Consider the following 113699-nt stretch of genomic DNA (forward strand, 5'->3'; position numbering starts at 1 on the left):
TCCTTTTTCATGGCCGCTCCTTTCCTGGTCTGTGCCTGTTCTTCTGTCTGTATTCTATCAGTTTTCCCGTTGGTTTCAAAGTGTTTTTCTAAATTTAAACCTTTCCTAAAACTTTTTTGGCTTTTGCATAAAAAGGCAGACCCACGGGAATTTCCGCAGGTCTGCCTTTTATCTTGTCATTTTGTCCGCTTTCAGCCGCCCAGATAGGCCTTCTTCACGGCCTCGTCCTCCAGCAGCTCGGCTCCGGTGCCGGTGGCCACGATCTTGCCGGTCTCCAGCACGTAGCCCCGGTGGGCCACGGACAGGGCCATGTTGGCGTTCTGCTCCACCAGCAGGATGGTGGTGCCGTGCTGGTTCAGCTCCCGCACGATGTCAAAGATCTGCTCCACCAGGATGGGGGCCAGGCCCATGGAGGGCTCGTCCAGCATGAGCAGGCTGGGCTTGGACATCAGCGCCCGGCCCATGGCCAGCATCTGCTGCTCGCCGCCGGACAGGGTGCCGGCGATCTGGCTCTGCCGCTCCTTCAGGCGTGGGAAGCGCTGATACACGTCGGCGATACTCTCGTCATATTCGCTGGCGGGGCGGGTGAACGCGCCCATCTGCAGATTCTCCTCCACCGTCATCTGCAGGAAAATCTGCCGTCCCTCCGGGACCAGGGCCAGGCCCATGGGTACGATCTTGTGGGCGGGGATGCCCCCCAGGTCCTTGCCCATAAACTGGACGGAGCCGGTGCGGGAGGACAGCAGTCCTGCCACCGTTTTCAGAATGGTGGACTTGCCTGCGCCGTTGGCCCCGATGAGGGTGACCACTTCCCCCTCGTTGACCTCAAAGGAGACGCCCTTGATGGCATGGATGGCCCCGTAATAGACGTTGATGTCGTCTACCTTTAAGATAGTATTCATCCCTTGCTGCCCTCCTTCTTCTGGCTGCCCAGATAGGCCTCGATGACCTTGGGATTGGCCTGTATCTCCTCGGCGGTACCCTTGGCAATGATCTGGCCGAAGTTCAGCACACAGATGCCCTCGCAGATGCCCATGACCAGGTTCATGTCGTGCTCGATGAGCATGATGGCGATGTGGAAGGTGTCACGGATCTTGACGATGTTCTCCATCAGCTCCGCCGTCTCAGAGGGGTTCATGCCGGCGGCGGGCTCGTCCAGCAGCAGCAGGCTTGGGTTGGTGGCCAGGGCCCGGACGATCTCCAGGCGGCGCTGAGCGCCATAGGGCAGGGAGCCCGCCTCGTGGCCCGCCAGGTCCTGCATGTCGAAAATGGACAGCAGCTCCATGGCGCTCTCGTGGGCCAGCTTCTCCTGCTTCCAGAATTTCGGCAGGCGGAACACGCCGTCCCACATGGGATAGCGCACCTGGTTGTGCAGGCCGATCTTCACGTTGTCCTCCACGGACAGGTTGTTGAACAGGCGGATATTCTGGAAGGTACGGGCGATGCCCGCCCGGTTGGCCTGGGCGATAGACATGCCGTGGGTGTCCTTGCCGTTTAACAGGATGGTACCCCGGGTGGGCTGGTACACCTTGGTCAGCAGGTTAAACACGGTGGTCTTACCCGCGCCGTTGGGGCCGATGAGGCCGGCGATCTCCGTCTGGCCCACGGTGAGGTTGAACTCGTTCACGGCGGTCAGGCCGCCGAAGTCGATGCCCAGGTGCTGGCACTCCAGCACCGGCATCTTGCCCAGGTCCCGCTCCGGCACGATGGAGTGGCTGGGCACGGGGACCATTTTTCCTTTTTCAAATTTCTTAGCCACGGTCACCCACTCCCTTCTCCGGGGCGGAGCGGACCAGCTTGCGCCGCAGCCCCGCGAAGAACTCCTTGGAATTTTCGTTGTTGGTGGCGATCATCACCAGGATAAGGACGATAGCGTACACCAGCATCCGGTATTTGTCCAGACCCAGGTTGCGCAGGAATTCCGGCAGGACCGTGAGGAAGGCCGCTGCGATGACCGAGCCCCGGATGTTGCCCAGTCCGCCCAGAACCACAAAGACCAGCACCAGGATGGAGGCGTTGAAGTCGAACTTCTTAGCGGCCACAGAGGAGTAGTTCATGGCGTAAAGCGCACCGGCGGCACCGGCCAGCACGGCGGAGGTGACAAAGGCCATCAGCTTATACTTGGTGGCGCTGATGCCCACGCTCTCGGCGGCGATGCGGTTGTCCCGCATGGCCATGATAGCCCGGCCGGCCCGGCTGTGGACCAGATTGAGCACCACAAACAGGGACACAAGCACCAGGACTGTGCCAACCGTAAAGGTGGACAGCTTCACATTGGCCGTGGCCCCCATGGGGCCCTGAAGAATGGAGATGCCCCCTTCCCCCAGGTGCAGGGCGGCCTCGTTGGTGATGGAGAAGTGCAGCCCCTCGGCATCCACGCCCACATACAGGATATTAAAGATATTCTTGATGATCTCGCCAAAGGCCAGGGTGACGATGGCCAGATAGTCGCCCTGCAGACGCAGCACGGGCACGCCCACGATCACGCCGGCGACACCGGCGCACACTGCGCCCACCAGCATGGCCACTGCCAACCGGGCGATGCCGTTGGGGATGGCCTGCTGCAGGGACATGGCGGCCACAATGCCCGAGAAGGCACCCACGCTCATAAAGCCCGCGTGGCCCAAGGACAGTTCCCCGGAGAAGCCCACCACCAGGTTCAAGGACACGGCCATGGTGACATAGGCGCAGATGGGCACCAACTGCCCGGCGATGGAGGGGGAGACCATCCCCGCCCCGTTCAGGACCTGGATGATGACGTAAAAGGCGATGACGATGCCGTAAGTGACGAATTTTCCCGCCAGCTTTCTCTTGGCGGATGCGGTCTGTTTCATCTCTGCCACCTCAAACTTTCTCTCGGACCACCTTGCCCAAAAGGCCGGTGGGCTTGACCAGCAGCACCACGATCAGCACCAGGAAGACCACGGCGTCAGAGATATTGGTGTTGAACGCCTTGGCAAAGATCTCGATGATGCCCAGCAGAATGCCGCCCAGCAGGGCCCCGGGGATGGAGCCGATGCCGCCGAACACGGCGGCGGTGAACGCCTTGATGCCGGGCAGAGAGCCGGTGGTGGGCATCAGATTGGGATAGCTGGAGCAGAACAGCACGCCGGCCACCGCCGCCAGGGCGGAGCCGATGGCAAAGGTCATGGAGATGGTGGTGTTCACGTCGATGCCCATCAGCTGGGCAGCGGACTTATCCTCAGAGCAGGCCCGCATGGCCTTGCCCATCTTGGTGTTGCCGGTAAACCAGGTCAGGCCCAGCATCACCACCACGCACACCACCACAGTGAGCAGGGCGGCATAGGTCACGGTGATCTGTCCCCCCAGCAGCTTGACCGAGTTGGTGCCCACCACAGAGGTGAAGGACTTTGGGTTGGAGGTCCACAGCAGCAGGGCGCTGTTCTGCAGGAAATAGCTCACGCCGATGGCGGTGATCAGCACAGCCAGAGACGGAGCCTGGCGCAGCGGCTTATAGGCCAGCCGCTCGATGACCACGCCCAGCACAGTGCACACCGCCATGGCCAGCAGCGTTCCGGCCACGGCCCCCACCAGCAGAGAGCTGCTCATCTTGCTCATGGTGAAAAAGCAGATATAAGCGCCCACCATGATGATGTCGCCGTGGGCGAAGTTCAGCATCTTGGCAATGCCATAGACCATGGTATAGCCCAGGGCGATGATGGCATATACGCTGCCCAGGCTGATGCCGTTTATCAGGTTGTTGAGGATACTCAAACCACTCACCTCTCTCTTTTCTTGCCGGGGTGCGGCCCCGGGAACGGGTGCGGCCCATAGCGAAAACCTCGGCGGCAGATACCGGTCCCGCCGACGTTTTCGCCATGGGAAAATGCGGCCAGGAGAGGGCCGCCAGTTGGGGCGGTCCTCTCCTGAGATGGATGAACTAAGGATGGCCGTTACTGGGTCACATACTTGCCGGACTCGACCTTGACCACCACGGGGTCCTTAGAGACCTCGCCGTTGGTCTGCCAGTGCATGCCGGAGCCGGTCAGGCCGTCCACGGCGAAGGAGCCGTCGGTAAACACCTTGGTCAGCTTCTCGCACACCTCCTGGGGGCCCATGTCGGCGGTGACACCGGCCTGCTGGCAGGCCTGATAGATGGCATAGATACAGTCATAGCCGTCAGCGGCGAACTGGTTGGGGATGCCGCCGGCCAGCGCCTGATACTCACTGACGAACTTCACGGTGCGCTCGTCCTCGCCCCAGGCATTGAAGGGGGTCATCAGCATCAGGCCCTCGGCCAGGCTGGCATCGAAGCCCTCCAGGTCCAGGATGCCGTCCATGCCGTCGCAGCCGAAGAAGGTGGGCTCATAGCCCATGGTCTTGGCCTGGTTCAGGATCAGGGAGGCGGGGGTGTAGTAGATGGGCATGAACACCAGGTCGGCACCGGCCTTCTGGGCCTCGCCCAGCTGCACGGTAAAGTCGGCATTGGTGTCGTCGGGGAAGGTGCTGGCGGAGACGACCTCCAGGCCGATCTCCTGGGCCTCCGCCTGGAAGGCGTTGAAGATGCCGGTGGAGTACGGATCGCCGTTGTTGTAGATGGCAGCGACCTTGGTGCCCAGGTTGTGCTCCTTGATGTAGTTGGCCGCGGCCTTGCCCTGGTTGGGGTCGGTGAAGCAGGCCTGGAACACGTTGTCGCGGCCCTCAGTCACCTTGGTGGAGGAGGCGGAGGGGGTCAGCTGGAAGATGCGGTCGTTAAAGGTCTCGGCGGCCACGGCCACGCAGGGGGTGGTGGTGGTGGTGCCGTACAGCACCTGCATCCCCTTGCCCTTCAGGTTGTTATAGGCGTTGACGGCCTTCTCGGCATCGCCCTCGTCATCCTGAAAGTCCAGGGCAAACTGCAGGCCGCCCAGGGCGTTGATCTCATCCACGGCGACCTGAGCGCCCGTCTTGGTGGCGATGCCGTACACGGCGGCAGAGCCGGTCAGGGGGCCGATACCGCCGATCTTGATGACGCTGCTCTGATCGGCAGAGCCGTTGGAAGCGGAGCCGGCGTTAGAGGCGGCGCTGTCAGAACCGTTGCTGCCGCCGCAGCCAGCCAGCAGGCTGACGCTCAGGGCGCCGGCCAGAAGCATGGCAAGATACTTTTTCATTTTGATAACCTCCTAAGGACCCTATATAGAATAGGAATATCCACTCCGCCCGGCGGCCCGTTCCGCCGGGGGCCGTCCTGTCCGGCCCTGGATTTGTCGCTCATTATAGGTTCCAGAAAAACAAATGTCAATCGTAAAAGTACACAAGCTGTTTTTTCCCCAGTCTGTTCTCTCTGCAAAAATGCGACAGGAAAGTTGTCTCTTGTTGAAAAATTGTCGACTATTTCACAAGTTTTCCTGCGTTTTTTCGCCATTTTTTCACTCCGTTCCCCTCCCCATCTCAGCAGAATATAACATGTATTACAATTCAGCGGTGTTTTATAAAAAGTTTCATGGCTTTTTTTGCCGCTCTCTCGATATTGTGTATTTTGACGGTGCTCTTTCCGTCTTTTTAGATGAAATTGTTGCGGCACACAGATTTTTCCCATTTATTTCCTGCTTGACGTTGTTTTTTTATCGTCAAGGGTGTCATTTCCGTTGGAGCGGCAAGTCTCTGCAGCGGATGGCCTCCCCCGCATTCTAATCCGCAATGGGCCCCGGTCTGTTTCCTCCCTTATATTGCCGGCTCACCTCTCCCCGGCGCTTCCCCCGCAGGGTCCCAAAAAGATTCACATATCCTTAACAGATTGACCGATTGACAGGTGAAAATCTGCCGGGTATAATAAGTGACAGCTTGTCACAATGACAACCTGTCACATTGAGGAGAGAGACGATGCCAAGCAGTACCTTTTTCCGTCTGCCGGAGGAGAAGCGGCAGCGATTGCTGGACGCCGCCTGGGAGGAATTTTCCCGGGTCAGCTTTGCCGATGCGTCCATCAACCAGATCATCCACGCCGCCAACATCTCTCGGGGCAGCTTTTATCAGTACTTCACGGACAAGGAGGACCTGACCGCCTATATGCTGGGGGGGATGCGGCACTATTTTTCCAAGCTGATGTGGAACATCCTGGCCGAGGTGGAGGGCGACCTGTTCCAGGCGGTGGTCATCGCCTTCGAGCGATTTTTAGACCGCAGCGGCATCACCGACCCGGTCCTCGCCAAGCTCATCCACATCATCCAGCTAAACCCCGGTATGGACTTTCACCGCTTTATGTGCAGCGACCGGGAGGTCTCTGAGCAGGAGATATTCCGCCACGTCTCCAATCGGAACTACCGCAGCCAGGACCGGGAGTTTGTGGGGAATGTCTTTTTCCTGACCATCGCCCCCCTGGCCTCTGCCATGATGGAGACCCTGCGTGCCCCGGAGCAGTGGGAACACCAGCGGGCGCTGCTGGAACAGCGGCTGCAAATCATTCGCATGGGCGCTGTGGCCCCGGCGATTTCTGAATAACCGAATTCCAGATCGTGATCTAAGGAGGAATATGATGAAAGATCGTAGAACCATCGCCGCCATTCTGGCCGCCGCCCTCACCCTGACTATGTGCGGCGTGTCCGCCGTGGCAGACGGGGAGGCGGACAGCTCCGCTGCGCCGGACAGCTCTGTGTCCGCCCAGGCCGATCAGGCGGACAGCAGCGCCGCCGTGGGGGGCACCCCCGAGGATGCCTCCTCCGGGGATACCGCCGCCGACAGCAGCCAGGCCGGCAAGGCCGGCGAGGACCAGGCTGCCCAGGATACCCAGGATTCCCAGACCGAGGAGCACCCGGAGCCGGAGATCATCCCCCCCGATGCGGTGGGTACCGTCTCCTTTGCCAACGTGAGCCGCCGCCTGCGGGAGAACAACCTGTCCGTCCTCTCTCTGGAGGAGAACATCAACGCCATCAATGCAATCGACTATGAGAAGATGGGCGACGATGTCCGCAAGAGCCTGAACAGCATCGCCGATGCCCAGTGGTTCATGACCATCAGCGGCAATTCCTTTGCCGCCAAGAGCATGTCCAGCAGCTACGAATCCCTGAAGGACACCTTCGACGACATCCGGGACGGCAAGCTGCAGGAGGACAACGAGGCCGTCATCCGTCAGCTGGAGAACGCCCAGGACCAGGTGGCCATGGCGGGGGAATCCCTTTACATCGCCCTGACCGAGATGGAGCTGAACGGTCAGACCCTGTCCCGCTCCATCACCGCCCTGGACCGCACCATCAAAGAGCTGGACCTGCGCTATGACCTGGGCCAGATCTCCGCCCTGACTCTGGAGCAGACCAAGGCCGGCCGCACCAGCGCCCTCAGCGGCCAGGAGACCCTGACTATGAACATCGGCACCTATAAGACCCAGCTGGAGCAGATGATCGGCGCAGAGCTCACCGGCAAGATCAAGCTCCAGGGCCTGCCCCAGGTGACGGGTCAGCAGCTGGCCGCCATGGACCTGGACAAGGACCTGGCCGCCGCCAAGGAGGCCAGCTACACCCTCTTTGCCGCCCAGCGCACCCTGGACGACGCCCGGGACGACTTTAAGGACACCGCCGAGGCCAATATGTACAGCACGGGCAAGTATCAGTATGTGGCCGCCCAGCACCAGTGGCAGGCCGCCCAGTATACATACAACGCCGCCGTCCAGAGCTTTGAGACCAGCTTCCGCACCCTGTATCTCCAGGTGAAGGACTATCAGCAGGTGCTCCAGGCCGCTAAAACCGCCCTGGCCACCGAACAGGACAACTTTGCTGCCGCCCAGAAGAAGCACGATCTGGGCAACCTGTCGGACAACGCCCTGGCCGATGCCCAGGACAAGGTGTCTGAGGCCCAGGACAAGGTGGATGGTGCCGCCATCGACCTGTTCTCCGCCTATAACAACTACCGCTGGGCCGTGGACCACGGCATTTTGAACTGAGACTCAGGAGGAACCACACATTATGAATCAAAAACGCATCCTGTCCCTGGCCCTGGCTGCCGCCATGGCCCTGTCCCTCACCGCCTGCGGCAGCAAGAGCGACTCCTCCAGCAGCGCAGACGACACCCCCACTGGCGTGGCCGTCCAGGTCCAGCCCGTCACTGCAGACACCATCTCTACGGAGAACAAGGTCTCCGGCAAGGTCGTCTCTGACAACGAGAGCTCCGTCTTCGTGGCCAGCAGCGCCAAGTGCACCGCCGTGTATGTGGATGCCGGCGACATGGTCTCCGCCGGGCAGAAGCTGTGCACCCTGGACCTGGCCAGCACCATCTCCTCTTACAACGCCGCCAACATCAGCTATAACTCCGCCGTGCAGAGCTATCAGGACCAGAAGAACGTCTTTGACAGCCAGATCGCCCTGTACACCAAAAACGTCAACGATCTCAAGGCTCTGAAGGAGATCGGCGCCGCCTCTCAGACCGAGATCGACCAGGCCCAGCTGCAGCTGGAGTCCGCCCAGGCCACCAAAAACTCCACCCTGTCCCAGCTGGAGGCGGGGATGCAGAGCTATAAGTCCAACGTGGAGCAGCTGTCCACCGTGCTGGAGAACGTGGACGGGGCAGGCAACGTCATCGCCCCCATCTCCGGCACTCTGGTCAGCCTGAATGCCGAGGAGAACGCCTTTGTCTCCCCCTCCATGCCCGTGGCCGTCATCGACGGGGTGGACCAGATGAAGATCAGCGTGTCCGTGTCCGAGGCCCTGGTGCCTAAGCTGACCATCGGCGACAGCGTGGATGTCACCGTCAGCGCCGCCAGCCAGACCTTTACCGGCACCATCCGCTCGGTGGAGCAGGCGGCCAACGCCCAGACCAAGCTGTACACCGTCACCGTGTCCGTGCCCAGCGACGTGTCCGGCCTGCTGTCCGGCATGTTCGCCGACGTGACCTTCCACACCGACACCGCCAGCGGGGCCATCGTGGTACCCACCGAGTCCATCCTCACCAGCGGCTCCACCCAGTATGTCTATGTGGTCCAGGACGACAACACCGCCAAGTACATCGAAGTGACCACCGGCCTCACCGGAAACGGTGTCACCGAGATCACCTCCGGCCTGTCCGCCGGGCAGCAGCTGGTCACCGTGGGCCAGTCCTATCTCAGCGACGGAGCCGCCGTTCGGGTGGTCTCCGGGGAGGACTAAGGCCAGATGAATATTGCAAAGGCGTGTATCAAGCATAAAGTGGCCACCCTGCTGGCCGTTATTATGGTGGTCATCTTCGGCGTGCTGTTCGGCACCCGGCTGCAGATGGCCCTGATGCCCAACATGGAGATGCCCATGGCCGTGGTCATGACCACCTATGTGGGCGCAAACCCCAGCGATATCGAGGAGCTGGTCACCTCGCCCCTGGAGTCGGCCATCATGTCCGTCTCCGGTGTGGACGAGATCACCTCCACCTCCGCCGAAAACGTGAGCACCATCCAGATCACCTATCTGGAGGGCACCGACCTGGACATCGCCGCCACCAAGCTGCGGGAGCAGTTTGACCGGGTAAGCCTGCCGGACGATGCCTCTGACCCCATCATCGTGAACATCAACATCAGCGAGCTGATGCCCACGGCCATGATCGCCCTGGTGGGCGACGACTTGTCCCAGCTGCAGGCCAAGGCCGAGGACGACATCGCCCCCGCCCTGGAGCGCATCGACGGCGTGGCCCAGGTGCAGGTGATGGGCGGCACCGAGCAGCACATCGCCGTGCGCATCGACCCGGCCAAGGCCGCCGGCTTCGGCCTGTCCAACTCCTATATCTCCCAGTTCCTGGCCGGGCAGAACCTGCTCTATCCCGGCGGCGACCTGCAAAACGGCACCCAAAAGCTCACCGTCTCCACCGATGCCAAGTTCCAGTCGGTGGACGACGTGGCCAACACCATCATCGCCCTGCCCGCCGGCGGCACCGTCCGCCTGTCCGAGGTGGCCTCTGTCGCCCTGGAGGACGAGGATTCCACCGCCATCGCCAAGGTGGGGGACACCGGCTGCGTGATGCTGCAGGTGTCCAAGCAGTCCGGGGCCAACGAAATGGCAGCCGCCCAGGCGGTGGAAAAGCGCCTGGAGGAGCTGAAGGCCGACGACCCCACCCTGCAATACACCATCCCCTACTCCGCCCGGGAGTATATCAGCCAGTCGGTAAACGCCGCCTTCAGCAACATCATCCAGGGCGTGGTGCTGGCCGCCATCGTGGTCTTTCTGTTCCTGCGCCGGGGCGGCCCCACCTTCACCATCTGCGTCTCCATGCCTGTTTGTATCCTGTCCGTGTTCGTGCTGATGAACGTGTTTGACCTGACCCTGAACATGATGAGTCTGGGCGGCATCGCCATGGGCGTGGGCATGATCGTGGATAACTCCATCGTGGTACTGGAAAACATCAACCGCTTTGCCCTGGAGGGCCATGACCGGATGAGCGCCTGTGTGGACGGCACCAAGGAGGTCACCTCCTCCGTCATCGCCTCCACCCTGACCACCCTGGCCGTGTTTGTCCCCCTGGGGCTCTCCGGGGGCATCGCCGGCCAGATGTTCCGGGACTTCTGCCTGACCATCGCCTCCCTCATCGGGGCCTCCCTGCTCATCTCCCTGACCCTGGTGCCCCTGCTGTGCTACTTCACTCTCACCGAGGAAAAGGTGGAAAAGCTGCGGGCCAGGGAGGCGGCCAGACAGGCCGCCGGGGTCAAGAAGAACCCCCTGTCCGGCTTCCTCTCCAAGCTGAACGCCGTCTATCTGCGGCTGCTGAACTTCTTCATCCGCCATCTGAAGATCGGGATGCTGGTCTCGGTAGGTCTGGTGGTATTCTTTGCGGCCACCCTGGCCAGCACCAAGATGGTCATGATCCCCGACATGGACCAGGGCAGCGTGTCCGTGTCTATCAGTATGCCCACCGGCTCCTCCCTGGAGGAGTCCACCGCCATCGCCGACCGGGTCACCGCCATCGTCCAGCGGGAGGTACCCGAGCTGGATGAGATGTATTACCTGGCCAGCAATGGTTCCTCTATGATGTCCGCGGGCAACTCGGTCACCATGGGCCTGAATCTGGTGGACAAGTCAGACCGCGACCGCTCCGCCTTTGACATTGTAGATGCCCTGCGCACGGCCCTTCAGGACATCGCCGGGTGCGAGATCACCGTGTCCGCCTCCTCCATGTCCATGGGAAGCACCAGCGGCGACGATATCGATGTGGAGATCCAGGGCGACGACTATGATACCCTGGAGATGATCTCCAACGACCTGGCCCAGCAGATCTCCGCCCTGCCCGACGCCATCAATGTGGAGAGCTCCCTGGCCGACAAGGTGGCCCAGGTGCGGGTGACCATGAAGCGGGAGGCCGCCTCTCAGTATGGGCTCACCGCCGCCACTGTGGGCGCCGCCGTCCGTGCCGAGCTCACCGGTGCCACCGCCACCAAGGTGACCATCAATAACAAGGAGTATGACGTGATGGTCAAGGGCGATGGGGCCTCCTCCGTCAGCCTGGATGCCCTGCGCTCCATGCCCGTCTCCTCCGCCTACGGCGGCACCGTGCCCCTGTCCTCCGTGGCCGATGTCACGGTGGAGCAGGCCTCCCAGAGCATCACCCGCCACAACCAGACCCGCCAGGTGACCATCACCGGCGACACCATCAGTGGCGACAGCGCCGCCATCACCAAGGCCATCAACGAAATTCTGGACCAGTACACCCTGCCCCAGGGCTACACCGCCCAGACCGCCGGTGCCTATGAGGACATGATGGACAGCTTCGGCGACCTGGGGCTGGCCCTGGCCGTGGCCCTGCTGCTGGTCTACTTCGTGCTGGCCGTGCAGTTTGAGTCCTTCGCCATGCCCGTCATGGTCATGCTCATCCTGCCTGTGGCCTTCACCGGGGCGCTGTTCGCCCTGCCCCTCACCGGGCGGGACATGTCCATGATCGCCCTAGTGGCCATCATCATGCTGGCCGGTACGGTGGTCAACGCCTCCATCATCCTGGTGGAGTACATCAAGATCCGCCGCAGCATGGGCGAGGACCGCGAGACGGCCATTCTCCACGCCTGTCCCCTCCGTATCCGGCCCATTATGATGACCACCCTCACCACCGTCCTGGCCATGGTGCCCATGGCCCTGGGCCTGGGGGAAAGCAACGAGATGATGAGCGACATGGGCGTGACCATGATCTCCGGCATGGTGATCTCCACCATCGTCACTCTGGTCTTCACCCCCGTTTACTACTCCGTCATCGACAACCTGAGCCACCTGGGCCGTGGCCGGAAGAAAAAGCAGAAAAACAGCGCCCCCGCCGTCCAGGCGTAACGCCACACAAATACAAAGACAGCAAAAGACCGATGCACAGCCAAATAAACTGTGCATCGGTCTTGTTTTGCCTTATTCTCGTCAGATAGGCAGGTCCACGTCCACGTAATAGGTGTCCCCTTCGGTATAGACGCTGTCGCTGTCCCCCTCGTTGAACAGCTCCTGAAAGACCAGCTTGGCCTGGGTCACACCCTGGGGCACCTCAAACACCAGGCAGCCGGTGCGCTCCTCCCCCTTGACGAGGTCATACTCGTCGGGCAGCTGCTCCTGTCCCTGATACTCGATGGGACAGGTCCCGTCATCCTCGCCGTCGCCCCACCGCAGGACAAAGTCCGCCCAGTTCATGGGCACCGCCTCGGAGAAGGTGCTGTCCAGGGTGAGATAGCACACCGCCAGGCGGTCGCCCTCCTGGGGCTGATAGTCCATCCAGCGGTCGGTAGTCTTTACCTGGTCCACGGTGAACTGAAACCAATAGGTCTCTACCTTGTCCCCCACCTGAAACGCCGTCTGTTTCTCTCCGCCGCAGCCGGGCAGCAGCAGGACCGCCAACAGCAGAACAGCCAGAAATCTCTTTTTCATAAACGCCTCCGTTTTGCGTCAACAGGAAAAACAGAGCCCCGCCCAGGGGGCAGAGCTCTGTTAATAGGCATATGGAGAATGGGCCAAAAATCAGGCCAGGGCCTTCTTGGCGGTCTCGGTCAGCTGGACAAAAGCGGCCTTGTCGTTCACAGCCAGCTCGGCCAGCATCTTGCGGTTGATCATGATGCCGGACTTCTTCAGGCCGTTCATGAAGGTGGAATAGTTCATGCCGTTCAGCTTGCAGGCGGCATTGATCCGGGTGATCCACAGCTGACGGAAGTCACGCTTCTTCAGCTTACGGCCGGTGTAGGCGTAAACGCCGGACTTCATCACGGCCTGGTTGGCCATCTTATAGTGCTTGGACTTGGAACCCCAGTAGCCCTTGGCCAGCTTCAGGATCTTGTTTCTTCTCTTGCGCGTCATCATCGCGCCCTTAACTCTTGCCATTGTTCGTTCCCTCCCTCTTCTTACTTATACAGGATCATGCGCTTGATGGCGGCCTCATTGGTTTTGTCGGCATAGGTGGTGCCGCGCAGAGCCCGCTTCAGCTTGGTGGTCTTGCCGTGGCCATTGAGCAGGTGACGCTTCTTGGTCATGGCGCGCTTGACCTTGCCGCTCTTGGTGAGGGAAAAACGCTTCTTGGCGCCGCTGTGAGTCTTGATCTTGATCTTCGGCATAACAGAGAACTCCTTTACTTACTTTTTCGTATCTTTGGCAGGCTTGGGGGACAGGAAGATGGACATATGCCGTCCCTCCAGCTTGGGGCTCTTGTCCACAACAGCGATCTCGCCGCAATCCTCAGCAAACTTCATCAGCAGGTCCTGGCCGATGTTGGTATGCGCCATCTCGCGGCCGCGGAAGCGGACCGTTACCTTGCAGCGGTTGCCCTCGGACAAAAACTTCTGGGCATTTCTCAGCTTCACATTGAAGTCGTTCACGTCAATGCTGGGGGACATCCGAACCTCTTTGATCTCCACCACGCGCTGATTCTTGCGGGCTTCCTTCTCGCGCTTGGTCTGCTCGAACCGATATTTTCCGTAGTCCATGAGCTTACACACGGGAGGGACGGCGTTGGGAGAGATCTTCACCAGATCCAGTCCCTGCTCCTCTGCCATGCGCAGAGCCTCCTGCGCGGACACGATGCCCAGCTGTTCTCCGGCATCAGAGATCAGGCGGACCTCCTTATCCCGGATTTCTTCATTGGTTTGATGACCTGTGTTAGCGATGGGAAAGCACCTCCAGACAAAATAAAAATACGGCTGCCGGTAAGGCCCCCGTATCGCAACAAAACAACGCCGGAAAACCGGCGAAATTTTCATGTTGACCCGTTGGCTCTGGCCTGGGGTGAGGACGAGGAACCGTACCTACTTTCTTGTACTCGGATAGTTTACCACCGTGCGCTGCCCTTGTCAAGCAAAATTTTAAAATTCCCAGCCCGTCCGTAACCTGTCATTGCGAGGAGGCCCAACGGGCCGACGTGGCAATCCGTTCCTAAACCCCATGATTATCAGCATATTTCCGGTTTTAAGTTACGGATTCCCACGTCGCTGCGCAGCCGTTGGCAGCTCTGCTGCCTTACGGATGCGGCGTACCCCTTGCGGGTGCTTCGCTCCTCGGAATGACAAGCGTGTTTCGGGCTGGGAATTCAAACTCACTTGGTATCGTGGATATGGCTGACCCGCAGACGGTTGATGGCCCGGGCCAGCGTCGCCTGGGTAAACTTGTATTCCTGGATGCTCTGCTTCTGCAGCAGGGCCTCTCTGGCCTTTGCCTCCGCCCGTTTGGCCCGGTTGGTGTCGATCTCCTCGGGGCGTTCGGCAGAGTCTACCAGCACCAGCACCTCGTTATTCTCCACTTTGATGAGGCCCCCGGACACGGCGGCGGTGCGCCGCTCTCCGCTGGGCAGGGTCACGCTCATGGCCCCGGGCACCAGGGCGGCGATGGTGTTGCTGTGGCCGGCCAGAATGCCCATGGAGCCGTCCACCGCCGGGACGGTCAGGCTGACGCACGCCCCCTCGTAAAAGGGGCGGTCTGCGGCCAGCACCCGCAGATGGAACTCCCTGGCCATTTATGCTCCCTCCGCTTCCAGCTGCTTGGCCTTGGCGGCCACGTCCTCCAGCGTGCCCACGTTATAGAAGGCGGCCTCGGGATACTGGTCGGCCTCGCCGTCCACGATGGCACGGAAGCCCTCCAGGGTATCCTTCAGGGGGACGTATACGCCGGGGATACCGGTGAACTTTTCCGCCACATGGGTGGGCTGGGCCAGAAAACGCTGGATCTTCCGGGCCCGGGTGACGGTGGTCCGGTCCTCGTCGCTCAGCTCGTCCATGCCCAGGATGGCGATGATGTCCTGCAGCTCGCTGTATTTTTGCAGGGTCTCCTGCACCTGGCGGGCCACACGGTAGTGCTCCTGTCCCACGATGTCCGCCTCCAGAATACGGGAGGAGGACTCCAGGGGGTCCACCGCCGGATAGATGCCCTGCTCGGCGATCTTGCGGCTGAGGACGGTGGTGGCATCCAGGTGGGCAAAGGTGGTAGCGGTGGCCGGGTCGGTCAGGTCGTCGGCGGGGACATAGACAGCCTGGACGGAGGTGACAGAGCCGTCCTTGGTGGAGGTAATGCGCTCCTGCAGCTGGCCCATCTCGTTGGCCAGGGTGGGCTGATAGCCCACGGCGGAGGGCATTCTGCCCAGCAGGGTGGATACCTCGCTGCCGGCCTGGACGAAACGGAAGATGTTGTCGATGAACAGCAGCACGTCCTTGTGCTCCTGGTCCCGGAAGTATTCCGCCATGGTCAGGCCGGACAGAGCCACCCGCATACGCACGCCGGGGGACTCGTTCATCTGGCCGAACACTAAGGCCGTCTTGTCGGACACGCCGCTCTGACGCATCTCGTGCCACAGGTCGTTGCCCTCCCGGCTGCGCTCGCCCACGCCGGTAAAGACGGAGTAGCCGCCGTGCTCCATGGCCACGTTGTGGATGAGCTCCTGGATCAGCACGGTCTTGCCCACGCCGGCACCGCCGAACAGGCCGATCTTGCCCCCCTTGGGATAGGGCTCCAGCAGGTCGATGACCTTGATGCCCGTCTCCAGGATCTCCACGGCGGGGCTCTGCTCCTCAAAGGAGGGGGCGGGGCGATAGATGCTGCTGCGGGGCACGTCGTCGGCCACGGCGGGGCCGCCGTCGATGGGCTGGCCCAGCACGTTGAACATACGGCCCAGGGTGGCCGCGCCCACGGGGACCTGGATCGGGTGGCCGGGGGCCTCTACCTTCATCCCCCGGGCCAGGCCCTCGCTGCCGGCAAGCATCACGCAGCGGACGGTGCTGTCCCCCACGTGCTGGGCCACCTCCATCACCCGGACAGCCCCGTCCTTCTTTACGGTAAGGGCCTCACGGATGTGGGGCAGGTGCCCCGCCTGAAACTCCACGTCCACCACGGGACCTGATATCTGTACGATGGTTCCGATCTTCACGCTGTTCCGCCTTCCTTCCTGTGCTTGCGGCGCTGGGCCTTGGCTCCGGCGGACACCTCGGTGATCTCCTGGGTGATGGCCGCCTGGCGGACCCGGTTATACTGTAAGGACAGCTCCCCCAGCAGTTTCTCCGCGTTCCGGTTGGCCGCGTCCATGGCCGTCATGCGGGCGTTCTGCTCGCTGCAAAAGCTGTCTATGAGGGCGCTGTAGATAAATCCGGCCACATAGCTGTGCATCATACCGTCCAGCACCGCACCCACCGACGGCACAAACTCAAAGGGCTCGCTGACCGCCTTCTCCTTGGTTGGAATGGAAAAATAGGTCCGGTGGAAGGGCAGCAGACGGGTGGACAGGGCCTGAGAGGTCAGGCTGTTCTCCATATCCGTGTACACCACGAATATCTCCTGCAGTTCCCCCCGGTCATACTCGTCCAGCAGCAGGGCGCAGATCTCCCGGGCCCGCTCCATGGTGGGGTTCTGGGCCGTATACAGAAAGCTCTTGGCCACGGGGATGTTGTGCTGCTTGAAAAAGTGGCGGCCATACTCCCCCACCACAAACAGCTTGGTGTCCGGGTGCTGGTCCAGCAGACGCTGGGCCTCTTTGATGACGTTCTGGTTATAAGCCCCCGCCAGGCCCTTGTCCGCCGTGATGACCAGGCAGCCATAGGTGCCTTCCCGGGGCTTCGTCACGTCGGGGGGATAGAAATAACGGCTCTCCACCCCGTTGGCCGTGCGGAAGATGCGCTTGATCTCCACCCGCAGGGCCTGGAAATAGGGGCGGGTCTTGCTCAGGTCGTCCTTGGCCCGGCGCAGCTTGGTGGAGGCGATGAGATACATGGCGTTGGTGATCTTTCGGGTCTGCTGCACGCTTTCGATGCGCTGTTTGATCTCCTTGATGCCGGCCATGTCACTCACCACGCTGTTCCGGCGAATTTCGCCTGGTCAAAAATGCCTTGGCCAGCCTGACGATCTCCTGCCGGTCCTCATCGGGCAGCTTACCTGTCTGATCGATGCGCTGGCACAGGTCGGGGGCCTGGCCCTCCAGTTCCTCGATCAGCTCCCGCTGAGCCTGGTCGATCTGATCCACGGGCACGTCCTGGAACAGGTGGCCCAGGGCGGCCACCAGGGTGATCACCTGCTGGTGCTGGTTCAGGGGGTGATACTGCCGCTGGCGCAGCAGACGCATCAGGCCCTGGCCATAGACCAGCTGGCGCTTGGTCACCTCGTCCAGGTCGCTGGAGAACTGGGTGAACACCTCCATCTCCCGGTATTGGGCCAGGTCCAGCCGGATGGCTCCGGCGGCGGACTTCATGGCCTTGGTCTGGGCATCGCCGCCCACACGGGACACGGACAGGCCCACATTCACGGCGGGGCGCTGGCCGGAGAAAAACAGGTTGCTCTCCAGAAACAGCTGCCCGTCGGTGATGGAGATGATGTTGGTGGGGATATAGGCGGACACGTCGCCGGCCTGGGTCTCCACGATGGGCAGAGCGGTCATGCTGCCGCCCCCCAGCTCGTCGGACAGGTGGGCCGAGCGCTCCAGCAGACGGGAGTGGAGATAGAACACGTCGCCGGGATAGGCCTCACGGCCCGGGGAGCGCTCCAGCAGCAGGCTCAGGGCCCGATAGGCGATGGCGTGCTTGGACAGATCGTCATAGACGATGAGCACGTCCCGACCCTGATACATGAAATACTCGCCCAGGGCGCATCCGGCATAGGGGGCGATATACTGCAGAGAGGCGGGGGCGCTGGCGGGGGCGTTTACCACCACGGTATAGTCCATGGCCCCCCGGCGGGTCAGGTTCTGCACCAGCTGGGCCACAGAGCTGTCCTTCTGGCCGATGGCCACATAGATGCACACCACATTTTTGCCCTTCTGGTTCAGGATGGTGTCCAGGGCGATGGCCGTCTTGCCTGTCTGCCGGTCACCGATGATCAGCTCACGCTGGCCCCGGCCAATGGGGAACATGGCATCGATGGCCAGCAGGCCGGTCTCCATGGGGGTGTTCACCGGCTGGCGGTCCAGGATGCCCGGGGCCGCCGCCTCGATGGGACGGTACTTGTCCGGGGCGATGTCCCCCTTGCCGTCCTGGGGGGTACCCAAGGCATCCACCACCCGGCCCAGATAGCCCTCAGCCACCGGCATACCGGCGGTCTTGCCGGTGCGGCGGACGATGCTGCCCTGGACGATGTCCTCGCTGCCGCCGAACAGGATGCAGCCCACACAGTCCCGGCGCAGATCCTGCACCATGCCCTTCACACCGTTGGAGAAGACCAATATCTCGCCATACTCCGCCCGCTCCAGACCGGAGACGGTGGCGATCTCGTCGCCCACGGTGAGCACCTGGCCCACCTCCTCCGCCGCTGCGGCTGGGGTCCAGTTTTCAATGGCCTGGCGCATCAGGGGAACGATGTTCTCCTGGCCGGGCTCCAGCTGCTGCATTCTCTCCTGGAACTGGCGCATGCGGCCCTCCAGGCTCCAATCGTATACGTCAGAACCGACTTTCAGACGAAAGCCCTTCTCCAGGCTGTCGTCCCGCTCCCAGGTCAGCTCTGCCTCCTGGCCATAGGTCCGCTTTAAAAAGGCCAGCAGGCGGCTGCACTGCTTGTCCGTGGGGGCCTTGGCGCTTTGCAGGACTGCGGTCAGCTTCTCGTCACTGCTGGGTGTGCTCATGGCCGCTCCCCCTCTCCGCCGCATCCAGGAACTGGTCCAGGGCATCGCCGTCAGACTGGAGCACCAGCTTCTCCGCCGCCGTCACTGCCAACTCCTGCAGCTCTTTCTGGGTGTCCTGCACCGCCTTGTCGTGATAGCGCTCGGCGGCCTCTCTGGCCGTGGCCAGAATGGTCTGGGCCTGTTTGTCGGCCTCGTCCATGCGCTGCTGGGCAGCCCGCTTCATGGTCTGCTGGGCCTGGGCCTTCTCCTGGCGGATCTCCTCATCGGCCTGCTTGAGCTGCTGATGATATGCCTCCTCCGTCTTCTTGGCCTGGTCCAGCCGCTGCTGGGCCTCCGTCTCCATCTGGCGGTAGTGTTCCTCCCGCTGGTCCATAAACTTGCGCACCGGACGGTACAGCAGGAAATACAGGCCCCCCGCCAGAATGGAAAAATTCAGCAGGTGAAGGATGATCTGCTGCCAGTCAATATTCAGTGGGATATTCACGGCGCTTCACCTACCTTACAGGACAAAGATGATCAGGATAACCACCAACAGGGCGTAAATAATGGCCGTTTCGATAAATACCAGGCCCAGCATCAGGGTGGTGCGGATCTTGCTCTCCGCCTCGGGCTGGCGGGCAATGCCCTCCACCGACTTACCTGCGGCGATGCCCATGCCCACGGCGCCGCCGGCGGCGGCCAGGCCGATGGCGATGCCGGTGGCCACGGCCTTCAGGCCAAGGCTGCTGTCCGCCGTCTGGGCCGCCTCGCTCTGCTGGGTCTGGGCGGCATCCGGGGCAGGCGCGGCACCATTCCCAGCGGCGAAGGCGGGGATGGCCATGGCCAACAGGGCCGCGATAACGAACAGGGCCGCAACGATCTTCTTCATTTTGTGCATGATAAACTCCTCCATTTCTAACAAGGAAGCATTCGCTTCGGATACAGATTCAACCTCACGCCACCTGGGGCGTGTCTTTCCGGCTGTGGTGCTGCGCCCGGACAGGCTTGGGCTCCTTCTCCGGCTCGGGCTCGTGCTGGGACACCTCGCCGTAGAACATGGCGGTGAGCATGGTCAGCACATAGCTTTGAATGACCGCGTGGAGCAGGGTGAACAGCACACCCACCACCACGGGGAGGATATAGCTCAAATTGATGTAATAGTACACCAGCTCCGTCACCAGCAGGCCGCTGAGCAGCGCGCCGAAGAGACGGAAGCTCATGGAGATGGGCAGGGAGAACTCCTTCAGCGTGGCCTTTACGCCCCGCAAGCCGTTGCCCGCGATGCCGCCGGACAGGATGACCGCATAGGACAGGCAGCCCAGGGCGATGGCCCCGTTCACGTCGGACAGGGGGGCGGGCAGGGTGATGGCCCGTCCGCCGGTGGTAATGGCCTGAAAGCCGAACAGTTCAAACAGGGTGCCCACAAAAATATAGGTACCTGCGCCGAAGATATACGCCCCTAAGAATCGGTTCATCCGGGGAGCGGATGTCTTCGCCATGCGATCAAACAGGCCCACGACCTCCTCCAGCACCAGCTGGCACCGGCCGGGGACATACTTGAACCGGGGGATCCAACAGATTCGGAGCACTGCCGCTGTGATCAATAAGATCGCCGTGACCACAAAGCCCGAAATGAGCCCAGGGTTCACCGCCTTCCAGCCCAGCAGATCGATCCGGTTCTCGTTGTGGAGCACCGCATCCCGCATGGTCTGCTGAATGGTCTCCGACTGGCCGGCATGGTTCCCAGTAAAGATCGAAGCCGCCAGCAGCACCGCTACGATCAGCAGCCACAACAGCACCTTTTTCCGTTCTTTCATGTTCCTCGCCTCGTTTTCACGTCGCGCATTCTGCGTTTCCTACTCTAACAATAGGTAACTTTCAATCACCCGTATTATACTCTTTGCCATTTTGAATGCAAGTGTTTTAAAGTGATTTTTTATTCAGTGACTGACATCTTTACGCAATCTAAACATTGTCTACACCCTGTATACAGTTTCGATCAAAAACAGCCGCACCTCCCATACGCAGAAGGTGCGGCTGTCCATGTATTTACAACAATAATGCGTTCAAACGGCTTCTCACTGCTCCAGGGCGGCACCCATGGTCTTCAGGGCCCCGGTGCGCTTCAGGGCAGCCACTAAAATACCGGCCAGGACGGACCCGGCCACGGTGGAGATGAGGAAGGGGATGATATAGGCGTAGAAGGCCACCGCAGCAGCGCTGACGTTCATAAACAGCACGGCCACGGGATAGGCGGCCAGACCGCCGATGATGCCGGTGCCGAACACCTCGCCCACCAGCGTGGCGGTCAGGTTCTTGGTCTTCCAGAACACCAGGCCGCACAGCAGCGCCCCGCACATACTGCCCGGAAAGGCCATCAGGCTGCCCACGCCCAGCAGATTGCGGATCAGGCTGGCTCCAAAGGCCACGCCCACCCCGTACCAGGGGCCCAGGAACACGGCGCACAGGATGTTGACCATGTGCTGCACCGGGGCGCACTTGCTGCCAAAGACGGGAAATACGATGAACATGCTGCCCACCACGGCCAGGGCGCACAGCAGCCCGGCCACCGCCAGCTTTTTCACATTGGACTGATTCATGGTGTAAAACTCCTTTTTCAAACGGGGAAAAACCGCGCAAAGGCCCGCAGCGTTTCCCTCTCTCTCGGCCGTTTGGCCGGTGAACAGGGCCGGAAAAGCATATCGCTCCCCGGTTCGGTCGAGACTTGCTGGTCTCCTCTCACGCCGGAACACGGCTTCCCATCGCTGCCTATTGGGCCCGGACCCAGGGCGCTCCCCCTCGGTCCGCCCCCGGTTCTTCACCGGGACGCCTGGTTTTTTCCACATCCCCCCTGAAAAAAGTGGATACACCGAAAACGGGGGCGGCCCCAAGAGGACCGCCCCCGCCAGATCTGCTTATGACTGCGGCAAACGTCCCTCCGGCGGCATGACCCGCATCAGGTTGAAAAGGGTCGGAGCGCGCTTGCTCCCTCTCAGCCCGACAGCCCGGGCTCCCCTGCTTGCAGGGTCTATCATACGCCCCCGGCCGGGATTTGTCAAGACGCGGCATGGCTACTCAGCCTCGATCCATCTCCGCGTCGGCCAGATAATACCAGGTAAAGCCCTCCTCTTCGTCGATCTGGAAGGTCCCGGTCACGGTGATCTCCGTGCCGATCTCCGGGTAATCCTGGGGGTAGACGGAGCCGTCCCCGCAGACAAATTCGATGCCCTCGGCGCAGCAAGCGGTGGCATCGGCCACCACGCAGGCCGTGCTCACCTTGTCCTTCACCGGCTGGCCGTCCTTGTCCACCCACTGATAGGCTTCAAAGCTGCCCCTCATCTTTACCGTCTTGCCCCGGTAGCTCTCCGGGGAGAAATAGAGCATATCATATACCTGGGAATAGACCATGGTGCTGCTCAGCGCCGTCAGGTCAATGTCCACGCCAGAAGAAGGGATGACCTCCGGCCCGTCCTCCTCGGCCTGAGCCCGCGCTGGGGAAGGGAGCACGTTGGAAGCGGCACCGCCGCTGTCGGAAGAGGTAACCGCCGTCTCCCCGCCGCGCCCACAAGCACACAGGGACAAGGTTATGACCAGGGCCAGCAAGACAGAACATCTTCTTTTCATCCTCTGCCCCCTCCCATCACCCGGCCTGCCGCCGAAAAGAGGGCAAAGGCCAGAATATCCACTGCTACAATGGTAGAGCCCACCGGGGTCCCCGCCAGGATCGCCGTTAAAATGCCCAGCACCGCGCAGCTCACCGACAGCACCGCCGAGCAGACGGTCACAGCCCGAAAGCTCTGAAACACCCGCATGGCGGACAGGGCCGGAAAGATGACCAGGGCAGAGATAAGCAGCGAACCCACCAGATTCATGGCCAGCACGATGACCACTGCGATGATAACGGCCAGCAGCAGCTGATAGGCATCCGCCCGGGTCCCCGCCGCCCGGGCAAAGTCCTCATCAAAGGTGACGGCAAAAATTTTGTTGTAGCACAGCAGGAACACCGCCACCACCACAACGGACAGTCCAGCACACAGGTACACCTCCGCCTTCGTCAGGGTCAGGATGGATGTGGACCCGAACAGGGTGCTGCACACATCCCCGGACAGGTTGGAGGAGGTGGAAAACAGGTTCATCAGCAGATAGCCCATGGCCAGCGCCCCCACCGACAGCATGGCGATGGCGGCATCTCCCTGTATTTTCGTGTCCCGGCTGGTGCGCAGCAGTAAAATGGCACAGGCCACCGTGACTCCCAATGTCAGGGGCATGTGGTCGGTCAGCCCCAGCACGGCGGACACAGACATGGCCCCAAAGGCCACATGGGACAGGCCGTCCCCGATAAAAGAGAACCTGCGCAGTACCAGCGTCACCCCCAGCAGAGAGGAGCACAGGGCGATGAGCACGCCCACCACCAGGGCATAGCGCACAAAGGGATAGGCCCAGTACAGGGCCAGCTTTTCCATGATCCCGCTCACAGGGCCTCGCCCCCCTTCCACGCCTGTGGAAATTCGCGGAGATAGTCTGCCTTGGTTCCGAAGAACACCCGCCTGCCCAAATGGAGGATATGGCTGGCATAGGTCAGGGTGGCAGTTATATCGTGGGAGATCATCAGGATCGTCACTCCGTCCTCCCGGTTGAGGCGTTGGATCAGGCCGTACATCTCCCCCGTGACCTTGGGGTCCAGACCGGAGACAGGCTCGTCCAGCAGCAGCATGTTCTGTGCCGCACACAGGGCCCGGGCCAGCAGCACCCGCTGCTGCTGGCCACCGGACAGGGTGCGGTAGCAGCGCTTTGCCAGCGCCGCCACCTGCATCCGCTCCATGGCCGTCTGTGCAAGCTGCTTCTCCCCTTTGCTGTAAAAGGGTCTGCCGCCGCAGCGGCCCTGACAGCCGGACAGGACGATCTCCCGCACCGAGGCTGGAAAGTCCCGCTGCACCGGGGTCTGCTGGGGCAGATAGCCGATCTCATTCTTTCTCAGCCCGTCACCCGTCAGGACCTTCCCCCGGACGGGCGGCTGCAAGCCGAGAATGGTCTTCATCAGAGTGCTTTTTCCCGAGCCGTTTTCCCCCACGATGCACAGATAGTCCCCGGGACAGACGGAAAAGTTCAGGTTCTCCAGCACGGCCCGGCCCTCATAGCCCACGGCCAGGTTCTGACAGGTAAGCTGAGTCATCGTCTCGCCCCCCTTAGTTCAGGGCCTGCTTCAGCACAGCCAAGTCCTTTTCCATCACAGACAGATAGGTCACGCCGTTTTTCACGTCATCAGATGTGGTGGCCTGCATCGAATCCATGGTCAGCACTTTCTGATCCTTCTGCTTTGTGTTCTGTACAATGGTCTGGGCGATCTTATGGTCCTTGCCCTCGATGGTCAGCACACAGGGCAGCGCCAGCTCGTCCACCTTTTTGGCCAGGAAGGAGACCGTCTCAAAGCTGGCCTCGCTCTCGGCAGAACAGCCAGCAAAGGCGGCGTAATAGTTCAGGCCATAGTCGTCCACCAGATAGCGGAAGGGGAAGCGGTCCCCGAACAAAACGGTTTTGCGTGCCGCGCCGTCCACAACCGTCTGATATTCCCTGTCTAACTCCGCCAGCTCATCCAGATAGGTTTTGGTGTTGGCGGCATAGGCATCCTTGTGGTCGGGGTCCAGCTCCTGCAGGGCATCCGAGATAGCGCTGCACAGCACCTTGGCATTTTTCAGCGACAGCCAGACGTGCTCGTCGTATTCTTTCTCTTCATGCTCCAGCATGTCCTCCTTGATCTCATCTCCACTCATACCTGCGGGGTAGTAAGTGGGCCAATGATCCATCTCCTGAGACAGAGCCTCAAAGCCGTCATTTCCGCAGTAAATGTGGAAGTGCTCTGCCTTTCCCGGGGCAATTCCATGGTCGCTGAACTGCACATACTTGGGTGCGGCGGCATCGCCGCCAGTGGCTTCAAAGAAATACCGCGCTCCTCTGCTGCCAGATTTATAATCGTATATCTGATAGCCCTTGTAGGAGTAGACCGCCTTTGCGGCAACACCATTGGTCACAAAGCACATGGTGTTGTTTTCTCCATCAATGGTGATCTGGGAAACGTCAGTCTTATAGCCGGTTTCATAGTAATCCCGGTATTCTTCAGCGGTTTTGTCTCCGGTCTCCGCCTTGCGTTCCATCACCTCATCCAACACGCCATCTTGCAGATAGGGATAAACAGACTGCCAGTCGCCGTCCCAGTCAGACAGGCTTCTGTCCTGCACGTCGCTGTCGGCAAAGTGAGAATAGCCGTGGTTATGCCCCTCCTCGGCCTGCATCCCGGGCATGGCCTCCTCCGTTTTCACGGTGTCCTTGAGCACATCCAAAAGGTCGATGACCTTCATGTTCTTGTTGGTGGCCTCTTTCAGGGCGTCGTCCACCCAGGCGTCGGACTCGCCGCCCACATAGACAAACAGGTCGCAGTCAGAAATCTTGATGATATCGTCCGCCGTGGGCTGATAGCTGTGCAGGTCCACGCCGTTGTCCAGCAGCATGGTGAGCTCGGCGCTGTCCGCCTGGTCGCCCATGATCTGCCGCACCCAGTCATACTCGGGAAAGATAGTGGTGACCACGCTGAGCTTGTCCGCGCTCTGTGTTCCGCTGCCGCCCTCGGCGGGAGGCTTGCTACCGCAGCCGGAGAGCAGGCTGCCCGCCATGGTCAGGGATAACATCAGGGAAATGATACGTTTCATAGAATAAAATAACCTCCAGATTTATGGTCAGAATGGAAAAATGGGCGCAAAAAACAAGGGCGACGGTAGCACCGCAGAGCCTATCCCCCACGGGATAGACTTCGCCCCTGTATGTTCTGTTCTGACTTAATCTGAAAGTTTCACCTTGAGTGCGACTAAGGTAAAAACCACGGCACACTCCGCCGTGGGCAGAGCTGCCCGGAGCATAAAACGGGGCAGGGCCGCCGTCAGGACGGCGGCAGTCCCGGCCAGCCCCAGGCCCTCCAGCAGCTGCCGGCACAGGGTGATCTGGCAGCAGACAGCGCAGTCCTCGCCGGTACAGCTGTGGTCTGCTTCCACTGCGATATACAAAGCGGAGAACAGCAGGACCAGAGCCATAGCCGCAGCCACCAGCCCGGTAAACATACGCGTTTTCTTCGTCATGCCCTTCTCCCTCCTTTTCCGGTTCCGGTTTTCGTGTTGATTCAATCGCTGTCTTTTCCAGCGCAGTCCACACAGGTGCCATAGAGCACTGTGTCCGCCGTATCCAGGGTAAACTGCTCGCTCCGGGCCAGTTGTTCGGCAAGCAGTCTGGCGTGGTCGGCGGCCATATGGACCGTCTTTCCGCACTGGATGCAGGTCATGTGCAGTGCCCCCTGGCAGGGCGCAGCCGCCATATACTGATACAGAGTCTCCCGACTACCCGGCTTGGCGCAGCGACGGGCTTTTCCCTCCGCCTCCAGCTGGGCCAAATTCCGATAGACTGCGCTGAGACTGACCTCCCGCTCCCGCAGGTCCCGGGCGATTTCTCCCGCAGACAGCAGCTGATGGGGGTGGGCGCTTAAATAGTCCAAAAGCAACTTTCTCTGCCTGGTGCTGTACCTGGGCAAGGTCATGCGCCTCCAATTTGCGACGAAATCGCATTTTACAGTAGCAGAGTATACCATCCCACTTTCCGCTTGTCAATATGCAAATCTATCGCAAATTTTATTTATATGAATATGATAAAACGGCAGACCCGTTGTCCGGGTCCGCCGTTTTAGGAAATCTCTTACACTTTTCCGTCGGTACGGAGCATGTCCATAAACTCCTCCCCGGTGATGGTCTCCTTCTCATACAGGAAGTTGGCCAGCTTGTCCAGGCTGTCCCGGTTGTCCCGGAGGATGGTCATGGCCTTGTCATACTCCTTCTGGATGGTCTCGGTGACCAGGCGGTCCATGCGGGCCTGGGTCTCCGGGGAGCAGGCCAGGGAGGCATCCCCGCCCAGGTACTGGTTGCTCATGGTCTCGAAGGCGGCAAAACCGAATTCCCGGCTCATGCCGAAGCGGGCGATCATGGAGCGCACCAGTTTGGTCGCCTGTTCAATGTCGTTGGAGGCCCCGGTGGTGATGGAGCCGAAAACCAGCTCCTCCGCCGCCCGTCCGCCGGTGTAGGTGCAGACCTTGTTCAGCAGCTCCTCCTTGGACATGAGGAAGTGGTCCCCGTTGTCCACCTGGAGGGTATAGCCCAGGGCCCCGGAGGTGCGGGGGATGATGGTGATCTTCTGTACGGGGGCGGAGTGGGTCTGCATGGCGGCGACTAAGGCGTGGCCCGTCTCGTGATAGGCCACGATCTTCTTCTCCTGGTCAGACAGCACCCGGCTCTTCTTCTGATACCCGGCGATGACCACCTCCACGCTCTCCTGCAGGTCCTCCTGGGTGGCGAACTTCCGTCCGTCCCGCACCGCCCGCAGGGCGGCCTCGTTGACGATGTTGGCCAGCTCCGCGCCGGAGGCGCCGGAGGCCATTCTGGCGATGGGGGCAAAGTCCACTCCGTCGGCCAGACGGATCTTCTTAGCGTGGACCTTTAAGATATCGATACGGCCCTGAAGGTCGGGCAGCTCCACGGGGATGCGCCGGTCAAAGCGCCCCGGACGCAGCAGGGCGGGGTCCAGGGAGTCGGGCCGGTTGGTGGCCGCCAGGACCACCACGCCCCTGCTGCCGTCAAAGCCATCCATCTCGGTGAGCAGCTGGTTCAGGGTCTGCTCCCGCTCGTCGTTGCCGCCGGAGAACTGGCCGTCCCGCTTTTTGCCGATGGTGTCGATCTCGTCGATGAAGATGATGCAGGGGGCCTTCTCGTTGGCCTGCTTGAACAGGTCCCGGACCTTGGCCGCCCCCCGGCCCACGAACATCTCTACAAATTCCGACCCGGCGATGGAGAAGAAGGGGACGTTTGCCTCACCGGCCACGGCCTTGGCCAGCAGTGTTTTGCCGGTGCCCGGAGGGCCCACCAGCAGAGCGCCCTTGGGCAGCTTGGCACCGATCTCCCGGTACTTCTCCGGGTCGTGGAGGAAGTCCACGATCTCGTTGAGCAGTTCCTTCGCCTCGTCCTCCCCGGCCACGTCGGCAAAGCGGATGCCGGTGGAGGAGGGCACATATACTTTTGCCCCGGAGCCGCCGCCCATGCCGAACATCATGCCGTCCTTGCCGCCCATGGCCTTCTGCATCCGGCGGTTGAGGAAATATCCGATGAGCATAAAGGGCACCAGGGGCAGCACCCAGTTCATCAGCAGGGTGGTCATGGCGGAGGGCTGGGTGTCGATCTGCTGGAACTTGGCCCCGGAGTCGTAAAGGCGCTGGGTGCGCCCGGCATCTTCCGTAGCCACGGTCTCGTAAATTTTGCCTTCTTTGTCCGTGAACAGGATCTGGTCGTCCCGGATCTCCACCTGGTCGATCTGTTTCTTGTCCGTCATGGACATAAACACATCATAGGTCACATTCTCGATGCGGTTCTTGTTCATGGCGGGGAACAGGGTGGCATTGAGCAGCAGCAGGATGGCCAGGGCGAGCAGATAGTAGTATACCAGGGGTTTTTTCGATGGCTGTTTGATCTCTTGCATCTGAAGATCATCCTCTCTGGGTGTGTGGTTCAAATCGTTAACCGGTTAATGGATATACTAGCAAAAGGCCGGGACAAAATCCCGGTGTAAGTGTAAACAAATCGTGACGAAAGTATGAACATATCCCTGAAAAAAACAGGGGCGGCCAGACATCCACCTGTCTGGCCGCCCGTCGCCCGGCATTCCGGTCAGCTCCCGCTGCCCACAGCGGGGCTGAGCCCCAGGCGGGAGAGCCGGTCGGCGGGGATCATCTCCCGGAAAAAGCGCACCCGGGGCAGCACGCCCAACAGCAGCTGGCCCAGCACGGCGCTGGCGATCAGCTCGCCCAGGCCCACGGTAAAGGCGTTCAGGGCATAGGCCGGCCAAAAGGCCCCGCCGGTGCCCCCCACGGAAAAGGCGATCACCGCACCCACGATGGCCGCATTGCACACCACCGGGGGCAGGGGCGCCAGCCAGCGGTTACGCAGGCTCTGGGTCCACAGGCAGGCGATAAGGGTGGCGGCGGAACCGGCCACCACATCCAGCAGCCCATAAGGGGAGAGCAGGTTTGCGATGAGACAGCCCACAAACAGTCCCGGCGTGGCGGCGGGGAACAGGAAGGGCAGCACGGTCAGTGCCTCGGCAAAGCGGATCTGCACTCCGGCATACTGGGGGATGGGCAGGGCCATGGTGAGTACGGCGTACACCGCGGCCAGCATGGCCGCCAGGGTGAGATCGCGGATCGAGAATTTAGACATAAAAAAACCTCCATTTTCTTCTTTAGAGAACGGCGGGACTCGTCTTTTTTCAGTCCCCCCGAACGAACACAGCGCCGCTCCCCTCCGTGGCCGGGCGTTCCACGCTTCTGGGGGCGGTTGGCTGTGCTTGGACGAGATGTGGAAACTCGTCAAGAGGTATCTTATCACAGCCCCGTCCCGCTGTCCACTGGATAAATGGACAAAGAGCCCCGTACCCTTGCCTCCCTCCGGCAAATCAGGTACAATGGGACCAAGAACATGAAGGAGGTCCCCAAAATGGAACAAAACGACCACAGCCTGGACAACGCCCCGCTCCTCCGGGCCATCGCCCGGATGCAGACGGAGAACAGCCGGGAAAGCCGGGAGGCGGTGCTGGACCTGGTCATCTCTCAGGCCCAGTTCCTGGCCCCGGCGGACATCGTCCCCGAGACAGAGGGGAAGGAGGCCGCCCTGCGCTTTCAGCTGCTGACCAATCAGGAGGGACAGCCCTTCTTCCCCGCCTTCACCGGCTGGGAGGAGCTGCGCAAGCTGTGCGGCCCCAAAAATCAGCAGACGGTGGTCCTCACCTTTGACCACTACGCCGGGATGGTCCTGCGGGACTGCCGGGCCGCCGGTTTTGTGGTGGACCCCATGGGGGCCTGTCTTACATTTGACCGGAACATGATGGAGCATCTGGTACAGAGAAAACAAGAGATGACCAAGTGAAACGGATTGCCACGTCGCTTCGCTCCTCGCAATGACAAAAATACAGTCTTCTGTGTCGAGTACAGGCCCTCTGTACCCTGTCATTGCGAGGAAGGGCGCAGCCCTGACGTGGCAATCCGTCTCCCCACAAAAAAATTTTCAAATTTGAAAATTTCCTGTTGACATGTTGGTTAGTTTATGCTAACCTATGCTTGGTTAGAGAAAGCTAACTCCCCCCTCCTCACACCTCCCTGCTTTCTTCCTACCCCTTTTATTCCAGATTTCTCTGACCACCAGAAAGTCTTTCGGGACAGGCATCCCCGACAGACGGGCCGCTGACCGTGCGCATACACGCGGTCAGCGGTTTTTTTATCTTTTCTCCCACCCCATTCTGTGATATGATAGCTTTACCGGCCTGTTTGGTCTAAATTTTGGGAGGGGCGCTTATGTTCGTCAAAAATCCTGAATATTTCCTCACCATCGCCAAGGAGCGCAGCATCTCTAAGGCGGCCGAGCAGCTGTATCTCTCCCAGCCCTACCTCAGCCAGTATCTGGCCAAGCTGGAGCACACCCTGGGGGTGGCCCTGATGGACCGTTCCCACACCCCCCTCACCCTCACCACCGCCGGGGAGGTGTTCTATGCCTACCTGGAGCGGCAGAGCTATCTGGACCGGCAGCTGTTCAGCGACCTGCGGGACATCCAGGACCGGAACCGCCCGGTGCTGCACATCGGCGTGTCCCCCTGGCGGGGAGCCATGCTGCTGCCCGACATCCTGCCCCTGTTCACCCCCCAGTTTCCCGACGTGCAGGTGGTCCTCCACGAGGCCGCCGTGCCCGAGCTGACCAAACTGGCGGAGGACAGCGTCATCGACTTCTGCATCATGCACATCCCCAGCGATTTGACCGAGCTGTCCTATGAGCTCATCATGCGGGAGCACGTCTTTCTCATCGGCCATAAAAGCCACCCCCTGCTGCGGGGGCTGGACAGCCCCTATGACCGCCCCCTCCAGTTCACCCAGCTGCGGCAGCTGGAGCGCGAGCGTATCATTATGCTTCCCTCGGACTGGCGGCTGGCCAAGCTGCTGCACAACACCTTCTCCGTACTGAACATCGATCCCCAGAACATCCTGGTCACCACCAACAACACCACCGCCATCAACCTGGCGGCGGAGAACATGGGCTTTGCCTTTTTGCAGGAGAGCGGCATCTCCCGCACCCCCTATCTGGACCGGCTTGCCTGCTTTACCATCGGGGACCCGCCCCTCACCTGCCCCACGGCGGTGGTGTACAAGAAAAACGGCTTCCTCTCCCCCGCCGCCCGGGCCTTTATCGACCTGACAAAGGAGTTTTACCGGCGGTTCAACCGGGATGGGAATTTCTAAAAAAATCCACAGGACCGATGGGTCCTGTGGATTTTTTGATCTTTACTTGTAGGAATCCGCCAACGCCTTGAACTTGGGCAGGGCCCGCTCAATGCGCTCGGTCTGGACACAATAGGCGATCCGCACATGGCCCGGAGCGCCGAAGCCGGAGCCGGGGACCAGCAGCAGGTCGAAGTCCTTGGCCCGCTGGCTGAAGGCCACGTCGTCCGGCTCCAAAGAGCGGGGGAACAGATAGAAGGCTCCGCCGGGCTCGGCCACATGATAGCCCATCTCCCGCAGGGCGGTGACCAGCAGCTTGCAGTTGCGCTCGTACACCGCCAAGTCAGCTGTCATATCGCAGCACAGAGAGGTGACCTGCTGGAACAGGCTGGGGGCGTTCACATAGCCCAGGGAGCGGCCGGCTCCGGCCACGGCGGCATAGACCTCCTGAGCGTCCGTAATATCTCCGGGCACCAGCACATAGCCCAGGCGCTCGCCGGGCAGGGACAGGGACTTGGAGAAGGAGTAGCACACGATGGTGTCCTTGTAAATATGGGGCACCCAGGGCACCTCAAAGCCCTGGAACACGATCTCCCGATAGGGCTCGTCAGAGATGAGATAGATGGGGTGGCCGTACTCCTGACTCTTGGCGGTGAGGACAGCGGAGAGCTTCTCCAGAGTCTGGCGGGAATAGACCACGCCGGAGGGGTTGTTGGGGGTGTTTACCACCACGCCCTTGGTGTGGGGGGTGATGGAGCGCTCCAGGGCGTCGAAGTCGATCTGGAAGTGCTCGATCTCCGGGGGGATCAGCACCATTTTGGCCCCGGCCCCCTCGATGAATACTTTATATTCAGGGAAATAGGGGGCAAATACGATGAACTCGTCCCCCGGGCAGGTCAGGCCGTTGAACACGCAGCACAGAGAGGCCGCCGCGCCCACGGTGATGTAAAACTGGTCGGCGGTGTAGCTGCCCTGGAAACGGCGGTTCAGGGAGTCGGCAAAGCGCTGCCGGGCGGCGGCATCCCCCTGGGCGCTGGTGTAGCAGTGGATCAGCTCGGGCTGCTCCTTCAGAATGCGGATGGCCGTCTCGTTGATGGCGTCGGGGGCGGGGACGCTGGGGTTGCCCAGGGAGAAGTCGAACACATTCTCCGCACCCACCACGGCGGAGCGCTGCTTGCCATACTCAAACAGCTCCCGGATCACAGACCGGGCAGTGCCCAGGCCCAGCATACGTTGGTTGACCATGATCAAAACCTCCTGCACGGGAAGCAGAGCCCCCGTGAACATAATTTAACCTGACTGAAATTATATCACTGCACTTTGCGCAAGTAAAGCCAAAAGTTTTCCCGCTCCGGCCCGTGCCTGCCCTTCTCTCTGTTGGAACCGTTGACTTTTTCTGTATCGCTGGTACAATGTACTTAGAGAACGCATCAAGCCAAGCCCCGCCGAGCCGAATTTTGATCTTTTTGATCTTCAAGCTGTGAGGTGAAGCCGAATGTCAAACCCACTCTTCCGCTACCCCAAGTTCTGGACCGAGGCGTTGAACTTTCTCCCCCTCCTGGCCTTTTGCCTGTACGCTCTCTCGTTTTCTGAAACTGCCGGAGTAGAGGCTGCGGTCATCCGGGTGTTCGTGGTCTACGGTCTCTTTCTCACCTACCCCACCAAAAAGCTGGTCTTTACTGAGAACGCCCACCGCAGGCGCTGGTTCGCCGTGCTGTACACGCCCCACGTGATTTTCGGCATCTGGCTGGCTTGGTGGGGCTGCACCCACGGGTGGTTCCTCTCCCTGCTGTATTTGCTGTGCTCCGTCGCCTGTTATGGCTTTGCCCTGGCCGCTCTGGGCCGGCCCGCAGGCGATGATGAACCGATCTGACGCTGAAAAAGCGGGCTGCCTTAAAATGATTGCAGCAATCACATGAGACAACCCCTCAATTAGCAGGAATCCTATAGCCTTCCCCCAGGGGAAGGCAAAAAGCGGGCTGCACACGGATGTGCAGCCCGCTTTTTACGTTATGTGTCTCTTTTCAGGCTGTCATCAGGCCAGAGCGGCGGTAATGATGGCCATGGAATAGACCTCCTGGGCGTTGCAGCCCCGGGACAGGTCATTGATGGGGGCGTTCAGGCCCAGCAGGATGGGGCCATAGGCCTCGAAGCCGCCCAGGCGCTGGGCGATCTTATAGCCGATGTTGCCGGCGTTGATGTCGGGGAAGATGAAGGTGTTGGCATAGCCGGCCACCTTGGAGTTGGGGCACTTGGTCTTGGCCACACGGGGGGAGACGGCGGCGTCGAACTGCAGCTCGCCCTCGATGGGCACGTTGGGCATGGCCAGCTTGGCCTTGTTGGCGGCGTTGCGCATCTTGTCCACATCCTCGCCCTTGCCGGAGCCGAAGGTGGAGTAGCTCAGGAAAGCCACCTTGGGGTCCACGCCGAAAATCTTGGCGCAGTCCACGGTCTCGGCGGCGATCTCCACCAGCTCGTCCTCGTTGGGCTTGATGTTGATGGCGCAGTCGGCCATGGCCAGCACGTCGTTGTCGCCGGTGGCGGAGGGGCGCACCAGAATGAAGCAGGAGGACACGATGGAGTTGCCCGGCTTGGTCTTCACCAGCTGCAGGGCGGGGCGGACGGTGTCGGCGGTGGAGTAGGTGGCACCGCCCAGCAGGGCGTCGGCCTGGCCCATGGCCACCAGCATGGTGCCGAAGTAGTTGCTCTTCTTCAGGGCCTTGCGGCAGTCGTCCTCGGTCATCTTGCCCTTGCGCAGCTCCACCATGCGGGCAACCATGGCCTCCATCTCCTCATAGTTCTCAGGGTCGATGATGATGGCACCGCGGATGTTGAAACCGGCATCCTCGGCGGCCTGACGGATCTCCTCGGGGTTGCCCACCAGGATGGGGGTCAGGAAGGTACCGGACAGCAGCCGGGCAGATGCCTCCAGAATACGGGGGTCAGCGCCCTCTGTGAAGACGATCTTCCGGGGGTGGGCCTTCAGAATTTCGATCAGCTTCTTAAACATAAGTGCAGTTCCTCCAGAAACAAAGATTGGGACATCCCGCGCAGATGCCCTGCCTATCAAATCAAGGGTATGTTAGCATTATTCTTTTCAAAAAGCAAGGGCCAGCTTTGGCCTATCACCCTTTTTTCTTTGCAAATCGGAGCGGATTTTGCTTGCGAGCCTTTCATGGCGTGAAAATCAGGCAAAGAAGCCGGAAAATCCGTATAAAATCTGTTTGGTTTGTTGGCTATCCATTGCAATCAGAGAAAAGGTATGGTATACTCCTTGGAAATCGCTCCCACGGGAGACGAAAATTTGTGAAACAGAAAGCAGAGTTGATCCCTTTATTATGGACCTTGACAGTGCCAGTATCGGTATGCTTGCGGCCCTCATCATCCTGGTGGCTTTTTCCGCCTATTTTTCCGCCACAGAAACGGCCTTCACCTCGCTCAACCGCATCCGGCTCAAAGCCCGGGCCGACGACGGAAACCTCCGGGCCGCCCGGACGCTGAAGCTGGCGGAGGACTATGACAAGCTGCTGTCCACCATCCTCATCGGCAACAACGTGGTGAACATCAGCGCCACCACCGTAGCCACCGTGCTGTGTACCCGGTGGTTCCACCAGTATGGCCCCACCGTGTCCACCGTGGCCCTGACGGTCATCATCCTGATCTTCGGCGAGATCTCGCCCAAGAGCCTGGCCAAGGAGAACGCCGAGCGCTGGGCCCTGTTCGCCACCCCCCTGCTGCGGATACTCATGGTCCTATTTACCCCGGCCAATTTTCTCTTCGGCCAGTGGAAGCTCCTGCTGGGCCGCCTGTTCCGCAAAAAGGACGACGAGGGCATCACCGAGGAGGAGCTGGTGGGCATGGTGGACCAGGCGGAGACCGAGGGCGGACTGGACAGCCACGAGAGCGACCTCATCCGCAACGCCATCGAGTTCAACGACATGGAGGTATCCGAGATCCTCACCCCCCGGGTGGACCTGACCGCCATTGAAGAGGACGACTCCATGGAGGCGCTGGCGGCCCTGTTTGCCGAGAGCGGCTTCTCCCGCATCCCCGTCTACCACGAGACCATCGACAACATCGTGGGCGTTATCCACGAGAAGGACTTCTACGCCGCCCGCTATCGGGGGGAGACCATGCTCCGGCAGCTGAAGACCCCCGTATTTTATACCACGGGCAACACCAAGATATCCGAGCTGCTGCGCATCCTCCAAAAGAACAAGGCCCACATGGCTGTGGTGGTGGACGAGTACGGCGGAACCCAGGGCATCGCCACTCTGGAGGACATTCTGGAGGAGCTGGTGGGCGAGATCTGGGATGAGCACGACGAGGTCATCGAGACCTTCCGCAAGCAGTCTGATGGCAGCTATCTCATCGCCTGCTCGGCCAATCTGGACGATTTGTATGACCTGTTCCAGGTGAAGGGCTCCTGCGATGCGGCCACCGTCTCCGGCTGGGTCATGGAGCAGGTGGGCCGTGTCCCCGAGGAGGGGGACCACTTCCAGGCCGAGGGGCTGGATGTCACCGTCACCCGGGTGGAGCACCGCCGGGTGCTGGAGATCCGGGTGAAGCCATTAGAAGCCGAAGCATAAGTTTTACAAAAATCGCCCCACTGCGTTTGCAGCGGGGCGATTTTTCATGTTCAGATGCGGGCCACGCCGGAGTCCCGGGCGGCCTGGGCCACAGCGGCGGCCACGGCGTCCTTCACACGGGGGTCGAAGGCGGCGGGGAGGATATAGTCGGCATTGAGCTCCTCGTCGGAGACGATGCCGGCAATGGCCTTGGCGGCGGCGATCTTCATCTCGTCGTTGATGTCGGCGGCACGCACATCCAAAGCGCCCCGGAAGATGCCGGGGAAGGCCAGCACATTGTTGATCTGGTTGGGGAAGTCGCTGCGTCCGGTGCCCACCACGGCGGCCCCGGCCTGACGGGCCAGGTCGGGCAGGATCTCGGGCACGGGGTTGGCCATGGGGAACAGAATGGGGTTGGGGGCCATGGTCTTGATCATCTCGGGGGTGACCAGATTGGGGGCGCTGACCCCCAGGAACACGTCGGCATCCACCAGCATCTCGGCCAGGGAGCCCCTGCGCTTTTCGGGGTTGGTGACCTTGGCCATCTCCGCCTGGGCGGGTGTCAGGCCCTCCATACCGTCGTAGATGGCCCCCTGCTTGTCGCACATGATCACGTGCTTCAATCCGCAGGCCATCAGCAGCTTCATAATGGCGATGCCGGCGGCGCCTGCACCGGAGGAGACCATCTTCACGTCCTCGATCTTCTTGCCCACCACCCGCAGAGCGTTGGTCAAAGCGGCCAGCACCACCACGGCGGTGCCGTGCTGGTCGTCGTGGAACACGGGGATGTCGCAGCGCTGCTTCAGCTTCCGCTCGATCTCAAAGCACCGGGGGGCGGCGATGTCCTCCAAATTGATGCCGCCGAAGGAGCCGGCCAGCAGGGCGATGGTGTTGACGATCTCGTCCACATCCTTGCTGCGCACACACAGGGGGATGGCATCCACATCGCCGAAGGCCTTGAACAGCACGCACTTGCCCTCCATCACGGGCATGCCGGCCTCGGGGCCGATGTCGCCCAGGCCCAGCACGGCGGTGCCGTCGGTGACCACGGCCACGGTGTTCCACCGGCGGGTGAGCTCGTAGCTTTTATTGATGTCCTTCTGGATCTCCAGGCAGGGCTGAGCCACGCCGGGGGTATAGGCCAGAGACAGGGCCTCCTTGCTGTCCACGGCGGCCCGTGCGGTCACCTCGATCTTACCCTTCCACTGATAATGGAGCTTTAACGATTCCGCTGCGTAATCCAATGTCGATCCCGTCCTTTTTGTAATCTCTCCCGCCTGCCAACCGTCCGGGGAGGCGGGGCGTCTCGTGCTTGTAACTGTATCATAAATCCGGCTGGTTGTACAGGACTTTTCCCTGTTCGCTCTTCTCCGCCGATCCGATCAGGTCGGCCATGTCACAGGGTATGGGTTGGGTAAAGCTTAATCGCCTGCCAGTGATGGGGTGGCGGAAGGACAGGCGGGCGGAGTGGAGGGCGGGCCGGCGGATCAGCTCCGGGGCCTCGGTCCCATAGAGAAAATCCCCGGTGAGGGGACAGCCCAGGCTGGCCATGTGGACCCGGATCTGGTGGGTGCGGCCGGTGTCCAGGGCCAGACGGAGCAGGCTGCGCCCCTCCCGCTCCAGCACCACCCCATACCGGGTGCGGGCGGGCTTGCCGTCCGGGCGGATCATCTGCTCCACCAATGACCCCGGCTTGGGTCCAAGGGGAGCCTCGATGACTCCGGCCCGAGGCTGGGGGCAGCCGTCGCACACCGCCAGATACTCCCGAAAGAAGTCCGCCGTGTGCAGCTGCTCCTTCAGCTTCTCCTGGGCGTGTGGGTGCTTGGCCACCACCATCAGGCCGGAGGTGCCCCGGTCCAGCCGGTGGACGGGGTGAAAATCCGCCTCCGAGCCCTCCTGATCGTAATGCCACAGGAGAAAATTACCCACTGTATCGTAAAAGTGCCCCGGTCCCGGGTGGACCGTCACCCCAGGGGCCTTGTTCAGCACGACCATATCCCCGTCCTCATAGCGGATGTCCAGCTCTCCCGGGGCGGGGACCACGCCGCTGCGCCGCTCCGGGTCGGACAGCCGGACGGACAGGACCTGTCCCGCTTTTGGGACGCACCGGGTATTCACCCGCACTCCGTCCAGCAGGATGCCGTCCTCCAGCCACTTGATGCGGCGGATCACCGTGCCCGAAAGCCCAAACCGCCGGCGCAGCAGCAGCTCTACCCGCACCCCGGCATCCGCCGGGGCCACCGTCAGCTCCAGGCGGCGGACGCGCTCCAGACTCATAAAATTCTCCCTCCTCCGTCTATGTCATTCCGAGGCGCGAAGCGACGTGGGAATCCGTAACTCTCGTCCCCTTGGCTCCCCTGAAAGGGGAGCTGTCAGCGAAGCTGACTGAGAGGTCAGGCCCCCTTGTGAAAGGGGGCTGGCATCGCCGCAGGCGATGACTGAGGGATTCCGTCTCCAGGATCGCTTCCCTGTGGTCGGAATCCTTCCGTCACGGCTTCGCCGTGCCACCTCCCTTTAACAAGGGAGGCCGATGTTGCGGGAATCACGGATTGCCGCGTCGGGGCTTCGCCCCTCCTCGCAATGACAGATCGATCAAAGCATTGCCACCAGTATACCCTCCCACTCCCCCTCTGTCAAAGCGAATAGTTCTCTTCCACCGGGGCAGAATATGGAAAAGCGCGGGCTGAAAGGCCCGGGAAAGGAAGTGCTGTCATGGTCAAGGGCATTACCCGCCAGGTCATCCTGGTCAAGTCCCCCGACCCCCGCCTGTTTGAGGAGGCCATTTTCATCGTGAAGGAGGAGGCCCTGGCCCGTGAGGGGGTCACCGCCGAGCATGTCCTGAAGGAGGCCCGCCGGGCGGCGGACGGCTATTTGAAGCAGGGCAAGGCCTGGAACCGGCGGCTGGAGCGGCTGCCCGCCCCACTGTGGGCCGCCATCGGCGCAGCGGCGGCCAGCGCCGGGTGGCTGGGGTGGCTGTTTCTGCTGTGAAAATCTTCACATGCTCTTAAATAAATCCTAAAACTTTTTTCCAGAAAATCGCCGCTTCCCGGTGCTATCCTAATGGCACATCACCCGCCGTACAGGCGGAAAAGGAGCGACGTATATATGGAAGAAATTTTATCCGTCCGGGACTTAAAGCGGGTCTATGGCCGGGGGACGGCGGCCACCCAGGCCCTGGGCGGCGTGTCCCTGTCGGTGGAGCGGGGGGAGTTCGTGGGCATCATGGGTCCCTCCGGCTCGGGCAAGACCACCCTGCTCAACTGCATCGCCACCATTGACCGGCCCACTTCCGGCTCTATCCGGGTGGGCGGGCAGGAGCTCACCGGCCTGCGGGGCCGGGCCCTCACCCGCTTCCGCCGGGAGCGGCTGGGCTTTATCTTTCAGGACTGCAACCTGCTGGACACCCTCACCGCCTTTGAGAACATCGCCCTGGCCCTGGCCATCACCAGGGCCCCGGCAAAGGAGATCGAGGGTCGAGTGCGGGAGATGTCCCAGCGCCTTGGGATCGAGGACTGCCTGGACAAGTACCCCTATCAGATGTCCGGGGGGCAGCAGCAGCGCTGCGCCGCCGCCCGGGCCATGGTCACCCGGCCCGATCTGGTCCTGGCCGACGAGCCCACCGGGGCCCTGGACTCCCGGGCCGCCGGGCTGCTGCTGGAGCGGCTGGAGAGCCTGAACCGTGACCTGGGGGCCACCATCCTCATGGTCACCCACGATGCCTTCACCGCCAGTTGCTGCCGCCGGGTCATCTTCCTGCGGGACGGGCAGGTCTTCACCCAGCTCCTCCGCCAGGGGGACCGACGGGACTTTTTCCGGCAGATCATGGACGTGGTGGCCCAGCTGGGCGGGGAGGTCCAAAATGTTCTGTAAGCTGGCTCTGGGCAACGTGCGCCGCTCCTTCCGGGACTACGGTGTCTATCTCCTCACCCTCACCTTCGGCGTGTGCCTGTTCTACACCTTCAACTCCGTGGAGGACCAGGGGGCCATCCTCTATCTCCGGGAGAAGAGCCACGAGACGGTGCGGGCCATCCTCACCGTGCTTAGCGTCCTGTCCGTTTTTGTGGCGGTGGTGCTGGCCTGTCTTATTTTATACGCCCACCGGTTCCTCCTCCGCCGCCGGAAAAAGGAGCTGGGCTGCTATCTGCTGCTGGGCATGAGCCCGGGGCAGGTATCCCGGCTGCTGATTCTGGAGACGGTGGTGACCGGCCTCATCTCCCTGTTCGCCGGGCTTATCTTAGGCTCTGCCGCCTCGTCGGGGCTGTCCGCCCTTACCCTGTCCCTGTTCCAGATGGACGTGTCCGCCCAGCTGGGGCTGGTTTTCTCCCCCGGGGCAGCCATGAAGACGGCGGTGTGCTTCGGGGCCATCCTGCTACTGGTCATGGCCCTCAGCGGGGTGGAGGTCACCCGTGCCAGGCTCATCGACCTGCTGCGGGGGGAGCGGAAAAACGAGGTGCTCCCCCTCCGGCCCCTGTCCGCGTCGGTGATCCAGTTCGTGGCGGGGGTGGCCTGCCTGCTTATCGCCTACGGCATTCTTTTGAACTTCGGCCTGGTGACGGCCCTGGTCATCCTGCCCCTGTGCGCCGCCATGCTGATCCTGGGCACGGCGGGGACTCTGCTCCTCTTCCGCTCCCTCCCTGGTTTTGTGCTCCACGGGGTGAAAAAGCGCCCGGCCCTCTATTACCGGGGGCTGAACCTGTTCACCCTGCGCCAGTGGCTCAGCCGGGTCCACTCCACCTATCTGTCTCAGACGGTGATCGCCATCCTGCTCCTGCTGGCCATGGGCATCACCGCCAGCTCCGTGGGCCTCAATTCCACCATTCAGTCCCTCACCGACGAACAGGCCCCCTTCGACCTCACCGTGCAGAACCGCTCGGCAGACCAGTCCGGCCCAGTGGATCTAGATGCCGCCATTCGGGCGGGTGGGGCCGAAAATGCCCTGGCTTGGAGCTATGACTGCCTACTCTATTATAACGACCCCGCCGTCACCGGCCTGGAGGAGGCCAGCGGGGCCATCGCCCTGAGTGACTATAACGCCCTGGTAGAGCACCTGGGCCGCCCCGCCTACTCCGGCCCCCTGCCCCACCTTCTCACCTGGGAGGAGGATGTCCCCGCCACCGGCGGCCTTGGGATGCAGTGCATTCTGGTGGAGGACGACGTGGCCCAGCGCCTGGAGGTCCGTCGTCAGCTGTGGTCGGCGGACTACGCCGGGGACAAGCAGACGGCGGAGGGGACGATCCTCCCCCTGATCAGCGGTGCCACGCAGGGCCTGGATGGCCCGGACATCAGGACAGACAGCCGCCTGGACCTGTATCAGGAGACCATGGGCTCAAAGATCCTGGTGCTGTTTTTGGGGCTGTATCTGGGTTTTACCTTCCTGCTGGCCGCCGCAGCGGTGCTGGCCCTCCAGCAGCTGTCCCAGGGGGCGGACAACGCCCGGCGCTATGCTCTGCTGGGCCGCCTGGGGGTGGAGGAGAAGGCTCTGGCCCGCTCCGCCGCCCACCAGGTCACCCTTGCCTTTCTCCTGCCTTTAGGGCTTGGTCTCATTCATGCCGCCGTGGGCCTGTCTGCGGTAAACCAGGTCATCACCGTCACCGGTAACCTGGATTCTTCCTCCGGCAGTCTGTCCGCCGCCGCCCTGCTGCTGGCGGTGTACGGGGGCTATTACCTGGCCACCCTTCTGTCCTGCCGCCGCATGGCCCTGTCCGCCGCCCACCGGCAGCGGGAGGAGTAAAAGCGTAAACCTATATTCTGCCCTCGCCCTCACCGGCGGGGGCATTTCTATTCTGGTGGGAGATGGGGCCATATCCGGGCTGAAAATTGTGAAAAAAGCCGCTTGGCAGGGGCGGGGCGGATGACTATAATAATCCGGTATCCAATCGGAACCCAAGTTTTTATGTCACAAAGGAGCGTATCTATGACCAAGGACCTCACCACCGGCAGCCCCATGAAACTGATCTTAGCCTTCGCCCTGCCCACATTGTGCGGCATGCTGTTCCAGCAGTTTTATAACCTGGTGGACACCATGATCGTGGGCAAGCTGCTGGGGGCCCAGGCCCTGGCGGCGGTTGGCTCCACCGGGTCCATCAACTTTTTCGTCATCGGCTTCTGCATGGGGGTGTGCAACGGCTTTGCCATCCCGGTGGCCCAGCGGATGGGGGCCAAAGAGTACTCCCAGATGCGCCGCTTCGTGGTCAACGCCGCCTATCTCTCCGCCCTGTTCGCCCTGGTGCTCACCGTGGTCACGGGGCTGTTCTGCCGGAACATTCTGGTGGTGATGCGCACCCCGGCGGACATCATCGACAACGCCTATGCCTATATCTTCGTCATCTTCATGGGCATCCCGGCCACCTTCCTCTACAACCTGCTGGCCGCCGTCATCCGCTCGTTGGGGGACAGCAAAACGCCGGTGTATTTTCTGGCCCTGTCCTCTTTCCTAAACATCTTCCTGGACTTCACCCTGATCCTGTATTTCAAGGCGGGGGTGGCGGGAGCGGCCATCGCCACCGTCACCTCTCAGACGGTGTCCGGCCTGGCCTGTCTGGTGTACATGCGGAAAAAGTATACCATCCTCCGCACCGGCAAGGAGGAGCGGCGGCTGGACGGGCACTCCTGCCGCACCCTGTGCATGATGGGCATCCCCATGGGGCTGCAATACTCCATCACCGCCATCGGCTCCATCGTCCTTCAGTCCGCCGTGAACACCCTGGGCAGCACCTATGTGGCGGCGGTGGCCGCCGGGGCCAAGCTGTTCCAGCTGCTGGCCTGTCCCTACGACGCCATGGGCGCAGCCATGGCCACCTACTGCGGCCAAAACGTGGGGGCGGCTAAGCTGGACCGCCTGAGCCAGGGGGTGCGGTCCTGCAGCCTGCTGGGCCTTGTCTATGCGGTGATCGCCCTGGTCGGGATGCTCCTGTTCGCCCCGGCGTGCGCCATGCTCTTTCTGGACCCGGGGGAGGAGCAGCTGGCCCTGCTGGTGCGCCTCACCGCCCAATACATCACCACCCTGGCCGCCTTCTTCTTTCCCCTGGCCCTGGTGAACATTCTGCGCTTCTCCATCCAGGGTATGGGCTACAGCATGTTCGCCATCCTGGCCGGGGTACTGGAGATGCTGGCCCGCACCGCCGTGGGCAGCATTTTCGTTCCCCTCTTCGGCTACACCGCCGCCTGCTTTGCCTCCCCCGCCGCCTGGCTGTGCGCCGATCTGTTTCTCCTCCCCGCCTGCATCCACTGCATCCGCCGCCTGAGAAAGCTGTTCCCGGCAACGGCGTGAATCTCCGGTTTATCGCAAAAAGGGCCGCCGCCGGCGGTTCTTTTTTGTTGACGATTTCGATTCCGGCATGATACACTTTAGATGGAAGAACGTCTGCCGCTGATTTAGATCATGGATCACAGGAGGGATGACACATGTCTGCCGTTCCCACCGCCCGCAACCTTTCCCGTAAAAGACGACTGCTTCTGCCGCTGACCGTCCTGCTCTGCGCCGCCGGGCTGCTCCTGTGGCTGCACCACAGGGCCGGACTGTCCCCCTACACCGGACAGCCCTCCGATCAATTTCTCTGCACCGCCGACGCGGACTGGTATCCCCTGGACACGGAGCAGATCACCTTCCATGTCTCCAACATCGGAGGCTATGCGGGGGAGTTGGACAAGCCCTGTTTAGAGATACAGAAAGGCGGCGTATGGTACTCCGTCCCACCCACAGACCAGACCGGCGAGACCGCCAACCTGCTGTACGTCTCCCCCGGGACTTCTGACTCCTTTGACTTCTCCCTGGTTCCCTACCGCGCAAGCCTCCCCCCCGGACAATACCGGGCTGTGTTCGGCCTGCACGGCAGCCGGGAGTTTTTCAGCTGGGAATTCGTGCTGGAGTGATCCTCACCAAAGTCAGGAGGACGGTTCCTGTGATTTAGGTCACAGGAACCGTCCTCCAATTTTAAAATACTTTGATTGCCATATTCTACATAATATGCTATAATATCTCTGGCGCATGGATATGCGCCGGCGCTGCCAGTGACGGTAGGCGGGTGGTCCCTTCTTTTCCGGGAGGAGGCCGCACTTCTTTGTACCTCCTCCACTACATAGGAGGGGGTGATGTTATGGTCACTTATTCCGACCTGTTTCAGCTCGGCATTCTGATCGTCAGCATCATTTCTCTGGTTCTCCAGATAAAAAAGAAGTAACCGCCCTAAGTTTGCCCACTTAACGGTTACTTCTCTGTAGCTTAAGGGGCTCCCGTCTACCGGCAGCGCCTTCTCTTATGTTCAGTATAACATGATTTGGTAAAAAGTCAATCCCCCGCCGGGGGATCGACCCAGCGTGTCAATAAACCCATTTCTGTCATTCCGAGGAGCGCAGCACCCGCAAGGGGTACGCCGCATCCGTAAGGCAGCAGAGCTGCCAACGGCTGCGCAGCACCCGCAAGGGGTGCGCCGCATCCGTGACTGAGAGGGCGGGCGGATGATATCCGCCCCTACACCTGCTTCACTGGTCTCTTGTAGGGGCGGCTATCAGCCGCCCGCCGTCGGCGTACAAGGCAAGCATTGCGGGCGGATGGGGACATCCGCCCCTACGGAATGTGACGAACCTTGTCCGTAGGGGCCGCTGTCCTCAGCGGCCCGCCGTCGGTGTATGCACCCACAGTATCCCCGTCCAGCAGCCTCCCTTGTCAAAGGGAGGTGGCACGGCGAAGCCGTGACGGAAGGATTCCGACTACCGGAAAGCTGTCCTAAAAACGGAATCCCTCAGTCAGCTTCGCTGACAGCCCCCTTTAACAAGGGGGCCAAGGGACGGGGGTTACGGATTGCCACGTCGGCCCGTTGGGCCTCCTCGCAATGACAGGCTTTTTCGACAGTCTCAGTCAATCCCCGTCCGGGGGATCGACTTTTGTTTATCAGAACTTCGCGCCGCCGAATTCGGCCAGTTTCAGGTCTTTGTTCTTGTCCTGCACCCACTGGATGGACCACTGGGCGGCAAAGAGGAGCAGCTGGTTGCCCTTGTAGTCCTCCACCAGCTTGGCGTCGTTGGGCAGCAGCAGGTCCTCCTCCTTCAGGGGTGGGGCATCCGGGTCGTCCCGCACGATCCAGCGCAGGTACTCGTAGGGCAGGCCCTCTTTATACAGCTCCACGTTATACTCGCTGCGCAGGCGGTACTCCAGCACGTCGAACTGCAGGGTGCCCACCACGCCCACGATGACCTCCTCCATGCCGGTGTAGGGGGTCTTGAAAATCTGGATGGCACCCTCCTGGGCGATCTGCTCCACACCCTTTAAGAACTGCTTGCGCTTCATGGTGTCGATGGAGCGGATGCGCTGGAAATGCTCCGGGGCGAAGGTGGGGATGGGGTCGAACTTGAACTTCTTCCCCGGGGCGCACAGGGTGTCGCCGATGGAGAAGATGCCCGGGTCGAACACGCCGATGATATCTCCGGCATAGGCCTCCTCGATGATCTCCCGCTCGGCGGCCATCAGCTGCTGGGGGCGGGAGAGGCGGATCTTCTTGCCGCCCTGCATGTGATAGACCTCCTTGTCCGCCTCGAACTTGCCGGAGACCACCCGCATGAAGGCGATGCGGTCCCGGTGGGCCTTGTTCATGTTGGCCTGGATCTTAAAGACAAAGGCGGAGAAGTCGTCGTCGAAGGAGTCGATGATCTCGTCCCCGGCCCGGCGGGGCAGGGGGGCGGTGGTCATGCGCAGGAACTCCTCCAAAAAGGGCTCCACGCCGAAGTTGGTCAGGGCGGAGCCGAAGAACACGGGGGACAGCTTGCCGTGGCGCACCCGGTCCATGTCAAAGTCGCAGGAGGCCCCGTCCAGCAGCTCGATCTCGTCCACCAGCTGGTCCCGGCGGGCCTGTCCGATGAGGTCTGCCAAGGCGGGGTCGTCGGGCTCGATCTCGGTGGCGGTGGCCGCCCGGGCGTTGGTGTTGGAGGTAAAGTGGATGACCTTTCGGTTCTGCCGGTCGTACACGCCCTGAAAGTCCTTGCCGCAGCCGATGGGCCAGTTCATGGCATAGGTGTCCAGCCCCAGCTCATGCTCCAGCTCCTCGCACAGCTCAAAGGGGTCCCGGCTCTCCCGGTCCATCTTATTGATGAAGGTGAAGATGGGGATATCCCGCATGGCGCAAACCTTGAACAGCTTGCGGGTCTGGGCCTCCACGCCCTTGGCCGCGTCGATGACCATCACGGCGGAGTCGGCGGCCATCAGGGTGCGATAGGTATCCTCGGAGAAGTCCTGGTGGCCGGGGGTGTCCAGGATGTTGATGCAGAAGCCCTCGTACTGAAACTGCATCACCGAGGAGGTGACGGAGATGCCGCGCTGCTTTTCGATCTCCATCCAGTCGGAGGTGGCAGCCCGGGTGTTCTTCTTGCCCTTGACCTGACCGGCCTGGGCGATGGCTCCGCCATAGAGCAGGAATTTCTCCGTCAGGGTGGTCTTGCCCGCGTCGGGGTGAGAGATGATGGCAAAGGTGCGTCTGCGCTTGATTTCCGCTTCGTATTTGGACAAAAGGGTCCACTCCCTTATCAAAAATTCGCATAGAAAGGCGGCTGAATAAACTGGATGATCCGTGCAGCCGCAAGCGTAGTTATTATATCATGCTCAACAGCGGAAATCTATAGGGAATGGGCATAAAAATCGGGGAAGCGGCATTTGCCGCTTCCCCGAAAGAAAGACTTGTTTGGGTTTTCGATTAGAAAATACCCTGAGCCATCATGGCATCGGCAACCTTCTGGAAGCCCACGATGTTGGCACCGGCGACCAGGTCATAGCCCAGGCCATAGCGCTCAGCAGCCTCGACGGAGTTGTGATAGATGTTCTTCATGATGGCGTGCATCTTCTCATCAACTTCCTCGGCGGTCCAGTACAGACGCTCGGCGTTCTGAGCCATCTCCAGCTCGGACACGGCCACGCCGCAGGCGTTAACAGCCTTGGAGGGGGCCACGACCATGTGCTTCTGCTCCTTCAGGAACTCCAGAGCATCGTTGGTGGTGGGCATGTTGGCGACCTCGATGTAGTACTTCACACCGGACTCGGCGATCTTCTTGGCCCACTCCAGGTTGACATCGTTCTGGGTGGCGGCGGGCATGTAGATGTCCACGTCCTTGACGCCCCAGCACTTCTGGTTGGGAACGAACTCGCAGCCGAACTTGTCAGCATAGGGCTTGCAGTGCTTGGGATCGTTGGCGCGCATCTCCAGGATGTAGTTCAGCTTCTCCTCGGTCACGACGCCGTCGGGATCGTGGATGTAGCCGTCGGGACCGGCGAAGTAGGTGACAGCGGCACCCAGCTCAGCGGCCTTCTTCATGATGCCCCAGCCCACATTGCCGTAGCCGGAGATGGCGATCTTCTTGCCCTTGATGTCCACGCCGTCGTGCTTCAGGGCCTCGACCAGATAGTACACAGCGCCGAAACCGGTGGCCTCGGGGCGCAGGATGGAACCGCCGGTGACAACGGACTTGCCGGACACGGCGCCGAACTCGGAACCGCCGACGATGCGGCGATACTGGCCATACAGGTAGCCGATCTCACGGCCGCCCACGCCCAGGTCGCCGGCGGGGCAGTCGATGTCCTGGCCGATGTGGCGATACAGCTCGGTCATAAAGGCCTGGCAGAAGCGCATGATCTCGGCATCGCTGCGGCCGCGGGGGTCGAAGTCGGAGCCGCCCTTGGCGCCGCCGATGGGCAGACCGGTCATAGCGTCCTTAAAGACCTGCTCGAAGCCCAGGAACTTGATGATGGACAGGTTGACGGAGGGGTCGAAACGCAGACCGCCCTTGAAGGGGCCGAGGGCCGCGTTGTACTGCACGCGGTAGCCGCGGTTGACGTGCCACTCGTGGTTGTCGTCCTCCCAGGTCACGCGGAACTCGATGGCGCGCTCGGGCTCGACCATCCGCTCCAGCAGGCAGGCCTTCTCATACTCGGGGTGGGCGTTGATGACGGGCTCCAGAGAGGTCAGGACCTCCTCGACGGTCTGCAGAAACTCGGGCTCGTGGGAGTTCTTGGCCTTGGTGGCCTCAATGACGCGCTCAATGTACTTGTTCATTGTTTCGTTCCTCCTAAAAGTTTTTTCAGTCGGTTTATGTTTTGAAGGTTCTCTTTCATTTCGCATTCAGGGAACCTTTTCCTCTTCCGATGTGTCTATGATATCACAAAACGGCCAGGTGTAAATCATAAATTTTGTTGGGGTTACCACAGGCAAATGGCTGTGGTCCTCTATTTTTCCTCTTCTGTTCGCCTGTGGCGCAAAGAAAAACAGCCCTTTTCACAAAATGGAAGGGCTGTTTTTGTGCAATTTGCAAGTTTTCAGTCAAATGCCAGGCCCAGATAGGCCCGGATGTCCCGGTCCCAAGCCTGATCCAGCTCCGGGGAGAGCCACTTCATCATGCCGAAGGGGACGCTGTCGCCCAACGTGCGGTAGGTCCCGCCGAACTTGGGCAGCAGCTGGGGCAGCACGGCGGCGATCTGGTCCACCGCCTCCGGGCTGCCGATGAGCTCCTTCACCAGCAGGTTCTTGTCCCCGGTGCCCTCGGCGCACAGGGCGGCGGGGCCGGCTGGGGCACCCACCAGGTACATGCCGCCGCCGTCGATGCGGCAGCACCCGGCCTGATAGAGCAGGGCATCCATGGGCAGGGCGATGTGGCCCAGCTTGGACAGCAGGCCCTCCCGCAGCACGCCGTATTCCGCCGCGTTCACCAGCTTCATCTTGGGCAGGGTCTCCGGGGCCTTTTGGCCCAGCTCCGGGGTCCAGTGATGCTCGTCCTGGGTGAAGCACTCGAAAAAGCCCTGCTTGGCGAAGAAGCCGTGGAGCTCCCGGCTGGCAGGCACGGTGGTCACCGCCTGGATGCCCCGGTCCCGGAAATAGAGCCCGGCCCCCTCCAGCAGCTTGCCGGCCAGGCCCTTGCCCCGCCAGTCGGGGTGGACGCACACGGCGTACAGATAGGCCGCCCGGAAGATCTGGTCCTTGCCGGGGATGCTCAACACGGTGCTGAACCAGGCGGTCATGGCCCGCACAGCCCCCTCCGCCTCCAGCACCAGCACCCGGTCGGGCCGGTAGTAGTTCTTATAGAAGTTGTTGATATAGGCCCGGTCGTCACCAAAGGACAGGGACCACAGCGTCCGCTGAACGGGCACATCCTCCGGCACGGAGGGACGAAGCAGAATCTCCATGGATCATTTTCTCCTTACTTTCATGCTTATGCTCTTGCGTGTTTAATACAGCTCGCTCTTTGCGGGCAGGATGAGGGCGCAGGCGGCATAGGCCACCACGCCCACGGTGCAGGTGAACAGGCTGAGCAGCACCCAGCCCACCCGGACCAGATTGGGGTCCACGTTAAAGTATTCCCCAAAGCCGCCGCACACGCCGCACAGCATTTTGTCGTTTCCTTCCGTTCGGTAAAGCCGCTTTTGTTCCATACTCAGCACCTCCGTCACAGTGGGCAGAAACTGCCCTTGTTCTTATGGTATGATGTTTGGCCGGTTCGGTCCAGTCAGGCCTTGGCGGCCACCAGGTCCCCGTGGTCGTTGAAGTGGACGGCCCGGATCTGGCTGCCGGTGGCCTTTTTGATGTCGTCCAGGCGGATGCTCTCCGTCACCGAGGACACCAGGGAGAAGGCCACGCCGTGGCGCTTGGCCCGGCCGGTTCGGCCGATGCGGTGGATATAATACTCGTTCTCGTCGGGCACATCGTAGTTGAACACCGCATCCACGTCGTCGATGTCCAGGCCCCGGGCAGCCACGTCGGTGGCCACCAGCACCCGCATCTTGCCCTCCCGGAACTTCTGCAGGGTCTTTTCCCGCACCACCTGGGGGATATCCCCGTGGATGGCTGCACAGGAGATGCCCCGCATATCCAGCAGCCCGGCCAGCCGGTCGGTCATATTCTTGGTGTTGCAAAAGGCGATGACCCGCTCATAGCCCCCCATGTCCAGCAGATGGGCCATCACCTCGGCCTTTTCGCTGCGCTCCACCTGAAGACTGTATTGGACGATGTCAGGCCGGTTCTCCTGGTCGGCCTGGACGGTGATCTCCACCGGGTCCCGCTGATAGACCCAGGAGATGTCCAGCACCTCCCGGGAGATGGTGGCGGAGAACATGCCCAGATTCCGCCGACGGGGCATGGTGTCCAGAATGTGGGTCACGTCCCGGACAAAGCCCATGTCCAGCATCCGGTCGGCCTCGTCCAGCACCACGGTCTGCACCTTGTCCAGGCGGACGGTGCGCCGCTTCATGTGGTCCATCAGGCGGCCGGGGGTGGCCACCACGATCTGGGGGGCCTTTTTCAGCTGGTTGATCTGCCGGTCAATGGGCTGGCCGCCATAGAGGCAGACCACCCGCACCCCCTCTTTAAAGGCGCACAGGTCCCGCAGCTCGTCCTGGATCTGGATGGCCAGTTCCCGGGTGGGGGCCAGCACCAGGGCCTGGACATCGGCATTTTCCGGGTCGATGTGCTCCACCATGGGAATGCCGAAGGCAAAGGTCTTGCCCGTGCCCGTGGGGGCCTTGGCAATGACATCCTTCCAGTCCATGAAATAGGGGATGGCCCCGGCCTGTACCGGGGTGGCCTGAACATAGCCCTTTTTGTCAATGGCCCGCATCAGCTCGTCTGACAGGCCCAGCTGGCGGTATTCCGCCTGGGGGGATACCGTCTGTCCGTTGATCTCCATTTTTGTGTTTCGCTCCTTTTTGTCTCGTGTGCAGTTTTGCGATCCAAGCCTCCACAACGACACAAAAACGGTCAAAACACCTTTCTCCTCGGCGCGGCCCAGATCGAACGCGGCAAAAAACCGCCCAATTATCCAGTATGCTACCTTGCATTATAGCCACACCGGGCCCGTTTGTCTATCCTTTCTTTCCATCACGATTGGACAGGGGCCCGCCCTTCGGCCCCTGTCCCGCTCCCAAGGAGCGGCGCTACAGATATTTTTTCAGAGAGACAATAGTGGCCTTTACAACGTCCACCACGATCTTCATCTGCTGGGTCGTGCAGCTCTCCAGCAACTGCGCCAGCTCGTCCAGCACGCCCCCGCGCTCGGTGGGGCTGCCCTGGAGCAGCAGCTCGTCGGTGCTCACCTCCAGGGCCTCCGCCAGCGACACCAACACGGGGAGGCTCAGCTTGGTATTGCCTGTTTCGATGTGGCTCATATGGGTGGTTGAGATGCCCACCAGCTCCGCCAGCTGCTCCTGGGACAGGCCGTGGGCCTTTCTCGTCTTTCGTATCCGCTGCCCGATCACATAATAGTCCATAACATTCCTGCCTATATAATTAGAATCCACTTGAATTGTATAGGTAGCTGTGCTAGAGTATAATAAACTGTATAGGCGAATTTATGTGCATATAGTTAAAATGTAAGAGGAGAGGAGTGGAGCAGATCCCGGCTTATACAGGATACATCCCACGGCAAATTATCAGAAAGCAAGGTGATCGAACATGAAGCGCATCTTCCAAAAGGGGGCGTCCGCCCTGCTGGCCCTGGCCCTGGCCGTCAGTCCCGCCCTGGCGGCGTCATCCTTCCCCGACGTGGCGGAGAACGCGGCCTATGCCCAGGCTGTGGACTATGTGAGCCAGGCCGGGATCATGGTGGGGGACGACAAGGGCAATTTTGCCCCGGAGAAAACGGTGACCCGGGCGGAGATGGCCACCATTTTGTGCAACGTATTGGAGGAAAACCAGGGCCTGACCACCGACGGCTCCGTCTTTACTGACGTCCCGGCCCAGCACTGGGCCAACCGCTATGTGGTCAAGGCAGCGGAGCTGGGTCTGGTCAGCGGCTATGGAAACGGCAAGTTTGGCCCGTCGGACAAAGTGACCTATGAGCAGGCTATCACTATGGTGGTCCAGGCCGCCGGGGGCGGCGGCGAGGCGACGGAACTGGGCGGCTATCCTGACGGCTTTGTGAAGTTGGCCCAGTCCTTCGGCCTGCTGGAGGGGATCAGCAGCGGAAAGGGCCAGGCGTTTTCCCGGGCCGAAGTGGCCATGCTGATTTACAATCTGCAAAATAACTAAAAATACTGGAGAGGATCAAAGTGAAAAAATTTGCCAAACGGCTTTTCTCGTGTATCCTATTGTGTTCCATTCTGCTCACTTCTATGGCCACGGCCTTTGCTGTCGAGCAGAGCGACTATGTCACCCTGTCCGTGCCCTGGAACTACATCTCCCAGTGCGGAAGCCAGGTCAGCACCGGCTATAAGCAGGCGTGCCAGGCATTTGCCTTTACTTACAGCAGGATCATCCTGGACAACACCCCCTATGCCTGGACCCGCTACCGCGATGGCAGCAGCGGTCAGAGGGCCTGCGGCCCATTTGTGGCAGGCTATAACTCCTGCGTAAACACCACCTCTCAGCAGACGATCCTTCGGGTGGTGTATGACAACATCAACATGGGCCGTCCCGTGATGCTGAGAGCCAAGGGCTCTACATCCTTTCATTACATAGTGGCCATCGGCTATCGGGCCTCCTGTGACCCGAACCGTCTCAGCCAGAGCGACATTCTGATCCTGGACCCCTGGGACGGGCGACAGAAGAGCCTGACCGCCGTACCCCTGAAGACCACCGCCCAGGGTCAATACGGCTATTGGACCGCACGGTCCGGCGGAGCCGCAGTCATCAGACCGGAGACTGAGCAGGTGGCGGAGTATACCATCACCTTTGATGCCAGGGGCGGAAGCGTCTCTCCCACCTCCATCACCTGGCGGGAGGGAGATACCTGCGGGAAACTGCCTACCCCCACACGCCCGGGCTATGAGTTCCTGGGCTGGAAGCTCTACGAGGGCAGCGGTCTGCTCATACTCCCCACTGACAATTGCGGCGCTGACTTTACAGAGGATACTAACCTCTTCGCCCTGTGGAGAGAGATACCCACAGAGGTCCAGCCTGTCGAGGACCAGACCCAGCAGCCGGAGACTATCGCCCCGGCCGAGCCGATTTATGAACCTTGGAGTGGCTGGAGCACCACTCCTGTGTCCGCTTCTGCCACCCGTCAGGTGGAGACCCGGACGGTGAAGGTCTCTGAGGCCTATACCCAGTACCGCTATGGCCGCTATGTGGCCAACGGGCACGACTGCTGGTGCTCGCTCTATTTGGAGGGCCTGGGCTATGGCCGGGCCAGCCTGGACGTCACCGGCTGGAGCAGCACCAAGTACGGCACCAGCGGGCGGGACTGGTCCTGCGGCTATTGCCGGGGCAGTCACGCCGGGTACGACCACTTCAGCTCCGACGGGCGGCCCTGGTGGAAGGAGTATAAGTCCCCCAGCGGCCAGAGCTATTATTGGGAGGAGAGCCGGACCGTTCCTGCCGTCTATGAGACCCAATATCGCTATCGTGACCGGATCAACTGAACATCCAGCGCCCCAAAGCGCGCAAAAGGGCCGCCCGGCTGGGCGGCCCTTTCGTTGTCAAGGCAGGATTTACTTGTCTGTCTTGTTGTCCACGATGTCCCGGAGCTTGGCGGCAAAGTCCTCCAGGCTCATGGCGCCCAGGTCCTCGCCGGCGCGGGTGCGGACGGAGACGGTCTTGTTCTCCATGTCCCGGTCGCCCACCACCAGCATGAAGGGCACCTTCTCCAGGGTGGTCTCCCGGATCTTTTTGCCGATCTTCTCGTTGCGCTCGTCCACCTCCACCCGGAAGCCGTGGTCGTCCAGATAGCTGCTGATCTCCCGGGCATACTCGGCGGCCCGGTCGGTGACGGGCAGGACCTTCACCTGGACGGGAGCCAGCCAGCAGGGGAAAGCGCCCATGGTCTCCTCGATGAGGTAGGCCATGAAGCGGTCCAGAGAGCCCAGGATGGCCCGGTGGAGCACCACAGGGGTCTGCTCCTCGCCGTTCTTGTCGGCGTACTGCAGGTGGAACTTGGCTGGCAGGCAGAAGTCCAGCTGGCAGGTGGACAGGGTGTACTCCCCGCCCACGGCGGGCTTCACGTTCACATCCAGCTTGGGGCCGTAGAAGGCGGCCTCGCCGATCTCCTCGGTGAAGTGGATGCCCAGCTCGGTGAGCACCTCCCGCAGGGCGCTCTCGGCCTTGTTCCACATCTCGTCGTCGTCGTGATACTTCTTCTTGTCGGCGGGGTCCCGCAGGGACAGGACGCAGCGGTAGTCGGTGATATTGAAGTCCTTATACACGTCGAAGATCAGATCGCACACTGCGGCCACCTCGTCCTTGATCTGGTCGGGGGTGACGAACAGGTGGGCATCGTTCTGGCAGAAGTGGCGGGCGCGCTCGATGCCCTTCAGGGTGCCGCTGGCCTCGAACCGGAAGTCGTGGGCCACCTCGCCGATGCGCACGGGCAGCTGGCGATAGGAGTGGGGCCGGTTGGCGTAGATCATCATGTGGTGGGGGCAGTTCATGGGGCGCAGGACAAAGCTCTCGTCCTCCACCTCCATGGCGGGGAACATGTTCTCTTTATAGTGGTCCCAGTGGCCGGAGGTGCGGTACAGGTCCACGGTGCCCACGCAGGGGGTCATCACGTGCTGATAGCCCAGCTTGCGCTCCTTCTCCTTGATATAGTTCTCCAGGATCTGCCACACGGTATAGCCCTTGGGCAGGAACATGGGCATACCCTTGCCCACCAGGTCGCTGGTCATGAACAGGCCCAGCTCGCGGCCCAGCTTCCGGTGGTCCCGGCGCTTGGCCTCCTCCAGCCGCTCCAGATAGGCATCCAGCTCGTCCTTCTTGGGGAAGGCGATGCCATAGATGCGCTGCAGGGTCTCCCGGTTGGAGTCGCCCCGCCAATAGGCGGCGTTGCAGGTGAGCAGCTTGAGGGCGTTGCCCTTCACCCGGCCGGTGGAGTCCAGGTGGGGGCCGGCGCACAGATCGGTAAACTCGCCCTGCTTATAGAAGGAGATGTGGGCATCGCCGGGCAGGTCCTGGATGAGCTCTACCTTATAGGGCTCGTTCTTCTCCTCCATGAACTTGATGGCCTCCTCCCGGGGCAGCTCAAACCGCTCCAGCTTCAGCTTCTCCTTGCAGATCTTCTTCATCTCGGCCTCGATCTGGGCCATGTGGTCGGGGGTGAAGGCGAAGGGGGCGTCCATGTCGTAGTACCAGCCCTCCTTAATAGAGGGGCCGATGGCCAGCTTCACCTCGGGCCACAGGCGCTTGACGGCCTGGGCCATGATGTGGGAGCAGGTGTGCCAATAGGTCTGGCGGTACTGCTCATTCTCAAAGGTAAACTCCTTGTTTTCTTCAGCCATGTGAAATTCTCCTTTCCCGGCGGCTCTGCCGCCCCTGGGGCAAAGCAAAAAGCGCCTCACCCCTGTGTTGTCCAGGGGTGAGGCGCATCAAGCGCTCCACGGTTCCACCCTGCTTGCGGTTAAAAAAAACCGCCGCTTTCTCAGTGACCGCTGTAACGGGCGGGCCCGTCCCGGTTAGATTCAAGTCCCGGGCAGCTCGGGAGTGGTACGTCCGCCTTATCAGCGCAGGACAATTCCAGCAAACATGTCCCTCTCTGTGCGCCACCGGCGGATGCTTCTCCGTCTCAGCCATGTTAACAGGGGTACTATATCACCGGGAAAGGGGATTGTCAAGCGGGCAAATTTTCACTTTTCAACCTTATATCCGCAGTGCGGGCATTCCGGCGGGGCGAAAAGCCGGTCCAGCCGCAGCAGGCCGCCACATTCCGGGCAGCGCCAGTATTTCCAGGTCCCGATGAGGAATGCAAGGCAGCCGGCCAGGACGACGAGCCCTGCCATGATCTTTGCGCCCCGATTTTCAATCGCTGACCCAATCACTGTTACGAAGAGACAGGCGGCCCACAGCAGCGCGGCCCATTTTCTCCATTTGTTTGGTGTCATAAAAGCATACCTCCCTATGTCCTATGCCCCTATGTCGATAAGTTCGCTTCTTCCTCCGGGCAGAAGCTCTCAGCCGGCAGAATGTCGGCCAGGGCAACCAGGGGGGCGGACAGGCCGCCGCTGCGCTGGACTTTTGGGGTGCGCACCGTCACCCGGGTGGGCATGGGCCCGGTGGGCAGGGCCAGCACCGCCACGGGGATGCCGTCCTCTCCGGTGTTCATCAGCAGACTGCCCCTGTGGAGCTTGACGATGGTCTCCGCCAGGGGTATGCCGATCCCCGCCCCTGTGCCGGGCCGGGGGATGCCATAGCCGCTCTCCCGGCGCAGCAGCTCGTCCAGCCGCTGCCGGGGCAGACCGCGCCCGGGGGTCACAGTGACCACGCCCCGGGTGCCCAGCCGCCGCAGGGACAGCTTCAGTGTCCCCTGCCCCGTCCACCGGGCCCCGTTGGCGATGAGCTCCAGCAGCACCCGCTCCAGCAGCGCTACGTCCCCGGGGGCGAGCAGGGCGGCAGGCGGGCTGTCATAGGCCAGTTTCACCCCGGCCCGCTCCAGCAGCCAGGTACAGCTTTGCACCGCCCTGCGGCACAGCGCTGTCAGGTCCAGCGCCGCCAGCTGCAGGGCCGCCCCGCCGGGCTGACCCAGCTGACGGAGCAGGTCCAGATTATCCATCAGGCGGAACATCTGGTGGTAGCTCTTCCAGAACATGCCCCGGCTTGACAGGGGGATGTCCTCCGCTGCCAGCTGCATCTGGGCCAGATAGGTGCGCATCTGGCGCAGGGACCCATCCAGCTGGGCAGCCGTCACCGCCGTCTGGACAGCGGGGAACAGAACGATCAGCCGCCCCCACTGGGTCTGGGTCATCTGGACGCGCCAGGCCGAACCGCCCACCGTTACCAGGCCGCCGTTCTCCTCCGGCAGCCGTTCCAGCTCCAGGGGGACCTCCCCGCCGTCCTCCAGCCGGGGCAGCAGATGCCGGGCCGCCTGGTTGGCCGCCGCCACATGGCCCCGGCTCAGCAGCAGGGCCGCCTCTGGGAACGCGTTCAGCAGGTTCTCCTGCAGCTTTTGCATATCGGACATTCTGTCCCCTCCCACTGTGTTGGCGGTGTGTTCCGCCTGCCCGGGCCAGCTTATACCTGCCCAGATTATACCAAACTTTTTTCCATTCAACAAGAACAAAAGTGAAAAAGGGCTAAATTTGTCGTTTTTCCATTTTACTTCTCTTTTAAGCTCTCTCCACACCCGCTTTTTTAGTATAAGGCCGGGCTTACCCACGGTATGGCTAATTTTAATAAAAAATCTTTTGGATTTATAGGAAAAAAAACACTACCAAAATTTTTGCAACGGGGGTATAATAGGAACAGTCCTAAGCAACAAGCATTCAAAATTCCAAAGCGTGAATATGAATCAAAAAGGAGTCATTCAACATGAGCATTAAAGTTGGCATCAATGGCTTTGGCCGCATCGGCCGCATGGTGTTCCGCGCCAGCCTGAACCACCCCGAGATCGAGATCGTGGGCATCAACGATCTGTGTCCCGCCGACTACCTGGCTTACATGCTGAAGTATGATACCATGCATGGCAAGTGCGAGGCGGAGATCGGCCACACCGAGAACGCCATCATCGTCAACGGCAAGGAGATCCCCATCTCCGCCGAGCGCAATCCCGCCGACCTGCCCTGGGGCAAGCTGGGTGCTGAGTATGTGGTGGAGTCCACCGGCCTGTTCCTGACCAAGGAGAAGGCCCAGGGCCACCTGGACGCCGGCGCCAAGAAGGTCGTCATGTCCGCCCCCTCCAAGGACGACACCCCCATGTTCGTGTGCGGCGTGAACCTGGACAAGTACACCACCGACATGAACTTCGTGTCCAACGCCTCCTGCACCACCAACTGCCTGGCCCCCATCGCCAAGGTCCTGAACGACAACTGGGGCATCAAGGACGGCCTGATGACCACCGTTCACTCCGTCACCGCCACCCAGAAGACCGTTGACGGCCCCTCTCTGAAGGATTGGCGCGGCGGCCGCGCTGCCACCGGCAACATCATCCCCTCCTCCACCGGCGCCGCCAAGGCCGTGGGCAAGGTCATCCCCTCCCTGAACGGCAAGCTGACCGGTATGTCCATGCGCGTTCCCACTCTGGACGTGTCCGTGGTGGACCTGACCGTCAACCTGGAGAAGCCCGCCAAGTACGAGGAGATCTGCGCCGCTATGAAGAAGGCCTCCGAGGGCGAGCTGAAGGGTATCCTGGGCTACACCGATGAGGCCGTTGTCTCCAGCGACTTCCTGGGCGACACCCGCACCTCCATTTTCGACGCCGATGCCGGCATCGCCCTGACCGATACCTTCGTCAAGGTCGTGTCCTGGTACGACAACGAGATCGGCTACTCCAACAAGGTCCTGGAGCTCATCAAGCACATGTACTCCGTCGACCACAAGTAAGATTCGTTCAAAAAGTTTCCGGTCAGCTTCGGCTGGCCGGAAATTTTTTGCGCTTTCAGGCGTGCTCCCATTCTCACCCCATCCTAAGCTCTGCCCGCGAAGTTTAACATTTTATTTACGCATTTTGTGGTATGCTGGCCTATGATATAGGGTATATCACAAAAGAAGCTCCCCAACTTTTATGTTTCCTGCCCCCGCCGGCGGCGGGGCGGGACATCAGGTGTGGGAGCAGAAAAGGCGGCGAGTGCTTTGAACGGGAAATTATTGACCTGGCGGCAGCGGGGATGGCTGTGGCTGCGGCTGATGGTGCGGCTGTTGCTGGCCCTGCTGGCTGCGGGACTGGTGATCTGGGTGGGGCGGCCTATGCTGTCCCTGCTGGCCCCCTTTGTGGCGGCGCTGATCACGGCGGCCATTTTAAATCCGCTCGTGCGCCGCTTGCAGCGGCGGCTGTGCTGGTCCCGGCGGGCGCTGACCATGGTGCTGCTGGTGGTGCTGTTCGGTCTGCTGGGGGCGGGGCTGGGCTTTTTGGGCTATATCGCCGGGCAGGAGATCGTGGCCCTGGCCCAGAACCGGGACGGTCTGCTGGAGAGTCTGCAGCGCATGATGGACCAGCTCCAGTCCCTGTCTGACCGGCTGTGGGCCCTGGTGCCCGAACAGCTCAGCGACCCGATGCAGGAGGCCATGACCGGTCTGCTGAACTGGCTGAACCAGACCACCCCCGCCCTGGTCCAGCGGCTGGCCGACTATACCACGAACAAGGCCATGGGGGTACCCTCCTTCTGCGTGGCCCTGGTGGTATATGTGATGGCCGCCTATTTCCTCACGGCGGACTATCCCTATCTCCGGGCCAGGGCCGCCCGGGGTATGGACCAGGGGCTGCTGGCTTTTCTTGGGGAGGTCAGAACGGTGGCTCTGGGGGCCTTCGGCGGCTATTTAAAGGCAGAGCTGCTGCTGTCGGTGGGGGTGTTCTTCATCCTGCTTGGGGGCTTTGTCCTCACCCGGCAGCCCTATGGCCTGCTGCTGGCCCTGGGGCTGGCGGTGCTGGACTTTATCCCCATCGTGGGGGCCGGGACGGTGATGGTCCCCTGGGCGGTGGTGGAGCTCATCACCCGAAACTTCTCCAGCGCCATCTCCCTCATGGTCATCTGGGGCGTGATCGCTCTGTTCCGCCGGGCCATGGAGCCCAAGTTTGTGGGGGACCAGACGGGCCTGTCCCCGGTGCTGTCCCTGCTCAGCGTGTATGTGGGCATGAAGCTGGGGGGCGTGCTGGGCATGATCCTGGGCCCGGTGCTCACCCTGGTCCTGCTGAACCTGGCGGGCATGGGCATGTTCCGGGGGCTGCGGTCAGACCTGGCCGCAGCGGCGTGGGACGTGGCCGCTATCCTCTCCCGCAGACCGGAGGACCCCTGAAGCGCGTTCACGGCGTATTTCAGGAATGTTTAAAAAATGCTATGTTTTTCTTCATGCTTTCTTCATATTTCTACGCTATCATATCCACAGTTCCAAGGGGAACCCGAAATAAGACAAAAATTTGAGGGGAGTTTGACCAGTATGGACGACTTCAATTTTTATAACAGCGAGAACGACGGATACCGGGGCGGCTTTGGTGACTACAGCGACCCCATCCCCACCGGCGGCGGACCGGTCCAGCCCGGACAGGCCCCCCGTAAAAAGGGCGGCGGCAAGCGCATCGCAGCCTTGATCCTGGCCTGTGCCATCGTAGGCGGCGGCGCGGGCGTGGGCGGCGCGGCCCTGTACAGCCACTTCAGCGGCTCCGGCTCCACCACCATTTACGAGGCGGTGGAGCACCCCCAGGTCCAGACCGTGGTGAACAGCAACAGCGGCAAGGCCATGACTCCCGAGCAGCTGTACGCCGCCAACCTGGGCTCCTGCGTGGGCATCACCGTCTCCACCACCACGGTGAACATCTTCGGCCAGGCCACCACCTCGGCGGCCTCCGGCTCCGGCTTTGTCCTCACCCAGGACGGCTACATCGTCACCAACTACCACGTCATCGAGGAGGCAGCCAACGACTCCTCCGTGTCTGTGGAGGTGGCCTTCGCCAACGGCGACAAGTACACCGCCAAGCTGGTGGGTGGCGAGAAGGACAACGACGTGGCCGTGCTGAAGATCGATGCCACCGGCCTGACCCCCGTCACCTTGGGCGATTCCAGCAAGCTGGTGGTGGGCCAGAGCGTCTATGCCATCGGCAACCCCCTGGGCGAGCTGACCTACTCCTTCACCGACGGCATCGTCTCCGCTCTGGACCGGCTGATCACCACCAGCAGCTCCGACGCCAACGGCCGGGCGGTGAGTACCACCCTGAACGTGCTGCAGACCAACTGCGCCATCAACCCCGGCAACTCTGGCGGCCCCCTGTTTGACAGCTATGGCAACGTGGTGGGCATCGTCTCCGCCAAGTATACCCAGTCCGGCTCCGGCGTGTCCGCCGAGGGCCTGGGCTTCGCCCTCCCCATCAACGACGTGAAGGACATCCTGTCCGATTTGATGGAGCACGGCTATGTCACCGGCAAGCCCTATATGGGCGTTCAGGTGACCAACGTCTCGGACGAGGCCCAGCGCTATGGCGTGGTGGCCGGTGCCGCCGTGCAGTATGTGGCCGAGGGCTCCTGCGCTGAGAAGGCGGGCCTGAAGGTGGGCGACATCATCACCGCCATCGACGACACCGCCATCGACTCCTCCTCCGCCCTCACCGCCGCCCTGTCCAGCAACTATAAGGCCGGGGACAAGGCCACGCTGACCATCGTCCGGGAGCAGAAGGAGCAGAAGCTGACCATCACCTTCGACGAGAAAAATTCCGAAACCGAGGCCAACAACCAGCTGCAGCAGAACCAGCAGTCCCAGCAAAGCCAGCAGTATCAGCAGGGCCAGCAGGGTCAGGGCGACTATTACCAGTGGCCCTTCGGCGGCTTCAACTGGTAAGCCCGCCGCTTACGCCTGATTCAAGTTTCCGATCATTCTGATTTTCCTCTTTTTCTTCTTTTCTCTTTTCTTTCCTCTCTTTTCTCACGATCCCAGAAAGGCCCCGGCCCGCAGGACATGCTCCTGCGGGCCGGGGCCTTTCTTTGCTGAGAGAGAAACTCAGAACTTGTTATACAGGGCCAGGATGAGGATGGCGGCCTCCTCCACCTTGGTGTTGTCCTTGGGGGCCACCCGGCCCCCGTCCTTGCCAGACATCAGGCCGTTGTTGGTCAGCAGGGCCACGGAGTTTACAGCCCAGCTGTCGATGTTGGAGGAGTCGGTGAACTTGGGGTCCATCTGGGTACTGGTGTTGGCCAGAGCCTGGCTGTCACGGCTCTGGTCCACATACTCGATGACCCGGTTCAGCATGACGCAGATCTCCTGGCGGGTGATCTTGTCGTTGGGGGCGAAGCGTCCCTCCCCCTTGCCGGAGGTGACCCCGGCGGCCACAGCCTTGAGCACGGCGGGGTCGCTGGTGTCCTGGAAGGTGTTCTCGGCGGGGGTGACGCTCTTGCCGGTGGCCTTTTCCATCAGGTTCACCGCCAGGTCGGCAAACTGCAGGCGGGTGATCTGGTTCTGGAAGCCGCTGTCGGTGCGCTCGGTGAGCAGGCCCTTCTCATAGGCGGTGTCCAGCAGGGCCCGGGCCCAGCTGTCGGCGGAGCCGGGGTGATAGCCCTCGCTCTCCTGGGTCTGGAGGGTATAGGTCTTGCCGACAGCGCTGCCGTTGACGGTGAACTTGCCGTTGGTGGCGGTGACATACAGCTTGTGGCTGCCGGCGGACAGGGCATCGCAGTCCAGGGTATAGTAATAGGGGGCCTTACTGCTGGAGTACACCGCCTTGCCATCCACATAATAGGTCACGGTGGTGGCGGAGGAGGAGGGGAACACGGCGTAGGTGGCCAGCCGGAGCTGTCCCTGGCCCTGGCTGACGTTGGACAGGGCGGTCCAGGAGGGGGCAGAGGTCTGGCCCTCCTTCAGATAGGAGCCGTTGGCCTGGATGGCGTTTTCATAGGTGCTGGCCAGGGTGGAGCTGCCAGACAGGGCATAGTGATAGGCGGAGCCGGACATGTCCTTGTCAAAATAGAACACAGCCTTGGTCTGGGGGAAGATCATGTTGGCATAGGAATAGAGCTTGTTCAGCTGGTCTGCGGCATAGGCGGTCTGGTCGCCGCCGGCGGCACTGGTGTAGGAGAAGCCGCACTCGCTGATCATCAGGGGCTTGTTATGCTGCTGGGCCAGGCGAGCAATGGGCCGCACCAGGGTCAGAGGGTCGGAGGAGTACAGGCCCCGGCCATAGTAGGCATCGTTGCCATAGGCCGCCGCATCAAAGGTATAGGCGGGAGCCTGTCCGGCGTAGGCGCTGTTCTGATAGTCGGATACGCCGACCCAGTCCACATACTGGTCGCCGGGGTAGAACTCCGAAATGGTGTGGTTCCGGTCGCTGATGGTGGCGGGGGAGAACACGATTTTGATGTTGGAATACTGGTGGGCCTGGGCGGCGATCTTCTGGAAGGCCTGGATGAACGTGCCGCTGTCGATGTTGGACCAGTTGTTCATCTCCCCGCCGATGCGCAGCAGAACTGTCGCATTCAGGTTGCCCATGGCCTGCAGGCCCTCGGCGATGTAGCTGTCGGCGGCGCTGTCCAGCACCCGCTGGGCCCCGGCGGTGGACTCGGGGCTGAAATTCCAGGCCAGCTCGATGACCCCGCCGTCGGCGGCGGCGGCAAAGGCGGAGGAGGTGCTCTTATAATAGTCGATCCAGTAGTCCACGGAATAGCCATCCATAAAGTTGACATACATCAGGCTGGCGGACTCACCGGTGCGGGACCCGCCCACGGCGGAGCCGTACCAGGTGCCGTTGGCCGCGGCCCCGGAGCCGGAGAAGGACTTGCCCGCCCCCTCCTGCAGGGCATAGACCTCCACGCCCCGGGCGGCGTTGAGCTGCTCCAGCCGGGCATCGATGTTCAGCAGGGCATCTTTGTAGCTGGTCACGTTCTTGTCCAGCCACTGGGCAAAGGTGCGCTCCCGCTCCAGCCACTTCACGGCCCCGGCCAGGTCGCCCTTCATCTCGGCACACCAGGAGGCCCGGGCGCACTTGCTTTCCAGATTGTTGCAGATGTCGGCGCACAGCGGGTCCTTCATCAGCAGGTCATAGGTCTGCTGGGCCACGGTGAGCACCTGGTCGGCGCTCTTGGCGGCCACGGCCTGGCTCCAGGCGTCGTGGAGCTTCCAATAGGCGGACGGATAGGTGTAGGCCGAGGCGGTGATGCACATCCCCGCAGTCAGCGCTGCCGCTACGGCCACCGCCATCAGGCGGCGAAACAATTTTTTCACGAAAAAGACCTCCCAAGTTTCAAATTTTTCCAAAAATGGACTTTTCTTTTCCGCATGCAACTTTATTATACGGCGCTCTGTAGCAAAAGCAAGGGGAAAAATCAGAAATTCGGCAAAAAGTCCGGTTCTCCAGGCGGAGAATCGGACTTTCTGTCATTCTATTTCTCTCCTATCTCATACAGATCGGTGCGGCGGGCGGAGAGGATGGGCAGCTGCTGCCGCACGGCTTGGATGCGGGCCAGGTCCAGGTCGGCGTGCAAAATAGTTTCTTTCTCGTCAGCCCGGCAGAGCACCGTGCCCCAGGGGTCCACGGCGATGGAGTTGCCATAGGACACATATCCGGCACCCTCGTCCCGGGCGGGAGCGCAGCCCAGGGTGAAGCACTGGTTGTCCACCGCCCGCTGGCGGAACAGCAGCTCCCAGTGGGCGGGGCCGGTGGTCATGTTAAAGGCCGCCGGGACGATGATCGCCTGACAGCCCCGCAGGCACATACACCGGGAGAGCTCTTCAAAGCGCAGGTCAAAGCAGATGCACAGGCCCATCAGGCCGAATTCCGTGTCAAAGGTGGTGATCTGGTCCCCGGGGGACAGAGTGTCCGACTCCATAAAGCGCTGGCCCCCCGCCACGTCGATGTCGAACAGATGGACCTTCCGGTGCTTTGCCAAAAGCTCCCCCCGGCGGCCATAGACAAAGGAGGTATTATAGACCTTTCCGCCCTCCAGCTCGGGCAGGGAGCCGCCCACCACATAGATGCCCAGTTCCGCCGCCGTCTGGGACAGGGCCATCTGGGCGGGGCCGCCCGCCCCCTCCCCATAGGCCCGGAAGCAGCCGTTGTCATAGGGACAGCAGAACATCTCCGGCAACACCGCCATGTCCGCTCCCCCCTCCGCCGCCCGGCGGATGTGCTGACAAGCGGCGGTGATATTCCTCGCTCTGTCCGCCGTGACGGACATCTGGATGAGTGCAACGCGCATAACAGACCCTCCTGAAGTTTTGTCTGCTACCATTATAAAATGGGACCGGCGCATCTGTCCATCGCTTTTGACAGATACGCCGGCTTTTTTAGACGGGAAAAAGGGGGGTTAACATGATTTGCTCTGCTTTCCTTTGCGGGCCTCCATAACGAAGGGGGCGCAGACGGAGACGACCATCAGGAGCATCAGCACCACGCAGATGGGACGCTGGAAGAAAGTGGCGAACATAGCCGGAACGCTGCCGTTGTACAGGATCAGGCCCTGCTGCAGGGCCTCCTCTGCGATATCACCCAGGATCATGCCCAGAACGATGGGCACAATATTGAACTTATAGAGCTTTAAGAGATAGCCCACCAAGCCGAACGCCAGCATGGCATAAACATCCCGGATATTGCCCCGCACGCCATAGCAGCCGATCAAGCTCAGGTTCAGCACACAGGCGGAGAGAATGCTCTGGGGGGTCAAGGTGACCCGGGCGAAATACTTCGCTCCCAGCAAACCGATGATGACAAAGGCCAGGTTGGCCAGGAACAGGGCCATGATAAAAGGATAGGTGATGTTCTTGCCGGAGGTGAACAGACTGTAGCCCGGAGCCAGACCGTGGATGGTAAGACCGGAGAGCAGAATGGCGGTGGTAGCATTTCCAGGGATACCAAGGGTCAAAGTAGGGATCAGGGTGCCGCCGGTAACGGCGTTGTTGGCCGCTTCGCAGCAGGCCACGCCTTCCCGGGAGCCATCTCCGAACTGGTCCCGCTCCTTGGAGAACAGCTTGCCCATGTTATAGGACACATAGCTGGATACGTCGCCGCCGGTACCGGGGATGATACCCACAATAATGCCAATGATGGAGGAACGCAGATAGGTCAGCGGATAGCGGACAAAGTCCTTCAGGTGGACCCGGGAGGACTTATACCGTGCAATGTCCTCGGGATTGGCTGGTTTCAGCGCATCCCTCAAGGTGCTGAACACCTGAGATACGCTGAACAGGCCGATGACCGCTGGGATCATGGTCAGGCCGCCCATGAGATAGGTGGTGCCGAAGGTGAATCGAGCCCGGCCCATAACGGGGTCCATGCCTACACAGGCCAGCAGCAGACCAACGCAACCCATCATCAGGCCCTTTAAAATGCTCTTGGTGGACAGGGAAGCGATGATGGTCAGACCGAAGGCGGCCATCAAAAATTTCTCCTGAGCGCCGAAATTAAACGCCCACTTGGCCATCACGGGGGCGAAGAACAACAGGGCGATGGTACTGGCCTGGCCACCCCAGAAGGAGGCCACGGCCGCCTCGGTGAGGGCCTCGTGAGGCCGCCCGTGGCGGGTCATCGCATAGCCGTCCATAGCGGTGGCCGCCGCTGCGGCGGTACCGGGGGTGTTGATGAGTATGGCGGAGATGGACCCGCCGTACATAGAGCCGCAGTAGATGGCCCCCAGGAAAATCAAGGCGGTGGAGGCGTTCCAGGTGTAGGTCAAAGGGATGAGAATAGCGATACCCATGGTGGCGGTGAAGCCGGGCAGCGCACCCACGATAATACCCACCACAGTCCCGGTCAGAATGACCAGCAGATTCGAGGGGGCGAGGGCATGGAGAAAATAAGTTAGAATGTCTTGCACGATTCCGCCCTCCTTACATCAGCAGCGTCCTGGGGAAGTGGATGCCCAGGAACTTGAACAGGAAATAAAATGCGACTCCAAAGATGACGCACACGACGATGTCCCGCACCATGTTCTGTTTGTTCTTCACAGGCTCGAAGACTAAGGCGATAGCACATAGAGCCGCCACAGAGCTGACCAAAAAGCCGATAGTGGTCAATCCGGCGATCCACAGCAGGAGCAGTCCCAGCAGAATGGCGCTGCGTTTGGTCTGCTCTGGGGTGAGGGCCCACAGGCCCTGCTGCTCCCCGGGGTGCCGGGCCCACTGGATACCCTCCACCAGGATCTCCAGTCCCGCCAGGCCCAGCCCTACACAGCAGACCAGCCGGGGCCACAGGGCGGCAGACTCAGCCAGTGCGTTGCACTGAACAAGGATGAAGAGAAACAGGGCGGCACAGAGCAGAGAGGTGAAACAATTCCGTTTTTGCATACTACACTTCCTTATTAAGTGGACCGCAGGAGGCTATTTTCGTCCTGCGGTCCGCAAAGATAGTAGATGGAACAATGGGTTCAGCCCAGGGACTCCAGCACGGGCACGGCCTTTTCGATAGCGGCCTCGGCCTGCTGATCCATTTCAGCACCGGTACCAAAGCTGGGGACAAAGCCGGCGGCGGTGGCCTCAGCGACAAACTCAGGGTCGGTAAGCACGGATTCTACGGCATTCTCAAAGGCAGTCACGGCCTCGGCAGGTACATCCTTGTTATAGAAGAAACCGGCCATATTGTTGGTCTCATACCCTTCATAGCCCAGGTCGGACAGGGTGGGCACGTCCTGCAGAGACTCCACGGTGGACTTGCTGCCCAGGTTGATGACGGCGTGGTTGTCCTCGCGGGCCAGCAGGTCGGCCTCGCCATAGACGGCGGCGTTAACCTCGCCGCCCATCATGGCGGTGTAGCAGTCGGCGGTGCCGCCGGAGTAGGGCACGGAGACAGCGTCCAGCCCCTCACCCACCAGGAAGGAGGCAAAGGCCAGGTGTCCGTTGCCGCCGTTGCCTACGTTGGCATAGGTGAACTTGCCGGGGTTCTCCTTAATATAGTCCAGAATCTCCTGGGCGGAGCGGGTCTCGCTGTCAGGGACGATGAGATACATGGGCTGGCTGGAGGTGCGTGCCACAGAGGTCAGATCGTCATAGGTATAGGCGGTGTCGCCGCCGAGAGGCTTGTACACCACAGGGGTGGCCAGAGTGTAGAGAATGGTATAGCCGTCAGCGGCGTAGTTGGACAGATACTCGGTGGTACCGATGGTACCGGAACCGCCCTCGGCGTTGACAATGACCAGGTTGGTGCCCAGGGCCTTCTCCAGCTTGGACTGCATCAGACGGATCTGGTTGTCCGTAGCGCTGCCAGCTTTAAAGGGAACCACCACGGTGATGGGGGAGTCAAAGGAGAACGCACTGTCACCGGAGGCAGAGCCACCGGCAGAAGAGCTGCCGGCGGAGGCCGCGGGGGCACTGCTGCTACAGGCGGCCATGGACAGGGACATCACACAGGCCAGGGCAAAGGCAAGGATCTTTTTCATGGGACGCACCTCCAAAAAACTTTTATCTATTTTTTATTTATTTTCTTATTTATACCGGGCGCGGAACAGGGGGCGCAGTTCGGAGATGGGGGCCTTGCTCTCGATGAGCTGGCGCATACGCTCCTCGCTGGCGGCGATCTTCAGGCACTGCTCCAGAACGGGCTCGGCCAGCTCATAGGGGACGATGCACACGCCGGAGTCGTCGGCCACCATCAGGTCGCCGGGGATGACCAGCTTGCCGCACAGGGTGACGGGGCCGTTCATCTCCACACACTCCATGCGGTACTTGCCGGTGATCTGGGTGGTGCCGCAGGAGAAGACGGGGTAGTTATAGTCCCGGATGGAGGACACGTCCCGGCAGCAGCCATTAACGATGTTGCCGGCAAAGCCGCAATTCTTGCCCACGGTGCAGCTCTGGCCGCCCATGTTGGACACATCCAGGTTGCCGCCGAAGTCAGACACCAGCACATCGCCGGGCTCGCCGATATAATAGATGTCACGGGTGGACATGGCGATAAAGTCGTGGTCGTGGGCACCCTGGGTGGGGGTCTTGCGCACGGGGATATTGCGGATGGTCACGGCAGGGCCGCAGATCTTGCTGCCGGGGATGACAGGCTTGAGATAGGAGGAGGGGATGGCCCCGTCGATGCCATAGCTGTCCAGCACGTCGGAGACGGTGGTGGACATGTCGTCCATGGACAGATAGCCGTCGATGATCTCCTTCTTCACCCGGGGGAACTTGATCTTGGTGATGCGCTCACGGGGGACCAGGCCCCAGATGCGGCCGGCGGCCTCATACTCGGCGTAGTCCTTGTCCCGCTGGGCACGCAGCTCCGCCACTTCCTTGTTGTACACTTCGACCTGACTGAGATCCATACTTTCAGCAACTCCTTTGCAATGATCCGTTCATTCAAAACGTTTCCAGAGGGGAAACTAAGTTCACCGATATCCTAGCATAATGCAAGAAACACTTCAAGGATTTTCGAGTGTCCCAGAGCAAGTTCGGAGTTGTGAATAATTTCAGGTTTCCAAATTGATAGAATAAAGCAATAAAGTTTTCTGATGAGAAACTTTCCAGCGTATCGTTTCCGGTTATTTCAGGGAGTCACCCACGGTTCCCCGGGTCAGGTCCCGGGACATTTCGGCAGCGATCTCCGTCACCAGGAAGATATACCGCTCCCGCTTGGCATCGTCCACCCGCATCCGGGGGGCCCCGATGGAGATGGCCGCCCACACAGAGCCGGACTCATCCCGCACCGGCGCGCCGATGCCGATGGTCTCGATGTTCAGCTCCCCGTCACTGATGGCATACCCCTGCTTGCGGATGTTGGCATACTCCTCCAAAAGGGCCTGGGGGGAGGTGATGGTGCGGGGGGTAAATGGGGTGAGGGGCTCGTCCATCAGGCGGCGGCGGATCTCCTCTTCATCTTGAAAGGCCCCCAACACTTTTCCGGTGGAACCGGCGTACAGAGGCCGCTCCTGGCCCACGCTGCCCGCCACCCGCACCAGCTGCAGGCTCTCCTCCCGGTAGATTAGGTTGGCCTTCCCCCCTACCAGCATACTGAAGGAGGCGTTCTCCCCCGTCAGGTCCCGCAGACGGATGAGATAGGGCCGTATCATCCGGGACAGGCCGATGCGGTCCTCATAGGTCTTGCCCAGGATATACACCGCCGGGCCCAGGGTATATTTCCGATCTAACGTCTGGGCGGCCAGTCCGTTCTGGACCAGTGCGGCCAGCAGCTTATAGGTGCCGCTTTTGCTGCACCCGATCTTCTCCCCCAGCTCGGTCACGCCGTGGACATAAGGCGCCAGCCCCAGCAGCTTGAGCAGGGCGGCAGTCTTTTCAGCTGAATTCATAGTTCTGCTCCTTCCAAAAGCATGTTTATGCCATTGTACAGGGTTTCCAAATCAGCGTCAAGCGTTTCCTGTTCGGAAACCCTTTGTTTCTTGCAAGAATGGCTGCATTTTTATCCGAGGAAGAAAATAGCGGTGGCATTTTTCCGAGGAATCAGGTATGATAAATACATTCTGTCTCGTGTTTCCCGCCCCCTGTGGGGGAGGAATACAAAAACTTTTACGAAGTACGGAAGGAGAGAGGACCATGATCGTCATTGCCTGCGTGGATGACCGGATGGGGATGCTGTTCAACCGCCGCCGCCAGAGCCAGGATTCTGCTCTGCGGCAGCGTCTGCTGGAGCGGGCGGCGGGGCGGCCCGTCTGGATGTCGGAATACTCCGCCCGGCAGTTTGCCGATTGTCCGGCCAACAACATCCGGGTCAGCGACCGCTGTGCCGACCGGGCCGGGACGGGAGAGCTGTGGTTTGTGGAGGACGGGCGGGAGCTCATCGGGGCCCGGGGGGCGGAGGAGCTGGTGCTCTACCGCTGGAACCGGAGCTATCCCGGGGACGTGACCTTCCCCTGGCCCCTGACAGGCTGGACCCTGACGGAGACGGCTGACTTTCCCGGCACATCCCACGAGAAGATCACAGAGGAGGTCTACAGACCATGACACGACTGAACCACTGGAAGTTAAAGCTCTTCCCACTGCTGCTTGCCCTGGTGCTGGCCCTGTCCGCCTGCCAGGGCGCTCTGCCCGGAGACTGGAGCTATGCGGGAGGCGGGGCCGTCTCCCTGGACGACATCCCCGCCTATTCCGGCCAGGCTTACATCGCCGTCAACGACAACCAGCCATTTTTTACCCAGGACGAGCTGACCACACAGGCGTTTGAAACATACAGCGAGCTGGACAGCCTGGGCCGCTGCGGCACGGCTTACGCCAACATCTGCCGGGAGCTGATGCCAACCGAGCCCCGGGGGGAGATCGGCTCGGTAAAGCCCACGGGCTGGCAGAGCGTGAAATATGACTTTGTGGACGGCAAGTCTCTGTACAACCGCTGCCACCTCATCGGCTTTCAGCTGGCGGGGGAGAACGCCAACCCCAAGAACCTCATCACCGGCACCCGGTATCTGAACATCGAGGGGATGCTCCCCTTTGAAAACCTGGTGGCCGACTATGTAAAGGAGACGGACCAGCATGTGCTCTATCGGGTCACCCCCGTGTTCCAGGGCCAGGATCTAGTGGCCCGGGGCGTGCTGATGGAGGGCCTGTCCGTGGAGGACAGCGGCGAGGGCGTGACCTTCTGTGTCTACGCCTATAACGTGCAGCCCGGGGTGGACATCGACTACGCCACCGGGGACAACCGCGCCTCTGACAGCCAGAGCGCCGGGGATGCCAGCCAGCCCGACAGCAGCCAGGGGACTTATGTGCTGAACATCAGCTCGAAAAAGTTCCACCTGCCCAGCTGCGGCGGCGTGAAGGACATCAAGTCGGAAAACCGCCAGGACTACACCGGCCCCCGCCAGGCCCTCATCGACCAGGGCTATCAGCCCTGCGGGCGGTGCAAGCCATAAAATTTTTGCCCAAAATTTTTGTCATAGATGTACGAAACCGTCCCACTCTCGGGACGGTTTCTCTTTGGGTAAAAGGGACTTTTTTCGTCCCGGATATCAAGGAGGAATTTTCTATGGCAAGCAGCAAGCACACCACACAGTATCAGCTCAACCAGTGGCAGGCTGGGGACCCGGTGCTGCGGGAGGACTTCAACAGTGACAACCTGAAACTGGAAAACGCCCTGGCCGCTCTGGCCGCCGCCCTTGCTACCAAAGCGGGAAACGACCAGCTGTCCGCGGCGGAGCAGACCATCCCAAAAGTGGCCGCCGGCTCCTATGTGGGCGACGGGACAGCCAGCAAAAGCATCTCCCTCCCCTTCACCCCCAAGGCGGTGTATGTCTGCCCCAGTCACGGCGGCACCCTGTGGATCCCCGAGGGCTCTGGCAACGGCACCACCTATACCTACGGCGGTCTGGCCGTCACGGGACAGAACGCCGTCACCTGGCGGGGCGGCCACGACGTGGTGGCCATCCAGACCGGCGGCTTCACCGCCTATTACGCCCACTACAGCAACGAGTTCATGTACGCCGCCGCCAACATGGAAAACCAGACCTATGTGTTCATCGCCATTGGATAAACGCACAAAAAAATTGCCGGAAGCCGATTTTTTCTCGGCTTCCGGCATTTTTTGTTGATTTTAACGTCTGTCCCGGATATGCAGCAGCTTGGTCACCGTCACAGCCCTTGCCCCCGGGCCGATGTGACAGGCCACGCTGAGGGACAGGGGGGCCATGTAGATCTCATAGCCGGGGAAGGCCTCCTCCAGCTCGCCCTTCCACTCCTGGGCGCTGTCGGCATCGCCGGTGTAGGCGGCGGCCACATATAGGTTCTCCGGCCCCTGGCTGTCGGCAAAGTCGGTGTCCATGGTGTGGCGGACGGCCTCGATCATGGCCTTTTTGGCGGCCTTCCAGCCCCGGGTCTTGGAGAAGGCATCCAGCTTTTCCCCCTTGATGCGCAGCACGGGCTTTAGATTCAGCACCGTGCCGATGGCGGCGGCGGCGGGAGTGAGGCGGCCGCCCTTTTTCAGATATTTCAGGGTGTCCACCGTGATATAGATGTCCGAGTCGAACTTGGTCCGCTCCAGCTCTTCCTTGATCTCGGCCGCCGTCAAGCCCTTCTCCGCCATGGTCTTGGCATCCATCACCGACTGGAGCTGGGTGACGGAGATGCGCTGGTTGTTCACCACCTGCACCCGCCCGTCATAGTCGTCGGCCAGGATCTGGGCCGTCTGGCAGGAGCTGCTCAGCCCGCTGGACATGGGGATGTGGACCACCGCGTCATGGTCCTTCAGCAGGGTGTCCCACAGCTCGGTCACATCGCCGGGGGCGGGCTGGCTGGTCTTTACATCGGCCCCCTGGGCCAGATAGTCATAAAACTGCTCCTGGGTCAGGGTGATGTCCTCCAAAAACAGCTCGTCGTTGATATAAAAAGGCATGGGCAGCACCCACACGCCCAGTTGCTTGCTCTGCGCCTGGGTGATGCCGCTGTTGCTGTCCGTCACGATGGCGATCTTCTGCATAATATACCTCTCTTGAAAAATAACATTCCCTTACAAGAAGCCATTATAGCCTCCCTATGACAGAAGTCAAGCAGCGCTCACTGCTTCTTCTGCAGCTTTTTTCTTGTTCCGTCGGGGTACTGGACATAGGTATTCTCCAGGTGGGCGATGAGCTGCTGCTTGTGGGCATCGATATACTCCCGGTGCAGGGCGGCCCGCTCGGCCTCCTCTTCGGCCGTCAGCCCCTCGGGACTCTTTCTCTTCTTGGCCAGCTCGTTGATCCGGGCGATCTTTTCTGCTTCCATGATCTGTTCCTCCTAATGATACATCCGCCGGAAGGTTTTCCACATTCTCCGGCAGTTTTGTGGATAAAGATTTAAATATAGCGCTCCAGCACCAGCATGGTGCGGCCCTTCCGGGACTGGCCGGGGACCTCCTTCACCACGCACTTGCCCAGCCCCCGGCAGGTGAGCACGTCACCCTCCTCCACCTGATGGTCGCCCTTCAGGCACTCCCGGTGGTTCACTGCCACCTTGCCCGCGGACACATAGCCCGCCGCCTTGGACCGGGACAGGGAAAAGCCCGCTGCCAGCACCGCATCCAGCCGTGGGGTGGCCACCGTGTCCCGGATGGTCTTCACGGCGGCCTGGGCGGGGCACAGCTCGCCCACAGGGATCTCCCGCACCGAGACCTTCCACCGCCCGGCGCTCTCCCACTGGGAGAGCAAAATGGGCAGCGTCTGGCGCAGCACGGCCACCTGACAGCGGCCCTTCTCCGGGAACAGGATGTCCCCCAGCTTCTCCCGGGTAAGCCCCAGGCCCATCAGGGCCCCCAGTACATCCCGGTGCCCCAGGTCGGCGTTTGCGGGGAAGGTGCCCTCCACCGCCGCTACCGGACCCTCCGGGTCGCCCGTCACGTCCTCCGGCTCCTGCCAATCAGGGAGAAAGACGCAGGCGGTGCGCTCGGCGTCGGGATAGCCGCCCCAGAACAGGCTTCTGACCGGCCCGCACAGCCGCAGCATGTCCTCCACCGCCCCCCGCTCCCCGGGGGAGAGGAAGGACGTGTGGGCGGGCACCCCCCGGTTTTGGGCCAGCTCCAGCTTGTCCATCACCCGGGCCAGCAGCACCCGCTCCTCCCCGCTGCGGGCGCAGCGGTCCAGAAGGTCTTTTTTGTTCATGGCCATGCTCCTTCGTTTCAAATGCTCCAGATTTTTTCGCTGAGCTGATAGAGCATTCTTTGCCGCTCCTCAATGCTCTGCTTGTTCCACTCCGTCCAGGCCGTCAACATCCCATTGGTCCGATTGATCGCAGTATCCTTCCCCTGGTCCACCAGCGCCGGAAGAGATTTTGTCAGATAGAATCTGGATTTTCGGTACGCCTCACACTTTTCCTTGTATGTGCTGTTTTGGATGGAGCGGTTTATGCTGTTTTCCAGCAGGGTCAGATTTCCCAGACGATTCAAATAAACCGGGAATTCCTCCTCACTCACGCCATAGACCTGTTTATCCTCACATGTCTGGGGCATGATGTGTTCAATCTCTACACCAGGACCAGTATAAAGGGCGATGCTCTGCGGCTCCTGCTGCCCCATACACATGGCCTCTACATAGGCCGTGATTTTTCCCAAAATAAACTTGACCCGGTATTGCTGCATACTGTTCAGCCCCAGGCGCATAAAGTTCAGCTCATTATCCTGCTTCCACTCCTGTATCACGGGCATCACTCCGCGGTCAATGAATGTGGTCAGCTGGTCATTTGTTTGAATGGCCCGTATCTCCCTGCACCACAGGGAGAACCGCCGCTCCGTCACATTGGTCGCCACATGATTGATGACGGCATAGTAGACAATGGATTCAACCAGGCCCTTAAACCGGGCCAGTGCGCTTTGTTCCATGTTAGAGGCAGCCAGAAGCAGCATCAAATGCAGCCGATAAGACCGTCCCGCCAAAAGCGGGATATTCTCCAGATGTTCATTCCCGTCAGCATGGTCAGCCGGAAAGCGGTATCTTGCATAGAGTTCCGCCCCGTGCTCCAGCTTCTGAACAAACTGAAAGGGCCTGTCCTCATAGTGGCACTGGTCATTGTTGTTTTTAAACTAGGTATAGATCTGGTCCTCCCGCAATATCTGGTCCCGCTCCATCTCTGTGCTGTAATTGGCCATGATGAAATAACGCAGAAACCGCAGGGGCTTTTCGTCAATCTGCTCCAGCTTGCGGATAATCTGTTTCCAGGTCAGATTTAACTCTTTAAATTGTTCCCGCTCTACCTGACGGAAAATCATATTTTTCATTAAATCCATGGGGTCCAGACCCTTGCCTCGCTGGTTAATCGTCTCAAATATTTTCAGTGCGTCGGTAATGTCATGGGTCTCGATGCGGATAAAGCTGGTTTTTACAAGAAAGAAGGCTACGAATTTCCGCAGTTCCTCCTTTTGCGGGAAGTGATCGTCTATCCATTTTTGTGCCAGATGAAACGCCTCAAACAGCCGCCGCCCAGATTGGGACAGTTCCCCAGCTCCGGGTTCATTTTTTTCGATCTGCTCCAGATACCCTTTTGCATCCTCATACTGAAGCTGCACATGATAGCGGTGGTCGATGTCTCCGTCTGCATTATAGGCAGAGCTGAAGATCAAGTTGTCAATGATCCCGGTCTGATCTCCAAAGCGCTTCAGCGCCGCTTTGATGGCACACAGGATGATAAAAAAAGTTGTCAGCCGCTGCTGGCCGTCGATGAGCTCAAAATTATTCTCGTTGGCGTAAGTGACCATCGTCCCTAAAAAATACGCCTTCTTGGGGTCTGCCTCATAGGCTTCCAGCAGGTCGAACAGCAGCTGTTCCACCTGGGCGCCCTCCCATACATATTCCCGCTGATAGTCCGGCACAACATAAAAATCCTGAAATGCCGAATTTACAGTTTGATCGCTGTACTTGATATAACTATCCGCCACAGAGCTCCCCCGCTTTCTCTCATCTGTCTGAATTCAGGTCGATTATACATGATTTGGCTGGCTTTTACAAGCGTGCGGCTGGAGTCTTAAAAAAAACGGCGTTTTTTTCTCGTTTTTTCGCATGTAAACTCTTGACAATCTCTGACTTTCCGATATAATAATAAAGTCTGTTTCAAGCGATGATGCAGGCATATCCTTGCTCCCGGTGCAAGGCCGGGGGCCATACGTCCATAAGGAGGTGCAAGTAAAATGGCAAAGATCAATGCGAACTACGAGGCGGTCTACATTCTGAACCCTTCTCTGAGCGAGGAGCAGATCGCCGCTCTGGTGGCCAAGTTCAAGGCCGTCGTGGAAGCCAACGGTACCGTTTCCGAGGTTGACGAGTGGGGCAAGCGCCGTCTGGCCTATCCCATCAACGACCTGATGGAGGGTTACTACGTTCTGATGACCTTCAACGCCGCCGCCGCGATCCCCGCTGAGCTGGATCGTATCTTCCGTATTACCGACGGCGTGATGCGTTCCCTGATCGTCTGCAAGGACCAGTAAGGGAGGAGCACTATGCTCAACAAAATTTTCATCATGGGCCGCCTGACCCGTGACCCCGAGCTTCGCCGCACCCAGACCGGCACGCCTGTGGCGTCCTTCTCCCTGGCCGTTGACCGGGACTTCAAGGACCGGAACACCGGCGAGCGCACCACCGATTTTATCGACTGCGTGGCCTGGCGGCAGACCGGGGAATTCGTCAGCCGTTACTTCACGAAGGGCCGCATGGCCATCGTGGAGGGCCGTCTTCAGATCCGCGATTGGACGGATAAAGAGGGCAACAAGCGCCGCTCTGCCGAGGTGGTGGCTGACCAGGTCTATTTCGGCGATTCCAAGCGGGACAGCGAGAACGGCGGTTACTCCGCCGGCTACAGCCAGCAGCAGGGCGGCTATGCCCCCAGCAATTCCGGCTACTCCGCGCCCGCCGCACCCTCCGGCTATGGGGCCCCTCCCGCGGACGGGGACCAGTTTGCCGAGCTTTCTGATGACGACGGCGAGCTGCCGTTTTGACTTTGACCGTATCTGGTCGTAAAAGGAGGTAACATCCATGGCTATGGAACGTGATAACAGAGCTCCCCGCGGCCGCAAGCGCCGCAAGGTCTGCGCCTTCTGCGTTGACAAGGTGGAGTGCATCGACTATAAGGACGCCGCCAAGCTGCGCCGGTTCACTTCTGAGCGGGCCAAGATCCTGCCCCGCCGCACCACCGGCACCTGCGCCATGCATCAGCGCCAGCTGACTGAGGCCATCAAGCGCGCCCGTCAGATCGCCCTGCTGCCCTACGTCACCGACTAATTTGTGACTGGCTTTTTCTGGCCGCACCCATTGGGTGCGGCCGTTTTTTATGCCCATCTTGGCCCTCACAGCGGGAAACAAGCTGGGGTCGATGTCCTCATCCGCCCGCAGCGTGTCGATAACCCCCTTTCTGTCATTCCGAGGAGCGAAGCGACGTGGCAATCCGTCTCTCATCGCAAAACTTTTCCGCCAAAAAGCAAAAAAGTTTGCTTTTCCTGTTTACAGTCACGCTTTAATGCGTTATAGTTATTAGGAAGCGGCACGGCCTGTCGTGGCGCTATCGGTCTACAGCCGAAAGGAGCAGCGTTATGGCGAAAACAGAACACCGGCAGCGCAGTCTGGCGCTTTACGAGACCATCCTGAAATTAAAGGACCTGGACGAGTGCTGCAAGTTCTTCGACGACCTGTGTACCCCCACAGAGCTGCGCTCTATGGAGCAGCGCTTTGATGTGGCGGTGTATCTCCAGCAGGGACTGGTCTATCTGGACATTCTGGACAAGACGGGGGCCAGCAGTGCCACCATCAGTCGGGTCCGGCGGTCAATGCTGGACAACGGCGCAGGGGGCGTGATGGAGACGGTCATCCGCCGGGAGGGCCTGGGCCAGCGGGATGAGTCTGAAGCTAAGAAACCCGAATAATGAGAAGATAAAGAGAAAGCAGGGAGCTAAGTATGAAACAACTGATGTTGGGCAACGCCGCCGTTGCCCGTGGGCTGTATGAGGCGGGATGCTGCGTGATCTCCAGCTATCCCGGCACCCCCAGCACCGAGATCACCGAGGAGGCCGTGAAGTTCCCCGAAATCTACTGCGAGTGGGCCCCCAACGAGAAGGTGGCCATGGAGGTGGCCTTTGGTGCCAGCCTGGCGGGAAAGCGGTCCTTCTGCGGCATGAAGCATGTGGGCCTGAACGTGGCCGCCGATCCCCTGTTCACCATGTCCTACACCGGCGTGAACGGCGGCGTGGTCATCGGCGTGGCTGACGACGCGGGGATGCACTCCTCTCAGAACGAGCAGGACTCCCGCCACCACGCCATCGCCGCCAAGGTCCCCATGCTGGAGCCCTCTGACTCCGCCGAGGCCCTGGAGTTTGCCAAGCTGGCCTACGACCTGTCTGAGCAGTTCGACACCCCGGTGCTGCTGAAGATGTGTACCCGGGTGTCCCACTCCCAGTCCCTGGTGGAGCTGGGAGTGCGGGAAGAGCGGCCCTGCATCCCCTATGAGAAGAACCTCGCCAAATATGTCATGATGCCGGGCAACGCCATCCGCCGCCACCCCTTTGTGGAGGAGCGCACCCGCAAGCTGCAGGAGTGGGCGGAGACCGCCCCCATCAACCGGGTGGAGATGGGCGGCACCAAGATGGGCATCATCACCTCCTCCACCTCCTATCAGTATGTGAAGGAGGTCTTTGGCGACTCCGTCTCCGTGCTGAAGCTGGGCATGGCCAACCCCCTGCCCGTCAAGCTCCTCCGGGACTTCGCCGCAAAGGTGGATCAACTGGTGGTGGTGGAGGAGCTGGACCCCATCATTGAGAACCACTGCCGTGCCCTGGGGCTGGAGGTGTCCGGCAAGGACGTGCTGCCCATGGAGGGCGAGTTCTCCCAGAACCTGATCGCCGCCAGACTGGGCGGGCAGGTACATACCGGCGCAGGCCTGGACGAGGTCATCCCCAACCGTCCCCCCGTCATGTGCGCCGGCTGTCCCCACCGGGGCCTGTTCTACACCCTGAGCAAGAATCAGTGTACCGTTCTGGGCGACATCGGCTGCTATACCCTGGGCGCAGTGGCCCCCCTGGCCGCCATGGATATGACCCTGTGCATGGGCGCTTCCATTTCCGCCATCCACGGCTTTAACAAGGCCCTGGGGGAGCAGAGCCAGGGCAAGACGGTGGCCGTCATCGGCGACTCCACCTTTATGCACTCCGGCATGACGGGCCTTGCCAACATCGCCTATAACCAGTCCAACTCCACCGTCATCATCCTGGACAACTCCATCACCGGCATGACCGGCCACCAGCAGAACCCCACCACCGGCTATAACATCAAGGGCGACCCCGCCGGGAAGATCGACCTGGAGGCCCTGTGCCGGGCCATGGGCTTCAACCGGGTTCGGGTGGTGGACCCCTATGACCTGAAGGCCTGCGACCAGGCCGTGAAGGAGGAGCTCTCCGCCGACGAGCCCTCGGTCATCATCTCCCGCCGCCCCTGCGCCCTGCTGAAATATGTCAAGCACAGCGCCCCCCTGGCGGTGGACACGGACAAGTGCGTGGGCTGCAAGAACTGCATGAAGATCGGCTGTCCCGCCATCTCCATTCGACAGGGCAAGGCCCACGTGGACAACACCCTGTGTGTGGGCTGCGGCGTGTGTGAGCAGCTGTGCGGCGTGAAAGCCTTCCACAGCACCAAAAAGGAGGGCTGAGCAATGGAAACCAAGAATATTATGATCGTTGGCGTGGGCGGCCAGGGCAGCCTGCTGGCCAGCAAGCTGCTGGGCCACCTGCTGATGGAGCAGGGCTATGACGTGAAGGTGTCCGAGGTACACGGCATGTCCCAGCGGGGCGGCAGCGTGGTCACCTATGTGCGCTATGGCGACAAGGTGGCCTCCCCCATCATCGACAAGGGCGAGGCGGACTTTATCGTCTCCTTCGAGCTGCTGGAGGCCGCCCGCTGGCTGGGCTTCCTCAAGCCCGACGGGCAGATCGTCACCTCCACCCAGCAGATCGACCCCATGCCCGTCATCACCGGCGCGGCGGCATACCCCCAGGACCTGGTGGCCAAGATGAAGGCCACCGGGGCCAAGGTGGACGCCCTGGACTGTCTGGCCCTGGCCGAGCAGGCCGGTTCCGCCAAGGCGGTGAACATCGTGCTGATGGGCCGCCTGTCCCACTATTTCGACCTGCCCGAGGAGGCCTGGCAGAAGTCTTTGGAGGCCATGGTCCCCGCCAAATTCCTGGAGCTGAACAAGAAGGCCTTCCAGCTGGGCAAGAACGCCTGATGAACGCCCTGCTTGTGGGGTTGGGCGGCGCAGTGGGGGCGGTGGGCCGCTATGGTCTTAGTCTGCTGCCCTGCCGCAGCGCATTTCCTCTGCTCACCCTGCTGACCAATTTGATCGGAGCCGTCCTCATCGGCTTTGTGGCCGGACTGGCGGGCCGGGAGCGCCTCTCCTCCGGCTGGACCCTGTTCTGGAAGACCGGCGTGTGCGGCGGCTTTACCACTTTTTCTACCTTTTCCCTGGAGAGCGTGACCCTGCTGCAGCGGGGCAGGACCGGACTGGCCCTGGCCTATATGGCACTGAGCGCCGGACTGTGTCTAGCGGGGGTGCTGGCCGGACAGTGGCTCAGCCGCCGGGGCGTATAAGCCGCATTGAGCCCTTCGGGGCGGCCCGGCTGCAAAACAGAACGCACAAGCGAAGAAAGGATGATACCCATGGAGAGATATTTCCAGCCCGAGATCGAGTGCGCCTCTCGGGAACAGCTCAAAGCCTGGCAGGACGAGCGTCTGGTCAAGCAGGTGCGCCATGTGTGGGACAATGTCCCGTCCTACCGCAAGAAGATGGAGGAAAAGGGCGTGACTCCCGAGGACATCCAGTCCTCCGCCGACCTGTATAAGCTGCCCTTCACCTCCAAGGCCGACCTGCGGGACAACTATCCCGACGGACTGGTGGCGGTGCCCCGCTCCAAATGCGTGCGTGTCCACGCCACCTCCGGCACCACCGGAAAGCGGGTCATGGCCTTTTACACCCAGCACGACATCGACCTGTGGACCGACTGCTGCGCCCGTGCCATCACCGCCGTGGGCGGCAGCGAGGAGGACGTGTGTCAGATCGCCTATGGCTACGGGATGTTCACCGGCGGCATCGGCCTGGACCAGGGGTCCAGGCGGGTGGGCTGCCTCACCGTGCCCATCTCCTCGGGCAACACCGACCGTCAGATCCAGTTCATCCGTGACCTGGGGACCACCATCCTGTGCTGCACCCCCTCCTACGCCGCCTATCTGGGCGAGAGTATGCACGAGATGGGCATGACCCCCGACCAGATCCCCCTGAAGGCGGGCATCTTCGGTGCGGAGGCGTGGAGCGAGGAGATGCGCCAGGACATCCAGAATACGATGGGCATCAAGGCCTATGACATCTACGGACTCACCGAGCTGTCCGGTCCCGGCGTGGCCTTTGAGTGCTCCGCTCAGAGCGGGATGCACATCAACGAGGACCACTTCATCGCCGAGATCATCGACCCCGATACCGGCGAGGTGCTGCCCGAGGGGAGCAAGGGCGAGCTGGTGTTCACCTCCATCGACAAGGAGGCCTTCCCCCTGCTGCGCTACCGCACCCGGGATATCTGCATCCTCAAGCGGGAGAAGTGCTCCTGCGGCCGCACCCTGGTGAAGATGTGCAAGCCCATGGGCCGCTCTGATGATATGCTCATCATCCGGGGCGTGAACGTGTTCCCCTCTCAGATCGAGACGGTGCTGCTCAACCACGGCTACCCCGCAAACTATCAGATCATCGTGGGCCGGGTGAAATCCACTGACACCCTGGACGTGCATGTGGAGATGACCCCCGAGATGTTCACCGACAACGTGGGCGAGATCGAGCGCCGCCAGAAGCAGCTGGTGGACGGCCTGCGCGCCATGCTGGGCCTGGCCGCCAAGGTCACTCTGGTGGCCCCCAAGTCCATCGTCCGCAGCGAGGGCAAGGCGGTGCGTGTCATCGACAACCGTAAGATTTAAAACGAGGAGGAGATCAGGATGAGCATCAAACAGATTTCTGTCTTTGTGGAGAATAAGCCCGGTGCCTTGAGCGCCATGACCCAGGTGCTGGCCGAACAGGGCGTGGATATGCGGGCCCTGTCTCTGGCCGAGACCAAGGATTTCGGCATCGTCCGAATCATCGTGGACAAGGTGTACGAGGCCACCACCGCACTGAAGGACGCGGGCTATGTCCACTCCGTCACCCCCGTGGTGGGGGCCGCCATCCCCGATACCCCCGGCGGTCTGGACCAGGTGCTGCGGGTCCTGTCCGGGGCCGGGGTGAACGTGGAATACATGTACGCCTTTTTGGGCGGCAAGGACGTGGACCACGCCTATATGATCTTCCGGGTGGAGGACCCCGCCTCCGCCGAGTCCGCTCTGCACAAACACGGGATCCGTGTGGTGGACCAGGACGAGATGGACGGGCTGTAAGCCGACTCTCAAGCCAGATTCGCAAAAAATATCCACAGGGCCGGCCGGTCCTGTGGATATTTTTTATCTTTTGCTGTTATCAGGCGTCGATCTCCCGGATCAGGTTCACCATCTCCACGGCACCCAGGGCGCAGTCATAGCCCTTGTTGCCCGCCTTGGTCCCGGCGCGCTCGATGGCCTGCTCGATATTCTCGGTGGTCAGCACGCCGAACATCACGGGTACTCCCGTCTCCAGAGAGACGGAGGCCACGCCCTTGGACACCTCGCTGCACACATAGTCATAGTGGCTGGTGCTGCCCCGGATCACCGCGCCCAGGCAGATCACGGCATCATACTTGCCGCTGCGGGCCATTTTGGCGGCGATGACGGGGATCTCAAAGGCCCCGGGCACCCAAGCCACATGGATGTCCTCCTCCCGCACCTCGTGGCGCAGCAGGCCGTCCATGGCCCCGGACAGCAGCTTACTGGTGATGAACTCGTTGAACCGGGCGGCCACAATGCCCACCTTCATGCCGTGGGCGACTAACTTTCCTTCAAATGTCTTTGTCATATCGATCTTCCTCTCCAGATTTTTCTTTTCTGTAGGGGCGGATGTCCTCATCCGCCCGGCGTTGATACATTCGGTTATGCGGGCGGATGATATCCGCCCCTACTGTTACTGTTTTCTATCTTTCAATTTGTCATTGCGAGGAACCCCAAAGGGGTGACGCGGCAATCCGCTCTCTGCGCCAACGTGGGGACGGATTGCCACGTCGCTTCGCTCCTCGCAATGACAGCGTAGGATCAATAATTCACCAGATGGCCCATCCGCTTCTGCTTGGTGCGCAGATAGAACAGGTCGTGGGTGTTGGCGTCCATCTGGATGGGCACCCGGCTGTTGATGTGCATGCCGAACTCAGCCAGCTGATACAGCTTGTCCGGGTTGTTGGTCAAAAGGCGCATGCTCTTCACCCCCAGGTCCCGCAGGATCTGGGCCCCGATATAATACTCCCGCTGGTCGGCGGCAAAGCCCAGGGCCAGGTTGGCCTCCAGGGTGTCCATCCCCTGCTCCTGCAGGGCATAGGCCTTCAGCTTGTTGATCAGGCCGATGCCCCGGCCCTCCTGGCGCATATACAGCAGGATGCCCCGGCCCTCTTTCTCGATCTGGCTCATGGCGGCGGCCAGCTGCTGGCCGCAGTCGCAGCGCAGGGAGCCGAAGGTGTCGCCGGTGAGACACTCGGAATGGACCCGGCACAGCACGTCCTCTCCGTCGCCGATGTCCCCCTTCACCAGGGCCACATGATGCTCGCCGTTCAGGCGGTTCACATAGCCATAGGCGGTAAAGTCCCCGTACTTGGTGGGCATGTGGACGGCGGCCTCCTGGTCCACCAGTTTCTCGTGGCACTTGCGATATTCCTGCAGGTCCTTGATGGTGATAAAGGTCAGGCCAAAGCGCTTTGCCAGCTCCATCAGCTCGGGGGTGCGCATCATGGTGCCGTCCTCCCGCATGATCTCGCAGCACAGTCCGCAGGCCTTCAGCCCCGCCAGACGACACAGGTCCACGGTGGCCTCGGTGTGGCCCTCCCGCTCCAGCACGCCGTTGGGCTTGGCCAGCAAGGGGAACATGTGCCCGGGGCGGCGGAAGTCCGACGGCTTGGCATCCTCGGCCACACAGGCCATGGCGGTCACGGACCGCTCGGCGGCGGAGATGCCGGTGGTGGTGTTGGCGGCGTCGATGGACACGGTAAAGGCCGTCTCGTGGTTGTCCGTGTTTTTGGAGACCATCTGGGGGATCTGCAGCTTCTCCACAAACTCCGCAGACATGGGCATACAGATCAGGCCCTTGCCGTGGGTGGCCATAAAGTTGATATTTTCCGTGGTGGCAAACTGGGCCGCACAGATAAAGTCGCCCTCGTTCTCCCGGTCCGGGTCGTCGGTGACCAGAATGATCTTGCCCGCCCGCAGGTCGGCCAGGGCCTCCTCCACTGTGTTGAACTGACTCATAATTCAAATCCTCCGATTCTCCTCGCCGTCCCCATGAAAGGGGGATGGCTGAGGGATTTTTGTTTAAAATCCGTGTTTCGACAGAAATTCCATGGTCAATTTGCTCTCTTTGGTTTTGAGCTCCGGGGTGGGACGAAGCAGCCGCTCCACATATTTGCCAATGATATCGCTCTCCAGATTCACCCGGTCGCCTACCCGGCGCCGGCCCAGCAGGGTGACGGCGGCGGTGTGGGGGATGACGGAGACGGCGAACCGGTCCGGCTCCACCCGGGCCACCGTCAGGCTGATGCCGTCGATGGCGATGGAGCCCTTCTCCACCACATAGCGCAGCACCTGCTCCGGTGCCGTTATGGTAAACCAAATGGCGTTGTCGTCCTGTTCGATGGCGGTGATGGTGCCCACGCCGTCCACATGCCCGGCCACGATGTGCCCGCCGAAGCGGCCGTCTGCCGCCATGGCCCGCTCCAGATTCACCGGGCTGCCCGGGCCCAGCCCCGCCAGAGAGGAGCGGTCCAGGGTCTCGTGCATCACGTCGGCGGTGAAGCCGTGACCGGTGAGGCTGGTGGCTGTCAGGCACACCCCGTTTACCGCCACGCTGTCGCCGATCTTCAAATCGCTTAAAATTGCCTCCGCCCGGATGGCAAGTATGGCGGAGACCCGGCCCCGGGTCACCCGCTCTACGGTGCCCAGTTCCTCAATGATGCCGGTAAACATCCCGGTCCACCTCGCTCTCCAGCAAAAAGTCCGCCCCGATCTGGGTGATCACAGTGTTTTTCAAAGGGAAGGCCGCCGCAGGGGCGTCCACGCCCCGGCCCTCCACCGGGGTCTTGGCCGTCCGCCCGCCAAAGAGCTTGGGGGCCACATAGGCCATCACGGCATCCACCACCCCCTGGTCCAGAGCCGACCAGTTCAGGGTGCCTCCCCCCTCCAGCAGGACGGAGTCGATCTCCTGCTTCCCCAGGCAGTCCATCAGGGCGTTTAAGTCTACATGTCCGTCCCGCTCCGGCAGCACCAGCATTCGGCAGCCCGCCCGCTCATAGGGGGCCAGGCGCTCCGGGTCGGCGCAGCAGGTGGCGATCCAGGTGGGGGTCTGCCCGGCGGTGGTCACCACCTGGGCGGTGAGGGGGGTGCGCAGATGGGTGTCACAGACCACCCGGATGGGGTCACGCCCTCCCGGCAGACGGCAGGTGAGCCTGGGGTCGTCGGCGATCACCGTGCCCACCCCGGCCATGATCGCCCGGTGGCGGTGGCGCAGGGTCTGGACGTGCTGCCGGGCCTCCTCTCCGGTGACCCATTGGGAGGCTCCGGTGTGGGCGGCGATCTTCCCGTCCATCGTCATGGCGTACTTCATCACCACATAGGGCCGCCCGGTGCTGATATACTTGAGAAAGGCCCGGTTGAGCCGGTCGCACTGGGCCTGCAGCACATGCTCCTCCACCTGAACGCCGTGTTCCCGCAGCAGGCGGTTCCCCTTCCCGGCCACCAGGGGGTTGGGATCGGGGGACCCCACCACCACCCGGGCGATGCCCGCCTTTAAGATGGCTTCGGTGCAGGGGGGCTGGCGGCCCTGGTGGCAGCAGGGCTCCAGCGTGACGTACAGCGTGGCTCCCGCCGGGTCGGCGGTACAGTTTTTCAGTGCGGCACGCTCAGCGTGGAGGTCGCCGCATCGGGCGTGATATCCCTGACCGATGATCTGATCGTCCTTTACGATGACAGCCCCCACCATGGGGTTTGGGCTGGTCCATCCGGCCCCCTGTTCCGCCAGCTTTAGGGCCAGGGCCATATATCGCTTATCTGTTTCCGTCATGCTTGCTGCGCTCCCTTCGGGGACGAAAAATGCCCCGGACCGATCAAGTCCAGGGCGGGGAACTGCCGACAAGCGCCCACGGTCCTCGCCGGGCGGCAACAAAAAAGCTCTGGAATACAAATTCCAGAGCCAAGGTCGCCGAAACCGGGATAGACCGGGTCTATCCTGCCATACGAAATCTTCTTTCATCCAGACTATACTGTCGGCTTCGGAATCTCACCGAATCATGCCTTACGGCTCGTGGGCTGTACCACCGGTGGGGAATTGCACCCCGCCCTGAAGACTGATATTTTCTTTTTCTGCCGTCAGTATACACAGGGAGCTTGTCCCTGTCAAGAGGGCTTTTCTTTCCTGTTTAGGATGCTGCCGTCAAATTTGGCCTATCCGTCCAATATTTCTTCCTGAAATTTTTTCATTTTAGACGTTTTTCGACCCGTTGGACCGCTGAAAAAATTTTCGCAGAAAACCTTTTGCCCCATGGCCGGATATGATATAATCGGGTAAAGTTAAGATTTTGGAGGAACCTGCCCATGCCCTATGCCCTGCTCGCCCTGGTCCTGGTGATCCTGGACCAGGTGGTGAAATATCTTGTCCTGACCTATATCCCCCTGGGTGGATATGTGCCCTTTTTGCCCCACATCGCCTGCCTGACCTATGTGCAGAACACCGGGGCCGCCTTCTCTATGTTCTCCCAGCACACCTGGATCTTGGCCCTCATCTCTCTGATCATGTCGGTGGTGCTGGCCGTTGCCCTGTGGAAAAATTTCTTTACCCACCCCTTGGGCAAGGTGACCCTTGCGCTGCTGCTGGCCGGGGCGGTGGGCAATCTCATCGACCGGACCCTGCGGGGCTTTGTGGTGGACATGTTCCAGCTGCTGTTTATGAACTTTGCCGTGTTCAACGTGGCCGACATCTGCGTGGTGGCGGGCGGCATTGCCGCCGCGGCCTATTATCTGCTGCTGGCCGACAAGCTGGAGCACAAGGAGGTGCCCCATGGGACCGCAGACGCTGATCGCTGACCGGGCCGGAGAGCGGGCGGACGCCTTTCTGGCCCGCACCGTCCCCGACCTGACCCGCTCCGCCGCCCAGCGTCTGCTGGAGGAGGGGGCCGTCACCGTAAACGGCGCAGCGGTGAAGAAAAACTATAAAACCAATCCCGGGGACCAGGTGGTCTTCACCCTGCCCGACCCGGAGCCCATCGACGTGCAGCCCCAGGACATCCCCCTGGACGTGGTGTTCGAGGACGACGACGTGATCGTGGTGAACAAGCCGGTGGGTCTGGTGGTCCACCCCGCCCCCGGCCACCCGGACGGCACTTTGGTCAACGCCCTGCTCTACCACTGCGGCAGCTCCCTGTCCGGCATCAACGGGGCCATCCGCCCGGGTATTGTCCACCGCATCGACCGGGACACCTCCGGTCTCATCATCGCCGCCAAAAACGACCGGGCCCACCTGGCCCTGGCCGCCCAGCTGCAGGACCACTCCCTGGCCCGGGTGTATGAGGCGGTGACGGTGGGCGGCCTGAAAGAGGACAGCGGCACGGTGAACGCCCCCATCGGCCGCCACCCGGTGGACCGCAAGCGCATGGCGGTGGACTGGAAGAATGGCCGCCCCGCCGTGACCCACTGGTCTGTGCTGGCCCGCTATGCCCTGGGCACCCATGTGGAGTGCCGCCTGGAGACGGGCCGCACCCACCAGATCCGGGTCCATATGGCCTCCGTCGGCCACCCCCTGCTGGGGGACACGGTGTACGGCAGCAAAAAGCCCTGGCCCGGCCTGGCGGGGCAGTGTCTCCACGCCCGTCGGCTGAAATTTGTCCACCCATCCACGGGCAAACTGGTGGAGCTGGAGTGTCCCTTGCCCGACTGGTTCCGGCGGGTGCTGCGGCAAGTTGACCGCTGAAGCTGCGCCCCCGGCCCCCGGTTTTCCGATTCAGGCCCTTTTACCCGCTCTCTTTGGGAGAGCGGGTATTTTCTTTTATACGGCCTCCGTCAGTTTTAACGAAAAATTTATATCTTAAAAACTTTCTTGATATATTATTGACAATTCCGTTTTGCCTGCTATACTAAAAATAGAGAGTGGCAATTCCGTAAATCGATGAGCAAGCGCCCGGTGCGGCGCAGAGAGGAGAGGAGCGCACACATGAAGACCTTTCTTTGGCGTATTTTCCCGGTGGTGCTCATCGCCGTCCGGGGTCTTTTAAAAAGCCGTCAAGCCTTGGCGATCCCTGTGGAGGTGGCGATCTATATAGCCCTGGTGGTCTGGACGGTCCACACCTTCCTGTGTCAGGTGTATCTGTGGCTGAAGAACCACGACCTGCTGCCCGATGTCTCTGCCCTGACGGCCCGCTGGTTCCGCTTTGGCTATGCCGGTCACACGGGGCAGGACGGCTTTACCAGCGGCGTGTTCCTGTTCATCTCCGCCCTGGTCATCCCGCTGGTGGCCTGGGGGTTCTGCCCGTTCTGACGGGATCTGTTCTTTTATTTCGCCCCTTTCCCCGGTCTCCGGCCCTGAGCCGGGGGCCGGGTTTTTTCTTGGCATATTCTTTATGGGCCGGCATAGAGATATGACAGGATGGGCCGCCCCCCTTCCCCGGTGCATTCGGCAATATATCTATTTTTGCTATTCATATTTTGTTAGAATTTTCGTGGATGGCGCTATTGCATTGCCGGACAAAAGCGTTTATACTTTAGCGTGGTAGTAGAAATATATTACATACGAAATACAATCGGAACGAGAGGCTTTCACCATGTCCGAGAATAATTCTGTCGCTGGGATCTTTTCCGGGCACGGGCAGATCAAAACACCCACCTATAAAGAGCAGGCCTATCGCCTGATCAAAGAGGCCATTCTCTATCAGCGCTTTCAGGCCGACACCATCTACTCCCAGGAGGCCATCTGTCAGGAGCTGGGCATCAGCCGTACCCCGGTGCGAGAGGCCCTGCTGGAGCTGCAGAAGGAGAATTACATCCGGTTCTGCCGGGGTAAGGGTATCCAGATCGTCTCCCTGGACGACCAGGCCATCCACGATATATTGGAAATGCGCATCTATCTGGAGATGGCCGGTGCTGAGCTTGCCGCCCAGCGGGCCACCAAGAGCGACCTTGACTATATCAGGGAATGTCTGGAGGCCAATCAGCGCCATCACAGCACCGACAACATCATCCAGAATTACCGCATCGACCACCAGTTCCACCGCTCTGTGGCCAAGGCGGCCCACAACGCCCTGCTTTACAACACACTGGACGATGTGCTCAACCACTATCTCCGGTTCGAGACCCTCACCGTCTATCAAAGCCAGACCTTTGCCCAGTCCATTGTGGATGAGCACCAGGCCCTGTACGAGGCGGTAAAAAACCGGAACGCTCAACAGGCCCGGCAGGCCGCCGCCTCTCATCTTGAAAATGCATACCGCCGTACCTTAGGCAACTATTGGACCAAGAAGCCGTAAAATAGCCGTCCCCAGCCAGACGGCTTTTTACCTGTGATGTGTAATATATTACATATTTCATATCGTGAAACAAAACACACTTCCACCCGGAAACCGGTGGATGTTTTAGAGGTGAACGCTATGGCAGAACAGAAAGATCAGTACATGTGGCCGTCCCACTGGGGCCGCCCGGTCGCTCACGGCCCCTATGGCGCGGTGAGCAGCAACAGTATCTATGCCACGCGGGCCGGACTTGAGATCCTGCGGCAGGGCGGAAACGCCTTTGATGCCTCCGCCGCCGTATCCCTGGCCCTGTCTGTGGTGGAGCCCCACCACTCCGGCATCGGCGGCGGCTGTTTCAGCCTGATCTACAGCGCCAAGGACAACGCGTTCCACTCGGTAGACGGCCGGGGCGTGGCCCCCCAGAACGCCAAAGAGGACCTGTTCCTGAAGGACGGCGTGGTACAGGACGAGTGGAAGGACCTGGGTGGACAATCGGTGGCCATTCCCGGCCTGTTGAAAACCCTGGAGGTCATGCTGGAGAAATACGGCACCATGACCCTCTCCCAGGTGATGGCCCCCGCCATCCGTCTGGCGGAGGAGGGCTTTGGCACCAGCTTCACCGGCGCGCTGACCATGGACGACGACTCCGTCCAGCGCAAGCTCAAGCTGTCTGAGTCCATGCGCAAGCTGTATCTCAAGCCGGATGGCAGCTATTACCGCTTCGGCGAGGTGCAGAAGAACCCGGAGATGGCCACTCTGTTGAAAAACATCGCCGAACAGGGTACGGACTACTTCTATCGGGGCAAGGTGGCCCAGGATCTGGTGGAGCTCATCAACCAGCGGGGCGGCTGCTTCACCACCGACGACCTGGCAAACTACACCCCCAAATTCCGCCAGCCCGTCCGCTCTGCCTACCGCGACTGCGAGGTGGTGGCCTTCGCCCCTCCCAGCGGCGGCTGCGCCGTGGTAGAAATGCTGAACATCCTGGAGCACAGCGACCTGAAGGCCATGGGCCACAACACGGCGGACAGCCTGCACGCCCTGGCCGAGGCCATCAAGCTGGGCTTTGCAGACCGGAGCGAGGCCCTGGGCGACCCGGACTTTGTCCACGTGGACACCGACCGGCTGGTCTCCAAGACGTTTGCCGCCCAGCGCTTTGCCCAGAGCGGGGCGCGGGCCCAGGATTACGCCGCGGCGGAGAACATCGCCGCCAAGGACTATCCCGGCAACACCTCTCACTTTGCGGTGATGGACCGCTTCGGCAACGCCGTCTCCCAGACCCAGACCGTTCGGGACTGGTTCGGCTGCGGCATCGTGGTGGGCGGCTATGGCTTTGTGCTGAACAACGCCATGTCCGACTTCTCCGCGGCGGTGGGAGCCCTCACCAGTCAGGGGCTGACCTATGGCAGTGCCAACGCCATCCAGGGCGGCAAGACCCCCCTGTCCAGCATGTCCCCCTGCATGGTCCTGCGGGACGGCAGGCCCTTCCTGGCCATTGGCGCGGCGGGCGGGCCCCGCATCATCACCGGCACCCTGCAGGGCATCGTGAACGCGGTGGACTATGGCATGACCCCCGAACGGCTGGTCAACCTGCCTTACATCCACGTGATCACCAACGCCCAGGGCCTTGAGGTGGAATACGGCATCTCCGAGGACACCCTCAAGCTGCTGGAGGCCCGGGGGCACCACCTGGTGCGCAACACCGTGGACCAGGCCATGAGCACCATGCTCAACAGCGTGATGAGAGTGGACGGCGATTACTACGCCGCCGGAACCGGCCGGGTAGACGGCTGCGGCGGTGCCCTTCTCCCAGACGGCAGCGCCGTTCTGGAGGGAGTCAGTCAGGAGATCTGACCGGCCCGGCTGCGGGCTCGGTCTGATTGATAAACGGCAGAGAAACAAATTTATATTGGAGGTTTTAAAATGAAAAGAATCATCGCTTTGGCCCTGTCCCTGGTGACGGTCATGTCCCTGGCCGCCTGCGGCGGCAAGACTTCCGGCGGCGACAACAGCGCTGCTGCTTCCAGTGGCAGCGGCGATGGCAAGGTCTATAAGATCACCTATGCCAACACCGTTGCCGATTCCAACCCCCAGGCCATCAACGCCAAGTATATGGCCGACCGGATGAAAGAGCTCAGCAACGGCCGCATTGAGATGACCGTGTTCAACAACAACAAGCTGGGCGCGTTCAGCGACTGCTTCCAGCAGATGCAGCAGCCTAATGGCACCGTGCAGATGGGCGACGTGTCCTCCGCCTCCGTCACCCAGTTCTCTGACCTGTACACCCCCTTCGCCCTGCCCTTCCTGTTCTCCAGCAAGGAGCAGTCCTTCGATTACTTTGACAACGGCGAGACCGTGAAGGCCATTGAGGACCAGTTCCTGAAGGACACCAACGTCCGCGTGCTGGGCTATTTCTACAACGATGCCCGCGCTCTGACCAACTCCAAGCACGCCGTGGCCACTCCCGCCGACTGCGCCGGCCTGAAGCTGCGCGTGATGACCTCTGACGTGTACATCAAGACCTTCGAGGCCCTGAACGCCGCCCCCGTCTCCATGCAGTTCTCCGAGCTGTTCAGCGCGCTGCAGCAGGGTGCCGTGGATGGCCAGGACAACGGCCTGATCCTGTCCATGGACTCTAAGTTCAACGAGGTCCAGGGCTATTACACCGACCTGGGCCACGTCCAGGATACCTCCGTCATCTTTATCTCCGAGGCCTTCTATCAGAGCCTGCCCGAGGACCTGCAGCAGGTGGTGGTCCAGGCCGCTCAGGAGGCCGTGGCCAAGGAGCGCCAGGACTATGCTGACAAGCTGGATTCCTATCTGGACGAGATGAAGAAGACCATGGATGTCACCATCCTCACCGACGACCAGCGCGCCGCCTTTAAGGACGCCTGCCAGCCCGTGTACGACTGGTACCGCGGCCAGTATCCCCAGTATGATCTGGATGCCATCATGGCCGACATTGCCAACTATTGATTTTCCCGCTTCTCTGCCCTCATTCCCAAACAAGTATGACCCGCACCCCCGTCCGGCCCTGTACGCAGGCCGCGGATGGCACCCCGGCTGGGGTGCCATCCGCACCGGGCGGCGCACGAACGAATTTTCGCACTCGCATCTGTGTAATAGGGGAAAAGTACTATGAAACTATTGAAATTTTTAGACGAGCGCCTGGAAGAAATGATCTGCGTGTTCGTCTTGGCAGCGATGACGCTGGTCATTTTCATCCAGATCATCATCCGTGCCATCAGCGTGTATGTGACGATACCCATGGCCTGGACCGAGGAGATCGGACGTTATCTCTTCATCTATGCCGTATATGTGGGCGCGGCCTATGCCACCCGCCGCCGGGCACACCAGAAGGTGGACATCTTCCCCATCCTCTGCGGTGACACCGGAAAGCTGATCTTCAATCTGATCGGCGACGTAGGCGTGCTGGTCTTTGCCGCCGCCATGACGTTCTACGGCTGGCAGACACTGCAGCACGTGGCCTTTGATTATGTGCAGTATGCCCCTGCCACCAAAATCAACATGGGTTATGCGTATGCCGGCCCTGTGCTCGGTATGCTTTTGTGCGCCTTCCGTTCCATTGAAAACGTTGTGTTCCACATCAAGTCCTATCGTCAGCTGTGCAAGGGCACGAAGGGTACAGAGGGAGGTGCTGTCTGATGGGTGCAATGATCATTCTTATCGTGTTCCTGCTGTGCGTGTTTACCTCGGTGCCCATCGGCTTCTCCATCGGCCTGTCCGTGGTGGCCTATGCCCTGGCCACCGGGTCGGTGAACATGGGATACATCGCCTCCGGCCTGTTCGCCTCCTGCGACTCCTTCCCCCTGATGGCCATTCCCTTCTTCATCCTGTCCGGGGCCCTGATGGAGGGCGGCGGCCTGTCCAAGCGGCTGGTGCTGTTCTTTGACTCTCTGGTGGGCCACCTCACCGGCGGTCTGGCCATCGTCACCGTCATCACCTGCATGTTCTTCGGTGCCATCTCCGGCTCCGGGCCTGCCACTACAGCCGCTGTGGGCGCTATCATGGTCCCCACCATGGTGGAAAAGGGCTATGACAAGAAGTTCGCCATGGCCCTGGTGGCAGCCTCCGGCTGTTTGGGTGTCATCATCCCCCCCAGCATCCCCATGGTTTCCTACGGCATTTCCGTGAACGCCTCCATCGCCACCATGTTCATGGGCGGCTTTATGCCCGGCATCATCCTGGGCCTGCTGCTCATCATCACTGCCGTGCTCTCCTGCAAGAAACACGGCTTCACCGGCAACGGCGAGCAGTTCAGCTGGGCCAAGGTGGCCGCCAACTTCAAGGATGCTTTCTGGGCCATTCTCTCCCCCGTTATCATCCTGGGCGGCATCTACAGCGGTATCTTCACCCCCACCGAGGCCGCCGTGGTCTCCGTGGTGTATGCCCTGCTGGTGGGCCTGTTCATCTACAAAGAACTGAACCTGAAGACCCTGTACGCCAAGTTTGCTGACGCTGCCTGCACCCACGGCACCGTGAACATCATCGTGGGCACCAGCACCATCCTGGGCCGCGTACTCACCCTGGAGCAGATCCCCGACATGGTCGCCACCTCCATGCTCAGCCTCACCGACAACAAGATCGTCATGCTGATGATCATCAACGTGCTGCTCCTCGCCTGTGGCTGCCTGCTGGAGACCAACTCCTCCATCCTCATCCTGGCCCCCATCCTGTACCCCGTGGTAGCCAACTTCGGCGTGGACATCGTCCACTTCGGCCTGATCATGGTGGTCAACCTGGCCATCGGCTTCATCACCCCGCCTGTGGGTGTCAACCTGTTCGTGGCCTGCGGCATCGGCAACATCCCCTTCGCTCAGCTGGTCAAAAAGATCATCCCCTTCCTGCTGGTGCTGCTGCTGGGCCTGCTGATCATCACCTATATCCCCGCCGTCAGCCTGACCATCCCCAGACTGCTGGGCTACGCCGGGTAAGGTCCTCCGGTATCCCAAAAGCCCAGACTCCTTGTTTTGAAGCAAAAGAGCTGCTGCGCAGGCGATCGTCTGTGCAGCAGCCCTTTTTCTCATCTGTCTTTTTCCCTGTACGGTTCTGTACTGTTCTGCTTGTCCAGAATAAAAAAAGAGACATTTGCCATAGGCAAATGTCTCTGGTACGCCCGAAGGGACTCGAACCCCCAACATTCAGAACCGGAATCTGACGCTCTATCCATTGAACTACGGACGCATCTCTATTGGATACTTTGATATTATAACAGAATTTTTTCTGATTGTAAAGGGGAAATTTTTGACGAAGCGGGGCAGCGCCCGGCACGAAAATTTAGCCTGGAAAATTAGCAAAGGGGATTGACAAGGCGGCTGGAATTATGCTATTATATCTAAGCTGACGTGAGAGAATACGCCGTCCATGCGGGTGTAGTTCAATGGTAGAATCCCAGCCTTCCAAGCTGGTCGCGTGGGTTCGATTCCCATCACCCGCTCCATATGCGCCTGTAGCTCAGGTGGATAGAGCAACTGCCTTCTAAGCAGTGGGTCAGGGGTTCGAGTCCCTTCAGGCGTGCCACTTTTTTAAAGCGGCAGACACAGCGCAGACGGATTCCCGAATACAGCGTTCCAGCCAGATATGGTGGGTATAGCTCAGTTGGTTAGAGCACCGGATTGTGGTTCCGGGTGTCGAGGGTTCGAATCCCTTTACCCACCCCACATATAAGGCGGAAGGGCCGGAGCTTCGGCTCCGGTCCTTCTTCCGTTTTCTTCGTCTCTTGCGGACATAGGGGTGTAGCCAAGTGGTAAGGCAAGGGACTTTGACTCCCTCACTCGCTGGTTCGAGTCCAGCCATCCCTGCCAACTCCTCACAGGCTTCATGTTCCTCATTTCCAAATCGAACCCGCTTCGCTGGGCTTCGATTTGGCAGAGGATACCTCAATTCAATACCTGACCCAGTAGCTCAGTTGGCAGAGCACCTGCCTTTTAAGCAGGGTGTCCGGAGTTCGAATCTCCGCTGGGTCACCAAAAAACGGAGCAAGCGTTTTATCGCTTGCTCTGTTTTTTTGCAATGGGGCGGCCTTGGCCGCCCGCGTCATTGCAAGAAGAGCATAGCCCGACGCGGCGATCCGTTCCAAAATAGTTGACCCCGGCGGCCCGCAGACCGCCGGGGTTTTGCTATCTTGGTCTGTCTTTACTTCTCCGTCAGCTTGACAAACTGCTGGAGCATCACGGCCATCTCGGCACGGGTGGCGTTCCAACTGCCGCCGGACAGGTTTTCTCCCACGCTGGACATCAGACCCCGCTGGACCACAAACTCTGCCGCATCGCTGAGGTCAAAAACCGCGCGGGTATCTGTCTCCCCATAGCGGACCCGGAAGGCATAGGTGGTCCTGGCGGTCAGATTGGTGGACTCCAGGGAAGTCTGCCATGCACTGCCGTTTTAGCTGTATTCAGCGTCCTCACCCGTCTCCAGCGCACGTAGGAATTGCTGAAAGGCTCAAGTTTGTTTTCTGTTCTTGTCGTCAGAACGCACAACATCTATGTCAGCATCAATTTACATTGCATTCTGTTTTTGCATGTATACTATAATATTTATTCAGTTGATTTATCAATAATGCTGCGATAAGATAATATCATCATCCAGCAAACTTGCAGCAGAAAGGAAGATGGAAGTTATGGCGAACAAGAAAATTGCGATCACCATCGACGACACCCGTATTGTGGCGGAGCTCTATGTAGACAAGGCCCCGGAGATCTGCAACATGATCCTGAGCAACCCCGGCCAGCGGGCCGTGGTTCAGCACGCCAAGTTGAACGGCCAGCTGATTTTCGGCACCCTGCCCTATCCCTGCGGCTTTGAGAACAAGTGCCGCGGCGGCGACCTGGATATGTTCGATCTGGCGTACTATCCCCCCCGTTGCCAGCTGTGCATCCCCTATGGTGTGTGCACCGACGAGCCCCTTCCCATCAGCCGTATCGGCCGCATCATCGAGGGCAAAGAGGCACTTCAGGTGGCCGGCATCAAAAACTGGCTGAAGCAGGGCAGCATCATGACCATTGTGGGCGAAGTGGAATAAGGAGGGATATCTATGGACTGGAAAGCTGCGATTGACAAGTTTGAGGAGCGCCGTCTGGCCATCTGGGAGAATATGCCCCATGATGTTTACGACCTGAGCAATGGCGTGGTCCCCGGCGACACCAACGTGTATGGGCAGTATGTGATGACTGCCCTGTATGCCGACTCTGAGATGCGCACCCTGTGCGACGAGATTTTGTTCTACCTGGTGGAGACCGCCAAGGAGGGCAGTGTGGACCTGCACACTCTGGTTCGCTATGCCAAGAACCTGCTGGACTATAAGGCCAAGTTCTTCAAGTTCACCGGTGTCCCCATGGCCGGGGAACTGCTGAATATGTACATCAAGGCTCTGGATTCTGTGGAGAACCTGGAGCAGCTCATCAAGCTCACTGAAGCCGCCTTGATGTATTTCAACCGCCACCACATGTGGGTCGACCTGGTCATCCCCTGGGGCGTGTTCAACGGCTTTGCCAAGCAGGATTTCTCCAAGTATCTGTAATCTTCGTCTCCTTTCGATTCGTCTTTTCCATGCGCTTTACCAAACAGAGGAACCTTCCGCCATACCCCGGCGGAAGGTTCCTCTGCGTTATGTCTATTCACTTTCCCGCTGCGTCCAATGCTCCTGCACATAGTCCCGTGTTTCCTGAATGAAGGCCTTGGCCGTTGGCGAGGCATATTTCAGTGAGCGGATACAGATACCCAACGTGCGGAAATGGGGCTCCCGCAGGGGGCGGGTGACCAAATCGTCCCACACCGGCAGGATGGCCAGTTTGGGGATCAGGGACACCCCCAGGTCCTGGCCGATCATGGCCAGGGTGGCCATGTCACCTTTGATGCGGAAGCGGATGTTTGGGGTCAGCCCCTCCTCCTGCATCACGTTCCGCACACTCTCGTCCGCCCCCTCGTTTGGGAGGATGAAGGGATATCGGATCAGTTCCCGGATGTCCACCGTCTCTCCCCGGGCCAAGGGGTTCTTTCGGGAGAGCACGGCCAGAATGGGGTCCTTCATCAAAGGCAGAAAGTCATAGTTGTCCGGTGCGGGCTCTGAGGCCACCGCCAGGTCGATCTCCCCCCGCACCAGTTGGGCCATCACCTCGTCATAGGTCCCCTCGAATATCCGCAGGTCGATGTTGGGGTGCTTCTCCAGGAAGGTGGCCACAATGGAGGGCATCCACTGGGTGGAGGGGCTGAAAAAGCTGCCGATGCGCAATGAGCCCACTTCCACTCCCTTGATCTGATAGATCAGCTCCTCCATGGTCTCCTGGGCGGAGACGATCTGCTGCATGTAGTCCCGCAGATACTGGGCGTTCTCTGTGGGCACCGCCCCGTCCTTGGTTCGCACCAGAAGAGGAAATCCGAATTCCTTTTCCAGCGAGGCGATCATGTGGCTGATCCCCGGCTGGGTATAGCCCAGCCGCTCCGCCGCTCGGGTCAAGCTTTTGCATTCCACGGTGGTCAAAAATGCACGATACTTCAGAATACTCACAGCGTCCTCCCCCTCATAAACTTTTTGAATGGAATATATTCATATCATTCAGTTGCTAAATATTCTTACATACTATACAATGCAATCAGAAAGATTGCAAGATTTTTCTATGATTTATGTGTGCCATTGTCAAATTTCCATTAAAGTTTCCTGTCTTTTCCTTTTTATTCTATTTTTACTTTATTTATTTTTTTGTTTAGTCTATAATAGTCTTTCAAATTCTATTTTTGCAAACTTGCAGCCTTTAAAGGGGGAGCCGCCGTATGAAAAAGATCATCAATCGTCCGGAGGGCGTGGTCTCTGAGATGTGCCACGGTCTGGCCCTGGCCCATCCCGGACTGACCTGGGACCCGAATTATAACATTCTCCGCCGCAGCCAGCTTCAGTCCGAAAAGGTCAAGCTCATCAGCGGCGGTGGCAGCGGTCACGAGCCCGCCCATGCCGGCTTCGTCGGCCATGGTATGCTGGATGCCGCCGTGTGCGGCGATGTGTTTGCCTCCCCCTCTCAAATTCAGGTCTATCAGGCCATCCAAGCAACCAAGGGCGAAAAAGGCACCTTGCTCATCATCAAGAACTACAGCGGCGATATGATGAATTTTAAAAATGCCGCCTATCTGGCTCAGGAGGACGGCATCCAGGTGGACTACGTGAAGGTGGACGACGACATCGCCGTGGAGGACAGCCTTTACACCGTGGGCCATCGAGGCGTGGCCGGCACCATCTTTGTACATAAAATCGCCGGTGCCGCCGCACAGCGGGGCTGGGATCTGGCCCAGGTGAAGGCCGTGGCCCAGCGGACTGCCCAGCGGGTCAGATCCATCGGTTTTGCCCTCACCTCCTGCACCGTACCTGCCAAGGGCAGCCCCACCTTCTCCCTGGAGGAGAACGAGATGGAGTTTGGTGTAGGCATCCACGGGGAGCCCGGCATCAGGCGAGAACCTTTGACCGATGCTGACACCTTGGCCGCCCGCATGGCCGACCAGCTGCTCTCCGCCCTGGATCTCACAGACAAGCAGGCCCAGGTGGCCATACTGGTCAACGGCCTGGGCGGCACACCTCTCCAGGAGCTCTATCTGCTTAACCACTCCCTGCGTCAGGCCCTGGCCCAGACCCATCCGGGCATCCAAGTGGTGTTCTCACTGGTGGGCAATTATATGACCAGCATCGACATGGCCGGCGCTTCCATCTCCATCCTCCACCTGGACGATATGCTCCGGGAGCTGCTCTTCGACCCCTGCGATACCGCAGCCCTCAAGCTATCCGGTCCCGTTCCCCCGGTGGACTACTTCCCCATTCCCAACCGGGATACCGCCGCACCAGCCAACTACCACCTGGAGAGTGACCCCGCCTGGTCCCATGTGGAGAACGACCGGTTCACGCTGCAGAATATGATCTTTCTGGTGGATGCCATGAGTGACTGCATCATCTCCAACGAGATACCCTTCTGCGAGCTGGATTCCCACGCCGGGGACGGCGACTTCGGCATGAGCGTGGCCAAGGGGTTCCGCCGTCTGAAAGAGCGCTGGAACGAGGTGGTGGGTGCCTCTGACACCCTTCACGGCTTCTTGCACAGCTGTTCCATGATCATCATGGAGCACTGCGGCGGGGCCTCCGGTCCCATCTGGGGCTCTGCCTTCCGTGCCGCCGCTCGGTACTGTCAGGGCAAAGATGCTTTGGATCAGCAACAGTTCGCCCAGATGCTTCAGGCGGTGGTCCTGGGCATCCAGGCTACCGGAGAGCGTTCCTTTGGCCGGGGCGCTCAAATTGGGGACAAGACCCTGATGGATGCTCTCATCCCCTGTGCCCAGTGCTGGACAGAGAACGCCGGCAAGGGCCTCTCCGCCCAAGTGATGTTCCGGATGGGAGCCCAGGCCGCTGCCGCCGGGGCCAAGTACACCGAGACCATCGTGGCCCGCATGGGCCGGGCCGGCACCGTGGGCGAGCGGAGCCTCGGATACCCGGACGCCGGAGCCTACGCCCTGGGCGTGATCTTCGCCCATCTGGCCGAACATCTGCACTGACCGACTCTTGTCCCCCGGGGCAGGAGAGTGCAACATACACCGAACGGGAGGGAACCACTATGGACTATCAGCTGGAACTGACCAATATTGCCAAACACTACAAAAACTTTGTGGCCGTAGACGGCGTAGACCTTCAGATCGCCCCCGGAGAGATCGTTTCCCTATTAGGCTCCAGTGGCTGCGGCAAGACCACCACCCTGCGCATGGTGGCTGGGTTGATCGAGCCCACCCACGGCACCATCCGTATCCAGGGCCAGGACATGGCCGGTATCCCTCCCCACAAGCGGGACATCTCCATGGTCTTTCAGAATTACGCCCTTTTCCCCCACCTCACCGTGTACGAAAATATTGTCTACGGCCTGAAAATGCGAAAAATTCGGGACAAAAAAGTTCTGATGGAGCGGGCCCGTGAGATGATGGACATCGTCCAGCTCAGCGGTGTAGAAAACCGGCTGCCCCGGGAACTGTCCGGCGGTCAGCAGCAGCGGGTCTCCCTGGCCCGGGCCATGATCGTCAAGCCCAAGGTCATGCTGTTTGACGAACCGCTGTCCAACCTGGATGCCAAACTGCGGGAGCGCACCCGGGTAGAGATCCGCAACCTGCTCAAACGGATGAACGTCACCGCTATCTACGTCACCCATGATCAGGAGGAGGCCCTGACCATCTCCGACCGCATTGCCGTGATGAACAAGGGAAAAATTGAGCAGATCACCGTCCCCGCCCAGCTGTACACCCACCCGGCCACCCGCTTTATTGCCGGATTCGTAGGCCACGCCAACTTCTTCGAGGGAACCGTGGCCGCCGTACAGGACGATTTGGTCACTGTAAACACCGCCGGGGGCCATGTGCTCCAGGCTGCCATCCCCCAGGCTGACCGGCCCGCCGTGGGTGAGGCAGTCACGCTGGTGGCCCGGCCTGAAAATATCCGGGTGGAGGATCTGACCCCGGATGCCCCAAATCAGCTCTCCGGCCGTATCCTGGCCCGCATCTATCTGGGCTCCACCATCCGCTATCTGGTGGATGCCGGAGAGGGCAAGGAGCTGGAAGTAGATCTTCAACCCAAGTATCACACCGGACTTCAGGAGGGGGACACTCTTCGCTTCTCCGTTGACCCGGGCAAGCTGATCTTGGTTGATAGATAAAGATACATTCCAAATTTTGAAAGGAGCATTCAGAATGAAGAAAGTCACTGCCTTGCTGCTGGCCGCAGCCATGTCCCTGGCCCTTGCCTCCTGCGGGAGCACCCCCTCCGGCCCTGCCGCCTCCTCCAGTGGAGACAGCGCAAAGCCCTACGCCGGACAGAGCCTGGTAGTTCAGGTCTGGGGCGGAACTTACGAGGAGACCCTGCGTCAATATGTAATTCCCGCCTTTGAAGAGAGCACTGGGGCCAAGGTCGAAGTCGTCAGCGGTGCCGCCCCCCTGTCCCAGCTGGCCACTGAGGGGAACAACGCCTCCATCGACGTGCTCCATGTGGATACCTTCGAGGTTGTTCAGGGCACCGATATGGACGTGCTGGAGACGCTGGACACCAGCAAGCTGACCAACGCCCCCGACCTCTATAAGGAAGCGTTTATGTATGATAACGCCGTGGTCACCAACTGGGGTGTCTATGGTCTGGTCTATCGCTCTGATCTGGTGGCCAAAAATCCCACCAGCTGGATGGACCTGTGGGATCCCGCCTATGCCGGCGGTAAGGTGGGCATGATCGACTACAGCATGGGCGGTGGCCTGGAATTTCTGGAGGCCATCTCCCGCATCCAGGGCACCCACATTCAGGATACCGCCAACTGGGACAACCTGTTTGATCAGCTCCAGTCCCTCAAGGGCAACATCGGCATCTATGCTAGCCAGCACGCCGACCTGGAGAGCGCCCTCACCAGCGGCGATGTTCAGATCTCCGTTGAGACCAACGGCCGCGCCATCGGTCTGATGAAGAACGGCGTACCCGTGAAGTTCTGCCAGCCCGAGGAGGGTTCTATTGCCATGACCTCTCTGGCCGCCATCACCAAGGGTTCTACCAACAAGGAGCTGGCCTACGTCTTCCTGGACCAGCTACTGAGCACCGATGCCCAGAAGGCCTATGCCGAGAACAACTACTACGCTCCCTCCAACTCCAAGACGGTCATCGAGCAAGATCTGCAGACCTACATGCCTTACGGACAGGAGCAGGTCTCCAAGCTTGCCTATATGGACTCCGCTGCACTGGAGTCTGTCAAGCCCCAGCTTATTGAGCGTTGGAACCGGGACTTTAAGTAAAGCCGCCGTTTCGGGACGGGACCTTGGTTCCCTCCCTGTGCGCCGGTCATACTTCTGAATTTCAGACCATTCGGGGAGGGAACTATATGGAACGCGAAAAAGACACTTGGTCATACATTAACATCTGGTATCTGATTATCCCCCTGGCCTATCTCTGCCTCTTCTTCGTCTTTCCCTTGCTGAAAATGATGTCCATGAGCTTTTTTGAGTTCCAAGGGGTGGGCAAAGAACTTGGGGCCTTCACCTGGGGCAACTACACCCGCTTTTTGCTGGACCCCTACTACTGGAAGGTACTCGGCCTTACCGTGGGCCTGAGTTTCTGCTCCGCCATCATCTGCGCTGTGATGGGCTATCCCGTGGCTTATTACCTATGCCGCACGGAAGCGAAGGTCAAACATATCCTCACCGCTCTGGCCCTGCTGCCTCTGTGGGTACCCATCACCGTGCGTCTGTTCGGCATGATGGCCATTCTGGAGACCGGGACCCTGTTCGCCGTGGAAATGGGCCTTGTCTACTGCGGTCTTCCCTATATGATCATGATCCTCACCGGTCCCATCGGAAACATCAGCCGAAGCGTGGAGGAGGCCTCCTATGTCTGCGGGGCGGGCTTTTGGACCACTTTCTTCAAAATCACCTTTCCCCTGACGCTGAAGGGCTTGGCCTCCGGTTTCATGCTGGTCTTTGCTCTGAACACCGCCGCCTTCGTGGTGCCCGTGATCCTGGGCAATGGCAAGATCGTCACCATGACCACCTTGATCCAGCAGCAGGCCACCTATATCTATGACTGGGGCTTTGCCTCTGCCATCTCGGTGATTTTCCTCATCGTTTCCATGGCCATCACCAACTCCGGCGCAATTCTGGACCGCTGGTCCGCCAAGCGGGCGGAGCGTTCTGCCAAGCTGCTGCGGGAAGCAGTCCGGGGAGAGGAGGCTGACAAATGAACTATACCAAGCTCGCCGGGCGCATCGCCCGAGCCGCCGTGTATCTCTTTCTGCTTGGGCCTCTGCTGGTGGTGGTGTTCACCGCCTTCAGCAATACCAACCGGGTGGTGTTCCCGCCCAAGGGCTTTACCCTGGCCTGGTTTCAAAAGGCCGTTCACAGTGCGGAATTCACCTCCTCCCTGCTGCTGAGCGTGCGCATTGCTGTGGTCAGTGTGTGTATCGCCTGTGTGCTGGGCACTATGATCAGTCTGTGGTTCTGGAAGTCCAACAGCCGGGCAAAGGCGGTGTTCGAGTCCATCTTCCTGGCCCCCATCGTGATCCCCACCATCATCAGTGCCGTGGCCTTTCTCCAGTATTTCGCACTATTTCAGGGCTTGTTTACCAACTACTGGAAGTTGTGCCTGACCTATGCAGTGATCGAGATGCCCTATGTCATCCGTACCGTCACCGCCAATCTGGTGGGGCTGGACACCAGCTTTGAGGAGGCCTCTTTGGTTTTAGGCGCTTCTCCCATCCGAACGCTGTTCAACGTCACCCTGCCCTGTATCCGTCAAGGGATCATCGGCGGTGCGGTGTTTTCCTTTGTGGTGGCCTTTGACGAATGCGTCATCATCCTGTTTATGAAGAGCGCCCGCACCGTCACCTTCCCCCTGCGGCTTTACTCCTACATTACCGAGTCTTTTACGCCCCTCATCTCCGCCTACTCCACCCTGTTTATTGTGGTGGTCGCTGTCATCATTTACATCGTGGAGAAAAAGATCGGACTGAGCAAGCTCTATTGACGTCCCATTTTATTCCAAGCAAAGCAAGCACCCCCGGCACAGCTTTTTCGACTGTGCCGGGGGTGCTTTTGCTCGGCGCGGGTACGCCGTTGGGGGCAATTAGTTGGAAGCGGTGTCCAGGTCCTTGTCGCCGCCCCAGATCATGTTGCGGCGCAGCTCCTCGCCCACGATCTCCATCTGGTGCTTTGCCAGCTGGGCGCGCTTGGAGTTGAAGAAGGTGCGGCCAAAGCTCTTGTTCTCGGCGATCCAGCGGCCGGCGAAGGTGCCGTCCTGGATGTCGTTGAGGACCGCTTTCATGTTCTTCTTGGTCTCCTCATAGGGCAGGACACGGGGGCCGGAGACATACTCGCCGAACTCCGCGGTGTCGGAGATGGAGTAGTTCATGGCAGCCACGCCGCCCTTGTTGATCAGGTCGATGATCAGCTTCATCTCGTGGATGCACTCGAAATAGGCGTTCTCGGGCTCGTAGCCGGCCTCCACCAGGGTCTCGAAGCCGCACTTCATCAGCTCCACCACGCCGCCGCACAGAACGGCCTGCTCGCCGAACAGGTCGGTCTCGGTCTCGTCGTGGAAGGTGGTCTCCATCACGCCGGCGCGGGCACCGCCGATGCCGACGATGTAGGCCAGGGCGATCTTATAGGCATCGCCGGTGGCGTTCTGCTCCACGGCCACCAGGCAGGGCACGCCCTTGCCGTTGACATAGGTAGAGCGGACGGTGTGGCCGGGGCCCTTGGGGGCAGCCATGAACACGTCCACGCCCTTGGGGGGCACGATCTGCTGATAGCGGATGTTGAAGCCGTGGGCGAAGGCCAGGGCCTTGCCCTCGGTCATGTAGGGGGCGATGCTCTTCTTGTACACGTCGGCCTGGACCTCGTCATTGATCAGGATCATGACGATGTCGCCCCACTGGGCGGCCTCCTCGATGGTCTTCACCTGCAGGCCGGCCTTCTCGGCGTTGGCCCAGTTCTTAGAGCCCTGGCGCAGGCCCACGCACACGTCGCAGCCGGAGTCCTTCAGGTTCAGCGCATGGGCGTGACCCTGGGAGCCATAGCCGATGATGGCGATCTTCTTCCCGTCCAGATAGCTGATGTCGCAATCCTTCTCATAATACATTTTTGCCATAGTTGTATTCCTCCTTGAGTTTATTGTCGTCATATATAGTGCTGCGCCCTCTTTCGATGGCGAGAGTACCCGTTTTTGCGATTTCCAGAATGCCGAAGTCCTCCAAAAGGCCGATGAGGGCAGAGGTCTTTTGCTTGTCCCCGAAAATGGCCACCGTCAGCGTCTCCCGGCTGACATCGATGATGTTGGCCCGGAAGATGTTGGACATCTGCACCACCTCGTCCCGGGCGGCCCGGTCGGCGGCGGCCACTTTGATCAGGGCAAACTCCCGCTGGATGGATGCCCCCTCGTCCAAAATTTTCACCGCCAGAACGGGGATCAGCTTGCTGCACTGGGCGGCGATCTGGTCGATCATCAGCTCGTCGGCCAGGATCACGATGGTGATGCGGGTGACCCCGGGCTTGTCCGTCTCGCCGGAGACGATGGACTCGATGTTATACCCCTTGCGGGAGAACAGCCGGGCCACCTGGCTGAGGACACCGGGGATGTCCCGCACCAGGATGGCCAGGGTGTACAGCTTTTTCTCTTTATCAAATTCACGTTTCAAAGCGTCCACCCCCTTAATTGAGCAAAAAGTCGGTGATATGGGCCCCGCCGGCCACCATGGGCCGGACCATCTCGTCCATATCCAGGCGGCAGTCGATGACGCAGCCGCACTTGGCGTCCAGCGCAGCCCGGAAGGCCCGCTCCATCTCCTCCGGCGTGGTCACCCGAAAGCCCTTCAGGCCATAGGCCTCGGCCAGCTTTACAAAGTCGGGGCCCCGGTCCAGGGTGGTCTCGGAGTACCGCTCGTGGTAGATGAGGTGCTGCCACTGGCGGACCATGCCCAGAGTGCCGTTATTAAAGATGACGGTGATGATGGGCAGGTGATAGTGCTCCACGGTACACAGCTCGTGGCAGTTCATGCGGAAGCAGCCGTCGCCGGTGGTGTGGACCACCACCTTGTCCGGGTTGCCCGCCTGGGCCCCGATGGCGGCCCCCAGGCCAAAGCCCATGGTGCCGAAGCCGCCGCTGGTGAGCAGCTGGCCGGGATAGTCAAAGTGGAAATGCTGGATGGACCACATCTGGTGCTGGCCCACGTCGGTGGACACGATGGCGTCCTGAGGGGCCAGACGGCGGATGGTCTCCAGCACCTGCTGGGGGGTCAGCCGGGCGTTGCTCTCCGGCTCCTGGGCGGGGTTCAGGGTGCGGACATACTCAGTCCACTCCCTGTGGTGATACCGGGGGATGCGCTGATCGAGCAGCTCCAGCACCCGCTTGGCATCGCCCACGATGTGGTGGTCGGTGAGGACGTTCTTGTCGATCTCCGAGCGGTCGATGTCGATCTGGACGATCTTGGCCTGGCTGGCGAAGGAGGCCGGGTCCAGGGCCACCCGGTCGGAGAAGCGGCAGCCCACAGCGATGAGTAGGTCGCACTCGTTGCAGGCCACGTTGCTGGCCCGGGAGCCGTGCATGCCGATCATGCCGGTGGTCAGGGGGTGGTTGCCGGGAAAGCCGCCGCCGCCCATGACGGTGATAGCCACAGGGGCGTCCAGCTTTTCAGCCAGCTCTTTAAATTCTTTGTCCGCCCGGCCCCGGACCACGCCGCCGCCGCATAGGAGCAGGGGGCGCTTTGACTGGGCGATCATCTCGGCCAGCTTGTCCACGTCTCCCTGGTCGGGCTCCGGGGGCTTCAGGTCGTGGCTGGTGGCCAGAGCCTGGATGCTGGAGCAGGCCCGGTTCTGTTTCCAGGGGATGAACTCATAGTCGATCTCCACCGAGGGGGCGGTGACGTTCTTCAAAAAGTCGATGAGCACCGGGCCGGGCCGTCCCGTGGCGGCCACGGCGAAGGCCTGACGCATCACGTCGGGGATGGTCTGGGGGTCCCGCACCAGATAGGTGGCCTTGGTGATGGGCATGGCGATACCGGTAATGTCCACCTCCTGGAAGGAGTCCTTGCCCAGCAGGGGCTCGCTCACGTTGCAGGTGATGAACACCACGGGGGAGGAGTCCATATAGGCAGTGGCGATGCCGGTGGTCAGGTTGGTGGCACCGGGGCCGCTGGTGGCAAAGCACACGCCCACCTTGCCGGTGGAGCGGGCATAGCCGTCGGCGGCGTGGGAGGCCCCCTGCTCGTGGGCCGTTAAAACATGATGTATTTTATCCTTGTAGTTATACAGCTCATCATAGACATTCAGGATGGTCCCGCCGGGATATCCAAAGACGGTATCCACCTCCTGCTCCAGCAGGCACTCCATGATAGCCTGTGTGGCTCTGATCTTCATGGAAATCTCAACTCCAAATATATTTTCGATATCAGCACTTGTCATTCCGAGGCGCGAAGTACCCGCAAGGGGTACGCCGCATCCGTAAGGCAGCAGAGCTGCCAACGGCTGCGCAGCACCCGCAAGGGGTACGCCGCGTCGGTCCTTCGGACCGCTTCGCAATGGCAGATCGATCAAATTTTGCCCCCGCCCTTTTGGACGGCGATCATACCGGTGCGGGCCACCTCTAAAATGGAGAAGGGGCGCATCATGGACTGGAAGGTGTCCAGCCTCTCTGGGGTGTCAGACAACTCCATAGTCAAGGAGGTGGGGGAGATGTCGTCCACCTTGGCCCCCATGATCTCGCAGATGGTCATGATGTCCTTGCGGGTCTTGTTGTTGGCGTTCACCTTCAGGATCATCAGCTCCCGGCCGATGTAGGAGGTGTCCTCCAGGGTGCGGACCTTGATGACCTCGATGAGCTTGTTCAGCTGCTTTTCCACCTGCTCCACCACGCTGTTGCCGCTGTCCACGATGATGGTGATGCGGGAGATGGTGGGGTCGTCGGTGACGCCCACGGCCAGGGACTCGATGTTGAACGCCCGGCGGGAGAACAGGCCGGTGATCCGGTTCAGAACGCCGGCCTGGTTTTCCACCAGCACGGAAATGGTCTGTTTCATGCCCCTGCCTCCTTAATCGTTGGTCCCCACGTCGGGGTGGACCTTGCAGATGAGTACGCAGCTGCCCCGGGTGGACAGGAACTGCTCCAGCACCCCGTCCAGCTTGTCCTCGTCATCGGCGCACATGCTGGGAATGCCATAGGCCCCGGCAAGTGCGGCAAAGTCGGGGGAGCCGTCCAGGGCCACGCCGAAGGCCCCGTGGTAGGGGGCGGTGTTCTGGATCTGGTTCACCAGGCCCAGCACCTGGTTCTGGAACAGGACGATCTTCACGTCCATGTGCCCGCACACAATGGCAGACAGCTCGTTCATAGCCATCTGGAAGGAGCCGTCGCCGCAGACGACCACCGTCTGGCGGTCCGGGGCGGCCACCTTGGCCCCAACGCCGGCGGGGAGGGCATAGCCCATGGTGCCCAGGCCGCCGCTGGTGAGCAGCCGCCCATGCTTCTGGGGCAGGTATTTACAGGTGAAGATCTGGTTCTGGCCCACATCCACGCACACGATGGCGTCGTCGTCCAGCTTCTGCCCCAGCTTACGCAGGACGGTACCGGGGAACACATAGCCCTCCCGCCGGGGGAAAGTCCGGTTCAGCTCCGCCGTGCGGTAGTCCCGCAGCTTGGCCAGCCACTGCGCCGAATCCGGGGGCGTGATGTCCCGGTCCAGCAGCTGCTGCAAAATCACCTTCACATCGCCCACCAGGGGGATGGCGGCCTGCATATTCTTGCCGATCTCCGCCGGGTCCACGTCGATGTGGATGGTGGCCATGCGGCGCTGGATCTCCGCCGGGTCCACCACCGCCCGGTCCGCCGCCCGGGTGCCCACCATAATGAGCAGGTCGGCCTTGGCCAGGGCCTTGTTGGCGCAGTGGTTGCCGTGGGCCCCGATCATCCCCATATTCAGGGGGTGGTCGGTGGCTATGACGGACAGACCCATCATGGTCTTGACCACGGGGATCTGATTGCGCTGGGCCAGCTCCAGCAGCTCCTTCTGGGCGTGGGCCAGCCACACGCCGCCCCCGGCGCAGATGACGGGCTGTTTGGCCTTGGAGATGGCCTCGGCCACCCGCTTGATCTGCAGGTCGTTGCCCTTTACGCTGGGCTTATAGCCCCGGATGTTCACTTCCTCCGGGTATTGGAACTTCTTCAGCTCCTGATTCTGAATGTCGATGGGGATGTCGATGAGCACCGGTCCGGGCCGCCCGGTGGCGGCGATGTGAAAGGCCTCCTTCACGATGCGGGGGATGTCATTGGCGTTTTTCACCAGGTAGCTGTGCTTGGAGAAGGGGGCCACCGCACCGGTGATGTCCACCTCCTGGAAGATATCCCGGCCCAGCAGATTGCTGGGCACCTGTCCGGTAATGGCCACCATGGGGATGGAGTCCATATAGGCGGTGGCGATGCCGGTGATCAGATTGGTCGCCCCCGGGCCGGAGGTGACCATACACACGCCCACCTTGCCGGAGATACGGGCATAGCCCGAGGCCATGTGTCCGGCGTTCTGCTCGGTGCGCACCAGGGTATAGCCGATCTCCGGGTGCTCCTTCAACACGTCTACAACGGGGCAGATGGTGGCTCCGGCATAGCCGAAGATGTGGTCCACCTGCTCCCGCAAAAGGCTTTCGATCAGTGCCTGTGCTCCATTCATGGGAACGTCACCTCCGTAAAATCTCTGTCCGCTCTGTCGTGGGACGGTCCCTGGGCAAAAAAACAAAAACGGCCCCGTCCTATCCCAAATCTCGATAGGACGAAGCCATCGCTCCGTGGTACCACCTAAATTCATGGCAAACGGCTTTGCCGCTCTGCCATGCGCTCATTGCCCTGATAACGGAGGGAAGCCGCTTCCGCCTACTGGGGCTTTTCGCCGGTTCAGCGGAAATGCTCACGGGTGAGGTTCGGGGTCCGCCCTTCCGGGGAGCTTTCACCAGCCGCTCCCTCTCTGCGCTTCCAGACGGTCCTACTATCCCGCTCATTGCATTTTGCATTGAATGATTGTTCATTATCATATCCCAATCATCTGTTATTGTCAATCCCCTTTTGCCCCGTATTTGCTGGCTATTTTGCACAAAACAGGGCCGCTCCAGGGCCGTGTCTACCCTTTAAGGACAGACACGGCCCCAGAGTGACTGAAAAAAATCTCATTCCAGCAAGAACTTACTGCTTCAAACGCTCGGCCCAGGCGGCATAGCGGGCCACCCGCTCGTCGCACTGCGCCTGGCTGTCCCCCTGGGTCAGCACATAGACCTTCACCTTGGGCTCGGTGCCCGAGGGGCGCACCAGGACAGAGGTGCCGTCGGCCAGCTCGAACCGCAGCACATTAGAGCCGGACAGCTCCATGGCGGACCGCTCCCCCGTCTTCACGTCCACCACGCTGCCGTCCTGATAGTCCTTGCGGCAGACCACCTGAGTTCCGCCGATGTCCGCCGGGGGCTGCTTGCGCAGAGAATCCATCAGGGCGGCCATCTTCTTCAGGCCGTCCAGACCGGGCATGACCAGGTTCAGGGTCTTTTCGCCGTAGTGGCCATACTTGGCGAACAGGGCCTGTAGGGCATCGTACAGGGTCATGCCCTGGCCGGCGTACCAGGCGGCCATCTCGGTCAGCAGGAGAGAGGCGGTGACGGCGTCCTTGTCCCGCACATAGTCCCCCAGCATATAGCCATAGGACTCCTCATAGGAGAAGATGACCTTCCCCTGACCGGACTCCTCCAGCTGGTCCTTCTTCTGGGCCAGGAATTTAAAGCCGGTAAAGGTGTCGTAGCAGGTAAGGCCGTTCACCTCGGCCACCTTCCGGGCCATCTCGGTGGTGACGATGGTCTTCAGGGCCACGGGCTTGTCCGGCAGCTTACCGGAGCGTTTCATGGCACCGATGAGATAGTCCAGCAGCAGCACGCCGGTCTGGTTGCCGGAGATGACCTTGAACTCCCCGTTTCCGGTGTTCACCATGATGCCCACCCGGTCCGCGTCGGGGTCAGAGCCCAGGATGAAGTCGGCCCCCTCTCTCTTGGCGATGTCCACCGCCAGATAGAAGCCCTCCGGGTTCTCCGGGTTGGGGGAGACCACAGTGGGGAAGTTGCCGTCGATGACCATCTGCTCGGGCACGCAGATGACGTGCTTCATCCCCAGGCGGTGCAGCACCTCGGGAATGAGCTTGTAGCCCGTGCCGTGGAAGGGGGTGTACACCATCTTGAAGGTGTCGGCCACCTTCTCCACGGCGGCCCGGTCGTTCACCTGGGCCATCACATGGGACAGAAAGGCCTCGTCCGTCTCCGCTCCCATAAGGACGATCTTGCCCTGGGCCACCGCCTGGTCATAGGGCATGGTCTTCACACCGGCGAACACGTCCAGCTCCTTCATCTTTTTGGCCACCTGGTCGGCGTGCTTGGGGGGCAGCTGGGCACCGTCCTCCCAATAGACCTTATAGCCGTTATACTCCTTGGGGTTGTGGCTGGCGGTGATGTTGATGCCGGCGATGCAGCCATACTCCCGCACGGCGAAGGACAGCTCGGGGGTGGGGCGCAGAGCCTGGAACAGGCGCACGGGGATGCCGTTGGCGGCCATGACCTGGGCGGCCTCCCGGGCGAAGGTCTGGGAGTTGTTCCGGCAGTCAAAGCAGATGGCCACGCCCCGCTGGGCGGCCTGTGCTCCCTCCTCCAGGATCACCTGGGCAAAGGCCTGGGTGGCGTGGCGGATGACGTGGACGTTCATCCGATAAAGGCCCACGCCCATAATGCCCCGCAGGCCGGCGGTGCCGAAGGACAGTTGGTCGAAGAAGCGGGACTCCTTCTCCTTCTCGTCGGTGCGGATGGACTCCAGCTCCGCCTTTTCCTGGGCGGACAGGGCCGGGCTGTTCAGCCAGGCTTCATAGGTATCTTGATAGGACATGGGAACATCCTCCTTCTGTTTCCTTTTGTGTGGGCTGTGCTTGCTTGCAGTATACCATAAGCAGCAGAAAATTTCCAGCCGCTTTTCCCCGCCGATCCCAAGACCCGGGCAAAAATTTCCCCGGACCGCGCTCACGGTCCGGGGAAATTTTCGTTCAGTCCGCCACCGGTTCAAAATCGCTGGCGGGGTGCTTGCAGATGGGGCAGATGAAGTCGGCGGGCAGGGTCTCCCCCTCGTAGATATAGCCGCACACGGTACACACCCAGCGCTTCTTCCCCGGCTGGGCCGGGGCGGCGGCGGGCTTGGGCTTGATGTTGGCCTGGTAATAGGCATAGGTGGCGCTGGGCTCCCGGCTGAGCACATCGCCGTCGGTCACGTCGGCCACAAACAGGGTGTGGGTGCCCAGGTCCACGGTGGATGCGACTTTACAGGACAGCCAGGCGGATGTCCCCTCCGTCACGGCCAGCAGGCCGTTCTCCGTGCGCTGCACCCGGTCAAAGCCCCGGAACTTGTCCGTATCCCGGCCCGACTGAAAGCCGAAGCGCTGGAACAGGGAGAAGTCAGCCTTCTCCGTGAGGACGGACAGGTTGAACGCCCCCGTCTCCAGAATCATATCGTGGGTGAAGTTGCTCTTGTTCACGGCGATGAGCACCCGGTTGGGCTGGCTGGTCACTTGGATGCCGGTGTTGATGATGCAGCCGTTATCCTGTTCCCCCCGGCGGGCGGTGAGCACAAACAGGCCATAGCTCAGGGCGTACATGGCTTTCGGGTCTTTCATGGGACAATCCTCCTTCATGTTCGCAGGTCTTTCTTCCTATCTCCATCATAGCATATTATGCTCTCTCTTTCAAGATAAAAATAATAATTATTACTTTTTATTTTTGATGAGGATAATACGGATTGCCACGTCGGGCTCCGCCCTCCTCGCAATGACAGGGTAGGGATGACTTCTATGTGTCGTCATTGCGAGGAGCGCAGCGACGCGGCAATCCGTCCCTTTTTTCCACAAAGAATGCCCCCGGACTTTAGACAGGTCCGGGGGCAGAACACACAAGTTGATTTGTCTTATTCGTCGGCCATGGCCTTGGCGGCGGCGATGGCCTTCTCCTGGGCAGCGGGGGGGCAATCCTCATAGCGGACGAAATGGAAGGTGTAGGAGCCGCGGGACTGGGTCATAGCCCGCAGGTCGATGGCATAGGAGGTCATCTCCGCCATAGGCACCTCGGCCTCGATCTCCTGCTCGCCGTCGCCAGTGGGGTTCATACCCATCACCCGGCCCCGGCGCTTGTTCAGATCGCCGATGACATCGCCCATGTAGCTGTCGGGCACGACCACCTTCAGCTCGCCCACAGGCTCCAGCAGAACGGGGTTGGCCTCGGGCATGGCGGCCTTATAGGCCAGCTGGGCGGCGGTCTTAAAGGCGATCTCGGAGGAGTCCACGGGGTGATAGCTTCCGTCGTACAGCACGGCCTTCAGGTTCACCACGGGGTAGCCCGCCAGGGGACCGTGGACGCAGGCCTCCCGCAGACCCTTCTCCACTGCGGGGAAGAAGTTCTTGGGCACGGAGCCGCCGAAGACCTCCTCGGCAAAGACCATCTGCTCCTCCTCAGGGTTGGGCTCGAAACGGACCCACACATCGCCGAACTGGCCGGAACCGCCGGTCTGCTTCTTGTGGCGGCCCTGCTTCTGCACGGTCTTGCGGATCTTCTCACGATAGGGTACACGGGGGGCCTTCAGTTCGGCCTCCACGTTGAAGCGGCTCTTCAGCTTGGACACCAGCACATCCACCTGGATATCGCCGGCGGCATAGAGGACCATCTGGTGGGTCTCGGCGTTGTTCACCACGGAGAAGGAGGGGTCCTCCTCGTTCAGGCGGTACAGGCCCTGGGCCACCTTGTCATCCTGGCCCTTGGTCTTGGGGGCGATGGCCACGGAGTAGCAGGGCTCGGCGAAGGGGATCTGCTTCAGGGCCACGACCTTACGGGGGTCGCACAGGGTGTCGCCGGTGCGGACCTTCTCCATCTTGCCGATGGCGCCGATGTCGCCCACGCCCAGCTCGTCGGTCTCGGTGGCCTTTTTGCCCCGCATGATGTAAATGCGGCCCAGCTTTTCGGTCTCGCCGGTGGTGGCGTTGACC

Annotated in this window: 110 protein-coding genes, 6 tRNA genes, 2 riboswitches and 1 other annotated feature (2 of these 119 cut by a window edge); of the genes, 51 read left to right on the forward strand and 65 right to left on the reverse strand. The window is 60.7% G+C overall.

Annotation, left to right across the window (positions count from 1 at the left end):
- The 6 genes from H8S55_RS01610 to H8S55_RS01635 form a co-directional block, all read right to left on the reverse strand.
- Positions 1–11 carry the start of a hypothetical protein gene (locus H8S55_RS01610; protein ID WP_186877524.1) on the reverse strand. The gene continues 412 nt to the left of window position 1, outside the view, so 11 of the gene's 423 nt are visible here — the first part of the coding sequence; it begins with the start codon at positions 9–11; the stop codon falls past the left edge of the window.
- Between the two features lie 180 nt (positions 12–191).
- The gene (locus H8S55_RS01615) at positions 192–902 is read right to left on the reverse strand and encodes an ABC transporter ATP-binding protein (protein ID WP_186877525.1); all 711 of its coding nucleotides are present in this window, start codon (positions 900–902) and stop codon (positions 192–194) included.
- Positions 899–1681, reverse strand: coding sequence for an ABC transporter ATP-binding protein (locus tag H8S55_RS01620; RefSeq protein WP_436233133.1), 783 nt, complete (start codon positions 1679–1681; stop codon positions 899–901). Before H8S55_RS01620 ends, H8S55_RS01615 begins: the two co-directional genes overlap by 4 nt.
- A 70-nt stretch (positions 1682–1751) precedes the next feature.
- Positions 1752–2834 (reverse strand): branched-chain amino acid ABC transporter permease, encoded by a 1083-nt coding sequence (locus tag H8S55_RS01625; protein ID WP_147561782.1) that lies wholly within the window; start codon positions 2832–2834, stop codon positions 1752–1754.
- A gap of 10 nt (positions 2835–2844) precedes the next feature.
- Positions 2845–3735 carry a branched-chain amino acid ABC transporter permease gene (locus H8S55_RS01630; RefSeq protein ID WP_186877526.1) on the reverse strand — a complete coding sequence of 297 codons (891 nt, stop codon included), beginning with the start codon at positions 3733–3735 and terminating at the stop codon, positions 2845–2847.
- Between the two features lie 179 nt (positions 3736–3914).
- On the reverse strand, positions 3915–5111 hold the full coding sequence (locus H8S55_RS01635; protein ID WP_186877527.1) for an ABC transporter substrate-binding protein: 1197 nt from the start codon (positions 5109–5111) through the stop codon (positions 3915–3917).
- A 295-nt stretch (positions 5112–5406) separates the two neighbouring features.
- On the opposite strand from H8S55_RS01635, the gene H8S55_RS01640 reads away from it, so the two are divergent.
- From H8S55_RS01640 to H8S55_RS01660, 5 genes are all read left to right on the forward strand, one after another.
- Positions 5407–5634, forward strand: a complete 228-nt coding sequence (locus H8S55_RS01640; RefSeq protein WP_186877528.1) for a hypothetical protein — start codon at positions 5407–5409, stop codon at positions 5632–5634.
- A 189-nt stretch (positions 5635–5823) separates the two neighbouring features.
- Positions 5824–6441 carry a TetR/AcrR family transcriptional regulator gene (locus H8S55_RS01645; RefSeq protein WP_186877529.1) on the forward strand — a complete coding sequence of 206 codons (618 nt, stop codon included), beginning with the start codon at positions 5824–5826 and terminating at the stop codon, positions 6439–6441.
- Between the two features lie 34 nt (positions 6442–6475).
- Positions 6476–7876, forward strand: a complete 1401-nt coding sequence (locus H8S55_RS01650; RefSeq protein WP_186877530.1) for a TolC family protein — start codon at positions 6476–6478, stop codon at positions 7874–7876.
- Between the two features lie 22 nt (positions 7877–7898).
- Positions 7899–9074, forward strand: a complete 1176-nt coding sequence (locus H8S55_RS01655) for an efflux RND transporter periplasmic adaptor subunit (protein WP_186877531.1) — start codon at positions 7899–7901, stop codon at positions 9072–9074.
- Positions 9075–9080: 6 nt separating this feature from the next.
- Entirely contained in the window at positions 9081–12200 is a 3120-nt protein-coding gene (locus H8S55_RS01660; RefSeq protein WP_186877532.1) for an efflux RND transporter permease subunit, read from the forward strand.
- Between the two features lie 81 nt (positions 12201–12281).
- Here the strand turns inward: H8S55_RS01660 and H8S55_RS01665 are convergent, their stop codons facing one another.
- The 20 genes from H8S55_RS01665 to H8S55_RS01760 all read right to left on the reverse strand — a co-directional run bounded on the left by H8S55_RS01665 (position 12282) and on the right by H8S55_RS01760 (position 29201).
- The gene (locus H8S55_RS01665; protein WP_186877533.1) at positions 12282–12779 is read right to left on the reverse strand and encodes a DUF4352 domain-containing protein; all 498 of its coding nucleotides are present in this window, start codon (positions 12777–12779) and stop codon (positions 12282–12284) included.
- Between the two features lie 90 nt (positions 12780–12869).
- A complete protein-coding gene (gene rplT / locus H8S55_RS01670) occupies positions 12870–13226 on the reverse strand; it encodes a 50S ribosomal protein L20 (protein WP_186877534.1) in 357 nt (118 codons plus the stop codon).
- 20 nt (positions 13227–13246) lie between these two features.
- Positions 13247–13456, reverse strand: coding sequence for a 50S ribosomal protein L35 (gene rpmI, locus H8S55_RS01675; protein ID WP_008981480.1), 210 nt, complete (start codon positions 13454–13456; stop codon positions 13247–13249).
- 18 nt (positions 13457–13474) lie between these two features.
- Positions 13475–14005: a translation initiation factor IF-3 gene (infC, locus tag H8S55_RS01680; RefSeq protein ID WP_147561938.1), complete on the reverse strand. Its 531-nt coding sequence runs from the start codon at positions 14003–14005 to the stop codon at positions 13475–13477.
- Positions 14006–14430: 425 nt separating this feature from the next.
- Positions 14431–14847 carry an ATP synthase F1 subunit epsilon gene (gene atpC / locus H8S55_RS01685; protein WP_186877535.1) on the reverse strand — a complete coding sequence of 139 codons (417 nt, stop codon included), beginning with the start codon at positions 14845–14847 and terminating at the stop codon, positions 14431–14433.
- Positions 14848–16251, reverse strand: a complete 1404-nt coding sequence (gene atpD / locus H8S55_RS01690) for a F0F1 ATP synthase subunit beta (RefSeq protein ID WP_147561809.1) — start codon at positions 16249–16251, stop codon at positions 14848–14850.
- Positions 16248–17156 (reverse strand): ATP synthase F1 subunit gamma, encoded by a 909-nt coding sequence (gene atpG / locus H8S55_RS01695; protein ID WP_147561811.1) that lies wholly within the window; start codon positions 17154–17156, stop codon positions 16248–16250. Before atpG ends, atpD begins: the two co-directional genes overlap by 4 nt.
- Position 17157: 1 nt before the next feature.
- Positions 17158–18924 carry a F0F1 ATP synthase subunit alpha gene (gene atpA / locus H8S55_RS01700; protein ID WP_243200417.1) on the reverse strand — a complete coding sequence of 589 codons (1767 nt, stop codon included), beginning with the start codon at positions 18922–18924 and terminating at the stop codon, positions 17158–17160.
- Positions 18905–19408: a F0F1 ATP synthase subunit B gene (locus H8S55_RS01705; RefSeq protein ID WP_186877536.1), complete on the reverse strand. Its 504-nt coding sequence runs from the start codon at positions 19406–19408 to the stop codon at positions 18905–18907. Before H8S55_RS01705 ends, atpA begins: the two co-directional genes overlap by 20 nt.
- Positions 19409–19423: 15 nt before the next feature.
- Complete coding sequence (gene atpE / locus H8S55_RS14570) at positions 19424–19801, reverse strand: ATP synthase F0 subunit C (RefSeq protein ID WP_243200418.1); 378 nt, start codon at positions 19799–19801, stop codon at positions 19424–19426.
- A 55-nt stretch (positions 19802–19856) separates the two neighbouring features.
- Positions 19857–20720 carry a F0F1 ATP synthase subunit A gene (locus tag H8S55_RS01715; protein ID WP_186877537.1) on the reverse strand — a complete coding sequence of 288 codons (864 nt, stop codon included), beginning with the start codon at positions 20718–20720 and terminating at the stop codon, positions 19857–19859.
- A gap of 261 nt (positions 20721–20981) precedes the next feature.
- Positions 20982–21503, reverse strand: a complete 522-nt coding sequence (gene thiW / locus H8S55_RS01720) for an energy coupling factor transporter S component ThiW (protein WP_147561819.1) — start codon at positions 21501–21503, stop codon at positions 20982–20984.
- Between the two features lie 315 nt (positions 21504–21818).
- A riboswitch (TPP riboswitch) is annotated at positions 21819–21930 on the reverse strand.
- Positions 21931–21978: 48 nt separating this feature from the next.
- Positions 21979–22527: a hypothetical protein gene (locus tag H8S55_RS01725; protein WP_186877538.1), complete on the reverse strand. Its 549-nt coding sequence runs from the start codon at positions 22525–22527 to the stop codon at positions 21979–21981.
- A complete protein-coding gene (locus tag H8S55_RS01730) occupies positions 22524–23366 on the reverse strand; it encodes a metal ABC transporter permease (RefSeq protein ID WP_186877729.1) in 843 nt (280 codons plus the stop codon). The genes H8S55_RS01725 and H8S55_RS01730 overlap by 4 nt, the downstream gene beginning before the upstream one ends.
- A gap of 8 nt (positions 23367–23374) precedes the next feature.
- Positions 23375–24076, reverse strand: coding sequence for a metal ABC transporter ATP-binding protein (locus H8S55_RS01735; RefSeq protein ID WP_186877539.1), 702 nt, complete (start codon positions 24074–24076; stop codon positions 23375–23377).
- 13 nt (positions 24077–24089) lie between these two features.
- Positions 24090–25607 carry a metal ABC transporter solute-binding protein, Zn/Mn family gene (locus H8S55_RS01740; protein ID WP_186877540.1) on the reverse strand — a complete coding sequence of 506 codons (1518 nt, stop codon included), beginning with the start codon at positions 25605–25607 and terminating at the stop codon, positions 24090–24092.
- A 126-nt stretch (positions 25608–25733) separates the two neighbouring features.
- Positions 25734–26030, reverse strand: coding sequence for a hypothetical protein (locus H8S55_RS01745; RefSeq protein ID WP_186877541.1), 297 nt, complete (start codon positions 26028–26030; stop codon positions 25734–25736).
- A gap of 41 nt (positions 26031–26071) precedes the next feature.
- Positions 26072–26533 (reverse strand): Fur family transcriptional regulator, encoded by a 462-nt coding sequence (locus H8S55_RS01750; protein WP_366467147.1) that lies wholly within the window; start codon positions 26531–26533, stop codon positions 26072–26074.
- Positions 26534–26637: 104 nt separating this feature from the next.
- A complete protein-coding gene (gene ftsH / locus H8S55_RS01755) occupies positions 26638–28464 on the reverse strand; it encodes an ATP-dependent zinc metalloprotease FtsH (protein WP_186877543.1) in 1827 nt (608 codons plus the stop codon).
- Between the two features lie 188 nt (positions 28465–28652).
- Complete coding sequence (locus H8S55_RS01760; RefSeq protein WP_186877544.1) at positions 28653–29201, reverse strand: QueT transporter family protein; 549 nt, start codon at positions 29199–29201, stop codon at positions 28653–28655.
- A 276-nt stretch (positions 29202–29477) separates the two neighbouring features.
- Between H8S55_RS01760 and H8S55_RS01765 the strand changes: the two genes are divergently transcribed.
- Positions 29478–29906, forward strand: a complete 429-nt coding sequence (locus tag H8S55_RS01765; RefSeq protein WP_186877545.1) for an SseB family protein — start codon at positions 29478–29480, stop codon at positions 29904–29906.
- A 425-nt stretch (positions 29907–30331) separates the two neighbouring features.
- Positions 30332–31267: a LysR family transcriptional regulator gene (locus tag H8S55_RS01770; RefSeq protein ID WP_186877546.1), complete on the forward strand. Its 936-nt coding sequence runs from the start codon at positions 30332–30334 to the stop codon at positions 31265–31267.
- Between the two features lie 42 nt (positions 31268–31309).
- Here H8S55_RS01770 and H8S55_RS01775 read toward each other — a convergent pair whose 3' ends face one another.
- Complete coding sequence (locus H8S55_RS01775) at positions 31310–32491, reverse strand: pyridoxal phosphate-dependent aminotransferase (RefSeq protein WP_186877547.1); 1182 nt, start codon at positions 32489–32491, stop codon at positions 31310–31312.
- Between the two features lie 250 nt (positions 32492–32741).
- Here H8S55_RS01775 and H8S55_RS01780 point away from each other — a divergent pair, with 250 nt between their 5' ends.
- Positions 32742–33119, forward strand: coding sequence for a hypothetical protein (locus tag H8S55_RS01780; RefSeq protein ID WP_186877548.1), 378 nt, complete (start codon positions 32742–32744; stop codon positions 33117–33119).
- 162 nt (positions 33120–33281) lie between these two features.
- Here H8S55_RS01780 and pta read toward each other — a convergent pair whose 3' ends face one another.
- A complete protein-coding gene (gene pta / locus H8S55_RS01785; protein ID WP_186877549.1) occupies positions 33282–34256 on the reverse strand; it encodes a phosphate acetyltransferase in 975 nt (324 codons plus the stop codon).
- A gap of 328 nt (positions 34257–34584) precedes the next feature.
- On the opposite strand from pta, the gene H8S55_RS01790 reads away from it, so the two are divergent.
- The gene (locus tag H8S55_RS01790; protein WP_186877550.1) at positions 34585–35835 is read left to right on the forward strand and encodes an HlyC/CorC family transporter; all 1251 of its coding nucleotides are present in this window, start codon (positions 34585–34587) and stop codon (positions 35833–35835) included.
- Between the two features lie 50 nt (positions 35836–35885).
- On the opposite strand, the gene H8S55_RS01795 is transcribed toward H8S55_RS01790, so the two are convergent.
- The gene (locus H8S55_RS01795) at positions 35886–37058 is read right to left on the reverse strand and encodes an NAD(P)-dependent malic enzyme (RefSeq protein WP_186877551.1); all 1173 of its coding nucleotides are present in this window, start codon (positions 37056–37058) and stop codon (positions 35886–35888) included.
- Between the two features lie 79 nt (positions 37059–37137).
- Positions 37138–38091: an RluA family pseudouridine synthase gene (locus H8S55_RS01800; protein ID WP_186877552.1), complete on the reverse strand. Its 954-nt coding sequence runs from the start codon at positions 38089–38091 to the stop codon at positions 37138–37140.
- Between the two features lie 435 nt (positions 38092–38526).
- Here H8S55_RS01800 and H8S55_RS01805 point away from each other — a divergent pair, with 435 nt between their 5' ends.
- From H8S55_RS01805 to H8S55_RS01825, 5 genes are all read left to right on the forward strand, one after another.
- A complete protein-coding gene (locus tag H8S55_RS01805) occupies positions 38527–38802 on the forward strand; it encodes a translation initiation factor 2 (protein WP_147561841.1) in 276 nt (91 codons plus the stop codon).
- A gap of 117 nt (positions 38803–38919) precedes the next feature.
- Complete coding sequence (locus tag H8S55_RS01810; protein WP_186877553.1) at positions 38920–39684, forward strand: ABC transporter ATP-binding protein; 765 nt, start codon at positions 38920–38922, stop codon at positions 39682–39684.
- The gene (locus H8S55_RS01815; protein WP_186877554.1) at positions 39674–41545 is read left to right on the forward strand and encodes an FtsX-like permease family protein; all 1872 of its coding nucleotides are present in this window, start codon (positions 39674–39676) and stop codon (positions 41543–41545) included. The genes H8S55_RS01810 and H8S55_RS01815 overlap by 11 nt, the downstream gene beginning before the upstream one ends.
- A gap of 183 nt (positions 41546–41728) precedes the next feature.
- Positions 41729–43084: an MATE family efflux transporter gene (locus H8S55_RS01820; RefSeq protein ID WP_186877555.1), complete on the forward strand. Its 1356-nt coding sequence runs from the start codon at positions 41729–41731 to the stop codon at positions 43082–43084.
- 134 nt (positions 43085–43218) lie between these two features.
- On the forward strand, positions 43219–43686 hold the full coding sequence (locus H8S55_RS01825; protein WP_186877556.1) for an immunoglobulin-like domain-containing protein: 468 nt from the start codon (positions 43219–43221) through the stop codon (positions 43684–43686).
- Positions 43687–44704: 1018 nt separating this feature from the next.
- Here H8S55_RS01825 and H8S55_RS01830 read toward each other — a convergent pair.
- From H8S55_RS01830 to H8S55_RS01855, 6 genes are all read right to left on the reverse strand, one after another.
- Entirely contained in the window at positions 44705–46312 is a 1608-nt protein-coding gene (locus H8S55_RS01830; protein WP_186877557.1) for a peptide chain release factor 3, read from the reverse strand.
- A 184-nt stretch (positions 46313–46496) separates the two neighbouring features.
- Positions 46497–47849, reverse strand: a complete 1353-nt coding sequence (gdhA, locus tag H8S55_RS01835; protein WP_186877558.1) for an NADP-specific glutamate dehydrogenase — start codon at positions 47847–47849, stop codon at positions 46497–46499.
- 260 nt (positions 47850–48109) lie between these two features.
- A complete protein-coding gene (locus H8S55_RS01840; protein WP_186877559.1) occupies positions 48110–48973 on the reverse strand; it encodes a GNAT family N-acetyltransferase in 864 nt (287 codons plus the stop codon).
- 42 nt (positions 48974–49015) lie between these two features.
- Positions 49016–49219, reverse strand: coding sequence for a PspC domain-containing protein (locus H8S55_RS01845; RefSeq protein ID WP_147561855.1), 204 nt, complete (start codon positions 49217–49219; stop codon positions 49016–49018).
- 74 nt (positions 49220–49293) lie between these two features.
- Positions 49294–50469, reverse strand: coding sequence for a DEAD/DEAH box helicase (locus tag H8S55_RS01850; RefSeq protein ID WP_186877560.1), 1176 nt, complete (start codon positions 50467–50469; stop codon positions 49294–49296).
- Between the two features lie 247 nt (positions 50470–50716).
- Complete coding sequence (locus tag H8S55_RS01855; protein WP_186877561.1) at positions 50717–51049, reverse strand: helix-turn-helix domain-containing protein; 333 nt, start codon at positions 51047–51049, stop codon at positions 50717–50719.
- Between the two features lie 184 nt (positions 51050–51233).
- Here H8S55_RS01855 and H8S55_RS01860 point away from each other — a divergent pair, with 184 nt between their 5' ends.
- On the forward strand, positions 51234–51809 hold the full coding sequence (locus H8S55_RS01860) for an S-layer homology domain-containing protein (protein WP_186877562.1): 576 nt from the start codon (positions 51234–51236) through the stop codon (positions 51807–51809).
- Positions 51810–51829: 20 nt separating this feature from the next.
- On the forward strand, positions 51830–53140 hold the full coding sequence (locus H8S55_RS01865) for an InlB B-repeat-containing protein (RefSeq protein WP_207721665.1): 1311 nt from the start codon (positions 51830–51832) through the stop codon (positions 53138–53140).
- A 69-nt stretch (positions 53141–53209) separates the two neighbouring features.
- Here H8S55_RS01865 and thrS read toward each other — a convergent pair whose 3' ends face one another.
- The 3 genes from thrS to H8S55_RS01880 form a co-directional block, all read right to left on the reverse strand.
- Entirely contained in the window at positions 53210–54991 is a 1782-nt protein-coding gene (gene thrS / locus H8S55_RS01870; RefSeq protein WP_186877564.1) for a threonine--tRNA ligase, read from the reverse strand.
- A 345-nt stretch (positions 54992–55336) separates the two neighbouring features.
- Positions 55337–55591 carry a hypothetical protein gene (locus tag H8S55_RS01875; protein ID WP_186877565.1) on the reverse strand — a complete coding sequence of 85 codons (255 nt, stop codon included), beginning with the start codon at positions 55589–55591 and terminating at the stop codon, positions 55337–55339.
- 29 nt (positions 55592–55620) lie between these two features.
- Entirely contained in the window at positions 55621–56667 is a 1047-nt protein-coding gene (locus tag H8S55_RS01880) for a sensor histidine kinase (RefSeq protein ID WP_186877566.1), read from the reverse strand.
- A 347-nt stretch (positions 56668–57014) separates the two neighbouring features.
- Between H8S55_RS01880 and gap the strand changes: the two genes are divergently transcribed.
- From gap to H8S55_RS01895, 3 genes are all read left to right on the forward strand, one after another.
- The gene (gap, locus tag H8S55_RS01885) at positions 57015–58025 is read left to right on the forward strand and encodes a type I glyceraldehyde-3-phosphate dehydrogenase (protein ID WP_147561865.1); all 1011 of its coding nucleotides are present in this window, start codon (positions 57015–57017) and stop codon (positions 58023–58025) included.
- Positions 58026–58274: 249 nt separating this feature from the next.
- Entirely contained in the window at positions 58275–59435 is a 1161-nt protein-coding gene (ytvI, locus tag H8S55_RS01890; RefSeq protein WP_186877567.1) for a sporulation integral membrane protein YtvI, read from the forward strand.
- Positions 59436–59576: 141 nt separating this feature from the next.
- Positions 59577–60968, forward strand: a complete 1392-nt coding sequence (locus H8S55_RS01895; protein ID WP_186877568.1) for a S1C family serine protease — start codon at positions 59577–59579, stop codon at positions 60966–60968.
- A gap of 159 nt (positions 60969–61127) precedes the next feature.
- On the opposite strand, the gene H8S55_RS01900 is transcribed toward H8S55_RS01895, so the two are convergent.
- The 7 genes from H8S55_RS01900 to H8S55_RS01930 form a co-directional block, all read right to left on the reverse strand.
- Positions 61128–63341 (reverse strand): S-layer homology domain-containing protein, encoded by a 2214-nt coding sequence (locus H8S55_RS01900; protein WP_186877569.1) that lies wholly within the window; start codon positions 63339–63341, stop codon positions 61128–61130.
- A gap of 158 nt (positions 63342–63499) precedes the next feature.
- Complete coding sequence (locus H8S55_RS01905) at positions 63500–64315, reverse strand: carbon-nitrogen hydrolase family protein (protein ID WP_186877570.1); 816 nt, start codon at positions 64313–64315, stop codon at positions 63500–63502.
- Between the two features lie 108 nt (positions 64316–64423).
- Positions 64424–65929: a tripartite tricarboxylate transporter permease gene (locus H8S55_RS01910; RefSeq protein ID WP_186877571.1), complete on the reverse strand. Its 1506-nt coding sequence runs from the start codon at positions 65927–65929 to the stop codon at positions 64424–64426.
- Positions 65930–65942: 13 nt separating this feature from the next.
- The gene (locus tag H8S55_RS01915; RefSeq protein WP_186877572.1) at positions 65943–66398 is read right to left on the reverse strand and encodes a tripartite tricarboxylate transporter TctB family protein; all 456 of its coding nucleotides are present in this window, start codon (positions 66396–66398) and stop codon (positions 65943–65945) included.
- A gap of 80 nt (positions 66399–66478) precedes the next feature.
- A complete protein-coding gene (locus H8S55_RS01920) occupies positions 66479–67486 on the reverse strand; it encodes a tripartite tricarboxylate transporter substrate binding protein (protein WP_186877573.1) in 1008 nt (335 codons plus the stop codon).
- A gap of 45 nt (positions 67487–67531) precedes the next feature.
- Complete coding sequence (locus H8S55_RS01925; RefSeq protein WP_147561883.1) at positions 67532–68362, reverse strand: RraA family protein; 831 nt, start codon at positions 68360–68362, stop codon at positions 67532–67534.
- Between the two features lie 216 nt (positions 68363–68578).
- Positions 68579–69343 carry an IclR family transcriptional regulator gene (locus H8S55_RS01930; RefSeq protein WP_147561885.1) on the reverse strand — a complete coding sequence of 255 codons (765 nt, stop codon included), beginning with the start codon at positions 69341–69343 and terminating at the stop codon, positions 68579–68581.
- Between the two features lie 244 nt (positions 69344–69587).
- On the opposite strand from H8S55_RS01930, the gene H8S55_RS01935 reads away from it, so the two are divergent.
- The 3 genes from H8S55_RS01935 (at position 69588) to H8S55_RS01945 (ending at position 71514) form a co-directional block, all read left to right on the forward strand.
- Positions 69588–69995 (forward strand): ribonuclease Z, encoded by a 408-nt coding sequence (locus H8S55_RS01935; protein ID WP_186877574.1) that lies wholly within the window; start codon positions 69588–69590, stop codon positions 69993–69995.
- Positions 69992–70897, forward strand: coding sequence for a DNA/RNA non-specific endonuclease (locus H8S55_RS01940; RefSeq protein WP_186877575.1), 906 nt, complete (start codon positions 69992–69994; stop codon positions 70895–70897). The genes H8S55_RS01935 and H8S55_RS01940 overlap by 4 nt, the downstream gene beginning before the upstream one ends.
- A 113-nt stretch (positions 70898–71010) precedes the next feature.
- On the forward strand, positions 71011–71514 hold the full coding sequence (locus tag H8S55_RS01945; RefSeq protein WP_186877576.1) for a hypothetical protein: 504 nt from the start codon (positions 71011–71013) through the stop codon (positions 71512–71514).
- A gap of 60 nt (positions 71515–71574) precedes the next feature.
- Here the strand turns inward: H8S55_RS01945 and H8S55_RS01950 are convergent, their stop codons facing one another.
- The 5 genes from H8S55_RS01950 to H8S55_RS01970 form a co-directional block, all read right to left on the reverse strand.
- Entirely contained in the window at positions 71575–72456 is an 882-nt protein-coding gene (locus H8S55_RS01950) for a DegV family protein (RefSeq protein WP_186877577.1), read from the reverse strand.
- A gap of 77 nt (positions 72457–72533) precedes the next feature.
- On the reverse strand, positions 72534–72740 hold the full coding sequence (locus H8S55_RS01955) for a DUF896 domain-containing protein (RefSeq protein ID WP_186877578.1): 207 nt from the start codon (positions 72738–72740) through the stop codon (positions 72534–72536).
- A 71-nt stretch (positions 72741–72811) separates the two neighbouring features.
- Positions 72812–73612 (reverse strand): YlmH family RNA-binding protein, encoded by an 801-nt coding sequence (locus tag H8S55_RS01960; protein ID WP_186877579.1) that lies wholly within the window; start codon positions 73610–73612, stop codon positions 72812–72814.
- A 17-nt stretch (positions 73613–73629) separates the two neighbouring features.
- Complete coding sequence (locus H8S55_RS01965) at positions 73630–74328, reverse strand: HNH endonuclease family protein (protein ID WP_186877580.1); 699 nt, start codon at positions 74326–74328, stop codon at positions 73630–73632.
- A gap of 201 nt (positions 74329–74529) precedes the next feature.
- Entirely contained in the window at positions 74530–75381 is an 852-nt protein-coding gene (locus H8S55_RS01970; protein WP_186877581.1) for a DUF262 domain-containing protein, read from the reverse strand.
- Positions 75382–75630: 249 nt separating this feature from the next.
- Between H8S55_RS01970 and rpsF the strand changes: the two genes are divergently transcribed.
- From rpsF to H8S55_RS02015, 9 genes are all read left to right on the forward strand, one after another.
- Entirely contained in the window at positions 75631–75927 is a 297-nt protein-coding gene (gene rpsF, locus H8S55_RS01975; RefSeq protein ID WP_147561903.1) for a 30S ribosomal protein S6, read from the forward strand.
- Positions 75928–75939: 12 nt separating this feature from the next.
- A complete protein-coding gene (locus H8S55_RS01980; protein WP_186877582.1) occupies positions 75940–76434 on the forward strand; it encodes a single-stranded DNA-binding protein in 495 nt (164 codons plus the stop codon).
- A 43-nt stretch (positions 76435–76477) separates the two neighbouring features.
- Positions 76478–76717 (forward strand): 30S ribosomal protein S18, encoded by a 240-nt coding sequence (gene rpsR / locus H8S55_RS01985; RefSeq protein WP_374740045.1) that lies wholly within the window; start codon positions 76478–76480, stop codon positions 76715–76717.
- Between the two features lie 308 nt (positions 76718–77025).
- Positions 77026–77355, forward strand: coding sequence for a YerC/YecD family TrpR-related protein (locus H8S55_RS01990; protein ID WP_147561911.1), 330 nt, complete (start codon positions 77026–77028; stop codon positions 77353–77355).
- A gap of 32 nt (positions 77356–77387) precedes the next feature.
- Entirely contained in the window at positions 77388–79130 is a 1743-nt protein-coding gene (gene iorA / locus H8S55_RS01995) for an indolepyruvate ferredoxin oxidoreductase subunit alpha (RefSeq protein ID WP_186877583.1), read from the forward strand.
- Positions 79131–79133: 3 nt separating this feature from the next.
- Positions 79134–79706 (forward strand): indolepyruvate oxidoreductase subunit beta, encoded by a 573-nt coding sequence (locus tag H8S55_RS02000; RefSeq protein ID WP_147561915.1) that lies wholly within the window; start codon positions 79134–79136, stop codon positions 79704–79706.
- Positions 79706–80068: a fluoride efflux transporter CrcB gene (gene crcB / locus H8S55_RS02005; protein WP_186877584.1), complete on the forward strand. Its 363-nt coding sequence runs from the start codon at positions 79706–79708 to the stop codon at positions 80066–80068. Before H8S55_RS02000 ends, crcB begins: the two co-directional genes overlap by 1 nt.
- 69 nt (positions 80069–80137) lie before the next feature.
- Positions 80138–81439 carry a phenylacetate--CoA ligase family protein gene (locus H8S55_RS02010; RefSeq protein WP_186877585.1) on the forward strand — a complete coding sequence of 434 codons (1302 nt, stop codon included), beginning with the start codon at positions 80138–80140 and terminating at the stop codon, positions 81437–81439.
- Between the two features lie 18 nt (positions 81440–81457).
- Positions 81458–81892, forward strand: a complete 435-nt coding sequence (locus H8S55_RS02015) for an ACT domain-containing protein (RefSeq protein WP_186877586.1) — start codon at positions 81458–81460, stop codon at positions 81890–81892.
- Between the two features lie 79 nt (positions 81893–81971).
- On the opposite strand, the gene ribH is transcribed toward H8S55_RS02015, so the two are convergent.
- From ribH to ribD, 4 genes are all read right to left on the reverse strand, one after another.
- Positions 81972–82442, reverse strand: coding sequence for a 6,7-dimethyl-8-ribityllumazine synthase (gene ribH / locus H8S55_RS02020; RefSeq protein WP_186877587.1), 471 nt, complete (start codon positions 82440–82442; stop codon positions 81972–81974).
- Between the two features lie 233 nt (positions 82443–82675).
- Positions 82676–83875 carry a bifunctional 3,4-dihydroxy-2-butanone-4-phosphate synthase/GTP cyclohydrolase II gene (locus H8S55_RS02025; protein ID WP_186877588.1) on the reverse strand — a complete coding sequence of 400 codons (1200 nt, stop codon included), beginning with the start codon at positions 83873–83875 and terminating at the stop codon, positions 82676–82678.
- 63 nt (positions 83876–83938) lie between these two features.
- The gene (locus tag H8S55_RS02030; protein WP_186877589.1) at positions 83939–84589 is read right to left on the reverse strand and encodes a riboflavin synthase; all 651 of its coding nucleotides are present in this window, start codon (positions 84587–84589) and stop codon (positions 83939–83941) included.
- Positions 84570–85682: a bifunctional diaminohydroxyphosphoribosylaminopyrimidine deaminase/5-amino-6-(5-phosphoribosylamino)uracil reductase RibD gene (gene ribD, locus H8S55_RS02035; protein WP_186877590.1), complete on the reverse strand. Its 1113-nt coding sequence runs from the start codon at positions 85680–85682 to the stop codon at positions 84570–84572. Before ribD ends, H8S55_RS02030 begins: the two co-directional genes overlap by 20 nt.
- 173 nt (positions 85683–85855) lie before the next feature.
- A riboswitch (FMN riboswitch) is annotated at positions 85856–85970 on the reverse strand.
- Positions 85971–86212: 242 nt separating this feature from the next.
- On the opposite strand from ribD, the gene lspA reads away from it, so the two are divergent.
- From lspA to H8S55_RS02075, 8 genes are all read left to right on the forward strand, one after another.
- Positions 86213–86701 (forward strand): signal peptidase II, encoded by a 489-nt coding sequence (gene lspA, locus H8S55_RS02040; RefSeq protein ID WP_186877591.1) that lies wholly within the window; start codon positions 86213–86215, stop codon positions 86699–86701.
- Entirely contained in the window at positions 86676–87584 is a 909-nt protein-coding gene (locus H8S55_RS02045; RefSeq protein WP_186877592.1) for an RluA family pseudouridine synthase, read from the forward strand. The genes lspA and H8S55_RS02045 overlap by 26 nt, the downstream gene beginning before the upstream one ends.
- A 240-nt stretch (positions 87585–87824) precedes the next feature.
- Entirely contained in the window at positions 87825–88148 is a 324-nt protein-coding gene (locus H8S55_RS02050) for a hypothetical protein (protein ID WP_186877593.1), read from the forward strand.
- A 283-nt stretch (positions 88149–88431) separates the two neighbouring features.
- Positions 88432–89133 (forward strand): GntR family transcriptional regulator, encoded by a 702-nt coding sequence (locus H8S55_RS02055; protein WP_186877594.1) that lies wholly within the window; start codon positions 88432–88434, stop codon positions 89131–89133.
- Between the two features lie 120 nt (positions 89134–89253).
- Entirely contained in the window at positions 89254–90969 is a 1716-nt protein-coding gene (gene ggt / locus H8S55_RS02060; protein WP_186877595.1) for a gamma-glutamyltransferase, read from the forward strand.
- A 69-nt stretch (positions 90970–91038) separates the two neighbouring features.
- A complete protein-coding gene (locus tag H8S55_RS02065; RefSeq protein ID WP_186877596.1) occupies positions 91039–92091 on the forward strand; it encodes a TRAP transporter substrate-binding protein in 1053 nt (350 codons plus the stop codon).
- Positions 92092–92253: 162 nt separating this feature from the next.
- On the forward strand, positions 92254–92781 hold the full coding sequence (locus tag H8S55_RS02070) for a TRAP transporter small permease (protein ID WP_186877597.1): 528 nt from the start codon (positions 92254–92256) through the stop codon (positions 92779–92781).
- Positions 92781–94070, forward strand: a complete 1290-nt coding sequence (locus tag H8S55_RS02075; RefSeq protein ID WP_186877598.1) for a TRAP transporter large permease — start codon at positions 92781–92783, stop codon at positions 94068–94070. Before H8S55_RS02070 ends, H8S55_RS02075 begins: the two co-directional genes overlap by 1 nt.
- A 174-nt stretch (positions 94071–94244) precedes the next feature.
- Here H8S55_RS02075 and H8S55_RS02080 read toward each other — a convergent pair.
- Positions 94245–94320: transfer RNA gene (locus H8S55_RS02080), tRNA-Arg, on the reverse strand.
- A gap of 182 nt (positions 94321–94502) precedes the next feature.
- On the opposite strand from H8S55_RS02080, the gene H8S55_RS02085 reads away from it, so the two are divergent.
- From H8S55_RS02085 to H8S55_RS02115, 7 genes are all read left to right on the forward strand, one after another.
- A tRNA-Gly gene (locus H8S55_RS02085) sits at positions 94503–94576 on the forward strand.
- A gap of 3 nt (positions 94577–94579) precedes the next feature.
- Positions 94580–94656: transfer RNA gene (locus H8S55_RS02090), tRNA-Arg, on the forward strand.
- 63 nt (positions 94657–94719) lie between these two features.
- Positions 94720–94796 (forward strand) — tRNA-His (locus H8S55_RS02095).
- A gap of 69 nt (positions 94797–94865) precedes the next feature.
- Positions 94866–94940 (forward strand) — tRNA-Gln (locus H8S55_RS02100).
- A gap of 89 nt (positions 94941–95029) precedes the next feature.
- A tRNA-Lys gene (locus H8S55_RS02105) sits at positions 95030–95105 on the forward strand.
- 650 nt (positions 95106–95755) lie between these two features.
- Positions 95756–96157, forward strand: coding sequence for a hypothetical protein (locus H8S55_RS02110; protein WP_186877599.1), 402 nt, complete (start codon positions 95756–95758; stop codon positions 96155–96157).
- Positions 96158–96169: 12 nt separating this feature from the next.
- Entirely contained in the window at positions 96170–96655 is a 486-nt protein-coding gene (locus tag H8S55_RS02115) for a cucumopine synthase-related protein (protein WP_186877600.1), read from the forward strand.
- A gap of 93 nt (positions 96656–96748) precedes the next feature.
- Here H8S55_RS02115 and H8S55_RS02120 read toward each other — a convergent pair whose 3' ends face one another.
- Positions 96749–97642 (reverse strand): LysR family transcriptional regulator, encoded by an 894-nt coding sequence (locus H8S55_RS02120; RefSeq protein WP_186877601.1) that lies wholly within the window; start codon positions 97640–97642, stop codon positions 96749–96751.
- A gap of 263 nt (positions 97643–97905) precedes the next feature.
- On the opposite strand from H8S55_RS02120, the gene dhaK reads away from it, so the two are divergent.
- From dhaK to H8S55_RS02145, 5 genes are all read left to right on the forward strand, one after another.
- Positions 97906–99663 carry a dihydroxyacetone kinase subunit DhaK gene (dhaK, locus tag H8S55_RS02125; protein ID WP_186877602.1) on the forward strand — a complete coding sequence of 586 codons (1758 nt, stop codon included), beginning with the start codon at positions 97906–97908 and terminating at the stop codon, positions 99661–99663.
- Between the two features lie 59 nt (positions 99664–99722).
- Positions 99723–100805, forward strand: a complete 1083-nt coding sequence (locus tag H8S55_RS02130; protein WP_186877603.1) for an ABC transporter ATP-binding protein — start codon at positions 99723–99725, stop codon at positions 100803–100805.
- Between the two features lie 34 nt (positions 100806–100839).
- On the forward strand, positions 100840–101919 hold the full coding sequence (locus tag H8S55_RS02135) for an ABC transporter substrate-binding protein (RefSeq protein WP_186877604.1): 1080 nt from the start codon (positions 100840–100842) through the stop codon (positions 101917–101919).
- A gap of 86 nt (positions 101920–102005) precedes the next feature.
- Positions 102006–102860 (forward strand): ABC transporter permease, encoded by an 855-nt coding sequence (locus H8S55_RS02140; RefSeq protein ID WP_186877605.1) that lies wholly within the window; start codon positions 102006–102008, stop codon positions 102858–102860.
- Positions 102857–103642, forward strand: a complete 786-nt coding sequence (locus tag H8S55_RS02145) for an ABC transporter permease (RefSeq protein ID WP_186877606.1) — start codon at positions 102857–102859, stop codon at positions 103640–103642. Before H8S55_RS02140 ends, H8S55_RS02145 begins: the two co-directional genes overlap by 4 nt.
- Before the next feature lie 99 nt (positions 103643–103741).
- On the opposite strand, the gene ilvC is transcribed toward H8S55_RS02145, so the two are convergent.
- From ilvC to H8S55_RS02185, 8 genes are all read right to left on the reverse strand, one after another.
- Positions 103742–104764, reverse strand: coding sequence for a ketol-acid reductoisomerase (gene ilvC, locus H8S55_RS02150; protein ID WP_186877607.1), 1023 nt, complete (start codon positions 104762–104764; stop codon positions 103742–103744).
- Complete coding sequence (ilvN, locus tag H8S55_RS02155) at positions 104745–105311, reverse strand: acetolactate synthase small subunit (RefSeq protein ID WP_186877608.1); 567 nt, start codon at positions 105309–105311, stop codon at positions 104745–104747. Before ilvN (H8S55_RS02155) ends, ilvC begins: the two co-directional genes overlap by 20 nt.
- A 13-nt stretch (positions 105312–105324) precedes the next feature.
- Positions 105325–107028, reverse strand: a complete 1704-nt coding sequence (gene ilvB, locus H8S55_RS02160; protein ID WP_186877609.1) for a biosynthetic-type acetolactate synthase large subunit — start codon at positions 107026–107028, stop codon at positions 105325–105327.
- 173 nt (positions 107029–107201) lie between these two features.
- Positions 107202–107687: an acetolactate synthase small subunit gene (ilvN, locus tag H8S55_RS02165; RefSeq protein ID WP_186877610.1), complete on the reverse strand. Its 486-nt coding sequence runs from the start codon at positions 107685–107687 to the stop codon at positions 107202–107204.
- 12 nt (positions 107688–107699) lie between these two features.
- Complete coding sequence (ilvB, locus tag H8S55_RS02170) at positions 107700–109328, reverse strand: biosynthetic-type acetolactate synthase large subunit (protein ID WP_186877611.1); 1629 nt, start codon at positions 109326–109328, stop codon at positions 107700–107702.
- 92 nt (positions 109329–109420) lie between these two features.
- Positions 109421–109662, reverse strand: a binding site (T-box leader).
- Positions 109663–109834: 172 nt separating this feature from the next.
- Positions 109835–111562 carry a phospho-sugar mutase gene (locus tag H8S55_RS02175; RefSeq protein WP_186877612.1) on the reverse strand — a complete coding sequence of 576 codons (1728 nt, stop codon included), beginning with the start codon at positions 111560–111562 and terminating at the stop codon, positions 109835–109837.
- 154 nt (positions 111563–111716) lie between these two features.
- Entirely contained in the window at positions 111717–112340 is a 624-nt protein-coding gene (locus H8S55_RS02180) for a flavin reductase (RefSeq protein ID WP_186877613.1), read from the reverse strand.
- 287 nt (positions 112341–112627) lie between these two features.
- Positions 112628–113699, reverse strand: partial view of an elongation factor G gene (locus H8S55_RS02185; RefSeq protein WP_186877614.1) — the 3' portion only. It continues 1001 nt past the right edge of the window; 1072 of the gene's 2073 nt are visible here — the last part of the coding sequence; its start codon lies beyond the right edge, outside the window — the gene reads right to left on this strand; its stop codon occupies positions 112628–112630.

This window comes from Flintibacter faecis (genome assembly GCF_014287875.1).
In the GTDB taxonomy this organism is placed as follows: domain Bacteria; phylum Bacillota; class Clostridia; order Oscillospirales; family Oscillospiraceae; genus Lawsonibacter; species Lawsonibacter faecis_A.

What these genes read in the sequence shown, in the direction of transcription:
- H8S55_RS01615 (WP_186877525.1), bottom strand. Translation starts at nt 902, where the DNA reads ATGAATACTATCTTAAAGGTAGACGACATCAACGTCTATTACGGGGCC.
- H8S55_RS01620 (WP_436233133.1), bottom strand. Translation starts at nt 1,681, where the DNA reads ATGCCGGTGCTGGAGTGCCAGCACCTGGGCATCGACTTCGGCGGCCTG.
- H8S55_RS01625 (WP_147561782.1), bottom strand. Translation starts at nt 2,834, where the DNA reads ATGAAACAGACCGCATCCGCCAAGAGAAAGCTGGCGGGAAAATTCGTC.
- H8S55_RS01635 (WP_186877527.1), bottom strand. Translation starts at nt 5,111, where the DNA reads ATGAAAAAGTATCTTGCCATGCTTCTGGCCGGCGCCCTGAGCGTCAGC.
- H8S55_RS01640 (WP_186877528.1), top strand. Translation starts at nt 5,407, where the DNA reads ATGTATTACAATTCAGCGGTGTTTTATAAAAAGTTTCATGGCTTTTTT.
- H8S55_RS01645 (WP_186877529.1), top strand. Translation starts at nt 5,824, where the DNA reads ATGCCAAGCAGTACCTTTTTCCGTCTGCCGGAGGAGAAGCGGCAGCGA.
- H8S55_RS01650 (WP_186877530.1), top strand. Translation starts at nt 6,476, where the DNA reads ATGAAAGATCGTAGAACCATCGCCGCCATTCTGGCCGCCGCCCTCACC.
- H8S55_RS01655 (WP_186877531.1), top strand. Translation starts at nt 7,899, where the DNA reads ATGAATCAAAAACGCATCCTGTCCCTGGCCCTGGCTGCCGCCATGGCC.
- H8S55_RS01660 (WP_186877532.1), top strand. Translation starts at nt 9,081, where the DNA reads ATGAATATTGCAAAGGCGTGTATCAAGCATAAAGTGGCCACCCTGCTG.
- H8S55_RS01665 (WP_186877533.1), bottom strand. Translation starts at nt 12,779, where the DNA reads ATGAAAAAGAGATTTCTGGCTGTTCTGCTGTTGGCGGTCCTGCTGCTG.
- rplT (WP_186877534.1), bottom strand. Translation starts at nt 13,226, where the DNA reads ATGGCAAGAGTTAAGGGCGCGATGATGACGCGCAAGAGAAGAAACAAG.
- rpmI (WP_008981480.1), bottom strand. Translation starts at nt 13,456, where the DNA reads ATGCCGAAGATCAAGATCAAGACTCACAGCGGCGCCAAGAAGCGTTTT.
- atpC (WP_186877535.1), bottom strand. Translation starts at nt 14,847, where the DNA reads ATGGCCAGGGAGTTCCATCTGCGGGTGCTGGCCGCAGACCGCCCCTTT.
- atpG (WP_147561811.1), bottom strand. Translation starts at nt 17,156, where the DNA reads ATGGCCGGCATCAAGGAGATCAAACAGCGCATCGAAAGCGTGCAGCAG.
- atpA (WP_243200417.1), bottom strand. Translation starts at nt 18,924, where the DNA reads ATGAGCACACCCAGCAGTGACGAGAAGCTGACCGCAGTCCTGCAAAGC.
- atpE (WP_243200418.1), bottom strand. Translation starts at nt 19,801, where the DNA reads ATGCACAAAATGAAGAAGATCGTTGCGGCCCTGTTCGTTATCGCGGCC.
- H8S55_RS01715 (WP_186877537.1), bottom strand. Translation starts at nt 20,720, where the DNA reads ATGAAAGAACGGAAAAAGGTGCTGTTGTGGCTGCTGATCGTAGCGGTG.
- thiW (WP_147561819.1), bottom strand. Translation starts at nt 21,503, where the DNA reads ATGAATCAGTCCAATGTGAAAAAGCTGGCGGTGGCCGGGCTGCTGTGC.
- H8S55_RS01725 (WP_186877538.1), bottom strand. Translation starts at nt 22,527, where the DNA reads ATGAAAAGAAGATGTTCTGTCTTGCTGGCCCTGGTCATAACCTTGTCC.
- H8S55_RS01730 (WP_186877729.1), bottom strand. Translation starts at nt 23,366, where the DNA reads ATGGAAAAGCTGGCCCTGTACTGGGCCTATCCCTTTGTGCGCTATGCC.
- H8S55_RS01735 (WP_186877539.1), bottom strand. Translation starts at nt 24,076, where the DNA reads ATGACTCAGCTTACCTGTCAGAACCTGGCCGTGGGCTATGAGGGCCGG.
- H8S55_RS01740 (WP_186877540.1), bottom strand. Translation starts at nt 25,607, where the DNA reads ATGAAACGTATCATTTCCCTGATGTTATCCCTGACCATGGCGGGCAGC.
- H8S55_RS01745 (WP_186877541.1), bottom strand. Translation starts at nt 26,030, where the DNA reads ATGACGAAGAAAACGCGTATGTTTACCGGGCTGGTGGCTGCGGCTATG.
- H8S55_RS01750 (WP_366467147.1), bottom strand. Translation starts at nt 26,533, where the DNA reads ATGGTATACTCTGCTACTGTAAAATGCGATTTCGTCGCAAATTGGAGG.
- ftsH (WP_186877543.1), bottom strand. Translation starts at nt 28,464, where the DNA reads ATGCAAGAGATCAAACAGCCATCGAAAAAACCCCTGGTATACTACTAT.
- H8S55_RS01760 (WP_186877544.1), bottom strand. Translation starts at nt 29,201, where the DNA reads ATGTCTAAATTCTCGATCCGCGATCTCACCCTGGCGGCCATGCTGGCC.
- H8S55_RS01765 (WP_186877545.1), top strand. Translation starts at nt 29,478, where the DNA reads ATGGAACAAAACGACCACAGCCTGGACAACGCCCCGCTCCTCCGGGCC.
- H8S55_RS01770 (WP_186877546.1), top strand. Translation starts at nt 30,332, where the DNA reads ATGTTCGTCAAAAATCCTGAATATTTCCTCACCATCGCCAAGGAGCGC.
- H8S55_RS01775 (WP_186877547.1), bottom strand. Translation starts at nt 32,491, where the DNA reads ATGGTCAACCAACGTATGCTGGGCCTGGGCACTGCCCGGTCTGTGATC.
- H8S55_RS01780 (WP_186877548.1), top strand. Translation starts at nt 32,742, where the DNA reads ATGTCAAACCCACTCTTCCGCTACCCCAAGTTCTGGACCGAGGCGTTG.
- pta (WP_186877549.1), bottom strand. Translation starts at nt 34,256, where the DNA reads ATGTTTAAGAAGCTGATCGAAATTCTGAAGGCCCACCCCCGGAAGATC.
- H8S55_RS01790 (WP_186877550.1), top strand. Translation starts at nt 34,585, where the DNA reads ATGGACCTTGACAGTGCCAGTATCGGTATGCTTGCGGCCCTCATCATC.
- H8S55_RS01800 (WP_186877552.1), bottom strand. Translation starts at nt 38,091, where the DNA reads ATGAGTCTGGAGCGCGTCCGCCGCCTGGAGCTGACGGTGGCCCCGGCG.
- H8S55_RS01805 (WP_147561841.1), top strand. Translation starts at nt 38,527, where the DNA reads ATGGTCAAGGGCATTACCCGCCAGGTCATCCTGGTCAAGTCCCCCGAC.
- H8S55_RS01810 (WP_186877553.1), top strand. Translation starts at nt 38,920, where the DNA reads ATGGAAGAAATTTTATCCGTCCGGGACTTAAAGCGGGTCTATGGCCGG.
- H8S55_RS01815 (WP_186877554.1), top strand. Translation starts at nt 39,674, where the DNA reads ATGTTCTGTAAGCTGGCTCTGGGCAACGTGCGCCGCTCCTTCCGGGAC.
- H8S55_RS01820 (WP_186877555.1), top strand. Translation starts at nt 41,729, where the DNA reads ATGACCAAGGACCTCACCACCGGCAGCCCCATGAAACTGATCTTAGCC.
- H8S55_RS01825 (WP_186877556.1), top strand. Translation starts at nt 43,219, where the DNA reads ATGTCTGCCGTTCCCACCGCCCGCAACCTTTCCCGTAAAAGACGACTG.
- gdhA (WP_186877558.1), bottom strand. Translation starts at nt 47,849, where the DNA reads ATGAACAAGTACATTGAGCGCGTCATTGAGGCCACCAAGGCCAAGAAC.
- H8S55_RS01840 (WP_186877559.1), bottom strand. Translation starts at nt 48,973, where the DNA reads ATGGAGATTCTGCTTCGTCCCTCCGTGCCGGAGGATGTGCCCGTTCAG.
- H8S55_RS01845 (WP_147561855.1), bottom strand. Translation starts at nt 49,219, where the DNA reads ATGGAACAAAAGCGGCTTTACCGAACGGAAGGAAACGACAAAATGCTG.
- H8S55_RS01850 (WP_186877560.1), bottom strand. Translation starts at nt 50,469, where the DNA reads ATGGAGATCAACGGACAGACGGTATCCCCCCAGGCGGAATACCGCCAG.
- H8S55_RS01855 (WP_186877561.1), bottom strand. Translation starts at nt 51,049, where the DNA reads ATGGACTATTATGTGATCGGGCAGCGGATACGAAAGACGAGAAAGGCC.
- H8S55_RS01860 (WP_186877562.1), top strand. Translation starts at nt 51,234, where the DNA reads ATGAAGCGCATCTTCCAAAAGGGGGCGTCCGCCCTGCTGGCCCTGGCC.
- thrS (WP_186877564.1), bottom strand. Translation starts at nt 54,991, where the DNA reads ATGGCTGAAGAAAACAAGGAGTTTACCTTTGAGAATGAGCAGTACCGC.
- H8S55_RS01875 (WP_186877565.1), bottom strand. Translation starts at nt 55,591, where the DNA reads ATGACACCAAACAAATGGAGAAAATGGGCCGCGCTGCTGTGGGCCGCC.
- H8S55_RS01880 (WP_186877566.1), bottom strand. Translation starts at nt 56,667, where the DNA reads ATGTCCGATATGCAAAAGCTGCAGGAGAACCTGCTGAACGCGTTCCCA.
- gap (WP_147561865.1), top strand. Translation starts at nt 57,015, where the DNA reads ATGAGCATTAAAGTTGGCATCAATGGCTTTGGCCGCATCGGCCGCATG.
- H8S55_RS01895 (WP_186877568.1), top strand. Translation starts at nt 59,577, where the DNA reads ATGGACGACTTCAATTTTTATAACAGCGAGAACGACGGATACCGGGGC.
- H8S55_RS01905 (WP_186877570.1), bottom strand. Translation starts at nt 64,315, where the DNA reads ATGCGCGTTGCACTCATCCAGATGTCCGTCACGGCGGACAGAGCGAGG.
- H8S55_RS01915 (WP_186877572.1), bottom strand. Translation starts at nt 66,398, where the DNA reads ATGCAAAAACGGAATTGTTTCACCTCTCTGCTCTGTGCCGCCCTGTTT.
- H8S55_RS01920 (WP_186877573.1), bottom strand. Translation starts at nt 67,486, where the DNA reads ATGAAAAAGATCCTTGCCTTTGCCCTGGCCTGTGTGATGTCCCTGTCC.
- H8S55_RS01925 (WP_147561883.1), bottom strand. Translation starts at nt 68,362, where the DNA reads ATGGATCTCAGTCAGGTCGAAGTGTACAACAAGGAAGTGGCGGAGCTG.
- H8S55_RS01930 (WP_147561885.1), bottom strand. Translation starts at nt 69,343, where the DNA reads ATGAATTCAGCTGAAAAGACTGCCGCCCTGCTCAAGCTGCTGGGGCTG.
- H8S55_RS01935 (WP_186877574.1), top strand. Translation starts at nt 69,588, where the DNA reads ATGATCGTCATTGCCTGCGTGGATGACCGGATGGGGATGCTGTTCAAC.
- H8S55_RS01940 (WP_186877575.1), top strand. Translation starts at nt 69,992, where the DNA reads ATGACACGACTGAACCACTGGAAGTTAAAGCTCTTCCCACTGCTGCTT.
- H8S55_RS01945 (WP_186877576.1), top strand. Translation starts at nt 71,011, where the DNA reads ATGGCAAGCAGCAAGCACACCACACAGTATCAGCTCAACCAGTGGCAG.
- H8S55_RS01950 (WP_186877577.1), bottom strand. Translation starts at nt 72,456, where the DNA reads ATGCAGAAGATCGCCATCGTGACGGACAGCAACAGCGGCATCACCCAG.
- H8S55_RS01955 (WP_186877578.1), bottom strand. Translation starts at nt 72,740, where the DNA reads ATGGAAGCAGAAAAGATCGCCCGGATCAACGAGCTGGCCAAGAAGAGA.
- H8S55_RS01960 (WP_186877579.1), bottom strand. Translation starts at nt 73,612, where the DNA reads ATGAACAAAAAAGACCTTCTGGACCGCTGCGCCCGCAGCGGGGAGGAG.
- H8S55_RS01965 (WP_186877580.1), bottom strand. Translation starts at nt 74,328, where the DNA reads ATGGAACAAAGCGCACTGGCCCGGTTTAAGGGCCTGGTTGAATCCATT.
- rpsF (WP_147561903.1), top strand. Translation starts at nt 75,631, where the DNA reads ATGGCAAAGATCAATGCGAACTACGAGGCGGTCTACATTCTGAACCCT.
- H8S55_RS01980 (WP_186877582.1), top strand. Translation starts at nt 75,940, where the DNA reads ATGCTCAACAAAATTTTCATCATGGGCCGCCTGACCCGTGACCCCGAG.
- rpsR (WP_374740045.1), top strand. Translation starts at nt 76,478, where the DNA reads ATGGAACGTGATAACAGAGCTCCCCGCGGCCGCAAGCGCCGCAAGGTC.
- H8S55_RS01990 (WP_147561911.1), top strand. Translation starts at nt 77,026, where the DNA reads ATGGCGAAAACAGAACACCGGCAGCGCAGTCTGGCGCTTTACGAGACC.
- iorA (WP_186877583.1), top strand. Translation starts at nt 77,388, where the DNA reads ATGAAACAACTGATGTTGGGCAACGCCGCCGTTGCCCGTGGGCTGTAT.
- H8S55_RS02000 (WP_147561915.1), top strand. Translation starts at nt 79,134, where the DNA reads ATGGAAACCAAGAATATTATGATCGTTGGCGTGGGCGGCCAGGGCAGC.
- crcB (WP_186877584.1), top strand. Translation starts at nt 79,706, where the DNA reads ATGAACGCCCTGCTTGTGGGGTTGGGCGGCGCAGTGGGGGCGGTGGGC.
- H8S55_RS02010 (WP_186877585.1), top strand. Translation starts at nt 80,138, where the DNA reads ATGGAGAGATATTTCCAGCCCGAGATCGAGTGCGCCTCTCGGGAACAG.
- H8S55_RS02015 (WP_186877586.1), top strand. Translation starts at nt 81,458, where the DNA reads ATGAGCATCAAACAGATTTCTGTCTTTGTGGAGAATAAGCCCGGTGCC.
- ribH (WP_186877587.1), bottom strand. Translation starts at nt 82,442, where the DNA reads ATGACAAAGACATTTGAAGGAAAGTTAGTCGCCCACGGCATGAAGGTG.
- H8S55_RS02025 (WP_186877588.1), bottom strand. Translation starts at nt 83,875, where the DNA reads ATGAGTCAGTTCAACACAGTGGAGGAGGCCCTGGCCGACCTGCGGGCG.
- H8S55_RS02030 (WP_186877589.1), bottom strand. Translation starts at nt 84,589, where the DNA reads ATGTTTACCGGCATCATTGAGGAACTGGGCACCGTAGAGCGGGTGACC.
- ribD (WP_186877590.1), bottom strand. Translation starts at nt 85,682, where the DNA reads ATGACGGAAACAGATAAGCGATATATGGCCCTGGCCCTAAAGCTGGCG.
- lspA (WP_186877591.1), top strand. Translation starts at nt 86,213, where the DNA reads ATGCCCTATGCCCTGCTCGCCCTGGTCCTGGTGATCCTGGACCAGGTG.
- H8S55_RS02045 (WP_186877592.1), top strand. Translation starts at nt 86,676, where the DNA reads ATGGGACCGCAGACGCTGATCGCTGACCGGGCCGGAGAGCGGGCGGAC.
- H8S55_RS02050 (WP_186877593.1), top strand. Translation starts at nt 87,825, where the DNA reads ATGAAGACCTTTCTTTGGCGTATTTTCCCGGTGGTGCTCATCGCCGTC.
- H8S55_RS02055 (WP_186877594.1), top strand. Translation starts at nt 88,432, where the DNA reads ATGTCCGAGAATAATTCTGTCGCTGGGATCTTTTCCGGGCACGGGCAG.
- ggt (WP_186877595.1), top strand. Translation starts at nt 89,254, where the DNA reads ATGGCAGAACAGAAAGATCAGTACATGTGGCCGTCCCACTGGGGCCGC.
- H8S55_RS02065 (WP_186877596.1), top strand. Translation starts at nt 91,039, where the DNA reads ATGAAAAGAATCATCGCTTTGGCCCTGTCCCTGGTGACGGTCATGTCC.
- H8S55_RS02070 (WP_186877597.1), top strand. Translation starts at nt 92,254, where the DNA reads ATGAAACTATTGAAATTTTTAGACGAGCGCCTGGAAGAAATGATCTGC.
- H8S55_RS02075 (WP_186877598.1), top strand. Translation starts at nt 92,781, where the DNA reads ATGGGTGCAATGATCATTCTTATCGTGTTCCTGCTGTGCGTGTTTACC.
- H8S55_RS02110 (WP_186877599.1), top strand. Translation starts at nt 95,756, where the DNA reads ATGGCGAACAAGAAAATTGCGATCACCATCGACGACACCCGTATTGTG.
- H8S55_RS02115 (WP_186877600.1), top strand. Translation starts at nt 96,170, where the DNA reads ATGGACTGGAAAGCTGCGATTGACAAGTTTGAGGAGCGCCGTCTGGCC.
- dhaK (WP_186877602.1), top strand. Translation starts at nt 97,906, where the DNA reads ATGAAAAAGATCATCAATCGTCCGGAGGGCGTGGTCTCTGAGATGTGC.
- H8S55_RS02130 (WP_186877603.1), top strand. Translation starts at nt 99,723, where the DNA reads ATGGACTATCAGCTGGAACTGACCAATATTGCCAAACACTACAAAAAC.
- H8S55_RS02135 (WP_186877604.1), top strand. Translation starts at nt 100,840, where the DNA reads ATGAAGAAAGTCACTGCCTTGCTGCTGGCCGCAGCCATGTCCCTGGCC.
- H8S55_RS02140 (WP_186877605.1), top strand. Translation starts at nt 102,006, where the DNA reads ATGGAACGCGAAAAAGACACTTGGTCATACATTAACATCTGGTATCTG.
- H8S55_RS02145 (WP_186877606.1), top strand. Translation starts at nt 102,857, where the DNA reads ATGAACTATACCAAGCTCGCCGGGCGCATCGCCCGAGCCGCCGTGTAT.
- ilvC (WP_186877607.1), bottom strand. Translation starts at nt 104,764, where the DNA reads ATGGCAAAAATGTATTATGAGAAGGATTGCGACATCAGCTATCTGGAC.
- ilvB (WP_186877609.1), bottom strand. Translation starts at nt 107,028, where the DNA reads ATGAAGATCAGAGCCACACAGGCTATCATGGAGTGCCTGCTGGAGCAG.
- ilvN (WP_186877610.1), bottom strand. Translation starts at nt 107,687, where the DNA reads ATGAAACAGACCATTTCCGTGCTGGTGGAAAACCAGGCCGGCGTTCTG.
- ilvB (WP_186877611.1), bottom strand. Translation starts at nt 109,328, where the DNA reads ATGAATGGAGCACAGGCACTGATCGAAAGCCTTTTGCGGGAGCAGGTG.
- H8S55_RS02175 (WP_186877612.1), bottom strand. Translation starts at nt 111,562, where the DNA reads ATGTCCTATCAAGATACCTATGAAGCCTGGCTGAACAGCCCGGCCCTG.
- H8S55_RS02180 (WP_186877613.1), bottom strand. Translation starts at nt 112,340, where the DNA reads ATGAAAGACCCGAAAGCCATGTACGCCCTGAGCTATGGCCTGTTTGTG.